Annotated in this window: 117 protein-coding genes, 1 pseudogene, 2 riboswitches and 1 other annotated feature (1 of these 121 cut by a window edge); of the genes and pseudogenes, 106 read left to right on the top strand and 12 right to left on the bottom strand. The window is 31.5% G+C overall.

Annotation, left to right across the window (positions count from 1 at the left end; translation table 11 throughout):
* Positions 1 to 105 carry the final stretch of a CaiB/BaiF CoA transferase family protein gene (locus B5X81_RS17565; protein WP_079493497.1) on the top strand. The gene continues 1,083 nt to the left of window position 1, outside the view, so only the last 105 of its 1,188 coding nucleotides appear in the window; its start codon lies beyond the left edge, outside the window; its stop codon occupies positions 103 to 105.
* A gap of 118 nt (positions 106 to 223) precedes the next feature.
* Here the strand turns inward: B5X81_RS17565 and B5X81_RS17570 are convergent, their stop codons facing one another.
* Positions 224 to 946 (bottom strand): hypothetical protein, encoded by a 723-nt coding sequence (locus B5X81_RS17570; protein WP_079493498.1) that lies wholly within the window; start codon positions 944 to 946, stop codon positions 224 to 226.
* A gap of 3 nt (positions 947 to 949) precedes the next feature.
* Positions 950 to 1,444, bottom strand: coding sequence for an ECF transporter S component (locus B5X81_RS17575; RefSeq protein ID WP_079493500.1), 495 nt, complete (start codon positions 1,442 to 1,444; stop codon positions 950 to 952).
* A 244-nt stretch (positions 1,445 to 1,688) separates the two neighbouring features.
* Between B5X81_RS17575 and B5X81_RS17580 the strand changes: the two genes are divergently transcribed.
* The 7 genes from B5X81_RS17580 (at position 1,689) to B5X81_RS17610 (ending at position 7,765) form a co-directional block, all read left to right on the top strand.
* Entirely contained in the window at positions 1,689 to 2,384 is a 696-nt protein-coding gene (locus B5X81_RS17580; RefSeq protein WP_079493501.1) for a DUF421 domain-containing protein, read from the top strand.
* A gap of 25 nt (positions 2,385 to 2,409) precedes the next feature.
* On the top strand, positions 2,410 to 3,096 hold the full coding sequence (locus tag B5X81_RS17585; protein WP_079493503.1) for a DUF421 domain-containing protein: 687 nt from the start codon (positions 2,410 to 2,412) through the stop codon (positions 3,094 to 3,096).
* A gap of 357 nt (positions 3,097 to 3,453) precedes the next feature.
* Entirely contained in the window at positions 3,454 to 4,440 is a 987-nt protein-coding gene (locus B5X81_RS17590) for an acyl-CoA dehydratase activase (RefSeq protein WP_079493504.1), read from the top strand.
* Between the two features lie 30 nt (positions 4,441 to 4,470).
* On the top strand, positions 4,471 to 5,478 hold the full coding sequence (locus B5X81_RS17595) for an acyl-CoA dehydratase activase-related protein (RefSeq protein WP_079493506.1): 1,008 nt from the start codon (positions 4,471 to 4,473) through the stop codon (positions 5,476 to 5,478).
* Positions 5,432 to 6,532, top strand: a complete 1,101-nt coding sequence (locus B5X81_RS17600) for a 2-hydroxyacyl-CoA dehydratase (RefSeq protein WP_079493507.1) — start codon at positions 5,432 to 5,434, stop codon at positions 6,530 to 6,532. The genes B5X81_RS17595 and B5X81_RS17600 overlap by 47 nt, the downstream gene beginning before the upstream one ends.
* Positions 6,533 to 6,725: 193 nt before the next feature.
* Positions 6,726 to 7,076 (top strand): CidA/LrgA family protein, encoded by a 351-nt coding sequence (locus B5X81_RS17605; protein ID WP_079493509.1) that lies wholly within the window; start codon positions 6,726 to 6,728, stop codon positions 7,074 to 7,076.
* The gene (locus tag B5X81_RS17610) at positions 7,073 to 7,765 is read left to right on the top strand and encodes an LrgB family protein (protein ID WP_079493510.1); all 693 of its coding nucleotides are present in this window, start codon (positions 7,073 to 7,075) and stop codon (positions 7,763 to 7,765) included. The genes B5X81_RS17605 and B5X81_RS17610 overlap by 4 nt, the downstream gene beginning before the upstream one ends.
* Positions 7,766 to 7,990: 225 nt before the next feature.
* Here B5X81_RS17610 and B5X81_RS17615 read toward each other — a convergent pair whose 3' ends face one another.
* The gene (locus B5X81_RS17615) at positions 7,991 to 8,212 is read right to left on the bottom strand and encodes an alpha/beta-type small acid-soluble spore protein (RefSeq protein ID WP_079493512.1); all 222 of its coding nucleotides are present in this window, start codon (positions 8,210 to 8,212) and stop codon (positions 7,991 to 7,993) included.
* Between the two features lie 326 nt (positions 8,213 to 8,538).
* Here B5X81_RS17615 and yhfZ point away from each other — a divergent pair, with 326 nt between their 5' ends.
* From yhfZ to B5X81_RS17650, 7 genes are all read left to right on the top strand, one after another.
* Entirely contained in the window at positions 8,539 to 9,477 is a 939-nt protein-coding gene (yhfZ, locus tag B5X81_RS17620) for a GntR family transcriptional regulator YhfZ (protein ID WP_079493513.1), read from the top strand.
* Positions 9,478 to 9,531: 54 nt separating this feature from the next.
* Positions 9,532 to 9,897 (top strand): PRD domain-containing protein, encoded by a 366-nt coding sequence (locus B5X81_RS17625; RefSeq protein WP_079493515.1) that lies wholly within the window; start codon positions 9,532 to 9,534, stop codon positions 9,895 to 9,897.
* A gap of 167 nt (positions 9,898 to 10,064) precedes the next feature.
* Positions 10,065 to 10,427: a DUF2620 domain-containing protein gene (locus tag B5X81_RS17630; RefSeq protein WP_079493516.1), complete on the top strand. Its 363-nt coding sequence runs from the start codon at positions 10,065 to 10,067 to the stop codon at positions 10,425 to 10,427.
* Positions 10,428 to 10,441: 14 nt separating this feature from the next.
* The gene (locus B5X81_RS17635) at positions 10,442 to 11,725 is read left to right on the top strand and encodes a YhfT family protein (RefSeq protein WP_079493518.1); all 1,284 of its coding nucleotides are present in this window, start codon (positions 10,442 to 10,444) and stop codon (positions 11,723 to 11,725) included.
* A gap of 121 nt (positions 11,726 to 11,846) precedes the next feature.
* Entirely contained in the window at positions 11,847 to 12,941 is a 1,095-nt protein-coding gene (locus tag B5X81_RS17640; RefSeq protein ID WP_079493519.1) for an aminotransferase class V-fold PLP-dependent enzyme, read from the top strand.
* Between the two features lie 11 nt (positions 12,942 to 12,952).
* Entirely contained in the window at positions 12,953 to 14,128 is a 1,176-nt protein-coding gene (locus B5X81_RS17645; protein WP_079493521.1) for a YhfX family PLP-dependent enzyme, read from the top strand.
* Positions 14,100 to 15,365, top strand: a complete 1,266-nt coding sequence (locus tag B5X81_RS17650) for a phosphopentomutase (RefSeq protein WP_208985082.1) — start codon at positions 14,100 to 14,102, stop codon at positions 15,363 to 15,365. The genes B5X81_RS17645 and B5X81_RS17650 overlap by 29 nt, the downstream gene beginning before the upstream one ends.
* A gap of 72 nt (positions 15,366 to 15,437) precedes the next feature.
* Here the strand turns inward: B5X81_RS17650 and B5X81_RS17655 are convergent, their stop codons facing one another.
* Entirely contained in the window at positions 15,438 to 15,638 is a 201-nt protein-coding gene (locus B5X81_RS17655) for a hypothetical protein (RefSeq protein WP_079493522.1), read from the bottom strand.
* A 313-nt stretch (positions 15,639 to 15,951) separates the two neighbouring features.
* Between B5X81_RS17655 and B5X81_RS17660 the strand changes: the two genes are divergently transcribed.
* Complete coding sequence (locus tag B5X81_RS17660; protein WP_330397407.1) at positions 15,952 to 16,272, top strand: YerC/YecD family TrpR-related protein; 321 nt, start codon at positions 15,952 to 15,954, stop codon at positions 16,270 to 16,272.
* Between the two features lie 255 nt (positions 16,273 to 16,527).
* Here B5X81_RS17660 and B5X81_RS17665 read toward each other — a convergent pair whose 3' ends face one another.
* The 6 genes from B5X81_RS17665 to thiS are packed head-to-tail and all read right to left on the bottom strand — an operon-like array spanning position 16,528 to position 21,353.
* On the bottom strand, positions 16,528 to 17,127 hold the full coding sequence (locus B5X81_RS17665; protein WP_079493524.1) for a thiamine phosphate synthase: 600 nt from the start codon (positions 17,125 to 17,127) through the stop codon (positions 16,528 to 16,530).
* A 1-nt stretch (position 17,128) separates the two neighbouring features.
* Positions 17,129 to 18,442, bottom strand: a complete 1,314-nt coding sequence (gene thiC / locus B5X81_RS17670) for a phosphomethylpyrimidine synthase ThiC (protein WP_079493525.1) — start codon at positions 18,440 to 18,442, stop codon at positions 17,129 to 17,131.
* 24 nt (positions 18,443 to 18,466) lie between these two features.
* The gene (gene thiH, locus B5X81_RS17675; RefSeq protein ID WP_079493527.1) at positions 18,467 to 19,570 is read right to left on the bottom strand and encodes a 2-iminoacetate synthase ThiH; all 1,104 of its coding nucleotides are present in this window, start codon (positions 19,568 to 19,570) and stop codon (positions 18,467 to 18,469) included.
* Positions 19,571 to 19,583: 13 nt separating this feature from the next.
* Positions 19,584 to 20,351, bottom strand: coding sequence for a thiazole synthase (locus B5X81_RS17680; RefSeq protein WP_079493528.1), 768 nt, complete (start codon positions 20,349 to 20,351; stop codon positions 19,584 to 19,586).
* A gap of 2 nt (positions 20,352 to 20,353) precedes the next feature.
* Entirely contained in the window at positions 20,354 to 21,160 is an 807-nt protein-coding gene (gene thiF, locus B5X81_RS17685) for a sulfur carrier protein ThiS adenylyltransferase ThiF (RefSeq protein ID WP_079493530.1), read from the bottom strand.
* 1 nt (position 21,161) lies between these two features.
* Entirely contained in the window at positions 21,162 to 21,353 is a 192-nt protein-coding gene (gene thiS, locus B5X81_RS17690) for a sulfur carrier protein ThiS (RefSeq protein ID WP_079493531.1), read from the bottom strand.
* A gap of 474 nt (positions 21,354 to 21,827) precedes the next feature.
* A riboswitch (TPP riboswitch) is annotated at positions 21,828 to 21,935 on the bottom strand.
* A 744-nt stretch (positions 21,936 to 22,679) separates the two neighbouring features.
* Here thiS and B5X81_RS17700 point away from each other — a divergent pair.
* The 69 genes and pseudogenes from B5X81_RS17700 to B5X81_RS18040 all read left to right on the top strand — a co-directional run bounded on the left by B5X81_RS17700 (position 22,680) and on the right by B5X81_RS18040 (position 82,705).
* Entirely contained in the window at positions 22,680 to 23,630 is a 951-nt protein-coding gene (locus tag B5X81_RS17700; RefSeq protein WP_079493533.1) for a hypothetical protein, read from the top strand.
* A gap of 159 nt (positions 23,631 to 23,789) precedes the next feature.
* Positions 23,790 to 24,455 carry a ribose-5-phosphate isomerase RpiA gene (gene rpiA / locus B5X81_RS17705; RefSeq protein ID WP_079493534.1) on the top strand — a complete coding sequence of 222 codons (666 nt, stop codon included), beginning with the start codon at positions 23,790 to 23,792 and terminating at the stop codon, positions 24,453 to 24,455.
* A gap of 421 nt (positions 24,456 to 24,876) precedes the next feature.
* Positions 24,877 to 25,470: a Type 1 glutamine amidotransferase-like domain-containing protein gene (locus B5X81_RS17710; protein ID WP_079493536.1), complete on the top strand. Its 594-nt coding sequence runs from the start codon at positions 24,877 to 24,879 to the stop codon at positions 25,468 to 25,470.
* Positions 25,471 to 25,665: 195 nt separating this feature from the next.
* Positions 25,666 to 26,169 (top strand): hypothetical protein, encoded by a 504-nt coding sequence (locus B5X81_RS17715; protein WP_079493537.1) that lies wholly within the window; start codon positions 25,666 to 25,668, stop codon positions 26,167 to 26,169.
* A 215-nt stretch (positions 26,170 to 26,384) separates the two neighbouring features.
* A complete protein-coding gene (locus B5X81_RS27895; protein ID WP_208985083.1) occupies positions 26,385 to 26,528 on the top strand; it encodes a hypothetical protein in 144 nt (47 codons plus the stop codon).
* A 26-nt stretch (positions 26,529 to 26,554) separates the two neighbouring features.
* Positions 26,555 to 27,178: pseudogene (locus tag B5X81_RS28615) on the top strand (APH(3') family aminoglycoside O-phosphotransferase).
* Between the two features lie 307 nt (positions 27,179 to 27,485).
* Positions 27,486 to 27,977 carry a GNAT family N-acetyltransferase gene (locus B5X81_RS17730; protein WP_170917483.1) on the top strand — a complete coding sequence of 164 codons (492 nt, stop codon included), beginning with the start codon at positions 27,486 to 27,488 and terminating at the stop codon, positions 27,975 to 27,977.
* Between the two features lie 360 nt (positions 27,978 to 28,337).
* Positions 28,338 to 29,708, top strand: coding sequence for a hypothetical protein (locus B5X81_RS17735; protein ID WP_079493543.1), 1,371 nt, complete (start codon positions 28,338 to 28,340; stop codon positions 29,706 to 29,708).
* Between the two features lie 244 nt (positions 29,709 to 29,952).
* On the top strand, positions 29,953 to 30,624 hold the full coding sequence (locus tag B5X81_RS17740; protein ID WP_079493545.1) for an HD domain-containing protein: 672 nt from the start codon (positions 29,953 to 29,955) through the stop codon (positions 30,622 to 30,624).
* 322 nt (positions 30,625 to 30,946) lie between these two features.
* Positions 30,947 to 31,849, top strand: coding sequence for a hypothetical protein (locus B5X81_RS17745; protein ID WP_079493547.1), 903 nt, complete (start codon positions 30,947 to 30,949; stop codon positions 31,847 to 31,849).
* 295 nt (positions 31,850 to 32,144) lie between these two features.
* On the top strand, positions 32,145 to 33,041 hold the full coding sequence (locus tag B5X81_RS17750) for a GNAT family N-acetyltransferase (protein ID WP_079493548.1): 897 nt from the start codon (positions 32,145 to 32,147) through the stop codon (positions 33,039 to 33,041).
* A gap of 304 nt (positions 33,042 to 33,345) precedes the next feature.
* Positions 33,346 to 33,699, top strand: coding sequence for a VOC family protein (locus B5X81_RS17755; protein WP_244282147.1), 354 nt, complete (start codon positions 33,346 to 33,348; stop codon positions 33,697 to 33,699).
* Positions 33,700 to 34,079: 380 nt separating this feature from the next.
* Positions 34,080 to 34,916, top strand: coding sequence for a PHP domain-containing protein (locus B5X81_RS17760; RefSeq protein WP_079493551.1), 837 nt, complete (start codon positions 34,080 to 34,082; stop codon positions 34,914 to 34,916).
* A 295-nt stretch (positions 34,917 to 35,211) separates the two neighbouring features.
* Positions 35,212 to 35,751, top strand: a complete 540-nt coding sequence (locus B5X81_RS17765; RefSeq protein WP_079493553.1) for a hypothetical protein — start codon at positions 35,212 to 35,214, stop codon at positions 35,749 to 35,751.
* Between the two features lie 276 nt (positions 35,752 to 36,027).
* Positions 36,028 to 36,594 carry a GNAT family N-acetyltransferase gene (locus B5X81_RS17770; protein ID WP_079493554.1) on the top strand — a complete coding sequence of 189 codons (567 nt, stop codon included), beginning with the start codon at positions 36,028 to 36,030 and terminating at the stop codon, positions 36,592 to 36,594.
* Between the two features lie 127 nt (positions 36,595 to 36,721).
* A complete protein-coding gene (locus B5X81_RS17775) occupies positions 36,722 to 36,901 on the top strand; it encodes a hypothetical protein (protein ID WP_079493556.1) in 180 nt (59 codons plus the stop codon).
* On the top strand, positions 36,895 to 37,041 hold the full coding sequence (locus tag B5X81_RS17780) for a type II toxin-antitoxin system RelE/ParE family toxin (RefSeq protein WP_079493557.1): 147 nt from the start codon (positions 36,895 to 36,897) through the stop codon (positions 37,039 to 37,041). The genes B5X81_RS17775 and B5X81_RS17780 overlap by 7 nt, the downstream gene beginning before the upstream one ends.
* Before the next feature lie 347 nt (positions 37,042 to 37,388).
* A complete protein-coding gene (locus B5X81_RS17785; protein WP_079493559.1) occupies positions 37,389 to 37,955 on the top strand; it encodes a GNAT family N-acetyltransferase in 567 nt (188 codons plus the stop codon).
* 237 nt (positions 37,956 to 38,192) lie between these two features.
* On the top strand, positions 38,193 to 38,714 hold the full coding sequence (locus tag B5X81_RS17790; protein WP_079493560.1) for a DNA topology modulation protein: 522 nt from the start codon (positions 38,193 to 38,195) through the stop codon (positions 38,712 to 38,714).
* Positions 38,715 to 39,023: 309 nt separating this feature from the next.
* A complete protein-coding gene (locus B5X81_RS17795) occupies positions 39,024 to 39,515 on the top strand; it encodes an AAA family ATPase (RefSeq protein ID WP_079493562.1) in 492 nt (163 codons plus the stop codon).
* Positions 39,516 to 39,792: 277 nt separating this feature from the next.
* Complete coding sequence (locus B5X81_RS17800) at positions 39,793 to 40,617, top strand: alpha/beta hydrolase (protein WP_079493563.1); 825 nt, start codon at positions 39,793 to 39,795, stop codon at positions 40,615 to 40,617.
* A gap of 353 nt (positions 40,618 to 40,970) precedes the next feature.
* Positions 40,971 to 41,507, top strand: coding sequence for an immunoglobulin-like domain-containing protein (locus B5X81_RS17805; RefSeq protein WP_079493565.1), 537 nt, complete (start codon positions 40,971 to 40,973; stop codon positions 41,505 to 41,507).
* A 359-nt stretch (positions 41,508 to 41,866) separates the two neighbouring features.
* A complete protein-coding gene (locus B5X81_RS17810; protein ID WP_079493566.1) occupies positions 41,867 to 42,178 on the top strand; it encodes a hypothetical protein in 312 nt (103 codons plus the stop codon).
* 206 nt (positions 42,179 to 42,384) lie between these two features.
* Positions 42,385 to 42,978: a nucleoside triphosphate pyrophosphohydrolase gene (locus B5X81_RS28180; RefSeq protein WP_244282149.1), complete on the top strand. Its 594-nt coding sequence runs from the start codon at positions 42,385 to 42,387 to the stop codon at positions 42,976 to 42,978.
* Between the two features lie 312 nt (positions 42,979 to 43,290).
* A complete protein-coding gene (locus B5X81_RS17820) occupies positions 43,291 to 44,019 on the top strand; it encodes a Fic family protein (RefSeq protein WP_079493568.1) in 729 nt (242 codons plus the stop codon).
* A gap of 346 nt (positions 44,020 to 44,365) precedes the next feature.
* The gene (locus B5X81_RS17825; RefSeq protein ID WP_079493569.1) at positions 44,366 to 44,926 is read left to right on the top strand and encodes a hypothetical protein; all 561 of its coding nucleotides are present in this window, start codon (positions 44,366 to 44,368) and stop codon (positions 44,924 to 44,926) included.
* 169 nt (positions 44,927 to 45,095) lie between these two features.
* Positions 45,096 to 45,626 (top strand): class I SAM-dependent methyltransferase, encoded by a 531-nt coding sequence (locus tag B5X81_RS17830; RefSeq protein WP_079493571.1) that lies wholly within the window; start codon positions 45,096 to 45,098, stop codon positions 45,624 to 45,626.
* Between the two features lie 338 nt (positions 45,627 to 45,964).
* A complete protein-coding gene (locus tag B5X81_RS17835) occupies positions 45,965 to 46,969 on the top strand; it encodes a hypothetical protein (protein WP_079493572.1) in 1,005 nt (334 codons plus the stop codon).
* Between the two features lie 161 nt (positions 46,970 to 47,130).
* Positions 47,131 to 48,129: a C4-dicarboxylate TRAP transporter substrate-binding protein gene (locus B5X81_RS17840; RefSeq protein WP_079493574.1), complete on the top strand. Its 999-nt coding sequence runs from the start codon at positions 47,131 to 47,133 to the stop codon at positions 48,127 to 48,129.
* Positions 48,130 to 48,150: 21 nt separating this feature from the next.
* Positions 48,151 to 48,654, top strand: coding sequence for a TRAP transporter small permease (locus B5X81_RS17845; RefSeq protein ID WP_079493575.1), 504 nt, complete (start codon positions 48,151 to 48,153; stop codon positions 48,652 to 48,654).
* Entirely contained in the window at positions 48,651 to 49,928 is a 1,278-nt protein-coding gene (locus tag B5X81_RS17850; RefSeq protein WP_079493577.1) for a TRAP transporter large permease, read from the top strand. Before B5X81_RS17845 ends, B5X81_RS17850 begins: the two co-directional genes overlap by 4 nt.
* A 32-nt stretch (positions 49,929 to 49,960) precedes the next feature.
* Positions 49,961 to 50,971 carry a 3-dehydro-L-gulonate 2-dehydrogenase gene (gene yiaK, locus B5X81_RS17855; RefSeq protein ID WP_079493578.1) on the top strand — a complete coding sequence of 337 codons (1,011 nt, stop codon included), beginning with the start codon at positions 49,961 to 49,963 and terminating at the stop codon, positions 50,969 to 50,971.
* A gap of 119 nt (positions 50,972 to 51,090) precedes the next feature.
* Positions 51,091 to 52,101, top strand: coding sequence for a zinc-binding alcohol dehydrogenase family protein (locus tag B5X81_RS17860; protein WP_079493580.1), 1,011 nt, complete (start codon positions 51,091 to 51,093; stop codon positions 52,099 to 52,101).
* 257 nt (positions 52,102 to 52,358) lie between these two features.
* Positions 52,359 to 53,054 carry a GntR family transcriptional regulator gene (locus B5X81_RS17865; protein WP_330397408.1) on the top strand — a complete coding sequence of 232 codons (696 nt, stop codon included), beginning with the start codon at positions 52,359 to 52,361 and terminating at the stop codon, positions 53,052 to 53,054.
* A gap of 29 nt (positions 53,055 to 53,083) precedes the next feature.
* Positions 53,084 to 53,314 (top strand): glucuronate isomerase, encoded by a 231-nt coding sequence (locus tag B5X81_RS17870; RefSeq protein ID WP_079493581.1) that lies wholly within the window; start codon positions 53,084 to 53,086, stop codon positions 53,312 to 53,314.
* A 72-nt stretch (positions 53,315 to 53,386) separates the two neighbouring features.
* Positions 53,387 to 54,457 carry a mannonate dehydratase gene (gene uxuA, locus B5X81_RS17875; RefSeq protein ID WP_079493583.1) on the top strand — a complete coding sequence of 357 codons (1,071 nt, stop codon included), beginning with the start codon at positions 53,387 to 53,389 and terminating at the stop codon, positions 54,455 to 54,457.
* 73 nt (positions 54,458 to 54,530) lie between these two features.
* Positions 54,531 to 56,156: a mannitol dehydrogenase family protein gene (locus B5X81_RS17880; RefSeq protein ID WP_079493584.1), complete on the top strand. Its 1,626-nt coding sequence runs from the start codon at positions 54,531 to 54,533 to the stop codon at positions 56,154 to 56,156.
* Between the two features lie 456 nt (positions 56,157 to 56,612).
* Entirely contained in the window at positions 56,613 to 57,224 is a 612-nt protein-coding gene (locus B5X81_RS17885) for a hypothetical protein (RefSeq protein ID WP_079493586.1), read from the top strand.
* Positions 57,225 to 57,280: 56 nt separating this feature from the next.
* Positions 57,281 to 58,057 carry a PhzF family phenazine biosynthesis protein gene (locus tag B5X81_RS17890; RefSeq protein ID WP_079493587.1) on the top strand — a complete coding sequence of 259 codons (777 nt, stop codon included), beginning with the start codon at positions 57,281 to 57,283 and terminating at the stop codon, positions 58,055 to 58,057.
* A 701-nt stretch (positions 58,058 to 58,758) separates the two neighbouring features.
* Complete coding sequence (gene blaOXA, locus B5X81_RS17895) at positions 58,759 to 59,535, top strand: class D beta-lactamase (protein ID WP_170917484.1); 777 nt, start codon at positions 58,759 to 58,761, stop codon at positions 59,533 to 59,535.
* Positions 59,536 to 59,807: 272 nt separating this feature from the next.
* Positions 59,808 to 60,425, top strand: coding sequence for a stage II sporulation protein M (locus tag B5X81_RS17900; protein ID WP_079493590.1), 618 nt, complete (start codon positions 59,808 to 59,810; stop codon positions 60,423 to 60,425).
* A 448-nt stretch (positions 60,426 to 60,873) separates the two neighbouring features.
* Positions 60,874 to 61,722, top strand: coding sequence for an aminoglycoside 6-adenylyltransferase (locus tag B5X81_RS17905; RefSeq protein ID WP_170917485.1), 849 nt, complete (start codon positions 60,874 to 60,876; stop codon positions 61,720 to 61,722).
* A gap of 262 nt (positions 61,723 to 61,984) precedes the next feature.
* Entirely contained in the window at positions 61,985 to 62,497 is a 513-nt protein-coding gene (locus B5X81_RS17910; protein WP_170917486.1) for a cupin domain-containing protein, read from the top strand.
* Positions 62,498 to 62,784: 287 nt separating this feature from the next.
* The gene (locus B5X81_RS17915) at positions 62,785 to 63,333 is read left to right on the top strand and encodes a DUF6144 family protein (RefSeq protein ID WP_079493595.1); all 549 of its coding nucleotides are present in this window, start codon (positions 62,785 to 62,787) and stop codon (positions 63,331 to 63,333) included.
* A gap of 559 nt (positions 63,334 to 63,892) precedes the next feature.
* Positions 63,893 to 64,291, top strand: coding sequence for a PH domain-containing protein (locus B5X81_RS17920; protein WP_079493596.1), 399 nt, complete (start codon positions 63,893 to 63,895; stop codon positions 64,289 to 64,291).
* A 135-nt stretch (positions 64,292 to 64,426) separates the two neighbouring features.
* Positions 64,427 to 64,819, top strand: coding sequence for a GNAT family N-acetyltransferase (locus B5X81_RS17925; RefSeq protein WP_079493598.1), 393 nt, complete (start codon positions 64,427 to 64,429; stop codon positions 64,817 to 64,819).
* 39 nt (positions 64,820 to 64,858) lie between these two features.
* Positions 64,859 to 65,389: a hypothetical protein gene (locus tag B5X81_RS17930; protein ID WP_079493599.1), complete on the top strand. Its 531-nt coding sequence runs from the start codon at positions 64,859 to 64,861 to the stop codon at positions 65,387 to 65,389.
* Positions 65,390 to 65,465: 76 nt separating this feature from the next.
* Complete coding sequence (locus tag B5X81_RS17935; RefSeq protein WP_079493601.1) at positions 65,466 to 66,083, top strand: lactate utilization protein; 618 nt, start codon at positions 65,466 to 65,468, stop codon at positions 66,081 to 66,083.
* A gap of 98 nt (positions 66,084 to 66,181) precedes the next feature.
* On the top strand, positions 66,182 to 66,589 hold the full coding sequence (locus B5X81_RS17940; protein ID WP_079493602.1) for a VOC family protein: 408 nt from the start codon (positions 66,182 to 66,184) through the stop codon (positions 66,587 to 66,589).
* Between the two features lie 177 nt (positions 66,590 to 66,766).
* Positions 66,767 to 67,744 (top strand): alpha/beta hydrolase, encoded by a 978-nt coding sequence (locus tag B5X81_RS17945; protein ID WP_079493604.1) that lies wholly within the window; start codon positions 66,767 to 66,769, stop codon positions 67,742 to 67,744.
* Positions 67,745 to 68,190: 446 nt separating this feature from the next.
* A complete protein-coding gene (locus B5X81_RS17950; protein ID WP_079493605.1) occupies positions 68,191 to 68,763 on the top strand; it encodes an HD domain-containing protein in 573 nt (190 codons plus the stop codon).
* Between the two features lie 60 nt (positions 68,764 to 68,823).
* Positions 68,824 to 69,357, top strand: a complete 534-nt coding sequence (locus B5X81_RS17955) for a GNAT family N-acetyltransferase (RefSeq protein WP_079493607.1) — start codon at positions 68,824 to 68,826, stop codon at positions 69,355 to 69,357.
* Positions 69,358 to 69,439: 82 nt separating this feature from the next.
* On the top strand, positions 69,440 to 70,159 hold the full coding sequence (locus B5X81_RS17960; RefSeq protein ID WP_079493608.1) for a hypothetical protein: 720 nt from the start codon (positions 69,440 to 69,442) through the stop codon (positions 70,157 to 70,159).
* A gap of 69 nt (positions 70,160 to 70,228) precedes the next feature.
* Positions 70,229 to 70,987, top strand: a complete 759-nt coding sequence (locus tag B5X81_RS17965; RefSeq protein WP_079493610.1) for an epoxyqueuosine reductase — start codon at positions 70,229 to 70,231, stop codon at positions 70,985 to 70,987.
* A gap of 165 nt (positions 70,988 to 71,152) precedes the next feature.
* Positions 71,153 to 71,983 (top strand): VanW family protein, encoded by an 831-nt coding sequence (locus B5X81_RS17970; RefSeq protein ID WP_330397409.1) that lies wholly within the window; start codon positions 71,153 to 71,155, stop codon positions 71,981 to 71,983.
* Between the two features lie 35 nt (positions 71,984 to 72,018).
* Positions 72,019 to 73,227: a hypothetical protein gene (locus tag B5X81_RS17975; RefSeq protein WP_079493611.1), complete on the top strand. Its 1,209-nt coding sequence runs from the start codon at positions 72,019 to 72,021 to the stop codon at positions 73,225 to 73,227.
* Positions 73,228 to 73,273: 46 nt separating this feature from the next.
* Positions 73,274 to 73,747, top strand: coding sequence for an ASCH domain-containing protein (locus tag B5X81_RS17980; protein WP_079493613.1), 474 nt, complete (start codon positions 73,274 to 73,276; stop codon positions 73,745 to 73,747).
* A gap of 59 nt (positions 73,748 to 73,806) precedes the next feature.
* Positions 73,807 to 74,169 carry a hypothetical protein gene (locus tag B5X81_RS17985; RefSeq protein ID WP_079493614.1) on the top strand — a complete coding sequence of 121 codons (363 nt, stop codon included), beginning with the start codon at positions 73,807 to 73,809 and terminating at the stop codon, positions 74,167 to 74,169.
* A gap of 273 nt (positions 74,170 to 74,442) precedes the next feature.
* A riboswitch (TPP riboswitch) is annotated at positions 74,443 to 74,554 on the top strand.
* A 109-nt stretch (positions 74,555 to 74,663) separates the two neighbouring features.
* Complete coding sequence (locus B5X81_RS17990; protein ID WP_079493616.1) at positions 74,664 to 74,954, top strand: thiamine-binding protein; 291 nt, start codon at positions 74,664 to 74,666, stop codon at positions 74,952 to 74,954.
* Positions 74,926 to 75,774, top strand: coding sequence for an ABC transporter permease (locus B5X81_RS17995; protein ID WP_079493617.1), 849 nt, complete (start codon positions 74,926 to 74,928; stop codon positions 75,772 to 75,774). The genes B5X81_RS17990 and B5X81_RS17995 overlap by 29 nt, the downstream gene beginning before the upstream one ends.
* Positions 75,704 to 76,753 (top strand): ABC transporter substrate-binding protein, encoded by a 1,050-nt coding sequence (locus B5X81_RS18000; protein WP_079493619.1) that lies wholly within the window; start codon positions 75,704 to 75,706, stop codon positions 76,751 to 76,753. The genes B5X81_RS17995 and B5X81_RS18000 overlap by 71 nt, the downstream gene beginning before the upstream one ends.
* Positions 76,731 to 77,480: an ABC transporter ATP-binding protein gene (locus tag B5X81_RS18005; protein ID WP_079493620.1), complete on the top strand. Its 750-nt coding sequence runs from the start codon at positions 76,731 to 76,733 to the stop codon at positions 77,478 to 77,480. The genes B5X81_RS18000 and B5X81_RS18005 overlap by 23 nt, the downstream gene beginning before the upstream one ends.
* Positions 77,481 to 77,560: 80 nt before the next feature.
* On the top strand, positions 77,561 to 78,232 hold the full coding sequence (locus B5X81_RS18010; RefSeq protein WP_079493622.1) for a class I SAM-dependent methyltransferase: 672 nt from the start codon (positions 77,561 to 77,563) through the stop codon (positions 78,230 to 78,232).
* Complete coding sequence (locus B5X81_RS18015) at positions 78,220 to 78,480, top strand: YkoF family thiamine/hydroxymethylpyrimidine-binding protein (protein ID WP_208985084.1); 261 nt, start codon at positions 78,220 to 78,222, stop codon at positions 78,478 to 78,480. The genes B5X81_RS18010 and B5X81_RS18015 overlap by 13 nt, the downstream gene beginning before the upstream one ends.
* 81 nt (positions 78,481 to 78,561) lie before the next feature.
* Complete coding sequence (locus B5X81_RS27900; RefSeq protein ID WP_079493626.1) at positions 78,562 to 79,482, top strand: hypothetical protein; 921 nt, start codon at positions 78,562 to 78,564, stop codon at positions 79,480 to 79,482.
* Between the two features lie 13 nt (positions 79,483 to 79,495).
* On the top strand, positions 79,496 to 79,639 hold the full coding sequence (locus B5X81_RS27905) for a hypothetical protein (RefSeq protein WP_208985085.1): 144 nt from the start codon (positions 79,496 to 79,498) through the stop codon (positions 79,637 to 79,639).
* A 448-nt stretch (positions 79,640 to 80,087) separates the two neighbouring features.
* Positions 80,088 to 80,540, top strand: a complete 453-nt coding sequence (locus tag B5X81_RS18030; protein ID WP_079493630.1) for a hypothetical protein — start codon at positions 80,088 to 80,090, stop codon at positions 80,538 to 80,540.
* Positions 80,541 to 82,067, top strand: a complete 1,527-nt coding sequence (locus B5X81_RS18035; protein ID WP_079493632.1) for a sodium:solute symporter family protein — start codon at positions 80,541 to 80,543, stop codon at positions 82,065 to 82,067.
* A 26-nt stretch (positions 82,068 to 82,093) separates the two neighbouring features.
* Positions 82,094 to 82,705 (top strand): flavodoxin family protein, encoded by a 612-nt coding sequence (locus B5X81_RS18040; RefSeq protein ID WP_079493635.1) that lies wholly within the window; start codon positions 82,094 to 82,096, stop codon positions 82,703 to 82,705.
* A gap of 133 nt (positions 82,706 to 82,838) precedes the next feature.
* Here the strand turns inward: B5X81_RS18040 and B5X81_RS18045 are convergent, their stop codons facing one another.
* Entirely contained in the window at positions 82,839 to 84,263 is a 1,425-nt protein-coding gene (locus B5X81_RS18045) for a sigma-54 interaction domain-containing protein (RefSeq protein ID WP_208985086.1), read from the bottom strand.
* A gap of 446 nt (positions 84,264 to 84,709) precedes the next feature.
* Here B5X81_RS18045 and B5X81_RS18050 point away from each other — a divergent pair, with 446 nt between their 5' ends.
* The 11 genes from B5X81_RS18050 to asnA all read left to right on the top strand — a co-directional run bounded on the left by B5X81_RS18050 (position 84,710) and on the right by asnA (position 95,496).
* Positions 84,710 to 85,750: a 3-oxoacyl-ACP synthase gene (locus tag B5X81_RS18050; protein ID WP_079493637.1), complete on the top strand. Its 1,041-nt coding sequence runs from the start codon at positions 84,710 to 84,712 to the stop codon at positions 85,748 to 85,750.
* Positions 85,751 to 85,770: 20 nt separating this feature from the next.
* On the top strand, positions 85,771 to 87,099 hold the full coding sequence (locus tag B5X81_RS18055; protein WP_079493639.1) for an acetyl-CoA hydrolase/transferase family protein: 1,329 nt from the start codon (positions 85,771 to 85,773) through the stop codon (positions 87,097 to 87,099).
* 184 nt (positions 87,100 to 87,283) lie between these two features.
* Positions 87,284 to 87,505: a hypothetical protein gene (locus B5X81_RS18060; protein WP_079493641.1), complete on the top strand. Its 222-nt coding sequence runs from the start codon at positions 87,284 to 87,286 to the stop codon at positions 87,503 to 87,505.
* Positions 87,506 to 87,554: 49 nt separating this feature from the next.
* The gene (locus tag B5X81_RS28500; protein WP_330397410.1) at positions 87,555 to 87,893 is read left to right on the top strand and encodes a transposase; all 339 of its coding nucleotides are present in this window, start codon (positions 87,555 to 87,557) and stop codon (positions 87,891 to 87,893) included.
* Between the two features lie 225 nt (positions 87,894 to 88,118).
* Positions 88,119 to 88,679, top strand: a complete 561-nt coding sequence (locus tag B5X81_RS18070; RefSeq protein WP_079493646.1) for a chromate transporter — start codon at positions 88,119 to 88,121, stop codon at positions 88,677 to 88,679.
* Complete coding sequence (locus B5X81_RS18075) at positions 88,676 to 89,239, top strand: chromate transporter (RefSeq protein ID WP_079493649.1); 564 nt, start codon at positions 88,676 to 88,678, stop codon at positions 89,237 to 89,239. The genes B5X81_RS18070 and B5X81_RS18075 overlap by 4 nt, the downstream gene beginning before the upstream one ends.
* A gap of 240 nt (positions 89,240 to 89,479) precedes the next feature.
* Complete coding sequence (gene ggt, locus B5X81_RS18080) at positions 89,480 to 91,087, top strand: gamma-glutamyltransferase (RefSeq protein WP_079493651.1); 1,608 nt, start codon at positions 89,480 to 89,482, stop codon at positions 91,085 to 91,087.
* A gap of 226 nt (positions 91,088 to 91,313) precedes the next feature.
* Entirely contained in the window at positions 91,314 to 92,156 is an 843-nt protein-coding gene (locus B5X81_RS18085) for a fumarate hydratase (protein WP_079493653.1), read from the top strand.
* Positions 92,157 to 92,192: 36 nt separating this feature from the next.
* Positions 92,193 to 92,750: a Fe-S-containing hydro-lyase gene (locus B5X81_RS18090; protein WP_079493655.1), complete on the top strand. Its 558-nt coding sequence runs from the start codon at positions 92,193 to 92,195 to the stop codon at positions 92,748 to 92,750.
* A gap of 11 nt (positions 92,751 to 92,761) precedes the next feature.
* On the top strand, positions 92,762 to 93,940 hold the full coding sequence (locus B5X81_RS18095; protein ID WP_079493657.1) for an NAD(P)-dependent malic enzyme: 1,179 nt from the start codon (positions 92,762 to 92,764) through the stop codon (positions 93,938 to 93,940).
* Between the two features lie 112 nt (positions 93,941 to 94,052).
* Positions 94,053 to 94,325, top strand: a binding site (T-box leader).
* 148 nt (positions 94,326 to 94,473) lie between these two features.
* A complete protein-coding gene (gene asnA / locus B5X81_RS18100; protein ID WP_079493660.1) occupies positions 94,474 to 95,496 on the top strand; it encodes an aspartate--ammonia ligase in 1,023 nt (340 codons plus the stop codon).
* A gap of 246 nt (positions 95,497 to 95,742) precedes the next feature.
* Here asnA and B5X81_RS18105 read toward each other — a convergent pair whose 3' ends face one another.
* Positions 95,743 to 96,399: a TetR/AcrR family transcriptional regulator gene (locus B5X81_RS18105; RefSeq protein WP_079493661.1), complete on the bottom strand. Its 657-nt coding sequence runs from the start codon at positions 96,397 to 96,399 to the stop codon at positions 95,743 to 95,745.
* A gap of 381 nt (positions 96,400 to 96,780) precedes the next feature.
* On the opposite strand from B5X81_RS18105, the gene B5X81_RS18110 reads away from it, so the two are divergent.
* The 10 genes from B5X81_RS18110 to B5X81_RS18160 form a co-directional block, all read left to right on the top strand.
* Complete coding sequence (locus tag B5X81_RS18110) at positions 96,781 to 97,443, top strand: GntR family transcriptional regulator (protein WP_079493663.1); 663 nt, start codon at positions 96,781 to 96,783, stop codon at positions 97,441 to 97,443.
* 326 nt (positions 97,444 to 97,769) lie between these two features.
* The gene (locus tag B5X81_RS18115) at positions 97,770 to 99,044 is read left to right on the top strand and encodes an aconitase X (protein WP_079493664.1); all 1,275 of its coding nucleotides are present in this window, start codon (positions 97,770 to 97,772) and stop codon (positions 99,042 to 99,044) included.
* Complete coding sequence (locus tag B5X81_RS18120; protein ID WP_079493666.1) at positions 99,044 to 99,460, top strand: aconitase X swivel domain-containing protein; 417 nt, start codon at positions 99,044 to 99,046, stop codon at positions 99,458 to 99,460. The genes B5X81_RS18115 and B5X81_RS18120 overlap by 1 nt, the downstream gene beginning before the upstream one ends.
* Before the next feature lie 19 nt (positions 99,461 to 99,479).
* A complete protein-coding gene (locus B5X81_RS18125) occupies positions 99,480 to 100,538 on the top strand; it encodes a TRAP transporter substrate-binding protein (RefSeq protein ID WP_170917487.1) in 1,059 nt (352 codons plus the stop codon).
* 61 nt (positions 100,539 to 100,599) lie between these two features.
* Positions 100,600 to 101,097: a TRAP transporter small permease gene (locus B5X81_RS18130; RefSeq protein ID WP_079493669.1), complete on the top strand. Its 498-nt coding sequence runs from the start codon at positions 100,600 to 100,602 to the stop codon at positions 101,095 to 101,097.
* Complete coding sequence (locus B5X81_RS18135; RefSeq protein WP_079493670.1) at positions 101,088 to 102,404, top strand: TRAP transporter large permease; 1,317 nt, start codon at positions 101,088 to 101,090, stop codon at positions 102,402 to 102,404. The genes B5X81_RS18130 and B5X81_RS18135 overlap by 10 nt, the downstream gene beginning before the upstream one ends.
* The gene (locus B5X81_RS18140) at positions 102,405 to 103,466 is read left to right on the top strand and encodes an NAD/NADP octopine/nopaline dehydrogenase family protein (RefSeq protein ID WP_079493672.1); all 1,062 of its coding nucleotides are present in this window, start codon (positions 102,405 to 102,407) and stop codon (positions 103,464 to 103,466) included. It begins immediately after the preceding gene.
* A gap of 117 nt (positions 103,467 to 103,583) precedes the next feature.
* Complete coding sequence (locus B5X81_RS18145; protein ID WP_079493674.1) at positions 103,584 to 104,861, top strand: glycine/sarcosine/betaine reductase component B subunit; 1,278 nt, start codon at positions 103,584 to 103,586, stop codon at positions 104,859 to 104,861.
* 46 nt (positions 104,862 to 104,907) lie between these two features.
* Entirely contained in the window at positions 104,908 to 106,203 is a 1,296-nt protein-coding gene (locus tag B5X81_RS18150) for a glycine/betaine/sarcosine/D-proline family reductase selenoprotein B (protein ID WP_332055744.1), read from the top strand.
* Positions 106,204 to 106,630: 427 nt separating this feature from the next.
* A partial coding sequence (locus tag B5X81_RS18160; RefSeq protein ID WP_079493681.1) for an NAD(P)/FAD-dependent oxidoreductase occupies positions 106,631 to 107,299 on the top strand: 669 nt, incomplete at its 3' end.

The following is a 107,299-nucleotide window of genomic DNA, read 5'->3' on the forward strand; positions in this document are numbered from 1 at the left end:
TTTTCTGCTCCAGTGCTTGGGCAGCATACAGAGGAAATTTTAAAGGAATATTTAAGTATATCTAGTGACAATCTTGAGATAATGAGAAAGGAAGAAGTTATATAAAGAAGCTATTCTAACCTGTTGTGCTAGTAAATGAAATATTAAAAACTCCGGTATAGGAACTAGCACAACAAGTTATTTTAAGGAGTAGGGTAATTTTATGCTGCTGTTTGTATTTCAATTAAACAATTTTTCCAATTAAATTTATAGGAACTGAAAAGTCCTTATTTAGTTTACCCTCACTAATAGCTATTAGTGTTGTACATGGTCCAGCAGATTTATAAATATCTATCTCGAAATTATCTTCAAATTGAATTTCTATACCTTGATATTTACACAGCTTATCTAGCTCACCCTTTATTCCGGAGGAGCCAACAGGTATAATTTCTTTTATATTTTTTAATTTCAATATCTTCTCTAATATTTTTATATCACATATAAGTCCTTGATTTTCTAAGACCTCATTTCCAATACTTGGGATACCTATAGAATAAATGGAACTATTCTTGTAAATACTATCTATCACAATATCATCTTTATTTATAATTCCAAAACCAGTTATACCTAAAGCAGTCATTGAAGTTTTCATGTTTTTTTCTGTACTTATTGTAATTGGAATATTAAATTCTAGTTCTGATATTTCATTTTGTACTCCTTTTAAAATTTCATCTCCAGTTGGATTAGGCTCATTGGAAATATTAGCGGTAATACCTATAGGTTTAGCACCTATAGATATAATTTCCATAAGACATACTCTGGTTGTATACTTTCCAGTAATATTGTATGGAACCTTTACAATATCATTTTCTTTTAATCCTATGGCTCCACATGAATCACAGGCTATAACTAAGTATTGAGATTCATTGAGGCTGATAAAATTCACATCTCTATGTTTATAAATCATTTTCTAACTCCTTTGTTTATTAAATAAAGTGTTTTTTAAGGGTATGAATACTAAAGCTGAAAGAATAACGTTTAAGGTGCTTCCTATTAATAAAAATGGAGCTATTCCAAGGAAAAAAGGCCATCCAAATTGAGGAAATATAAGTAATATGAGGGGGGATACAATTCCATTTAATAATATTCCAACAAAGGCACCTATAAATATATTGGTTTTTTTATATACAAACCCATATAGATAAACTGAAATAAACATCATAATTGCGACTATTAAATGAACTGGTAATGAAAGGGGAAAACCAATGCTTGCAGAAGTTAAAATATGACCTAAAAATCCAATTGTTCCACCTGTAATTCCTCCCAAAATTAGACCGGATAAATAACCGGCAGTAGAGTCAAAAGCAATTGTTCCCAAGGGGCTTGGAATCTTAATATAAGAGCCTACAAAGCTTAGAGCAATAAACATTGCCATAAGAACCAATTTTTTTGTATTACCTTTCATCAAAGACACCTCCTAAATATAGATTTAATAATGTAGATTTATAAATGCATTGTATATAGTATAGTATCTTTTATTTATAAATTCAATTCTATATAATATTTTATGCTATATAAATTATAAAATATTGCAATAATATAAAGATATACAAGAATATAAAGTTTATATAATTTAACTTTATATGGTGGAATAATGTATAAATTAGCCTATGAGTTTGTTTCACTATAACCAATGAAAGGATGAAAAGATGGAGCTAGAATTTATAGGGAAGTTAACCCTTCAATTGATTTTAGGTTTTTTTTCACTTTTAATTATTACAAAGATATTAGGGAAAACTCAAATAAGTCAGGTAACGCCCTTTGATTTTATTTCTTCTTTGGTATTGGGAGAGCTTTTAGGAAATGTAGTTTATGATAAAGAAATTCATATATTTGTATTTTTATATGCAATTTTTATGTGGACATTTTTAATATATATTATAGAAGTAATAACACAAAAATTCAGACGTACTAGAAGTTTTTTTGAAGGCAATCCTTCAATTTTAATTAGAAATGGACAAATTGATTTTCATCAGTTAAAGAAAGAAATGTTAGATATAAATGAACTTATGAGCCTTCTAAGAGGAAGAGATATTTTTTCAATTAGGGAAGTGCAATATGCCATTTTAGAACCAAATGGATCACTGAGTATATTAAAAAAATCTAAATATGATACTCCAACAAAGGAAGAATTAAATATTGTTAATAAGGAGGTATATTTGCCTGTAGCCTTTATACTGGATAAGGAAATTATATGGGAAAACCTTAATGCTTGTGGATTTGATGAAAGCTGGCTTAGAAAAGAACTTGAAGCTAGTGGTATAAAGGACATAAATGAAATTTTTTTTGCAGAATGGAAATATGATGAGGGCTTACATATTGTTCCATTTAGGGAAAAGAAATAATAAAAATTTTTGGAGGATTATGTTAATGAAATATTTAGATACGGTAATGGAATTAGTCATAGGTTTTATGGCTCTTTTTATTATTACAAAGATGATTGGTAAAAGACAAATTAGTCAGATTACTCCTTTTGATTTTATTTCTGCCATAGTATTGGGTGAACTTTTAGGCAATGCCATATATGATAAAGAAATTGGATTACTATATATTATAAGTACATTGTTATTATGGGGAGTTCTTATGGTATTAGTTGAATTAATCACACAGAAATTTAGAAAAACAAGGGGATTTTTAGAAGGCAATCCTTCTATAGTGATTAGGCAGGGATTAATTGATCGTAAGGAGTTAAACAAAAATAAGATAGATATTAATGAATTACTAAATATGCTAAGACAAAAAGATGTTTTTTCAGTTCGTGAAGTTGAGTATGGAATTTTAGAAGCTGATGGAAAAATGAGTGTTTTGAAAAAATCTAAATATACACAGCCTACAATCGAGGATTTAGGGCTAACTAAAAAACCTTCATATTTGCCATTTGCATTAATTATTGATGGAGAGATTGTATTGGACAATCTAAAGAATAGTGGATTTGATGAAAAATGGCTCCAGATACAATTAAATAATCAGGGGTTTGATAGGGCTAAGGACATATTCTATGCTGAATGGAAACAAGACGAAGGAATGCATATTGTACCTATGAAAGAAAAAGCATGATGAGTTTACAAAAATTCACATATATAAAACCACTATTTTGTATAGACAGTATTAATGTTTAGCAAATATTATAGTAAAAGCTTAAATACCTCTTTGCTACCTGTTGAAATACTTGTTTTAGATCTTTCAAAGTAGATTTAATTCAATAATATTCCATTGATTTGACATAATTTATTGGTTATTTGTCAATAATACTAAACTGATGGTGGATTTAAAGCAGAAAATTTTAAAAAATTTTTTGCTTTCATCTTTAGGATATCCTAGAAGAGTTGTTTGTTCAAATAATTAAAATGTAGATTTATTAAACTTTAAAGTTGTTTATGTTTGGAGAATTTTATATGGAAGGGAGAAAAAAATATGAAAGAATGTTATTTAGGAGTGGATGTGGGGTCTGTTAGTACTAATATTGTTGTAATGGATTCAAATAAAAGTGTAGTAGACACTTTATATATAAGAACGAAGGGTAAGCCTATAGAAGCTTTGAAAATGGCACTTAGACAAATGAAAGATAGACTAGAAGATGATGTGACTATATCAGGACTAGGAACAACAGGGAGTGGAAGACATCTAGCAGCCACCATGCTGGGAGCCGATATTGTTAAGAACGAAATAACGGCCCATGGTGTGGCGGCTCTAAATATTGTACCCGATGTTAAGACTATTATTGAAATAGGTGGACAGGATTCAAAAATTATTTTACTTAGAGATGGGATCATATATGATTTTGCTATGAATACAGTTTGCGCAGCTGGAACTGGGTCTTTTTTAGATAGACAGGCTGAAAGACTGGGAATTCCAATACGGGAATTTGGAAGCCTTGCATTAAAATCAAAGTCTCCCGTAAGGATAGCAGGTAGATGTGCAGTTTTTGCAGAATCAGACATGATACATAAACAGCAGCTTGGACATAATCAAGAAGATATTATAAATGGGTTATGTGAAGCAATGGCAAGGAACTATCTCAATAATCTTGGTAAAGGAAAAGATATAAAGCCTCCAGTTGTTTTCCAAGGGGGAGTTGCAGCTAATATAGGAATAAAAAGAGCATTTGAAAAATTATTGGGATGTGAAATAATTGTCCCCAAGTTTGCAGGAGTAATGGGGTCAATCGGAGCATGTCTTTTAGCTAAGGACGAGGTAGAAAAAACCGGTAAAACTAAATTTTTAGGGTTGGATATTGCAGATAGTACATTCAATGTAAAAAGCTTTGAATGTGATAACTGTCCTAATATGTGTGAAGTAGTTGAGTTTTATAGAGATGAAAAATTAGTTGCAAGATGGGGAGATAAATGCGGCCGATGGAGTAATGCCCAGTTGAGTCGTGGAGATGAAAAGCTGGCGTAGAGGTCAGAAGTTAAATTACGGAGGTGGGATATGTTTGTAAAAGTTGGTATTCCAAGGGCACTTCTTTATTATGAATATTGTAAATTATGGATATCTTTTTTTGAAAATCTAGGTACCAAGGTTATAATATCAGAAAAAACAAATAAGGAAATTCTTGATAGAGGGGTAAAAAATACTGTTGATGAGGCATGTTTACCAGTTAAGATTTACCACGGGCATGTTTTGAATTTAAAGGACAAAGTTGATTTTATTTTTACGCCGAGAATAGTAAGTGTTAATAAATATGAATATATTTGTCCTAAATTTTGTGGACTACCTGAAATGATAAAATATTCCGTTAAGGGGCTGCCTCAGTTTATTGATACTACAATAGATTATAGAAAGTCAAGAAAAAATTTTAATAAGACAATTATGGAGATAGGAAATTATATTACCAAGGATAAAAATAGGATCAAATTTGCCTTTGAAAATGCCCTCAAAAAGCATAATGAATATAAGTCTCTCATAAAAAAAGGTTTATTACCTATTGATATATTAAAAGGAGAGAACTATGAAGAAAATATTAATGAGGGTAAAGAAAAAGTTGTACTTTTAGGACATCCATATAATATATATGATTCCTATTCAAGTATGAATATTGTCGAAAAGCTCAGGAAGTACAATCTTTCAGTTGTAACTTGTGATACTTTAGATGAAGATGTTATTAATCACAAAGCAAAAGAGTTAAATAAGAAGATGTTTTGGAGTTTTGGAAGAAAGATTCTTGGAACTGCTTTGTATTCAATTGATGATGAAGAAGTTTGCGGAATTATTTACCTTTCGTCCTTTGGATGTGGGTTGGATTCTGTTATAGCTGATGTTGCTGAAAGAAGAATAAGAAGAAACTCGAAAAAACCCTTTACCATGCTAACCATAGATGAACATACTGGAGAAGCAGGGTTAGATACAAGAATAGAAGCTTTTGTAGATATGATTAAATGGAGGAAAAAAAATGAAAATAACTTTTCCCCACATAGGGAATACATATATCCCCATTAAAGCAATGTTTGACGATTTGGGGGTAGAAACGGTGATTCCACCGAGATGCAGTAAGAAGACATTAGAACTAGGAACAAAATATGCTCCAGAGTTAATATGTTTGCCTCTTAAAATAAATTTGGGAAATTATTTAGAAAGTATTGAAAAGGGAGCAGATACAATAGTGATAACAGGGGGCTGCGGTCCTTGTAGATTTGGTTATTACTCCGAAGTTCAAAGGGAGATATTAAAAGATTTAGGCCATGATGTTGATATAATTGTACTTGAAGCACCTCAGGGAGATAAAAAGGAATTTTTCCGTAGAGTTAGCAAAATTTCAAATACAAAAAATATTATTAAAATAACTAAAAGCTTAAAAAATGCAATTGTAATATTAAAAAAGTTAAATAAGCTTGAGGAGATAGTTCTTAAAAATAGGCCATATGAGATTAATAAAAATGAAATTAACAATTTATATAGTGGTCTTATTAAAAAATTAGAAAAGAGTACTGGCTCTAAGGAAATGACATATTATCTCAATAAAGCCTTGAAGGAAATAGATGAAATACCACTGGATAAAAATAGAGATGTTTTAAAAGTTGGTATAGTTGGTGAGATATATACAGTAATAGAAGATTTTTCAAATTTGGACATCGGTAAAAAGTTAAATGAAATGGGTGTAGAAGTCCATAAATCCCTTAGCACTGGAGAATGGATTACTGAGATGTTGTTTTATAGAAGTTTAGGGCTATCAAATGAAAGGAAAATATGGAATGCAGCAGATCCCTATGTAAAAACCTGTATTGGGGGACATGCCAGAGAGACAGTTGGCAATACAGTATTGTACTCTCAAAAAGGATATGATGGAGTTATACAGCTAATGCCTTTTACTTGTATGCCAGAAATTGTTGCAATGAGCCTTATGCCAAGTATACAAGCTGAAAACAATATTCCCGTACTATCTCTAATTATAGATGAAATGACTGGAGAAGCAGGATATCTTACAAGACTTGAGGCATTTATTGATTTACTTAGGAATAGGAAAGAAAATCCAAAATATAACAGAGCTTTGTAAATATTTAATTTGTAAAGGTTTAATATGAGACTCTTATTTCAGTTTCATCTGATATATAAGAGAGTCTCATTTTTTATTTTCTTTTCTATGGAATTACCGTAATGATTATATTGTATTAGTATAAAAAGTATGGTAAAATGACATTTAAAAATGTATATCTATAAACTGAATTTAATTATAGTGAGGTGGGGTTTTGAAGATTCTTAGGCAATTAGCTATTATATTAATCATTGCTTTTTCTGGAGAAGTGCTTAGCAAGATATTTCACTTGCCTTTACCGGGAAATGTTCTTGGAATAGTAATATTGTTATGTCTTCTTTCATTAAAAATTATTAAATTAGAAATGATAGAGGATATAAGTAAATTTTTGTTAGATCATTTGCAATTCTTTTTTATACCTGCTGGAGTTGGATTAATTTCTAATCTGGAATTGCTTAAAAGCAAGGGTGTAGCTATTTTATTAATATGTGTAATTTCTACGATTGTTGTTATGACCGTTACGGGATTGACTATTGAGTTTCTAAAAAGGAGTTTTAAAATATGATTGATTTGTTACATACACCATTATTTGGAGTTATTATTTCAATAATAGCTCTTGAAATAGGATTATATATAAATAGAAAAACAAAAATTTCTCTATTAAATCCTTTATTAATTAGTATAGTTCTAATTATAGTAATTCTTATTAAGTTTGATATATCCTTAGAGGCATATAATGAAGGTGGAGGTCTAATATCCTTTTTTCTAGGTCCTGCCACGGTTATATTAGCGGTTCCCTTATATAAACAGTTTGAAATTTTTAAAGCTAATATACTTCCTATAATTGTTGGTATAACTGTAGGATGTCTTACTTCAGTAATTAGTGTGGTATTTTTATCAAAATTATTTGGTCTATCAGATGATATACTTAGATCATTGATTCCTAAATCAATAACTAATCCTATAGGAATTGAATTATCAAAGCAAATAGGGGGGATACCTTCTATTACTGTAACAGCAATAATCATTACAGGAATATTCGGATCTATAATTGCACCTTATGTATTTAAAATATTTAGAATTAAAGACAAAGTTGCTATTGGCGTGTCTTTGGGTACCTCATCCCATGCATTGGGAACGACAAAGGCCATAGAGATGGGGGAAACAGAAGGGGCCATGAGTGGTCTTTCTATTGGTTTAGCGGGATTAGTAACGGTGATTTTAATTCCTTTATTAATTAACCTGTTGTGCTAGTTTCCATATCAGGAGTTTTAATATTTCCTTTTAGTTCATGCTATAAACCTGTTTTTTCATATAGCTTTTAAGGAAGAAACAGGTTCATAAAAATCACTCAAATGAAATATTAAAACTCCCTAAGTTATATTTTAAACAAAAATTTGATTTACTAGCACAAAGGGTTAATTGAGATAATTGTATAATTCTAATTTGGGACAATTGCATAATATATACAGTAGTTTTCTAAAGATTTTTATTATAATTCATTAATTCTTTTTCTCCCATTTCAACCAGCTTTTTAGTCATATGTCCACCTACATATCCTCCATAAAAAACATTTTTACCAGAATCAAGACCACTTTCATTAGTTAAAAGATTCTTAGTTATTCCCAATTCATTAGCTATTTCATACTTCATTTCATTTAATGCCTTCATTGCGTTTGGATCTACAGGACCTTTAGCCATTATATTTTCACCTCTCTTATCAATATTTCTTATATATTATTTTTTTAGGATTTCCTTTTGTTCATACTAGGTAATAAAAGGTTATTAATGATATCATAATGAATATAAATTTTTCATTACTGCTATTTTAATCTTTTGATATAGTGAAACTAATTCAAAGATAGATTTATAAATCTTAAAAAATTGCAGAAGCATCGATATTTTTAAAATCTATAAATTAAGTTTTGAGATTGTTTCACTATATTAAGTTGAAGGAAAAAAGTAAATGTGTTATAATAATTATACAATATACAAAAGAATGTATATTGATGAGAGGTTGAATATTTATGAGTAATTATAAAAAGAAGCTGATGTCTAAAAATGGAAAAATAACAATGCAGCTTGCAAAGGAAATGCTAACTTTTCAAGTTGGAGATAGAATAAGTACGGTTGGTCAATATTCTAAAAGATTTGATACTGCTAGAGGAACTGTTCAATCTGCATTGAAGTTTCTTCAAGAAATTAAAGCAATAGGATTAGAATCTAGAGGGCATTTAGGAACATATATTATTAAAATAAATTATAAAAAGCTTTGGGAAGTATCGGATTTTGGGGTTATAATGGGAGTAATGCCTTTGCCCTATTCAAAGAGGTATGAAGGCCTTGCAACTGGACTTTATAGTGCATTTGAAAAAGGTGGTATACCATTTAGCTTGGCATTTATGAGAGGTGCTGCAAAGAGAATAGAAGCACTGACATCAGGAAGATATAATTTTGCTGTTATATCAAAATTAGCAGCCACATTAGAAATGAGAAAATCCTCTGATATAGAAATTGTTTATGAATTTGAAGAAGGTAGTTATGTTGGAAATCATGTTATTATTTTTAGAGATGACAAGGAAAGTAAAATATGTGATGGAATGAGGGTAGCATTAGATACAACATCTATAGATCAAATTATATTAACTTCCTATGAGTGTGAAGGAAAGGATGTAGAATACATCGATACTCCTTATAATCAGATTTTACAAAAGCTAAAAAATGATGAAGTTGATGCAGCAATTTGGAATGTGGATGAAATACAAGAAAAAAATCTTGAGTATAATATCTATCCTTTAACAAATCCTAAGACGAGGGAAATTGATAAAGAAGACACCATTGCTACTATAGTTATAAGTAAGGGTAATCTAGAGTTTAGAGACATTTTTAAGAAATTTATTAAAATGAAAGAAGTAGAAGAAACACAAAAAAAGGTTATAGATAATCATATGATTCCTATATATTAAGTTTTTTTTAAAATGAATATACAAAAAAATGTACATTGAAAAGGAGAAAAGAAAATGGATAAACCATTAAAGGAAAGATTAGAGATTCTAAAGCAGGCAGGAGAAATAAGTGATGAAATAATGGGTGTTGTTATAGAATTTATAAAAAATTTTGAGAAAAAATATTCATTAGAAATTAATGAAGAAAATGGATCTATGCTTATTACTCACCTTTCCATGGCCCTGGCAAGGATAAAAAGAGGAGAAGAAATTGATGGAATGGATGAATCAGTTCTAAATGAAATAAAACAAAATCCAATTTATGGGGAACTTCCTGAGTTTTATGATGAGATTGAGAAAAAATTACAAATTAAGATACCAGATTCTGAGAGAGGATTTATAGCAGCCCATGGATCTATATTAATAGATAAATGCAAATAATCTACAGGTGTTAGTATAGATCAAAATTTGATAATAAAAAAGCCACATATGTTTTTTCATAGAGATTATGTTTTTTATAAATTTATAATACTTTAGAGTTAAACATCTATTGGTAGTTATGTAGCATTTAAAAATAAACTAAAATAGTCAAGGAAAGAGGTGAGTATATGATTAAGATTGTAGTTGGTGGAGCAATTGATAAACAAAATATTGCTAAGATTATAGAAGGAATAGGAGGGAAAGATGTAAAGGTTGAAATAAAATCAGATATAGAAGCTGCAATGGCAGTTAAAACTGGTACTGCTGATTATTACTTTGGGGCATGTAATACAGGTGGTGGCGGAGCTCTTGCAATGGCAATAGCTTTGTTAGGAGCAGGTAAATGTGCTACCCTATCGATGCCTGGTAAAGCACCAGAGGAAGAGAAAGTTATTGAAGCAATAAATAAAGGTAAAGTTGCATTTGGATTTACAAATGAACATATTAATCAAGCAGTACCTATGATTTTAAAGCTTATAATAAATAAATAAAGAGAGGGATTGTCATGAGGTATATTCTAATTTTTTTAACAGGAGCAGTGGCTTCAATGTTAGCAAATAGAGGAATAGCAATATTTAATGATGCGGTTAGGCCTATTATTCCCGAATTCAAAGAAGGTAGAATGAAAAGATCAGAATTAGCAGCTACAACATTTGCTTTAAGTATTGGGTTGGTTATTGGATTTGGTATTCCTTTTTCTATAATGTCCCCAATTATTTTGATTCATTCATTATTTTTAGGCACAGATATAATTGGAACATTTTTTCATGGAGAACCAAGCAATAATTGGCTAAAGGATAAGAAAAGTGTAAGGGGATTCATATTATCAGGACTTGCCGGTGGAGTTTATGGACTTCTATTACTCATAGGATTAAAGTGGTTTGTTGATGGAATTCAAAAATTACCGGTAAATGTGTTTGATGCTTTAGGTGGACTAGGAGATCCAGTTATATTTGCATTTGCTGCCTTTCCTCCCTTGGCAATAGCATTTGAATATGGCTATAAAAAGGGGATATTTTCTTTGGGGATTGTTTTACTAATAAGACAGATTATTGAAAGGTTAGGATATGGAAGTCCTGATGGATGGGCATTATTAGCAGGATTTATAATTCTTATGTTATTTGCTATAAAAGAAAAGAATGAAAGTAACGTAGATACTGCATCCTTATTTGTTGATAGGGTTAAAAATATAAGAAAGAATATGGTATGGATTGCTATTATGGGTGCTTTATATGGTATGTCCTGTAATATAAATCTATTGATGGAAGGACCACAATCTTTATTAGCTTTAAAAGAAGGGTTAAAATCTGATGCTGTAAACTTTAGCTTAGCGAGAGCATTATCCTTCATACCATTAAAAGGGACAACTTCTTTGGCAACTGGGACATTTGTTACTGATGGTTTTGGATTTGTTGCTACAGTTGGTATATTAGCACCTAATATTATAATAGCTGGTATCTTAGGTGCTGCAGTAATTTCTTTGGAGGCATCTAGTTTATTGGTATTTGCAAGATTTTTTGATAGATTTCCTGGAATCAGAAAAGCGGCAGATAATATAAGGAGTGCAATGTCCAAATTATTAGAGGTGGCTTTAATTGTGGGATCAATGCTGGCTGCTAATAATATTGCACCAGGGGTTGGATATTTTGTTGTGGCAGGATTGTACTTGCTTAATGAAACTGCAAAACGACCATTGGTTAAGATGGCAGTTGGACCTATTGCAGCTATTCTTGTTGGAATCATAGTTAATATTTTAGCGTTAATAGGATTATATATGCCAGCAGCTTAATTTATCTAATCAAATTATTAGAATAGTAGAAAATATACTTAGCTACAAAACCATGGAACTGCTAGTCCGTGGTTTTGTAGTTGAGAATAGTATATAAAGAAACTTTTAAGGAGAATTAATTATGAAAACATATCCAATAAAAGCAATAGATTTTGAGAAAGCAAAAAAAATGCAATTTAAATTAGTAGACATTATCCATCAAAATTTTGATGGATATGAATTTCTTCAAGATGGAGATTATGGAGTTGTACCAGGAGTTGGGCAGCCAAGATATACCCAAAAAGTAGAAAGAGTTTTAGCACAGTTTTTTGGAGCAGAGGAGGCTGTATTAGTTAGAGGATCTGGAACAGGTGCTATTAGAAATGTAATGAATGGAGTATTAAAGCCCAATGGGAAAATATTACTTCATAAAGCTCCCATTTATCCTACAACTAAAATTATTGTGGAATCAATGGGACTTGAACCCCAATATATAGATTTTAATAAAATTTGTGATATAAAAATTGAAGATCTTTCTCATATATCCTTTGTACTTATTCAACATTCAAGACAGAAGCTGGAGGATAGATATGACTTAAATGAAGTTATTAATAAACTAAAGAGTGTAAATAATGATATGACCATATTGGTTGATGACAATTATGTAGTTATGAAGGCAGAAAAAATAGGAGTACAGCTTGGAGCAGATGTAAGTGCTTTTTCACTTTTTAAGCTTTTAGGGCCTGAAGGGCTAGGGTGTGTTGCTGGCAAAGGAAGCATAATAGATAAAATAAGACAAATGAATTATTCAGGAGGGAGCCAGGTTCAGGGACATGAGGCGATGAATGCTTTAAGGTCATTAGTATATGCTCCAGTATCCTTAGCAATACAAGCTGAAGAAGGAAATAAAATAGTCTATAGATTAAACTCAGGAGAAGTAAGGGGAATAAAATCTTCATTTATTGCAAATGCACAATCAAGAGTTGTTTTAGTAGAATTTGAAAAACCAATAGCTAAAGATGTGCTTAAATATAGCTCTAAGTTAGGGGCGGCTCCTTATCCAATAGGTGCTGAATCAAAATATGAAGTAACGGCTATGTTCTATAGAGTATCTGGAACTTTTCTCAAATCAAATCCTAAATTAGAGGATTATATGATACGTATTAATCCAATGAGGGCAGGTGCAGATACTGTTATTCGAGTATTAAAGGAAGCAATTGATAAGGCATTAGAATAGGGGGAAACTCAATGTTTTTAGATATGACATTAAAAAGAAATCCAAAGTTAATAAAATATGCTGTTGAATTCCATAGAAAAGCTGAAATTAGACCTAATTCATATATTCTAGATATGGATACGATAAAGAGTAATACAGGAAAATTAGTAAAAAGTGCAAAAAAATATGGCATAGAGCTCTATATGATGACAAAGCAAATAGGAAGAAATCCTCAGATAGCAAGTATTATTGCTGAGGCTGGAATAGAAAAGGCTGTGGCAGTAGATCCATGGGAAGCATTGGCTCTTGGAAGAGCAGGAATAAAGCTTGGCAATGTAGGTCATTTAGTTCAAATTCCCTTTGGAATGATAAAGGAAATTTTAACCTACAAGCCTGAAGTAATTACAGTATTTACTTTGGAAAAGGCAGAGGAAATTTCTAAATTAGCCCTAGAGATGGGAAAAAAGCAGGATATTCTTTTAAGAGTTACAGGAACTAAAGATACGGTTTATGAAGGGCAAGTAGGTGGATTTAAAGAAGAGGAGCTTATACAAAAAGCTGAGGCAATAGAAAAACTAAAGGGAGTAAATATAGTAGGAGTAACTGCTTTTCCATGTTTTTTATATGATTCATATGAAGGGAAGATCCATGAAACAGAAAATGCATATACAGTGGTTAGATGTGCTGAGAAGCTAAAGAGTAAATTGAATATTGATGTTAAACAGATTAATATGCCGAGTGCAAATGCAATAGCTTCTCTACCTTTAATGAAAGAATTGGGAGCTACCCACGGGGAGCCTGGGCATGCTATAACTGGTACTACTCCATTACATGGAATTAAAGAACTAGATGAAATTCCTAGTATCGTATATGTTAGTGAGATATCCCATTGCTTTGAAAATAAGGCATATGTATATGGTGGTGGACATTATAGAAGATCTAATGTAGATAAGGCTATGGTAGGTAGGGATTTTGAGACTATGAAAAATAATGTTTTAAAAGCCCAAGATATATCTCCTGAAGCTATTGATTATTATGGGACTTTAATAATTGATAATAAGAAGGCCTTAGTAGGAGATACAGCAATTTATTCATTTCGCACCCAAATTTTTGTAACAAGAAGTGAAGTTGTTCTAGTTGAAGGAATACAAAAAGATATGCCTAAAATAATAGGAATATATGACAGCTTGGGAAAGAAGCTTAGATAAAGGTCGTGGTAATATGAAAAAACGAGCTATTGTATTGATAATAGACAGTTTAGGAATAGGATATATGGATGATGTTAAAAGGGTTCGCCCTCAGGACGAAGGTGCAAATACCTTTTATCATATTTTAGATAAATCAAAGGATATAAAAATACCCAATCTAGAAAGATTAGGAATAAATAGAGTCCTTAGACATCCAAGATTAAAGAAAGACATAGGAATTGCTAGCTATGGAATACTCAATTTACAGCATTATGGTGCTGACAGCTATGCAGGTCATCAGGAGATAATGGGAACTAAACCTAAAAAGCCTTTGATGAAACCCTTTGTATATTTTATGGATAATGTAAAGGCTGCCCTTGAAAAACAAGGATATAAAGTAGAAATACCTAATACCTATAGACCCTATTTATTGGTGAATGAACTGGTTGTAGTTGCAGATAATATAGAAACTGATTATGGACAGATTTATAATATTACAGCACCACTGGATCATATATCCTTTGATGAAGTATTAAAGATAGGGAAGATTGTTAGGAAGAATGTAAAGGTAAATCGCGTAATAGCTTTAGGTGGAAAAGATGTCTCTATAAAAGAAATTATTGATAGTATAGAAAGACGAGAAGATGGACTTATAGGAGTAAATTCGCCAAAATCAGGGGTATATAAAAAAGGATACCAGGCAAGACATTTAGGCTTTGGTGTAAACCCAGAAAAGCAGATTAGTAGTATTTTATCAAAACTAGGAAAAGAAATTACTCTTATTGGCAAAATGCAAGATGTTATCAAATGTGATAAAGCAAAAAATATACCAGCAGTGGATACACAGCTGGTTATGAAAGAAATAATAAAACAACTTCACCAAATGAATGAAGGATTGATTTCAGCAACAGTTCAAGAAACTGATTTGGCAGGGCATGCCCAGGATGTTGAGCTTTATGCAAAGAGAATAATGTTAGTAGATAAATATTTAGGTATCATCATAGAAAATATGACTAAGGATGATTTGCTTATAATTAGTGCTGATCATGGTAATGATCCTACAATTGGTCACAGCCAACATACTAGGGAAAAGACTTTTTTACTGGCATATAGTAAAAGATTAAGTAGTAATTATATTGGAGAAAGAAAAACACTATCGGATATAGCTGCAACAATTGGTGAGTATTTTAATTCATTATCACCAGAGAATGGACAGAGTTTTTACAGTTCATTAAATAAAAAATCTGATATAAGATAGTAATAATAAAATCATATGAAAAAAGACCTCTTTTATTTTGACAAGAGGTCTTTTTCTATTTAAGTAGAAATCCTATTCAAAATCTGAATCTTCATAAAATCGTGATGGGTCTATTATATCTTCGTCCTTTTTCATTGACCAAGGCATAACATATGCGTTTTGCTGTTTGGGTATAATATCATAATCATGGGAATTATAACTTTTATCTATTAGATTCATGGCTTCCTTGGCACTAGTATAATCCTTATCCTTTGTGTTTTTTTGTTTTGTCATCTTATTCACCTCTTTATTTTAATGGAGTAAGATAATTGCATAATGTATATAAATTTCTAACTGAAATCCCTACAATATTTATTTGTAAATATGAATTAAATATGCAATTTTCTCAAATAGTATTTATATTATATTATTTCTTATAAAATAAAAATTATTATAGATAAAACAATTGCATGATTATTCAGATAAATAGTTTTAACTTGATTTCTCTATGATTTAAAAATTTTGGTATAATAGTTATATATAACTATGTTGAAATTTAGATTGTGGAGGCTAAATATTATTATGTAAAATTTAAAATTTTTAGGAGGTGAAGAAAATTACATATAATTCTAAATTAGTCACGGATTTTTTAGATGAGTTGTTTGATGCTATTTTACTACTAAAGGATAGAGAAGAATGTTACAGGTTTTTTGAAGATATTTGTACTATTAAAGAGCTGCAGGCAATATCCCAAAGGCTGCAGGTGGCAAAGCTGCTAAGAGCAGATAAAACTTATCATGAAGTAGAGAAAATAACCGGTGCAAGCACAGCAACAATTAGTAGAGTAAATAAATGTCTTCTTTATGGTGCAGACGGATACAATATAATATTAGACAGAATTGATAAAATGGAAGGGGAAAGTAAATAATTGAGTAAATTGCATAATATATGTAAAGAATTTTAAAATTAATAATGTTAATTATGCAAGTTTCTTAATTAAGTACAATTGAATAAAGGAAAAAAGAGGAGCAGAAATTAGTTTGCAGAAAAAATCTTATAGTGAAAAAGCATGAGGATATCGTAGTCTGTATTAATAATTTTATATTTATTGAATTTTAGGTATTTATATTTTTAGTATTCATAAAAGTTTTTATAAAAGAAGGAGGCAAAATGCCTCCAAACTTTAGATGCTTTTTACTTTTTCAGATAATTTTCTAGCTGATGAATATGGGTCAAGGGATGACATTATATATGACATCACTGCCACTCCATCTGCTCCTGCTTTAATAATATCTCGAATATTTTTTTCATTAATTCCCCCAAGGGCTATAACGGGAATATTGACTTTAGATTTAATATTTTTTATTAAATTAATTCCTTTAGGTTTAAGTCCTTTTTTACAATCAGTTTCAAAAATATGACTGGCTAAAATATATTTAGCTCCATATTTTTCAGCATCTATTGCTTCCTTTACACTATGGACTGATAATCCAAACAGTACTCCATTTAAATCTGGTTTGTGGTTTTCAAAATCCTTAATACCTATATGAAAAAAGTTAGCATTAGAAATTATAGCGGATTTTAAGTTCCCATTAATTATTAATTGAGCACTAAAGGAATTAGTTATATTTCTCAGTTTGAATACAATGGGAAGCAGTTCTTTATATGCTAAATCCTTTTCACGAAGTATGACTGCTTCGGTTCCACCCCGTAGAGCTTCTAAAACTACACTGTATAGATTACCAGATTTTATTAATTTCCTATTGGTTATGAGATAAAGCACATTAGTCGTCCTCTCTCAATATATTAATATTTTTTCCTTTCATAACTTTATTCATATTTCTCATTGAACACATTTTCCCACACATTGTACAGCTATCATCGTGCTCTGGAGTAGATTCCTTCCTATATCTTCTTGCTTTTTCCTCATCAATTGAAAGATTAAACATTTTTTCCCAATTCAGATTTTGTCTTGCCTTACTCATTTCATAATCCCACTGCTTTGCACCAGGAATATTTTTGGCTATATCTGCTGCATGGGCTGCAATTTTAGTGGCAATAATTCCTTCCTTCATATCTTCAAGATTAGGTAATCTTAAATGTTCTGCCGGTGTAACATAACAAAGGAAATCGGCACCATTAGAAGCTGCAATGGCCCCACCTATGGCACTTGTAATATGATCATATCCTGGAGCTATATCAGTTACAATAGGTCCTAATACATAGAAAGGAGCACCATGGCAAAGCTTTTTCTCAATAAGCACATTAGCTTTTATTTCATTTATAGCCACATGACCTGGGCCTTCTATCATTACTTGAACATTTCTTTCCCATGCTCTTTTAGTTAGTTCTCCAAGTATCATTAATTCTTTGATTTGGCTTGCGTCGGTTGCATCATTTATACTTCCGGGACGGCAAGCATCTCCAAGGCTAAGGGTAACATCGTATTTTTCACAAATATCAAGAAGCTCATCATAATACTCAAAAAATGGGTTTTCTTCATTATTAAGTTCCATCCAAGCATAAATAAGAGAGCCACCCCTTGAAACTATGTGATTAAGTCTTCTATTTCTCTTGAAAACCTCAGCAGTTTCTCTGTTGATTCCTGCATGAATTGTTATAAAGTCAACACCATTTTCAGCATGTTTATGGGCTACGTCTAAGAATTCTTTGGCAGTAATATCCTTAAGCTCTTTATCATAGAAACCTACAGCATCATAGATTGGTACAGTTCCAATCATGGCTGGTGACATATCAACAAGCCTTGTTCTAAATTCTTCAGTTTTTCCATAGGAGCTTAAGTCCATAATGGCTTCTACATTAAATTCTAGAGCTCCTTTTACCTTTTCAAGCTCTTTTTCTATATTATAGCAGTCCTTTGAAATACCAAGATTCACATTTATTTTTGTTCTTAGTCCTTCGCCAACTCCTTCAGGATTTAAGGACTTATGATTCTTGTTTGCAGGGATTACTATTTTTCCCTCAGCTATTCTTTTTCGTAATATGTCTATATCCATACCTTCTTTTTTAGCTACTATTTTCATTTCTTCAGTGATAATTCCTTTTTTAGCAGCATCCATTTGAGTTGTATAATTCATATGTAAATCATCCTTTCATTTATTTTATATTTGCAACCAGTCTTTAAACACTGGTTGATAGCCTTTACTTAATAATATTCTTTTCATTTCTTCTACACTGCGTTTGTCAGAGATTTCAAACTGACTGTCGCTTTTTGTCTTAGAAGAATGACCTCCTACTTCAGTAGATACTCCCCCAGACATTTTGGTAACTCCTAGGGGAATAAGATTATCTCTAAAATTTTGACTTTCTCTTGTTGATATTGTTATACCAGCCCTTGGCAGAAAAAGTCTCAGTGCCAGTAATATTTGTACTAAGCTTTTATCATCTACTAGAAAAATATCGTTAAAGCTTCCTACATGGGGTCTAATCCTTGGAAGGGATACACTTATCTCTGTATCGGAATATTTATTCTGGAGATATAGGGCATGAAGTCCTGTGAAAAAGCCTTCCTTTCTCCAATCGTCTAATCCTAAAAGTGCTCCAATATTTACACTATGGATTCTTGCTTTACATGCTCTTTCCGGTGCATTTAATCTAAAATCATAATTTTTCTTTGGACCGGCTATATGAACCCGATCATATATTTCTTCATTGTAAACTTCCTGATATATTGTAAGGGAGTCAACGCCAGCCTTTACAACTTTGCTATATTCTTCTTCAGTTAATGGATAAATTTCTATGGCAATAGAATCAAAATATTTTTTAAGAATTTTTACAGCATCAATAATATATGACACTGGACTATCCTTTTTTGATTCACCGGTTAATATTAAAATATGTCTCAAACCTGTTTTAGAAATTGCCTTGGCTTCCTGCTCTATTTCTTCTAGAGTCAGCTTTTTTCTTATAATATTATTTGAAACATTGAATCCACAGTAAGAGCATTTATTGACACAATGATTAGCAATATACATGGGAGTAAATAAGTGCATTATTTTACCAAAATTCTGTACCGTTAATCTATGGGATTTTTGGGCCATTTCTTCTAAAAAGTTTTCAGCTGCTGGAGATAATAAAGTTAAAAAGTCATATTTATCTAGTTTTTCTTTATTAATTACTCTTTGAATATCTTGCTTAGTTATTTCACTAAAGAAATTAGAAAAATCAAAATCCTTTATTTTGCTGTATTCATTATAGAAGGACATTTTAATACCACCTTTACTTATTCAGAAATCCTGTTAATGGAGAAGAAGCCTCTGCAAATTCTTTCTCTGGGGCTGTTTTTGAAAGATAGGCTATTCTTCCAGCTTTGACACTCAAATTGAAGGCTTTACCCATATTTATAGGATCACCGGCAGTTGCTATTGCAGTATTGACTAAAACTGCATCTGCTCCTATTTCCATAGCCTCGGCAGCATGTGAGGGCTTACCTATACCTGCATCTACAATAACTGGCAGATTAATTTCATCTATTAGTATTCTGATTAATTCCTTAGTTTCGAGTCCCCTATTTGTACCTATTGGAGCTCCTAGGGGCATAACTGCTGCGGCTCCAGCATTTACTAGATTTTTGGCAGCCATTAAGTCAGGACTCATATATGGAAGAACTACAAAACCTTCTTTAGCTAAAGTTTCTGTGGCTTTTATGGTTTCATAGTTATCTGGAAGAAGATACTTATTATCAGAAATAACTTCGATTTTTATCCAGTTACCACATCCCATAGCCTTTGCAAGTCTTGCTATTCTAACTGCTTCATCGGCATTTCGTGCACCAGAAGTATTGGGTAGTAAAATGTAGTCCTTTGGAATATAATCTAATATATTTTCCTCCTTTGATTTCAAATCTACTCTTCTAAGGGCCATTGTAATTACCTTAGACTCAGAGCTTTTTATTACGTCTGGAATAATTTTTTTGTTTGGAAATTTTCCTGTGCCTATAAAGAGCCTATTATCAAGTTCTACATCACCAATAATTAATTTGTCCATTTTTACACATCCTTTTCTCCCATTATTATTCTCAAAACTGTATTGGCTTGATGGTTAGCAGCAATTGCAACTCTAGGAGACATAAGTCCACATCCGGGTTTTGCTTCAGATACATCATCCCCTATTAAATAAAAATTTTCTCTAATTTTTTTTGTTGCTATGGTATTGCTGGAAAAATAGCCTGCCAATCCAGAGGCTGCCACTATCTTTTTTTCAGGCATTTTCTGTAATACAATATTTATGAGCTTCGCCTTGGATCTGGGATTATCAAAGGCTTCAACTATTATGTCTACATCAGAGAAAATTTCTTCTACATTGTTTTCATCTATATAAGTATCTTTAGTTTCTATTTTTACAAAGGGATTGATTTTTGAAATTAAATCTTTCATAGCTTCAGTTTTTTTCATTCCCAAATGCTTTATAAAGTATTGCTGTCTGTTTAAATTACTAGGTTCAACTATATCAAAGTCTATGAGTTTTAAATATCCTATTCCAATTCTAGCCAGTGAAATTGAAGCATTTGAGCCCAAGCCTCCAAGTCCAGCAATTCCAACTCTGGCTTTTTTTATTTTTTCATGAACTCCCGGCGTATGACGTGATATCATAAGGGCTTCAAGCTCTTCATAGGATGGTATTTCGCCTTTTTTTATAAGGCTTATTCTATCCTGCTTTTTAAGGGGAATATCTTCACTTATGATAAATCCGTTGTGAATTACTATATCTGCATTGGGTCTATAGCTTTCTTTTATAGAAAAAGCTGTAGCCTTATTATCTACAATAATGAGTTTTTCGTTAAGGAAGATTTCCATTCTAACCACCGCCTACTAGACTAATAATTTCAATTTTATCTTTTTTGTTAAGCATAAAATTTTTATAGTTTTCCCTGGAAATGATTTTAAAGTTTACTTCTACAACTACTTTATTCATGTCGAGATTTAGATTTTTAAGCAGATCGAGAATTGTAATATTTTGAAAATCCATTTTCTTGTCATTTACTATCATGCCGGACCTCCTTTCATTGATTGATGGTTAAAGTAAAATAGTTAAAGTTAATATATAACTTTATATATTTATGTAATCATTGAAAAATGTTACCTTCATAGCTAAAGTTAAAGTTTAACTTTAAGTATAGAGAAACAATTTATACATCATAAACAATCCTAGGAGCATAGATGTTTTTAAAATCTATAAATAAACCTTTTAATCAGTTAAATTTAGATGGTTTAAGTTAATATGGAGCTTTAGGTATCTAGATAGTTGTTGGAAAACCTCATTTTCAAGGTTAAAGTTAAATTTGAACTTTAAATTGTGAATATGAAATAAAAAAGGAAGCAGATAATCTGCTTCCCTCATAACACTCATAGTATAAGAATATAGTAAGTGAAAATAAATGTTTTTAATGTTTAACAAGCTTTAAATAAAAAATCACAAATTCTAGGAATTTGTGATAAGTAATAAACTATATTATATAAAAATACTTACTATAACACACTTCCCTACGGTGGGATTAACCACGTCAGGTTATGAGGGTCAGAAATAACATTTCTATCTCAGCCTATTATATAGGCTCCCCTAGTTACTATTAAATTTTTTCTTCAAAGGAATTATAACATGTTTTGAAGAATTTTACAACATAAATGATTAGTCTAAAAGAAAAAAATTCTTAAAGTACAAATTATTGTAAGAAAATAATGGAGGGAAAAGATGGAATATGTAGAATTATAGAAACATACAGAATTTAACATTCTATTATTTATATGTTAGCCAGGCATTAAGTTCTATTAAATTTTTATATAAATATGTTTTAAGCAAGGAAAGAAAAGATAGATATACAATTCTTTCCCAAATAGTTTTAAATATTCTTAGGGAATATGCAAAATATGAAAAACCAGAAGATTGGTTATTTACAGGAGGAAAAGAAGGTGAATATTTAAAGGAACGATCAGTTCAACTCTTAGATATATACAAGAAGTATTAGGGCATACAAGTTCAAAGACCACCGAAATATATACTCATGTGAGTAAAACAAACTTAACAAAAATAAAAAGTCCTTTAGATAAAATATTAAAAAAAGACAATTAATATTACTAATAGAAAGGTTTTAAAGGTATATACAGCTATAGGAAAGCATTACCGACATAAATAGTCGCGTAACATACTTATCTAGAAGTATTAGCGACATGGGTTAGTCGGTAACGCATTAGTTAGATAAAATTCCCAACTCATTTCGGAGATTACTATTGGGTTATTTAATATTGGATTAGAATATGAGTTGTGAATAATCAATAGATGAAGTATATTTATGAAGATTGAGGGGATGGTTTGATTATGTATCTAAAAAGAAAATATATTAGTCTATTATATGTATTAATAATTGCTCTTACTGTTGGGTGTAGCAACAGTATGGAAGAAATTGTTTACAATTTTCCTTTAGAAAGAGATGTAGTAGAGCAAGTAATATTAGAGAAACAATTAACTTGGCGCATAGAAGATGAACAATCTCTTAACGAAGGCCAATCAAATTTCTCATTAAGAGATGAAGATAACGTTTTTTGCAGTATAAATAGTACAGACGGAGAATGGGGAAGAGTTATAATATTACAATTCCATTTTCCACTAGATTATACAACAGAGCAAATACAGCAGTTTAATAAAGAAGAATGGCCTAGTATATTTGAACTTACCTGTACTTTTTACGGAAATAGTAAAAATGCAAAAAAAATCTATAAAGAGTTTTTAGGTTATTTAAAAGGCAGGAACAGTAATGAATATGATTATGGATACTTTACAAAACGTATAGACGATACTCATTTTAGAGTAAAATTAGCTCCATTCACAAATAATAGCAACTATTATCAAATAGCTACTTTAGAAATTTTAAATAGTGAGACTTATGAAAAAAGAGCATTTGAATTTGCAAAAGGATGGATAAATAGGGCAAAAAGACAAGGAATAAAAGTATTAGACAATATTAGTGTTTCTGATATTATAGAAATTAAAACAGAAGATGAGGAATTACGGTTAATTGTTGAAGGTCATTTAGAGGATATTCAAGAATTAAAAAATATACCTAAAAATCTTCAAGAAGTACTTACCCATCACGCACATAAGGACGACTATTTTACCGCCAAGTTAGTGGACGATACTAGTAGTATGGATGTGTTTGTTCTTGCTACTTCTCTTAACTCTAGAGAATTAGGACAAGATAGAAGTCATCATATTAATTATTATACTAAAGGGAAATTAAGTGTTATAAATTTTAGTCCATTAAATGAATAAAGAATATTTGAATAACAAGTATGAATATAAAGTTGCTACTTCTTAAAACATAAAGAAAAATTTACTATTTTCAACTATCATAAAGGTTATTTTAATATAAATGATTTAAAAGATATTTATTTACATTAAATTGAGAATAAAAAATTAAGGAGATTAATAATGAATGAAAAACAATTAATTGCAGAAAAAGCAGTTGATTTTATCAAGGATGGAATGATTGTTGGCTTAGGAACAGGTTCAACTGCTTATTGGGCAATTACAAAAATAGGTGAATTAGTTCGAAATGGTATGAATATTAAAGGTGTTCCAACATCTATAAATACAGAAAAATTAGCACAAAATTTAAATATTCCTTTAGTGAATATTTCTGAGATTAAAAAAATAGATATAACAATTGATGGGGCTGATGAGTTTGATGAAAATAAAAATGTTATAAAAGGTGGTGGAGGTGCACTTTTAAGAGAAAAAATTATTGCTTCAATTACTAATTATTATATTATAATAGCTGATTCTTCTAAAAAAGTAGAAGTTTTGGGAAACTTTCCATTACCTATAGAAGTAACTCCTTTTGCTCATGAGATAACAATTTATCAATTAAAACAGTTAGGATGTTCAACGAATTTAAGGTTAGAAAATGACAAACCATTTATAACTGATAATAAGAATTTCATAGTTGATTGCAAATTCAATAGGATTAACAAACCAGAAGAATTAGCAAATAAATTAAATAGTATTCCAGGTGTTGTAGAGCATGGATTATTTTCAAATATGGCAGATATTCTAGTTACCGTAAATAATTGTGGAGAAATTTCAATTATTGAATAGCATTATATGATAGCTTATTTAAATTACTATGGAGGCGGTTTTCATAGGTCGAGCGACCACATCATCTAACATTGTGTTTAGCGTAAAGGTGCGCAGAAGAATTGTACGCGTTGGAACACATACTGGACATGATAACCTTAAGACTAGATTATATTCACATTTTAGAGGAAAAAATCAAAGAAGTAGTATTTTTAGGCGGAATATTGGTCGGGTTTATTTAAATAAAGATAATAAGAATTATTTACCAATTTGGAATTCCAGTAGAAATAATAAGAGTTCAACTCTTAGATATATACAAGAATTATTAGGACATAGAAGTTCAAAGACAACAGAAATATATACTCATTTAGAAGTATTAGCGACATATGAGAGTCGGTAACGTAACATATGCCTATATTTGTTAAACCGAGGAGGTCAAAAAATGAGATATATTTTTGCAATTGGTGGAGGAGAAATAAGTGAGTTAGAAACATTTGGTATAGATAAAAAGATAGTTGAAGCTGCTAAAAAGGCTAAACCGAATGTATTATTTATACCTACAGCTAGTGGAGAACCACAAGGATATATAGATTCATTTAACAACGTATATGGTAAAAAGCTTGGATGTAAGACAGATGTCCTTTTATTGTTAGAAGGTAAAATACTTTGTGGTTTAAGTGCTGGCTCAATTTGCTGGTTTAAAAGTGGCCATGGTGACTCTGAAAGTTTTGAAACAGAAGGTAAATGGAATTATATAAGGGTAGAAGGAATAAACCTATTAGATGCTATGCACTGTCCACACTATAATGAAGATAATAGAGAAGAAGATTTTTCAAAGAAGATATTAGAATATGATGAGATTGGTATAGCTATTGATAACAACTGTGCAATTGAATTTAAAGAAAATAGCTATAGAGTACATAAAACAGAAAAAGAAGCAAAAGCTTACAAAGTTTATCTAGACAAGGGACAAATTATAAAAGAAGAGTTGGTTAATATAACAGAGTATAAGTCAGTTAAAAGAGTTGTTTTGTAAGTAGGGCATACGATCACCTAACAATGCCTTACCGTTCGCTACGTGAAGTAAGTTTCTAGGGTTAGTGAAGCACATGTTTTCACTGGGTGCAATCACCACCAAGGAGTATTCTTTATGGGTCCGTTCAAGCACGTAGGCAAGCCGAGATGTTAAGCGAAAATTAGTGGTAACTACATTTAAATGAAGGTGGTTTATATGAAAATCTTAATATTTCTTCATGGAACAATAATAATGCATAAAAATGGTCTTGATAAAAGTAGAGAAGAAAGAGTAAAGCAAGTTTTGAGTGATGATAACTCAATTCATGATTTTTTAAATTATATTCCGATTGGTAAGTCATATGAAAAATTAAAAATTTGGGTTAAGCAAGAAGTGGAAATTTTCTATCTCAGTTCCAACCAGTTACTTGATGATATAAATAAAGATCTTTTTGTTTTGAGAAAATATGAATTTCCAAAAGGTAAATTGTTATATAGAAAAAATGGTCAAAGTTACAAAGATATTGCAGAAGAAATAATACCAGACATTCTGATTGAAGATAATTGTGAAAGTATTGGTGGAACAGCTGAAATGGTTTACCCAAATATGTCAAGTTTAATAAAAAAACAAGTTAAATCTATTGTATTAAAAGAATTTGAAGGAATAGATAAGTTACCAACTAATGTTGAAGATTTAAAAGACTGGTATAAAATAGTTTGAATCTTTGTGTCATGGGAATCACTAACCATCGTCTAACAACGAATTTACGTAAAGGTGCTTTTAGAGAAGATTATTGAGGTAGATGAACCACATTTCTTCACTAAGGGTAGCCGCCTTAGAGTTCAGAGACGTCGCAAATACAAAACGTTATCTAACATTTTATTTCATTTTTTATTTATAGAATTATTTGAGCTTGTACAGGAGGCGATTAAATAATGGGCAAATTTCATGATGTCAATTTTATTAATCTACCATATAAATTAAAATCAATGCATTGTTGGAAAAAGATACTATTGGTTGTTCTAGTTCAGAGATATTTTTTCTTGAAGGTATCTCAAGTGGAGGAAATGCATATTTGAAAGTCTGTAGTAGTGAAAGTGATTCTATGGAAAAAGAAAAAAATATTTTAAATTGGCTGGATGGGAAAGTACCTGTTCCAAAGGTGCTTCATTATAATGTTTTCGATAATAAACAATTCATGCTAATTTCAGAAATAAAAGGTTTAAATGCAGCTCATTATTATTATACTTCTAAACCAGCCACAGTTGACACAATGTTAGCAAGATCTCTTAGATTAATTCATGATATAGATATAACGTGCTGTCCATTTGATAGTAGGCTTAATATAAAGATTGGTGAAGCCAAAAAACGTGTTGATTGTGGATTAGTGGATGAAAATAACTTTGAAGAAAATTATATATGAAAGGCAAGTGAAGAATTATATAAAATGGTTTTAGAAAAGAAACCTGATAATGAAGATTTTGTTTTTACTCATGGTGATTATTGTATGGCTAACATAATATTATTGGGTAATAAATTGAGTGGATTTATTGATTTAGGAAGAGCAGGAGTTAGTGATAGATATCAAGATATAGCATTAGCAGTACGTAGTTTTGAACATAATTTTGGAACAGACAAGTGGAATGATTTATTTTATAAAGAATATGGCATTGAAGATGTGGACTATTCTAAAATAGAATTTTATATTTTGCTTGATGAATTGTTTTAGAAAAAGGGAATGAAATAAAACGTCAGATAATAATACCTTGCCGTTCACTGTGTAAAGCAAGTTTTTAGGGTAAGCGCAGCACATACCTTCACTGGGAGCAAGCTCCACCAAGAGAGCATTCCTTACGGGCCCAGTTCAGGCACGTCGGCAATCCGGGACGTTAGCTGACATCGGACAAAAAGATAGCCGCGCGTCCATGTGCAGATTTGATAGGGATGAACTATGTAGAAGTTTAACTCAATAGTTAGATATGACTAAATAACAAATGATTATAAAATTAATACTATTTAAATTGGAGGTAAAATCAATGGAAGCAAAAGTAAGACAAGCAGTAGATAGTGATAGAGATATTTTTGTTGATTACACAGTAAAATTAAGTAAATTCAATCGAAGTAATCATGCTAATGAATCAAAAAATGATGATTATGAATCAGTTTTAAATGCAATACAAAGAAAAGCTGAAAAAACATTCTGTAATAGAAATGAAGAGACTTTAATCTTAATTGCAGAATTAGAAAATAAACCTGTAGGATATGCATTAGGCAGAATATATGAACAGGATGAAACAGCTGATAATGGAACAGGTTTAATGGGATTATTTGATGAGTTATTCGTTGATGATATAGCAAGAGGGCTTGGATTAGGACAAAAACTATTAGATAAAACGATTATCTGGATGAAAGAAAAAGGAATTAATAGAGTTAAATTACATGCTTATTCTTGGAACAGTAATGCTAAAAAAGTATATGAACGAAATGGTTTTAAAGAATATGCAGTATCGTATGAAAAGTTTATCTAATTTTATCGCATCATGAATATATTTTTAATCATAGTATTTTAGCTAATATTATTTATACTATATGAAAGTACTTGCTAAGCTAATATTTTTGAAGTGGCATATTTGTATTAAGGTAAGGGACTGACGGCCATGTCAGCCTCTGAGTTTAGGGTCGTCCTCCGACATCAGCTAACAAAGCATTTAGCGCAAGGATGCACGGAGGTACGTATTTGGTGTAGTTCGGGTGCACCAAATCTCTTTATCGGGAGCAAAGCTCCACCAAGTCGAAGGGCTTTTGGGGCCCGATTCAGAGACGTCGCAAATGCCAGACGTTAGCTGAAATCTGATAATTAAAAATTATTTAATTAAAGGAGCAATAAAATGATGAAAAAAATTAGTTTAATAATATGGTTTATAATCATTACTTCTTCCATATGTTTTGCTAATGAAGAGAAATATGGAGATTGTTTTTCTACTGGCACAAGAGCATACATAAATAATCAATATATTGAGTCCTGGAATATAAACAATAAGACTTATATAAATATTGAAGATTTAGATCTATATGGTTTTGATGTTAAATGGAATAAAGAACTAAAAGAATATACTGCTATATACACTAATCATATTGAGCGAAGTAATTTTTTATTAATGCACAAGGCACAACCAATATTAAAAATGTTAAATAATCAATGGTACAATGAATGGATAAAAAGAACAGATCCAATTTTTCACAGTACAGCAACACCACATGGAGAATTAGTCGGGATAGCTCCAAGAAGTGAAGGAACAATTGTAATTGAATTTCAAAAGCCTATAGATACTAAGTATATTAATAAAAGATACATACCTATATTTTATAGAAATATTGATGTTTCAAGTAAATTTCATTATAAATTTGATGTGGAAAAAAATTTATTAGAAATAATATTAAATAATCGCGATTTTATCCAAGATTATAATTATGATTCAAATTGTGAACCTAGAATTAATGTGATCTTTTTAGATGGAATAAGAAGTACCAATGGAGAAATTCTAGCTACTCCATTAAGATTTTCAACAGATATCAAAGAAAAATTAGATAATGAAAATATTATTAATGAAAAATATGTAGGTGATTGTTTTAAAACAGATATAAAAGCAGTAATTAATTATTGGGATGCAGATATTTATAGATTTGATAATAAAAACTTAATTTGTTTGGATAGGCTTGGAAAGCTAACATGGGATGATAAAAATAGAGCTATAAAAGTTGAAATTAATAAGGAAGAAGATTTATACTTATATAGATTGGCTAAACCAATTTATAATGGTAGATATAAAGATTGGATATTAAGAACTTCTCCAGAGATGGTTAGGTCAAAATCAGAGAATGATAACAAATTAGATCTGATAAGCAATGAAGAACGTTCAATAAAAATTAAGTTTGCTAAGGATATATTACCTGAGTGTATAAATAGCAACTATATAAAAATGTATCATGGTCGTTCTGACCAATCAGAGAAGTTCAATTATATTTACAATGAAGAGGAAGATACTTTAACATTAGAGTTAAATGATACCAGTAGGGATGTTATTAGTGGTATAGGCCCTTTATTTGATAATACTGAAGTTAATGATATGGATAATATGGAAGGAAGAAATTATTGTATATACATATTAGAAGGATTAAGAACTACAGACGGAGAAAAGCTACCTGAGACATTAAGATTAACTTGTGGGACTATATGGGAATCAGAGGATGATATATAGATTAAATAGTCAAATTAACAGACATCAGCTAACGCAGCAGTTCCCTACATAAACTTTTGGTATTGATTTTGCTGGTCAATAAGGAGTGTTTATGATGCAAAATCGACGCCAAACCCGTTGGGACGTTTGCATCGGGAACTGTGGGAACGTTAGGCAACAGTGAATGTATATTTTGGGGCATGTTCTGTGAGTGCCGATAGAGATTTTCCTTTTAGCATTTATAAACTTGTAAGGAGAAATTAAAATGGAAATAAATATTAAGCATAAAAAAATTAAAGAAATCGTTGAAAAAGAATTGTCATGTTCAGCTCATAATTTAGATCATATTCTTAGGGTATATAATCTATGTATTTTACTGTCACAATTTGAAGAAAGTGTTGATCTAGAAATTCTTATTCCAGCTGCATTGCTACACGATATCGCAAGAGTAAAAGAAAGTCATGATAAAACAGGAGAAATTGACCATGCAGTTTTGGGAAGTGAAATAGCTGAGGGTATATTGAGAGATTTAGAATATGAAGAAGGAAAGATAACAAAAATAAAACATTGTATTATTGCACATAGATTTAGAAGTGGAAATGTCCCCAAAACTATAGAAGCTAAAATACTTTTTGATGCAGATAAACTTGACGGATTAGGGGCAGTTGGAATTGCTCGTACATTTATGTTAGCAGGACAATTTGGACAAAGTTTATGGACAAATGAGGCGTTAAGTGATTATATATCTATGAATACTACTGAGAATGGAAGACTTAAGGAGGTTTCGAAGCATTCACCATTTATAGAATATGAAGTTAAATTTAAGAAAGTTCCAAATCAGTTATATACAAAGAAGGCAAAAGAAATTGGTTTGAATAGATTAAAATTTATGGATGAATTTTTCAAAAAATTAAGTTTGGAAATTGAAGGTATATAATAAGTTTACATGGTGACTTCTAGCTAAATAACATTATGATTTAAAAAGTTTATTTAAGGAGTAGACGTCCTGTCTACTTCTGAATATGGGGACATTGACCGACGCCTAACAATATCTTGCCGTTCACTGCGTCAAGTAAGTTTTTAGGGTAAGGCGCAGTACATACCTTCATTGGGTGCAAAGCACCGCCAAGGGGTATTTCATGTGGGTCCGATTCAGGTACGTCGGCAAGCCGAGACGTTATCTGACATACTAGTTTGTGACAATCGTATGTTTTTATGAAAGAAGCGGTCTAATAGAGATTGATACAGGAGGTAGGGTGATGCGAGAAAAGTTTTTAAATATCAGTTTCTATTTGGGTTTTATACCATTTTATTGGTTATACAATATTATTCGTCATAGAGATTATCGTAGAGGTTATCATTATCTGCAAGCAATTGCTTTGAATTTATTTTTCTTTTATAGTTTTATAGTATTTGTTATTTGTTTTATTATTCATAATCTAATTATGTATTATAATTGTAGTCTTACATCAGTTATACCATTAGAACTTTCTTTTTATATATTAGGTATTTTAGTATTTATATGTTTTATTATTTGGCTAGAAGGTATTATTGCTGCAATAATTGGTTATATGCCGAAAATCCCACTGTATTTGTGCATTATTTCTAAAACTACTCGTATAAACTATTCTATATATTTAATAATAATCCGCCATATATTAGTCATTTTAATGATAATATTAATAATTCATTCAGCTTCAATAACTCAATCAAAAGCTGAAGAAGCTGAAATTTTCATGTTGTATGATGATATGGGATATATACCAAGAGAGGTATTTACATTTGGGTTTTATCGAGAATCACTTGTTGCTATAAATCGTTGGGGTGAGAACAGTGTTGCTATTGTACCACTAAATAAGAATACGCTAAATTATGCGTTGAGTAATGGACGTTTTGTATATATAGCTTCACATGGAGCTAATGGATATATTGTGCTTCATGGAGGTGATCTCTTCTGGCCATATGATCTAGAAGGTACTCATATAAGTTCTACTCTTCAGTATGTTTACTTGTCTGGATGTGATACTGGATTACTACATGATGAGTGGGAAAGTGCACTTATGCCTGCATATGTCAAAACATTTGACCGTTTATCTGCAACTATTGAACATATATATTGGTTGATTGTAGAAGGCCCTAAAGTAATAAATTCATTGAAATAAGTTATTGGTAAAAGGCGTTAGATTATTTCCGTACGTCAGATAACAATGCATCTTCGTAAAGGTTCGCAGGGTATTCCTCTTGGGCTTGCCTGCGATGGATTCCTAATGGGTCAGGCTCACCACATCCCGCTCGTCGGGCCAGTCGGTACATTAGCCCTTATCAGGGCATGAGCGCCTCCTTCTAAGGTGCTGGGACGTCGCAGATGTGGAACGTTATCTAACATTTCCCACTTGTTTCGGGAACAGTTTCATGGGTCATTAAAACCAATTGTAGTTATTGATAGGGGTATAGGTAATGCAATTTATCGAAGTTAACAGAGATAATGCAGATATATTATTTGATTACTGGAATGAAATTAGGAAAAACATACCGTATTTTTACAGAACTACATATAAGTTATTCATAAAGTCTTTATTTGATGATACGTATGAAGGAAGGACTGTTTTTAGAACTAATAATGTTTTTGGTATACAAGAAGATGGTCAAGTTAAGGGGGTTATACAATATGACATTCCTACATTTCATTTTACTGAAGTAGGAAAAATTACTAAAGATATTAACATAGGAGTTATACTTAATCTATATTATGAGGAAACAAGGATTGATATTGGGAGAGTGTTATTAGATTTATCCTTGGACTTTTTTAAAGAAAATAATATTAAAGATATATATGCATTTTATCACGCAATGGGTATGAGTTGTAATGGGAATCATGGTAAATTACATGAGGAATATAATTATGTAGGTAAGCTATTATGTGAAGAAGGATTTGAAATTGAACATGAAAATATTTATTATATATGCGATATGAAAGAAAAGAAATTGGAATATCAAAATAACAGGGATATTAGAGTATCTGAGTTAGAAGATAATAAACAAAAGTTCATATTATATGATGAGGATAATAAAGCATTAGGAAGTGCAGAAATAAAATATATTGATAATCTTACAGGATCAAGTGAGAAAGATATTATTTATTTAGTATGGATAGATATTGATAAGAAGGTTAAAGGAAAGGGATTAGGTACAGAATTTTTAAACCATATAATTCAATATTGTTTGAAAAAAGGATATAGGTATTTGCATACAGATACAGCATTAAATAATAAAATAGCTCAAAAGTTCTATATTAGAAATGGATTTATAGATAATGGTATAACAAGAAGTTATCTAACAAAAACAAGTAGTTAGGAAAATCTTTAAGGTCTTGTGGGAAACATCAGATAACATAGGATTAGCAGATATTTCTTCACTGGGTGCAAAGCACTGCCTACGAAGAAAAGCTCTGAAGGTCCAGTTCAGAGACATCGCTAATCCTCAAACGTTCTCTGAAATGGAGAGCAAAAAGACGAGCCATCCGTGGCGCGAAATGCTTGGGGTTCGTCTCTGGTTGTTATTCACAATTATATTATATTGTGAAGTACTAATTATTTATATTAGGTGTCATAAAAAGGAGAGATTATGTATGGAAAAAATTCTTCATTCAATACTCGCGGTGTTTCCTACACCGAATATCGAAGAAACCGCTAAGTATTATAACGAGATTATGGGATTCAGAATTGTTAAATATTTAGATGTAAAAGAACCCCACATATGCCTTTACCGTGATAATGTGGAAATAGTATTGACTAAAGCAAATAACGAAAAAGTCCACACGAATAGGGAACTCTACGGTTATGGGGAAGATGCTTATTTTATTACGGACAATCAAGAAGCATTACAAAATGAATTTATAAGTAAAGGAGCTAAAATTGTTCGTCCGCTCCATATGACAGATTATAATAATATGGAATTTGTGTTAGAAGATATAGACGGACGGTGGATTGCTTTTGGAATGAAACAAAAATAACACTTCCGCAAATAAGCATAATCAGAAGTTGTTTTCTCAATGTTTATAAATGATGTAGTAAGTGGACTTTCAAAGTTTTTAGGGGCGCCGCCGTCCATGGCGGCTAGGCTTTGCGGGACCCTCTACATCAGAGAAGAAAATTTTCACGCTCCGGGCGTGCTCATGGGGCGTGTCTGCCAAACCGTCTCACCGGGCTCACGCCTCTAAAGAGAAGGGCTCTGTGTGTCCGGTTCGTCGGTTTCGTGAAAACAGGATGTTATAAGAAATGGCGATATCGAGGTTGTTTTTAGGGGTCTTGTTTATTAAAAAAACTAGATGGTATGTAATTGTAGAATAATGCTGAGTAAGAATTATCTGTAATAAAGGCAGGAGGTATAGATATGTTTGGTAAGATTGCAGATTTACATATTCATTCCTTTTACTCTGATGGAACAATGTCTCCAGAAGAAATTCTAATAGAAGCATCTAATAAAGATGTGGGTCTATTAGCTATAACAGACCATGATATACTCGATGGTTCAGTTGAGTTAATGAAGTTTTATGAGAAATATGATATAAAGTGTATCTCAGGTGTGGAGATAGATGTAATTGATAATGGGATTAATTATCACATTTTGGGATATGGTGTAAATTTAGAAGATGAAGAATTCTGTGATTTTATTAAACAAAACCGTATTTTGTTAGAAGCAGTTAATATAAAACTAATTGAAAAAATGCAACATGATTATGACTGTATAACATTACCGGATTACTTGAGGTTTACTTATGATAAGACAAAGGGCGGTTGGAAAGCATTACATTATTTTATTGAAAAAGGTCTGACGAAAAGTTTATTTGAAGGATTTATGTTGTATTCAAAGTATGAACATTCCTATAATTGTGTACAATTTCCATCTATAAAACTAGCTTGTAAATATATTCATAATGCTGGAGGTAAAGCTGTTTTAGCACATCCAGGTAAAGTCATTAAAGAAACTAACATAGATAGTTTTAAGAATGAAGTGTTGAGAACTGTTGATTTAGGTATAGATGGTATTGAATGTTACTATCCATCACATATAAGAGATATTACAAATGTGTGCCTTGAAATTTGCGAAGAGAGAAATTTACTTATAACTTGTGGTTCGGATTGCCATGGTGAGTTTGAAGATACAGAAATTGGTGAAATGAATATACCAATTGAAAAGCTAAAGCTAGGGGATATTTTTTCAAGATAACCATACAGATAATGAGCATTAGCATTATGATAAGTTTATATTTGTTATATTATGTGAAGGATTATAAAGCAAAAAACATCGCCACTTCTTATAACAAAGCATTTAGCGCAAGGGTGCACCACATTTCTTCATCGGGAGTAAAGCTCCACCAAGAAGAATGGCTCTGTGTGTCCGATTCAGAGACGTCGCAAATGCAGACCGTTATACAAAATTTTTATAATTTTATATAAGATGTATGGGGTAAGAGTTTTAAGTTTTAATAATTACGAATAGAGACAACATGAGGGGGAAAAAGATGAATTATAAAGTTATATCAAAGATGTCTTGTAAGATTATATCAATTTATATGTTTTTCAAATTTATAACAGCTTTTCAGAGTTTCTTTTATGTTTTTTATCCAAATAGCCAAGCTCAAATTGAACAAAATAGTGTATTTTTCTTTTTGCCATTTATTATTAGTTTATTTTTAAGCATTATTTTATGGGTTTTTGCAGATAAAATATCAAGTTATATGGTAAAAGAACCTACAAATTCAAGTAATAATGTCAAGGTAGATTATATAGAATTACAAGCTATAGCTTTTTCAGTTGTTGGAATTACAGTATTAGTAAATTCAATACCACAAATTATTAGATTAGGTATTGATATGAAAACAATAGTATCAAACGATATAATAGCAAATTGGGATATGCTATTAAGGACGACTAAAAGTCAAATGATTGGTTATATAATTAAAACAATTTTGGGGTTGTGGTTATTGTTTGGATCTAATGGAATTGTAGGCTTAGTTAAAACCTTAAGAACAGCTGGAGTAAAAGGACCAAACGATGAGTGAAAGGATAATTATAAAAACTTCGCATAACAATATCTTGCAGTTCGCTGCGTTAAGGAAGATTCTAGGGTAAGCGCAGCACACGCCTTCAATGGGTGCAAAGCAGCACCAAGGGGTATTCCTTAATGGTCCAGTTCAGGCACGTCGGCAAGTCGAGACGTTATAGGAAATGATGATATTGGGGCTATTCAATGAGGTATGATTGATAGAAAGCAAGAAGTTGCGGAATTGTAGAATTTTGTGTAGTAAATATTATTTATGTAATCGGGGGTATCTATATTGAAAACAATTGACTATAAAGAATTAAAAAAAACTGAAATTGACATAACTTTATTCGCAAGCTTTAATCGCTATCAAGATGTAAAGAAATGTTGGCGCAAAGAAAATGGCGAATGGATATTAAAAGCAATTGCTTTTACTGAACAGTGGGGTTCAGATGAATATGAAATTCTGGTTAAATGTTTACAAAACACTATAAAAACAGGTGGCACAGTATTTGGTGCTTTCTATAATGATGTGCTTGTTGGATTTGCCTCTATCGAAAATCAGTTTTTTGGATCACAAAAGGAATATCTGCAACTTTCAAGCATTCATATATCTTACGAGAACCGTGACATGGGAATAGGTAAAAAATTATTTTCTCTTGCGTGTAAAAAAGCAAAAGAGATAGGTGCTCAAAAGCTTTATATATCTACGCATTCATCTGAAGAGTCACAGGCATTTTATAAAGCGATGGGCTGTGTGGAAGCGATGGAATATAATGATAAATTAGTTGCTGAAGAGCCATGTGACTGTCAATTGGAGTATTGCTTATTTAATAAACATAATGAGTATAATTATTTGTAATACATTATTAGTTTTAGGTCATAATCTTTATATTTTATGAAGAGTTTTCATAAGTATAGATAGATTATTAATGATAGTGTATAATACTTATAAAGATAGATGAAATATCTTTAGTGAGGTGATAAGTGTGCAAACAATAAAAGAAGAAGCTATACGTATAATATCTAATTTACCAGATGATGTATCAATGGATGATATTATGTATAAGTTGTATGTTATGGATAAGATAAAAAGTGGACAAAGCGATATTAAAAGCGGGAATTACCTTTCAAGTGATGATGTGAGGAAAGAAATTGAGAAATGGTAAAATGGTCTAGATTGGCTAGAAATGATCTAAAGCTCATTTATGAATATATTGCTCATGATTCAAAAATATATGCAAAAAAAGTTGTGAATGAGATTGTTAACAAATCAGAATATATTGAGTCATTCCCGCAAATGGGATAAGATAGTTGAGTAAGTTAACGATCGAAGTATAAGAGAAATTGTTGTATTTTCATATAGAATGATATATGAACTTGTTGAGGAACATGTAGAAATACTTGCATTAGTACATTTAAAAAGAGATTTCAAATCATTGGATAACTAAAAATTTAAAATGACTTATTGATATATGACCCTAGTATAATCTCATACTAGGGGTTTTTTGGCTACAGCGCCTAACAAAATATTTGCACAAGGGTGTACGGAAGTATGTTTTGGTTGGGCCGATTCAGAGACGTCGCAAATGCAAAACGTTATATGCCACCTAATAGGATACGAGTGTCATATGTAGTATAGGAGGAGATTTGTATATGATGAAAGGGTTACAACTAGAAAGTGAAAGATTGGTGTTAAAAGTACTAGATGATTTATATGCGGATAAAGTTTTAGACTATTTCAATAGAAATTCTGATTTTTTAAATAGATGGGAATCTATCAAAACAGCTGAGTTTTATACTTTAGATTTTCAAAAACAGCAACTCAAAGATGAGCTGAAAAAGATGGAAGAAGGAAAACTTCTTAAAGTATGGATTTTTGAAAAAGAAGACATAGAGTTTGATAATATAATAGGGTCAATTGCTCTAAATGAGATTGTGAGAGGATGTTTCCAATCATGTTTTTTAGGCTATAGAATAGATGAAAGTAAAACCAATAAAGGATATATGACTGAGGGAGTAAAAAGAATAGTAGAATATGCTTTCAATGATTTAAAACTTCATAGAATAGAAGGTAATATTATTCCTAACAATATTGCATCATTAAAAGTAGTCGAAAAACTTGGTTTTTACAATGAAGGATTAGCAAAGAGATATTTGAAAATAAATGGGAAATGGCAAGATCATATACATATGGTGTTACTAAATGATGAAATGGATTAGAGTTTAGTATAAATTTTCATTAAAGATAATTTTAGGGATTGTTTTGACTGTACGGACGTATAATAAAAGCTTGCAGTTCGTTGCGTAAAGTAAGTTACTAGGGTAAGCGTAGCACATACCTTCACTGGGAGCAAGCTTCGCCAAGAGAGCATTCCTTACGGGTCCAGTTCAGGCACTTGGGAAAGCCGAGACGTTAGGTAGCATTTTTACTTATGAAAGTATGAGGTGTTATGCATAATGAAAAAAATAATGATAGTTGGTTCGGCAGGGGCAGGTAAGTCGACCCTTGCACGTAGGTTAAATGAAATAATAGGTATTAAATTATTTCATTTAGATAAGCTGTTTTGGAAACCAGGTTGGGAATGTATATCAAGAGAAGAACTAAAAGAAAAGATAGGAAGTATTATTACTTTAGATTCATGGATAATTGATGGAAATTATAGTAGTACAATGGAAATGAGGTTAAAAGAAGCAGATACAATTATTTTTCTAGATTTTCCTTTATGGTTATGTTTATCGGGTGTTATTAAAAGAAGATTTATGTATGAAGGAAAAACAAGACCAGATATAACAGAAGGATGTAAAGAGAAGTTAGATTGGGAATTTATTAAGTGGATTTTAACTTTTCCCTATAAAAAACGAAAGACAATTCATAAAAAGATAAAGCAATATTCTGAAGAAAGGAATGTTTTCGTATTTAAAAATAGAAAAGAAGTGGAAGAATTTATTAGTATGGTAAGGAAGAATAGTAATGTTTGATTATTATATTATATGAGAGTTTAAGGCGAGGTAAAACATCACCTAACACCGTGTTTAGCGTAAAGGTGCGCAGAAGAATGTTTTTGGGGTCATTGCGCACCAAATTTCTTGGTTGGGTGCAATCACCGCCAAGACCGTATTCTTATAAGGTCCAGCTCAGAAACGTCGTAAACACATAAACGTTATCAGACAGATGAGGAGAAGATGCCACACGTCCTGTGCGGAAAAATGCGGGACGGTCTTCGAAGAGGTTACTGTTCCAGACTAGTTTTATATTACGAAGATTATGTATTATGAGAGGGGAGAAATGTGAAGAAATTTATTTTAGTAACTGGAGCACCAGGAGTAGGCAAAACTACATTATGTAAAGAATTATTTAAATCAATAAATGGATGTGCATGGCTTGATTCGGATTGGTGTTGGATGATACATCCATGGATACCAAAAACAACAGAACAAAAGAAATATGTAGAAGGTTCATTTTTACGAGTTTTACGTGGATATTTAGAAAATGAAGATATTCATACTGTATTATTTAGTTGGGTAATGAACAGTATGTGGATGTTTGACTTGATTACAGAACCGTTATCTGATTTAACGCTTGATATACGAAAAATTGCTCTTGTTTGTGCTAAAGAACAGCATATGAAGAGAATGAAATTAGACGGTAGAAGAGATGAACAAGCTAACTTTCCTGATTCAATGGATAATTATTATAAACTTGGGGCCAGCATTATTGATGTTACCTCATTGTCTAAAAATGAAGCAGCAAAAATAGCATTAAATATTATAGAGATGTGATGCTATAATAATATACCTTTTTATATAAAATGAAGTAAGTAACATTTTTGGTGGGAAGTTTAAGGGTGCGACGTCCTGTCGCACTCTGAACAAGTGGGTCCTCATCCGTCAGATAACAACGTGTTCACACAAGGACGTGGTAGGGTCTCCAATAGGGAAAATCAGAGTAGGAGTCAACTAAAGAGCGAGCCACGTCATACCGTCTCAGCACCCGAGTTAGGGACTGCATTAGGCGACACCTACTTTGTAATTCTAACTCAAGAATGGAGAGGATATTATGAATGAAATTGAAGAAATCCTAAAGAAAAGAATTGTCTATGAAGTTAATAATATGAAAAGTGTTGATGTGAATAGAAATATTGTGTATAAGAACACCAATGATATGAAGTTAAAAATGGATATCTACATGCCATTAGAATTTGACAATAATCTCAAATATCCAGCTGTTATCTTGGTTCATGGAGATGGTCCTGCTGAAATATTAGAGAACATCAAGGATTCAGGACAATATGTTTCATTAGGGCAACTAATTGCTGCATCAGGTCTTATTGCAGTCACATTTAACCATAGATCTTCTTATAGACTTACAAGAATGAGAGATGTAGGGGATGATATAGAAGATGCAATAGAATATGTAAAAGAAAATGCAGAAAGGCTCAATATAAATAAAGACATGGTTGGGCTTTGGGCGCTTTCGGCAGGAGTACCCTATGGAGTTTCTGTCGTTTTAAAGAATAGACAGTTAAATATTAAGTGCTTAGTTAGCTATTATGGATATCTAGACTTACAACATCGTAAAGAAGAATTTTCAGAGGATATTACATATGAAAAGCTGAAAGAATTTTCGCCATTAGCTTATTTGATCAATGTTAAAAATGAATTTCCTTCATTATTTATCGCAAGAGCCGGATTAGATCACCCCGTTATTAATAGATCAATCGATAATTTCATTTATAAATTGCTTGAACTAAATATTGACTTTGATTTATATAATCACTCAAATGGTGAACATGGATTTGATATATATAATGATAGCATAAGAACATGTGAAATTATAAAGTTAACAATTGAGTTTCTAAGGAAACATCTTGGCGTCGCCTAACAAAGCACTTATGCTGCGGCACGGTGGGCCTGGGCAGGGAGCATGCGTACCTTGGGTTGTCGGATGCATTTGCTTCGGAGCAAATGCATCCGGCAACCAACACACCTTCACCGAGAGCGAAACTCTGACATGGAGACAGACTCTGTGAGTCCGGGACCGTTATATGACAGATAGCGCAATGGCTACGCCGTCCTGGCGCAGGAGAATGAAATGTATAATATGCCAATTTATCGTAATAGTGAAGAATCAGCTATTCTGAAAATTAGTGGGAAATAACGAAGTAAAGTATATTTATATAATTTCAGGAACTTTTCTTATATATTTGACGCCTAATAAGTGGAAGGAGTGATAGAATGAAAAAATATCTACATCTATCTGTTTGTATGGCTATAAGTTTGGCACTCTTAGTTGGATGCGGAAATAATAGTAACAGCAATTTAGCGGAAGGAACAGAAGACACCGTAACGGAAACTGTTTCAAACCAGCCTACTGAGACAACAGACTGGGAACCGACAACATATGAAACTGTGAACAACTTTGATGGCGTTACCATGACTCTAAAGGAAGGAACAGTTTCCTCTAGTGGTTTGACATTAGCAATTGAGAATAACTCTAATAGTCAGTGTATCTATGGCGAATACTTTTGGTTGGAAAAGAAAATTAATGGAAGTTGGTATCAGGTTCCTGTAGCTATTGATGGCAACTACGGATTTAATGATATTGGCTATGATTTGGCTTCTGGAGATGATGGCGAATGGGCAGTCGATTGGGAGTGGCTCTATGGAAGTTTAGACACAGGTGAATACCGCATTGTGAAAGATATACAAGATTTTAGAGGGTCAGGGGAATATGATAATTACTATTTGGTTGTGGAGTTTATAATTTGCTAACCAAACAAAATAAGCATAATTGGTTACTGTTATTAAGTCATATGATTTATATATTATGCAACAGGAAAGGATAACTTTTCCGTAGTTTTTTATAGGGGCTGCCGTCCATGGCGCCTCTGAACAGGAAGTTGCCATCCGACAGATAACACAGCATTCCTGCAAGGGTGCGGATTAGCAGGTTCAACAAAGCGGCTCGTCCAAACCTAAGATAAGAGCTATCTAAGGCTTGGACGAGCCTGTAAGGGTTGAGGGTGTCGGGAATGCTTGCACGTTATATAAAATTGTCAACTCATTTCGGAGGTTAACTTAGGACAGAGTAGTGTTAACCAAGTTATAGTAAATAGCAAAGGAGAATTATAATGAGAAGATTCATGATAGGTCAATATAGTCATTATAATCGTGATAAGCACATAAGGGATTTTAAAGATAATTTTTATGGGGTTGAAGCATGTTTATTAGAAGATGATATTGATATACAGAAATTGATTTCAGAAGCTAACAAAGATAAGTTTAATATAGGAATTCATTTCCCATTAAGAGCAGGAGGATGGAGATTAAGAGATCCTCAGTTTCTATCAAAAGATGATGGAATTAGGAAAAGTTCTTTTGAATACATGAAGGATGAACTTGAATGTTGCTATAATTGGGTAAATAATTTATTAAAAGAATGAAAGTATTATTAAGGAATGGTAATTAAGCTGAGTTGACAACTTTACATAACAAAAGCTTATCCTTTTACTATGGACAGCACGTTTTTAGGGCAAGCGTAGCACATGCCTTCACTGGGAGCAAGCGTATTCCTTGTGGGTCCAGTTCAGACACGTCGGCAAGCCGAAACGTATAAGAAAGTTGACTAAAATAATAGGGAGTGATTGTTTTGGGTCTAAATCAATATAGAGATGAAGCAAAGAGATTTATGGAGGAAATCAATGCTCAAGATGAAAATATAAGTATCTTGTTTTCTATGTTTGGAGAAGAATTTAGTATTTTGAAAGAGACATCTTTAGATAGCATGGAAGAATTTAATCATCAGGTATATGATATGTTATTTATACTTTTTGAGATAGCAGCAAAGTTTGAATTGGATTTAGATGCAGAATGGGGTAAGGGAAAAAAACATAAGGAAAAGAAATATTGTACAAATAGAGAAAATAAAGCAGTAAAATACAATAAACTTGTGAGAGATAAAATACCAGAGATTTGTAATCAAGATGGTAAGGATGTGATTATCAAAGAACTATCTAATAAGGAGTATGAAAAGTGTTTATGCGAGAAGTTAATAGAGGAATGTGAAGAATATATAGAAAGTAGAGATATAGAGGAACTTGCAGATGTTATGGAAGTTGTATATGCTATAGCTGCAAATAAAGATGTGAATTATTTGGATATTGAATCTCTAAGGCAAAAGAAGAGAGAAAAAAGAGGCGGTTTTGATAAGAAGATATTACTTATCGAAACAAGGGAAAGATAGGATATTTTGAGTTTATAAAATCAAAATTGTACAAAAATGGAGATAAAAACTTTACTTGGGAATGGCTACGTGAGTAGTCAACCATCATATAACAACGTATTTAGCGCAAGGGTGTATGAGAGCACGTTTTTGGGGTAAGTCATATGCACTACATATCTTCACTAGGTGCAAGTACCTCCAAGGAGAAAGGTTTTATGGGTTTGGTTCAGACACGTCGCAAATACAAACTGTTATCTAAAATCAAAACTTAGGGTTGATAGACATAAATATAAGAATAGGGTAAAATAAAGAAAAAGACATTGTGGTGATAGTATGTTTAAGAATATTGAAGATAAAAAAAGAAAATTGGATAGTTTAAGACCATTGAAGACTGAGACAGTAAAAAGTATACGTGAGAAGTTATTACTTGATTGGACATATAATTCAAATGCAATAGAAGGAAATACATTGACATTAGTTGAAACTAAAGTAGTTTTAGAAGGTATTACAATAGGAGGAAAGACTTTAAGAGAACATCTTGAAGTTATTAATCATAAGGAAGCTATATTGTATGTTGAAGAAATAGTAAAAAATGAAGAACCTTTAACAGAATGGCAGATTAAGAACATACATAGTATAGTACTGAAAGGTATAAATGATAATTATACAGGAATATATCGAGATCAAAATGTCATTATTTCAGGAGCTATGCACATACCACCAGATTATATATTACTTAATGAATTAATGAGTCAATTTATCGACTGGTACAATTCCAAAGAAGTACAGGAAATGAATCCAATTGAAAGAGCAGCACGTGTTCATGGAGAGTTTGTAAAAATACATCCGTTTATAGATGGTAATGGACGAACAGCAAGATTATTATTAAATTTAGAATTGATGAAATCAGGATATCCACCAATAGTAATAAAAAATAATAGAAGAGTAGAATATTATGAAGCACTTGATAAAGCTCATACAATAGGAGATTATTCTTATTTTATAACTATTGTAAAACAAGAAATAGAAAATAGTATAGATTTATATTTGAGTTTATTATAATAATAGTTCCCATGAAATATTGGGAACTATAGTTGTTTTGTGGAGAATGTCGAAATATAGGGTCGAAGTTTTGACTTCAGATAAACAAAATGTTTGCATAAAGGTGCACTGAGGCGCATTTTTCGAGTAGTTCAGATGCACTACATCCCTTTTATCGGGTGTAACCATCGCCAAGGAGAACGGCTTCGAGGTCCAGTTCAGGCACGTCGCAATTAGATGAAATTGACTCATTTATTATGGGGTATTCCTTTTAGGAAAGTTAATGGTCAAATAAATATAAAAGCATTATGACTAGTAGATAATAGAGTAAGATATTAGCTGTATCTGGGTGGTAGGAGGTGGAAGCTTGAAAAAAAAGATTAAAATTATATTAGCTGTAGTGATTATATTTTTGATAATGAGTTTTTACTTCAAGTATAAAATGGACATAGAGTTGTTTACTAGTAAATATAGAATTGGGATTGAATATGGAGTACAAAGTATAGTCCTTGTTAAAGCACATGACTTTGTAAACAGATTGAATCATAATATATATGAACTTGATAATTACTTTGATAAAGACTGTAAAATTTATCTTAATAAAAATCAATATTACTACAAGAATGATATACGTGATCATATGGTAAAAAGGATGACTAAAATAAGAAGTGAGCCTGATGCAATGGTGTTTAAATATGTAAAGTCAGATGCAGAAATTATTAATTATAATAAAAATTTAGTTGAAAGCAAAATAGTTGGAAAAGCAAAGGTTCTAAGTAATGAAGATTATTGGGATGGTAAATACTTTGAAACAGAAGAAGTAGATTATGAATATGATGTAACATTTAAGAAAATATTTCTTTTTGTATGGAAAGCGGTCGAATTCAAAAGTAATAGCAAAGTAATAGAAGAATTATTGATGAATTAATTGTAAAGAGATTTATATAAAGAGTGGGGTAAATGTGCACCACACCTTTATATGACATAAGGCACACATGTTGCTAGCAGTTCTTTATAGATAAATCAAAAGAATAGGCAAAGTAAAAACTAATAGTAATAATGGGATATATATACAAGTGTATAAGGAGGTTTACAGAATGAAGAAAACCGACTATTCTAATATCTCAGCAAGGTATGATAAAAATAAATTTAGACATGATATTAAGTTGGATTGTGATTTAAAAGATTATATTAATTGTTGTAAGAAAGGTAAATACGCAGTTTTAGACTTAGCATGTGGGACAGGAATTTATTTAGATAACCAAATTAAGCATTTTAAACATGTGAATATTGAGTGGCATGGGTTAGATTTGTCTAAGGAAATGCTTGACAAAGCAAAAGCTAAGGTTGATAATGTTTTATTTACGAATGGTAAGGCAGAGAAACTTCCATATGATTGTAGCTATTTTGATTTTATTTCAAATAATTATGCGTTTCATCATTTTGAAAACAAGTCTGAAGCATTAGATGAAGTAGGTAGAGTAATAAAAAAAGATGGGATTTTTAAAATGCACAATATAGCAATACATGATATGTCAAAATGGTGGATATATCAGTTGTTTCCATCTGTATATTATGAAGATTTGAAAAGATTTTGGCAAAAGGAATTGATTTTTAAAGAGTTATAAAACAGAGAGTTTGAAGTAAAAATTCAGTTAGAATATAAGTATGATGTAATAAGTGAAAATAAAAGTCATCTAAGAAAATGGCTTTCAAACTGTAATATTTTACAGAAAAAACTTGCTGGTGCTATAGAATACCATAAAATTGATAGGGTACTCAATTAGTACAATAGACGAAAATAATATAGGTGAATTAGATTCTATATACTTAGAGTCAGAATATAGGAAATAACTTTTGTTTAAATTTAAAAATTTTAAAGGAGTAGGCAGCTAAAGGTGAAATGCTATATCAAAGTTTTATATTGATGATGAGAAAATTGTATAAAGATTTGGAGGGGATAGGTGTGAATATTATTAATGGAAAATTTAAAATGTTTGTTGCTATCTTCATATTGATATTGGGTATTATTAATGGCTGTGCAGTGGAAGAAGTTCAATATGATTTTCCTCTTTCCAGTGAAGATATTGAAGAAGTTTTGCTTTCAGAAGATTTAAAATGGAAAATCACAGAGTCCGATTCCTTTGGTGAGGGACATAAAGTATATAGACTTGAGAAGGATAATGATAAAATTATCAGTTTTATAGGCAGCTATGGGAATAAAAATATGAAGTCATTACAATTATCCTTCTTTCCAAAAAACCCAATGGTTAGCAAATCAATTTCTGAACCTATAACTGAAGATAAATGGGCAGATATGATAAAGTTAGCAGGTAGACTGTATGGAAACAGCAGGCTGTACAAAAACACCCATGAGGAATTAATTAGGTATACTTCTAAGCGAAGTAGTAATGAATATGGGGATACATCTTTTACAAAGAGAATAGATGATATTCATTTAAGAATAGTTTTAAGAGCATCTAAAGAAACAAATAATAAATATGATTTAGCAGCAATTTTTTTAATGAACGACGTTGCATATGAATCAACATTAGCAGACTCAGCAAATTATAGGAAAAGGAGATGGTTGAGAGAGGAAACAGAAGTACTAGAAAATCATAAGATATTTGAAATTTTACAAATGAATGATGAAGGTAGTAATAAAGAAAAAGGTTTAATAATACAAGGGCATTTAGAAAAAATAAAAAAGGCAAAGAAAGAGGAGATGCCAAAGTCAAATATATTAAATCTTCTAACACCCTTATATGAAGAAGATTATCTAAGTGCAATTTTAGTAGATGAATCTGGTAGTTTAGAAATTATTATGCCTTCTAATTCCCTCAATAAAGAAGAGTTGAGTCAAGTAAGGAATCATTATATTACTTACATACCCGATGAAAATATATTTGTCATACATTTTAGTGTTTTAAGTGAACAACTTAGAGAATTAGAGAAGATGAATAGAATCTAAAAGCGTTATATAAAAATATAAATATCTAGGTTTTTGTTATATAGCCTTTCAGAAAATTATACTTAAGAGCTCTAGAGAAATAATCAGAGCTCTTTTTAATATTGACATTAAAATACTAATGTGTTAGTATACTAGTATAAAAGATCAAGGAGGAATTAAAAATGAAACAAAAATTCTTAGCAATTGTTTTGATTTTAGGTTTACTTGTTTCAATGACAGCTTGTGGTGGAGCAGAAAAAAATGAAAAGGTTCAAAAGGAAAGTTATGTGCTTAAAGTAGGTACAGTATTAACTGAGGCAGATCCTATTTATAAGGGGCTTGAGGTTTTCAAGGAAAACGTTGAGCAAAAAACAGATGGAAAGGTTGCAGTGGAACTATACTCAGGTTCTCAGCTTGGGGCTGACGAAGACGTTTTAGAACAAGCAAAAGTTGGTGCTAGCGTTGGAATTATTACAGATCCAGGTCGTATGAGTAATTATATTAAGGATTTTGGAATTTTAGGTGGACCTTATTTAGCAGATAATTATGAAGATGCTTTAAAATTAATGGAAACATCAGTGTATAAAGATTTAGCAGGACAATTTGAAGAATATGGATTTAAAGTGCTATCTTTTAATTATTATCAAGGTAGTAGAAATCTTTTTACAAAATCACCAGTTAGTAAACCAGAAGACTTAAATGGATTACGTATCAGAAGTTCTGGTTCAGATGTAGTAACTAAGTCATTAGAGGCAATGGGAGCAAATACTACAGTACTTCCATGGTCAGAATCCTATCAAGCACTTCAACAAAAAGTAATTGAAGGTGTTGAAGTACATAATTCTGCAGCAGCAGGGTCAAGTATCTATGAAGTTACTGATTATCTTTCTGAAACAGGACATTTTCAATTACTTACAGGGCTTGTAATTTCTAATGATTGGTTTGAAAAATTACCTGAAGAATATCAAAATATATTAACGGAAGAATCTTATAATGCAGGTAAATATGCTTCAGATATTGTTATAAAAAAGAATGAAGAATATTTACAAACAATTGTTGAAGGTGGCATAGAAGTTGTAGATGTAGATATTGAAGCATTTAAAGAAGCTGCAGAATCAGCTTACGATGCTTTAGGCTATAGAGAACTTAAAGATAAAATTGATGAAGAGTTAGGAAGATAATTCTAAAAGCGAGGTTTTAATATGAAAATTCAACGTATTGAAGAAATAACTGTATGTGTAGGTCTTTCAATACTCATATTACTCGTTTTTACGGCGGCAACATTAAGATGGTTTGGTATAGATATGTCTTGGTCAGTTGATTTTGCCCAATTGACATTCTCTTGGGTCTGCTTCATTGGAGCAGACCTGGCCATGCGCCATAAACGACATATGGGTGTTGACATACTGGTAAATAGGTTTTCTCTGCCAGTACGAAATGCAATTTATTTATTTAATAGTATATTGATTATGTTTTTCTTGGTATTTATTACTTACTATGGAGCAAATCTATCAATAATCAATTTTCAGAGAACCTTTAATACACTGCCAATAAGTTATTCCTTTGTTACAATTAGTGCACCTATCGGGTGTTTGCTTATGTTATACACTAATACCAAAAGGTTGGTAGAATATATCAGCAACATTATAAAACATGACTATAGAGGTATTATTCAAGAAGACAAGGAAGGAGGGGAAACCATATGATTATATTAGCTATAACTTTTACTATACTATTGATTATAGGAATGCCTGTAGCCTTTGCTGTTGGTATATCTACACTCTTTTTCTTTATTAGTGAAGGCGTGCCTTTTCAAATTATTGCCCAAAAAATGGTAAGTAGTACTCAATCTTTCTCATTACTTGCAGTCCCCTTCTTTGTTCTTGCGGGAAACTTAATGAATGAAACTGGAATCACTAAGAGGCTTATAAAGTTTTCAACAGTACTTACTGGACATATGTATGGTGGTCTTGCTCAGGTTTCTATTGTTCTGAGTACATTAATGGGAGGTATTTCAGGTTCTGCTACAGCTGATGCTGCAATGGAAAGTCGTATACTTGGTCCAGATATGGAAAAAAGAGGATATTCTAGAGGCTTTACTGCAGCTATCTTAGCTATGGGGGGGTTAATTACCTCTACAATACCTCCGAGTATTGGCCTTATTTTATATGGGGTGACAGGTGAAGTATCTATAGGTAGGTTATTTTTGGCAGGAATTGTGCCTGGTGTTTTATTGATGATTGTTTTTATGACTACAGTGAATGTCATTTCTAGAAAAAGAAAATATGCTAGAGAAACAGAAAAAAGACCAACATTCATAGAAATTTTGAAAGGATTAGTAGAGAACCTATGGGCTTTACTATTTCCTGTTATACTAATTGTTGGAATTCGTTTTGGTATTTTTACACCATCTGAAGCAGGTGCCTTTGCTGTGGTATATGCATTTATTATTGGCATGTTTGTTTATAAAGAATTGACGATGAAAAAGATGATCAATGTTTTAAAACAGACTGCAGTGGATTTAGCGGTAATTATGTTAATCATTATTTGTTCTAATGCTTTTGGTTATGCATTGGTTACTGGAAGAATTCCTCAAACATTAGCAGATTTAATAATTAACGTATCATCAAATTCTTATGTTGTTTTATTTATTATATTAGCTTTTGTTTTTATTGTAGGTATGTTTATGGAAGCAACTGCAAATGTATTGATTTTAACTCCAATTTTTCTACCTATTATAACAAATTTAGGTTTTGATCCAGTTCATTTTGGTATCCTATTTATGATTTTAGTAACCATGGGAGGAATGACTCCACCTATAGGGGTTACAATGTATACTACATGTTCGATATTAGGATGCCCAATTGAAACATATACGAAAGAATCAATTTTATTTTTAGGTGCTGTTATTGTTTTGTTAGGAATATTGGCTTTTTTCCCACAAATAGTATTATTTTTACCAAATATGGTTTTTGGTTAAAAATCAAAAAGATATAAAAAGGAGAATAAAATATGAGGTTAACATTTGACGAAATTAAGAACGAAATTAAAAGGGTTTTTATGAAATATGGACTCAGTGAAGAAAAAGCAGAAACTTGTGCTAGAATTCATACAGAATCAACTTATGATGGTATTTATTCACATGGGACAAATAGAGTTGCCCGATTTGTTGATTATATTAAAAAGGGTTGGGTTGATGTAGAAGCTGAGCCAACTTTGGAAAAAGAATTTGGTGGGATACAAATTTATAACGGGAATATGGGACCAGGTGTTTTGAATGCTTTATATGGTGTAGAAAAAGGTATGGAGCTTGCAGATAAATATGGTATTGGAATGGTTGGTCTAAAAAATACTACCCATTGGATGCGTGGTGGTACCTATGGTTTACATGCAGCTAATCGAGGGTATATTGCTATTATGTGGACTAATACTGAATCCTGCATGCCACCATGGGGTGGAAAAGAATGCAAGCTGGGAAATAATCCTTTTGTAATGGCGGTGCCAGGGGTTAATGGTAAGCCAGCAATTGAATTAGACATGGCAATATCACAGTACTCTTATGGGAAACTACAAGTAACAAGATTAGCTGGCCAAAAACTACCATTTCCAGGAGGGTTTGATAAGGATGGAAATGTTACAGATGATCCCGGTGCAATAGAAGAATCTATGAGAATCATGCCAATAGGATATTGGAAAGGTTCTAGTTTTTCTTTTATGTTAGATATTTTAGGTTCTGTTTTAACAGATGGTATCGGAGCTCCTGATTTAGACAAAAAAGGAAAAGGAAGCTGTGGTGGAGCATCACAAGTTATGATTATTATTGACCCTAAGAAGATTACTGATGAAAAAGATATGGCAACTACAATTGAAAAAGCTGTTGAACACATAAAAAGTTCGGAGCTATCAGAAAATTCAACTGGAATCTTTACACCGGGTGAAGATTTTGTGAAATTTAGAGAAGAACATGATGCTAAAGGTATTTTTGTTGATGATAGTGTTTGGGAGGAAATTAAAGCCCTTTAAATATATGGATGGGCATTTGGCCTATCCCTTCTTTGAAAATATGATGATGTAATAAATCAAGTAAATGCAGTTAAAAAAGTTATAGTAAAAGTGAAAGTCTAGTTAATGGAGGCATTGTGATGAAAGCATTGAGAGTTGAAAAACCTAATAATATATCTGTTGTTGAAATACCAAAAGTAAGACTAGAGAAGGATAATGAAATACTTATAAAAGTTAAGGCTGCTGGTATTTGCGGTAGTGATATTAGTATATATTCAGGCCAGTCACCAGTTGCAACCTATCCTAGAATTCTTGGACATGAGGTAACGGGAATAGTTGAAGAAATTAGTAAATCTGTTACAAAATTTAAAGTTGGGGATCATGTAATTATTAAACAAACTGAGAGCTGTAATAATTGTTATGCCTGCAAGCATGGCAGAGATAATGTTTGTGTTGATTTAAAGGTGAGAGGAGTTAATATTGATGGCGGTTATTGTGAATATATTACGGTACCAGAAACATCGGCGTATAAAATTCCAAAGGATTTAGATTTTAAAACAGCTGTTTTAATTGAGCCTTTTACTATTGCTTTTCAAGCCTGCAGCAGGGGAAGACTCCAAAAAGATGATACCTTACTAGTATATGGTGCAGGGGCATTGGGTGCAACGGTTATTCAAGTAGCTAAAAGCTTTGGCTGCAAAATTATAGCTGTAGATATTGAAGAAGAGAAACTTATTCAGGCAAAAAACTTAGGTGCTACCTATGCAATCAATGGGAAAAGTCCTACTTTAAAAGAAGAGATACAGGCTGCTTCTGAAAACTATGGACCGACAATTTGTATTGACTCAGTATGTAACCCTAAATCCTTTGAATTTTTAGTAGATATTGTTGGTAATGCAGGAAGGGTTGTACTAATGGGATTTGACACCAGAGTTTCAGAAATTCCACAATTTAAAATCACAGCTAGGGAATTAGATATTATTGGTTCACGATTACAACATGATAAATTTGAAAAAGTAATTGACTTATTTGCTAGAGATATTATTCAACCGAAAGATATGATTTCACATGTTTTTCATTTTGAGGATATTGAGAAAGCATTTGATGTAATTGCAAGTAAACAGTTTAGAAAAATTGTATTAACTTTTTAACTTAATTGAATCCAAATTATGCAATTCCTTTAAGTTTTAAATTTATTTAAAACCAGAGATAAAATAATGTGTGAAGGTTGATATCTATATATAGTACGTATATTAGAATTATAAATAGCATCCAATAGTATAATAGAAAAGTATATGACTGGAAAATAAAAAACTAATACTTTATAATAGTAAGAAACTAATATGAAAAAAATAAATTTAAATGAGCTTTTAAAGCTTTAAGAAATAATGGGTAGGTGGGTGGTTATATGAATGATATGAATATTACTGAGCGACATGCTAAAGAAAGTGCTCGAGACTATGCTTTACGTATAATAAAAGAAAATATTGTTTCGATAAATTTGGTTCCAGGTTGTAGTGTTAGTGAGAAGGAACTGGCCTCTAAAATGGGATTAAGCAGAACTCCAGTACGTGAAGCTCTTATAGAACTGAGCAAGACTCAAATTGTAGAAATATTTCCTCAAAAAGGAAGTAGCATTGCGTTAATTGATACAGAACTTGTTGAGGAGGCTAGATTTTTAAGGTTGGTACTTGAAACAGCTATTATTGAGTTGGTTTGTGATGTGGCAACAAAGGAAGATATTGCTAAACTTGAAGAAAATGTAATGCTTCAGGAACTTTATCTTAAGAACTCATTGTCACATAAGTTGCTTTGTTTAGACGATGAATTACATAAGCAGCTTTTTATAATTTGCAAAAAGGAAAGAACCTATGACATGTTAGAAAGACTCATAATACATTTTGACAGAGTTCGAAATCTTAGCCTATCTACTGTAAATGTGAAAGATAAGCAGATTGTAGATGACCATAGGGATATTGTTGAAGCAATTAAGAAAAGAGATAAAGAAATGGCGAAGAAAGTTATTAAAAAACATCTTACTCGCTATGAGCTTGATATAAAATTAATTCAAGAAAGATATCCTAGCTATTTCAAAAATACTTAAAATTAAAACTTTATAAATAAGCAAAGGGTATGCCAGGAAACCTTCAATCCAGTGAAGAGATAAATAAGACACAGTTTGAAATGCTTACTGATTCAAGAAGTTTTGTTTCATACCCAAGACATGAATATTTTAGGCGAATATTGTGTAATCTTATTGGAATTTGGATTGAAAATGGAGAATATGTAAATGATTTAAAGCAAGTAGGAAAAATTGTAGAAGATATTTGTTTAAATAATGCAAGAAGATATTTTAGAGTTTAAAGATATCATAATATAGAGTCTAAAACTAATTTTACTAACTATTTATTATGACTAGGATAAGGAGGCAAGAATATGAAGATGACACTAAGATGGTTTGGAAGTAAGCATGATAGCGTGACCTTAGAACAAATAAGACAGATTCCTGGTTGCGTAGGTGTTATTACAACCCTTTATGATTCTAAACCTGGGGAAGTGTGGGGCAAAGAAGTAATTGTAGCAATGAAAAAAGAAGTAGAGTTAGCAGGACTAGAGGTTAGTGGTATTGAGAGTGTAAATATTCACGATGATATTAAAATCGGTCTTCCCACAAGGGATAAGTACATCGAAAACTATATTGAAACTCTTGAAAATTTAGGAGAAGAGGGCATAAATTTAGTATGTTATAATTTTATGCCTGTATTTGATTGGACAAGATCTGATCTTGCTAAGATAAGACGTGACGGGTCTACAGTCCTTTCCTATGATCAAGAGCTTATTGATAAAATAAACCCTGATAGTATGTTTAAGGAAATGGAGTCAAATTCTAATGGATTTGAATTGCCAGGGTGGGAACCAGAACGATTGGCAAGGGTAAAAGAGCTATTTGAGATGTATAAAGATGTAGATGAAGAAAAATTGTTTGAAAATCTTGTATATTTTTTAAAGGCCATTATGCCAACTTGTAAAAAATATGGAATTATGATGGCAATTCATATGGATGATCCTGCGTGGTCTGTATTTAATTTGCCAAGAATAATAAACAATAAAGAGAACATTCAAAGAATGCTTGATGCAGTTCCTATAGAAAATAACGGGTTAACAATATGCACAGGATCTTTAGGCTCTAATCCCAATAATGATATTCCAGATATTATAAGAAGCTTCAAAGGAAGAATTCACTTTGCTCATATTAGAAATCTTATTCATCACGGACCAGGAAAGTTTGATGAAGCAGCTCATCTTTCATCGGATGGTTCTTTGGATATGTATGAGATTGTAAAGGCTTTATACGATATTGGAATGAAGGGTCCTATAAGACCTGACCATGGAAGAATGATTTGGGGCGAAAAAGCTATGCCAGGTTATGGATTATATGATAGGGCTTTGGGAGCAGCATATTTAAACGGTTTATGGGAAGCAATTGATAAATCAGCTAAAAAATAGTCAGTTATATAAGTACGATTTTTGCTTACTTAATAATCTAGAAATGTAATCTGAAATAAAGAAGGTGAATAAAATGAAATTAAATATAGAGACTCTAAAGGATGTTGATGCTTGGCAAAAAGCAGGTTTTAATCTTCCAAAATTTAATCTTGAGCAAGTAAAAGAAAATACCAAAACAAATCCTAACTGGATACATTTTGGTGCAGGAAATATTTTTAGAGGATTTATTGCAAATGCTCAACAAAATATTTTAAATGAAGGAAAAAGTAATAGAGGAATTATTGTGGCAGAGGGGTTTGATTATGAAATCATAGAGAAGGTTTATAAGCCATATGAAAACCTTGGAGTACTTGTTACTCTAAAGGCTAATGGTAATATTGAGAAAACAGTTATTGCAAGTATTGTAGAATCATTGGTTGTGGATTCAAAAAATGAAGAAAATTGGAAGCGATTAAAAGAAATTTTTATAAATCCGAGTCTACAAATGGTAAGCTTTACAATAACTGAAAAGGGATATAGTTTACAAAATGCCAAGGGTGAATATTTATATGATGTACTAGAAGACTTTAATAATGGCCCTAAGAATCCAGTAAGCTATATTGGTAAATTAGCTGCCCTTGTTTACGAACGATTTATAAATGGAAAGCAACCTCTTGCCTTAGTTAGTATGGATAATTGTTCTCATAATGGGACTAGACTTTATGAGTCCGTTAGTAAGTTTGTTAAAAAATGGGTAGAAAAAGGACTCGTAGAGGAAGATTTTGATAGTTATATTAATAATCCTAAATATGTATCCTTTCCATGGTCTATGATTGATAAAATTACTCCAAGACCAGACCCCAGTGTAAGGGAGATGCTTAAAAGAGATGGGTTTGAAGATGTAGAGACTGTAATCACATCAAAAAATACTTATATTGCACCTTTTGTGAACGCAGAAGAATGTGAATATCTTGTTATTGAAGATTTGTTTCCTAATGGCAGGCCCAATCTTGAAGAATCTGGGATTATTTTTACTGATAGGGAAACAGTTGATAAAGTTGAAAAAATGAAGGTTTGCACTTGTTTAAATCCTCTTCACACAGCCCTTGCTATATATGGATGCTTACTAGGATATACCTTGATTTCAAAGGAAATGGAAGCTTCTGAATTAAAAAAGCTTGTAGAAAAAATAGGATATGAAGAAGGGCTTCCTGTAGTTGTAGATCCTGAAATTATTGATCCGAAGAAATTTATTGATGAAGTAATTAATGTAAGAATTCCAAATCCTTTTATGCCAGACACACCACAAAGAATTGCAACTGACACTTCTCAAAAATTAAAAATTCGTTTTGGTGAAACAATAAAGGCATATATGAAAAGAGAAGATTTAAATGTAATGGATTTAAGGTTTATTCCACTTGTCTTGGCAGGATGGTGTAGATACTTAATGGGGATTGATAATGAGGGAAATGAAATGGCTCTCAGTTCAGATCCTCTTTTGGAAGAATTAACACCTTATGTTGAATCAATTTCCCTTGGAGACAAAGGCCCTTTCCATAGGCAGCTTAAACCTATATTATCCAACGCTAAAATTTTTGGTGTAAATCTTTATGAAATAGGTTTAGGAGAAATTGTAGAAAATTATTTTGAAGAACTAATAGCATCAAAAGGTGCAGTTAGAGCAACTTTGAAAAAATATGTTTATAGCGAAAAAAATTGAAAGGTGAATTTATACATCAAAAAATAATTTTAAGGTTTGTATAGGAAAAATCATTTTATGCTTACTATTGTAACTAGCTGCGGATTCTTTCTATTTTTGAAATCCACGATCGATATCAATGTATTGGTCGTGGATTTGCTATGTAAGAAGGTTTATAGTCAGAACAACAAGTAATAGTAAAATAGGTTTTAATATTTTTTAAAAAGAGATCTCGGATATGCAAAATAATGGTATAATATGGTTATAATTATTTTATCATTAAGTATTCTAGTTATTATCCCTTTCTTAATATTAACAGTTTCATTTGTTTAAAATATTTTCTTTTGAGTCGGATTGTCATGGAGAAGAGCTTTGTAGGTCTGATTCGATGACGTCGTAAGTACGTAAATATTATACGATATTCCAGTGCTTTAGAATACTATAAAAGTATTTAATAATATAAAGGAGGTTTCAATAATGAAAAATGAGCGTAAAAATGAAGGGACATTAAGACAGGCACTTGGAAAAACAAAATATGATAGGGGAATTATCATCGATATGGTTATGAGTGTTCGGTACATTGATGGCACACTCAAAGAGGAGACTATAAAGCTGATAACAGAAGGAATCAATGCAATTGTATGGAATGATGTTGCGGTAGAAGCATTTTACTCCAAAATGAAAGAACTACCATCAATAGAAGAAATATGGGATGGTCAAGAGAAGCCTGCTATTATTTGTGTTACTGATGATAAAATGTATGGTTTATGTTTCGATAAAGAGAGACCTGAAGTTAAAACAGTAAAAATTAAAGTACTGTACCCTGATGGAAGTGGGAAGGAGACAGAAATATGTTGTGATAATAATAGTATTATTGCAATGGCATGGACAGATGATACAATAGACGTTTTAAGAAAAGCACTAGTATCTCCTGATAGAGACCAATATTTCCAAAAAATCTGGAATGATCCTGTAGATTGGAAAAATCGTAATACATTAATAACTTTTATTTCCGATGGTAATGTTAGAGCATGTTGTAAATGTCTAAATTGTGAAATGGAAGGGGCCTGTGTTTGTGGAGGTTGTTAAATATACTAAACCCTTGATGTGAAAATCAGGTGAGTAATAATAGTGGGGGAATGGAAATGAGAATACCAATTTATCAGATTGATACATTTACAAATGAACAATTTAAAGGAAATCCTGCAGCAGTATGTCCATTAGAAAAATGGATAGAAGATGATTTAATGCAAAATATTGCATCAGAAAATAATTTATCAGAAACTGCTTTTTTTGTAAGAGATGATAATGAATATAAATTGAGATGGTTTACACCAAAAGGCGAAATAGACTTATGCGGACATGCAACATTAGCAGCTGCCTATGTAATATTTACTTATTTAGATAAAAGTATAATGAAAGTAAAATTTAACACCATAAGTGGAGTTTTGGAAGTAGTGAAGGAAGAGAATCTATTAACAATGATTTTTCCTTCTAGAGCAGGAGAAAAGTGCGAAGCTCCTGAGGCACTTATTAAAGGTTTAGGTAAGAAACCAAAAGAAGTATATAAATCAAGAGATTATATGGCTGTGTTCGAAAGTGAAGAAGATATTTTCAATCTTCAACTCAATATAGAAGAATTAAAGAAGTTAGACTCATTTGTAATAGCAACGGCAAAGGGAAAAGAAGCAGATTTTGTATCAAGATTTTTTGCACCAAATGTAGGAGTAAATGAAGACCCAGTTACTGGTTCTGCTCATTGTACCTTAGTACCATATTGGAAAAAGATATTAAATAAAAATGAATTTGTAGCTTTCCAATTATCAGAAAGGGGTGGAAAGCTATATTGTGCCGATTTAGATGAAAAGGTAAAAATGGCTGGAGAAGCTGTAGCATATTTAGAAGGATATATATATGTTTAGAGATATGTACTTTTTAAATTGATTACTAACCTATTAAAGATTATTTGGGTCATTGTTAGTGATACTCAATGATAAGCTTGATGGTAGCAAAAGCAAAGTTGCTTTTGATTGGGCTACAAATTATATTCCTAATAATATTAGTATGTTCACAGGCTGTTTGATTTTGTTAATTATTTTTTATGTACTGTTAGAATTTATTAATGAATCATACTTCTTAGATAAGAACTCTAGCAGCAAATTACTCAAATTAAAGACTGATACATTTACAGCACCTCTATTGGTCTATAAACTTATAGGTGTTATTGTTCAGTTAGATTTTATATATATTAACAGTTACATTTATTATCGATAATTTTATTAATAGATTAAAGTTTAATACCAAGACAAAAGCTTCACATAACACGCCAGTTAGAGACATGCCAATCTAGTGATGGATTGTGTTGCGTGATAGGAATGTTATTAGCGGAGTTATTATCAGTGGAATATGAGTAAGGTACAATAGCGAACTGCGGCAACGTTATAAGAAATTATGTCTTTAATTTTAAAGTATTGTATCAAAGTTTATTCTTTTGATTTATAAAACTTGAAATCATCGCCAAGGCACATTCCTCAGCCTAAGAGGGAGCTATCTAAGACTGAGAAAGGTCGGCAACACGAGATGCTAGATGCTATTACTAATTGAAAAGGAGGAGAGGCAAAACATGAGAAAAAAATTTGTTGTTTTAATATTATTAATTCTTATGGTTTGCTCCTGTCAGAAAACTGAGTTTATGAGTGAATATTTTGATAAGAATAAAATAAATGGAACAGTAATTATTTCTTCATTGAATACAGGTAAGGAATATATTTATAATTCAGAGAGGAGTGAGCAACGATTCTTACCTGCGTCAACATTTAAGGTATTAAATACTCTTATAGCTTTACAAGAAAATATCGTAGCGGATGAATACGATATTGTTAATTGGGACGGACAAGATAAGGGCTTGAAGGAATGGAATAAAGATCAATGTATCGCAACTGCTTTACCTGAAAGTTGTGTATGGTTTTACCAAGAATTAGCTAGAAGAGTAGGACTAGAAAAGTATAATAAATATCTAACAAAGCTAGGATATGGAAATGAGAAAACGGGAAAAATGGTTGATACGTTCTGGCTTGAAGGAGACTTGCGTATATCAACTAGAGAACAGATAGATTTCTTAAAGAACGTATATAATGAAACATATAGTTTTGATGAGAGGAATTATAGGATATTAAAAGAAGCAATGATTGTCGATGATACACCTGAATATGTTTTAAGGTCAAAAACTGGCTGGGCTTTAAGAGCCAATCCGCAAATAGGTTGGTATATAGGTTATATTGAGACAAGTGATGATGTATGGTTTTTTGCTTGTAATCTAGATATTATTGATAAATCTTATAGTAAATACAGAAAAGAAATTGTGTATAATGCATTAGAGGAATTAAAAATAATAAAATGAAGTATAACAGCGTCTAGCAAAGCGTTTAAACAAAGGTGCACTTAGGAATGTTTTTGATGTAGTTCAAGTGCACCATATTGTCTCACTGGGTGCAAGCACCGTCGAGAGAGTATTATTTACGGGTCCAGTTCGACGCCGTCTCAAACGCTGGGACATTATAAGAAATAGCCTCACTCATTTCATAGTATACCTTTTGGGTCATAAACATTAGTGATAAGTTGGTATTAAACTATAAGATTTGGAAGTACCAAGTTTAGTTAAGGAGAGATAAAATGAATGCTATAGAGATATTATCTAAAGAAAAGGTATTATTATTTGCTTTCATTTTGGTATTACTTTGTGGTTTTCTAATGGGAGAGATTATTTTTAGACTGAAAAAGGAAAAGGCTTTAAAGTTGGGAGAAAAACTTGATGGAAGTAGAGATTTTCATATTAGAATAATTTATAACAATATAATAAAGTCTTATGGTATTTTAAGAGTAATAATAGTTATATTTACAATGAATTTATTGGGAGGAGCATTAATTTGGTCTTCAATTGGTGGAATATTCATTGGCATTCCATTTTTACACTATGCTTTAATTGGCTTATTAACTAATCTAGTATTAAAAAGATATCCAGAACGAATGAAGTGGTTAACAATACCTAATATATTGTTTGAAGTAGCAGCTTTTATGGTCGCAGCTGTTGGCGGAATAAGTATAGGGCTAAGTATTTGGGGAGCAGGGAACTTATATGTTGCATTTAAAGAATGGAGTATACTTTTTATAACAATTGTTGTGCCATTTCAACTTATTTCAGCTATATTTGAAGGATTTTTATTTAAGAGAATCTACATAATAGAAAAGCACCCATGGCCTCGAGAGATATCTAAAGAAAACAATTTATAGAACGGATGCTAGGATTTGACTTCGGAGCTGAGTAAGGAAACTTCTGATAACAAAATATTCCCATTCGCTTTGCATATTTCTTCACTGGGTGCAAGCACCGCCAAGTAGAAGGCTTTGAAATAAACCATTTGTAAAACGAGAAGATGATTTTCTACATCAAAAAATTCAGAGTATATACCAAAAATATAGACCTTCAAATAATAAATTCGTAGAAATGTAATTCTGCACATATTTATTTTGATGATCTAAAATTGAAAAAATATTATATCAATTTTGGTAATGATAGTAATCTAAGCTATATTGTAATAGAAAAAAGTACTGATATACCTGTTGAGACTATTTGGGTTAGATTATTTGACATAATTTTTTACGTTACTAAGCTTAACTTTATATGTAAATAAATACTAAATTGATATTATAAACATTTATGATAATGAGGAGAATGTTTATGAGAACAGAAAGTGAAGTTCTATCACAATTCAAAGGATGGGCTAAGAGAAATGACTTAATTAGAGGGGCAGTATTAACTAGTTCTCGTGTTGTACCTGATGCAAGTATTGATTTTTTATCAGATTATGATATTGAACTATATGTATCAGAGATAGGATCTTTTGAAGAAAATGATGATTGGCTTAAAGCATTTGGCTCTATTATGGTACGCTGGCCATTTAAACCACGCTCAACAGGTAAAAAAAGTTGGATTACTCGGCTTGTTTTATTCAAAGATGGAGTGCGGATTGATTTCCAGATTACAGACCAGTTTGAGATAGAGCCAGATACTTATGATAATGGCTATAAAGTCTTAATTGATAAGGATAATATATTTAATGAGTTATCTAAACCGACATTTTCACAATATTTAATCAAAAAACCTAGCAAAGAAGAGTATGAAACACTAGCAAATGAATTTTGGTGGGATGCTTACTATGTTCCTAAATATCTTTGGAGAGATGAATTACCTTTTGCTAAGTATATGTTAGATTATATTCTTAGGTATTTGTTTTTAAATAAGATTATAGAATGGTACATTGGTATGAAAAATAACTGGTTAGTGAATACGGGAGCTTGTGGTAAAAAGTTCAAGAGATATCTTGATTCAAAAACATGGTCAGAATTTGAAGAAACATATGCTGGAGCAGACGTGGAAGAGAACTGGAAAGCATTTTTTAAAACAACAGATTTTTTTAGAAAGATAGCAAAACAAGTTGGTGAGAATTTAGGTTATGAATATCCTGATAATTTAGATAAAGAAGTTGTACAATTTTGCTTAAAAATTAGAGAGACGGATAAATTTTAATTATAATAATTACTAAGTGAAAATAATTTATGCGAAGTAAAAAATTACATCTGCTAACAAAAGATTAGCAGACATCCTTTCACCGGGTGTAAGCACCATCAAGTAAGTATACCTGACATTGACAATACTATTTCAGAGTGTTTCTTTTGGTCAAATGATATAATAACAAATTATGTATTGATGTTTAAGTGTTAGCTAGGGCAATTAGTTTAGAAGGAGAGTTTACATTTATTACTTGTTCATAAGAAGGGGGAGGAGATTATTGCCAAGTATTTTTAATGAAGAAGAACTAAAATTTAAGTTTAGTCAATCTCCAATAGATGAGTTTTCATGGCATAAGAGCGAAAAGTTGTCTCATCTTGCAAAATCAAATGATTTGGTCTTTGATGTTAAATTACTTGATAGTGGGAAGTATTCTTATCCTTATCACTTTCATAGAAATGCTGAGGAATTATTCCTTATTTTAAGTGGAAGAGTAATGCTTAGAATTCCAAAAGGTTTTAAAGAACTAAGAAGTGGTGATATAGTATTTTTTGAAAAAGGACCTACAGGTGCTCATCAATTGTATAATCATACAGATAATATTTGTACATATCTTGATATAAGAACAAAAAAAGATATAGATATATGTGAGTATCCTGATTCTGGCAAAGTAAATATACTTCCGTTTAGCGAAATATTCTTAAAACAGAATCAAGTGGATTATTTTGAAGGAGAGGAAGATATAAAAAAGAGATGGAGCGATTACAAGGATAATATTTTGGACGAAATATAAGTACCTTAGTTAGGTTAATATAGGTTGCTCTGGAGTTAGTATTGTCAAAATCATTTAACAATGTTTTCATATTTATTGCATGGAGGGATTCTTCTATGGTTAGCGCCTTATACATATTCCATCACCTAAGCTTGGTAGGGACAGTGGCCCCATTAGCTTCATATGATCTTCTATAGACAAGTAAATCGTCAGATATAAAGAATAAACAGTTATTTGCATGTAGTTGTTTGAGTGATAATATGCAATAATTACTATTTTTATTATATTTTGAATAAAGGAGATGAAATATGTTGAAACAAATACATAACCAAGCGGAAAGACTCTATAAAAATATTGGAAAATATAGCGCTTTAGATGTTGCACGTAAAATTGCTTTTGGGATAGATTTGCCATTATCTCCAACAGAAAGCCAAAAAAAAGAATGGGTAAAATTTATTTCTTCCCAACTTGAAAGAATATTTGATGAACATACTATAAAGAATATTCGAATGGGTTGTTATTGTACCGAAAATGGAAAATTAGATGAATCTAAAGAATTTATTAAAAATATTTATAGTACGTCTGTTTCTATGGTAGATTTTGTTAATAAAATGAATGAGTATGGAGTAGGATGGTATATAAAAGACGGATATTTATTCACAAAATATTTTTCGTGTCCATGCCCAATGCTTGAAAGTGTTGACATACTGCCTACAAAAACCTGGTGTTATTGTACTGTTGGATATAATAAGAAAATCTTTGAATATGTTTTTGATTGTGAAATTGATATTGAATTAATAGAGAGCATTAAAATGGGTAATAATCAATGTCTTATGAAAATTATACCAATAAAGTGAAACTTAGAAGGTCTATTGGTATCTTAGCATACGGTATCTAGAAAGAGATGAGTCAGGAAATCTATATGTCATGATATATTCTATGGGAGTTGGTACAGGGGCTTATTCTTGGAAGTCGTCGGTTTAAGCCACTATTGAAGAAATCTTGCCTCCTACGTTTAGTACAAAGCTGTTTATCAATTGTTTTGCTGTCAGGTCTTTTGTGGTGTATCAGTTAAGATTATTTATTTATATCTTCAGTATTTCCCATAGCGTCTAGTTGGCTAGGAATTTTGATTTTTGTTTCTGGCATTGTTCTATTGTTGTCAGCATTGTCTCCTTCTATAGAAGACAAGAATAATGTGAAAAGGCAGTTAAATGCATAAAAAAGTAAGAATATAAAACTTAATCTAAAAATAGTTGAAGGAATTAGAGATTTTAAAAGTGGTAACGAAACATAGAAATTTATACGAATGTTTTTATTGTGCGGTTTAATACAAAAAGAAGTAGTATTATGTTTTTAAGCTAAAGAGTTTGTATTTATTACATAAATCTAAATTGATAAAAAGGAGAAATTTTTATGGAATTTCATTCTAAAAAAGACCTTTGGCTTGGATTGTTAATTTGGATTCCAATAGGTGGAGGGTTTATTGCTTCTCTTATGGGTGAAGGTTTATTTATTAAAATTCTAATGTTAGCAATTTTAATTTTCATTGGCTGGATGTGGTTTGGTACAAGATATTATATTTCAAATGGAATAATTATTGTTAAGTATGGCCCTTTTAGAAAAAGTATAGTGATAAAAGATATCAAGACCATAAAAAAGACAAACAATCCAATTTCATCTCCAGCTCTTTCTATTGATAGGATTGAAATAAGGTATGGATATTCAGGTATAGTATTAATATCTCCAAGGGACATGGAGGGATTTATTAAGCTTATTTTAAAGGAAAATGGTAATATAGAAATTAATATATAGTATAGAGGACAAATAATATGATATATAATGGAATAAAATGTGACTATTTCAAAAAATCCAGATTCTTTTTAAAATAATAAATAGACTTGTCTAGTTAAAAATGCTGGAAAATAAGTGTAAGGGAAGTGTTTTACTATGATTAGCTATAATACCGAGAAGAAAGTTGATTATGATAGATTAATAACTCTATTTAATCAGGTGGGATGGAATGATAAAACTAAAGATATTGATAGATTAAAAGCTATGGTGGAGAATTCCCAAATAGTAATTACTGCATGGGATGAAGAAATAATGATTGGCTTTGCCAGATGTACAACTGATTATGTATTTAATGGACAGATAAATAATGTAGTAGTTGATTTGAAATATAGAAGAAAAGGTATTGGCAAGGTTTTAATAAATAAGATATTAAATAGCAGTAGACAAGTTACATACATATTAAGGGGAAGTATAACAAATGAAGAATTCTATAGGAGTTTAGGTTTTGAAGATGGTCCAATATCTTTAGTTTATAAACGAAGAAAATAGGATGAAAAATAATGTGATTGGGGGGGAACTATTCTAACCATGAAAAATTCAGCTAATACAATAAAAAAGTTTTGGAGATGGATTATTGGATATGAAGATACTTTAATTGAAACAATATGTGAAGCTTTTACCATAATAACTGTTATAAATAGTTATATGATGATATCTGGATTAGATAAACCCAAAATCGGTAGATTTACTTACATTCATTTGTTAATAAGGTTAACAATTATTTCTACGGTTTGTGTTATATGGGATTATGAAGATGCATTTCAATCAATAAAAAAATATATAACAAAAATGAAAAATATAAAAGGGATAGCTAAAATTAATATTAAAAAAATCTATAAAAATGTGTTAGAGAATAAATATAATTCAATATGTGTTATATATACTTTTATAATTGTAAGTATTTGTCTTGTAATGGCATTGGGCCCTTATGTTCCTAAAGGTGGTGTAAAGCTATATTTTAATTTAATACTATTATTTGCATTTATTTCTATTACTATATTGTTCTTATATATATTAGAGAAAATAAAAACCTTATTTCATAAAAACCCAAGATTGTAAGGGAATAAAGATGGAAAAATGAAATTAATTCCGATGGATTCATGTTGCTTTTAATTAAAATAAGGGGGGATTGAGAATGTTACAGGAGAGAAAAGCAGAATTGGCAAGAAATTTTAAAAATAGAAATATAGAGGTCTTTTTTTTTAATACTATAAAAGATGTAAAAAAAAGAATAATGGAATTAATATCTAATGACAGTACTGTAGGAATAGGGAATTCACAGACATTAAAGGAAATGAAGATATCAGGGACTTTAAATGACAGAGGAAATATTGTATTTGATAAGACATTGGCAAAAAGCAAGGAAGAGATAAAAAAATTGAAGAAAAAAGCTTTGTTGGCAGATTGGTATATAACAGGAACAAATGCTGTTTCAGTAGATGGACATATTGTAAATATAGATCATAGTGGCAATAGGGTAGCTGCAATGATTTATGGTCCAGAAAAAGTAATAATTGTGGTAGGAAAGAATAAGATTTGTGAGACATTAGAAGATGCTGTAGAAAGAGCAAGAAATATTTCAGCGCCACTAAATGCAAAACGGGCAGGATATAATCCACCATGTATAGAAATGAAAAAATGTGTGGATTGTAAAACAAAAGAAAGGGTTTGTTTCAATTTAGTTATCATTGAAGGTCAATGTGAAAAAGGGAGGATACAACTCTTTGTAGTAAATGAAGAGGCTGGTTTTTAAAAAATATATATTTTCAAGCTAACTACACTGGTAAGAGGAAACAGTAGGTTATACCGTAATCTGTAAACCAAACCTTATTTAAAGGAGGAATGAAGTTTATGATAAATGGTATAAATCATATCACTTTTGCAGTTAAGGATTTACAAGTATCAATAAATTTTTATTCAAAATTATTAGGATTAAAACTAGTAGCATATTGGGATAAAGGAGCATACTTAATGGCGGGGAATATTTGGATTGCCTTAAATGTAGATAAGAAAACTATATCTAAACCATCTCCAGATTATACACATATTGCATTTAATGTGATTTCAACAGAGTATTCTAAATTAGTAAAACGGTTAAAAAAAGCTAATGTAAAGACATTTAAAGATAATACATCAGAAGGTGACTCTTTTTATTTTCTTGATCCTGATGGTCATAAATTAGAATTACACTACAATACGATAGAAGATCGTTTGAAGTGGGCGAAAGAAAATGACTGGTCTTCATTTGTTATTAAATAGTAGAATTCCACGTGATATCTGTACCAACGGCGTTGGAAACTGATAGCTCGATGAATATAAGACAATATTTTTTTACAATGAGGTTTGTAAAAATGAAAAATAAGGAATATAGAACAAATTAAGAGAAGAAAATAATTTGAATTTCATAATGTAAATTTACTAAAGGAGACAAATTTGATGAAAAGCAATACAATTGCATTGTTGGATTCTATAGTATGGGTAAAGAAAATTAGAAAGGCTCTTTTTATAATACTTATAATATTGGTAATTATAATGTTTGTTGTTCCTATAATTATAATAGATCAGGCAACACAGAAAGTTACTTATCAAGGTAATGCTGCTGAGCATCCATTGCAGGATATATATTATGCTGAAGACTTTGGACTAAAAGCAAAAGAGATGACACTTACCACAGAGGATGGATTAAAAGTGTGGGCTTCAGAAGTTTTTACACCTAATCCAAAGGCAGTTATCATTTATCTTACAGGTATTCGACAACCATCAGTTACTTACTTTTATGGACATTCGCAATGGCTGAAAGAAAAAGGTTATGCATCTATTCTTTTGGAAGTGAGAGGACATGGCAGTAGTGATGGAGAAAAAGTATGCTTAGGTTATAAGGAAGTATCTGATGTTAAAGCGGTGGTTGATTACATCAAGGATCAAAAAAAATATGAAGAAGTCCCGATTATTGTTCATGGAGTTTCCATGGGAGGGGCTGTTGCAATTAATTCATTTGGTACAATAGGTGAGATAGATGGTTTAATTGCTATGTCAACTTATTCAAGATTTGAAGATGTAGTTTATGATACCATGAGAAGTTATAATATTCCAGGATTTATTTGTGGAATAGAAAAGTCCATAACTCATATTCATCTACAAATAGTATTCGGGAGTGAAGCAAAGGAAATGACACCTATAGACCAAATAAAAAATATAGACGGCAGGTCAGCATTGTTAATAGCATCCACTGGTGATACTGAAGTATTACCAGACAACATGGGGCGATTGTTAAAGGAAGCACCTGAAACTTGTGAGTGGTGGCTGAGAGATTCTTTGGACCATTTTATAATTCAAGACTGTGATTTTAAAAATGTAAAGGAAGATGAAGAATATTGTAATAGAATTTTATCTTTTTTAGAGAGGATTAGGTAACATATGGGGAATGATATCTTATGGTTTGTTTTACAAGAAGGTATATAAAAATAGTACTATTCTCATACAGTTCAAAAGATATGTTTTTTTATAGGTGAAATACTTTTCTATTTGTTGTTTTTTGCTGATTTAGTACTTCGATAGAATTGTGATTTTCACCTTTATCTGTTTTTGAGTAAATATATCATAGAATTTTAACAGTCTGATTAGTTATCAAAAGGATAAAGTTTTTAGGAGGAATGTTTATAATTTAAGGAAACATCTTAAAATTCAGAAAAAAATTAAAGGAAATATAATGTAATTAAGAGAATAATATAAAATATTATTAAAAATTAGAATCTTATGGGCACGGATAAGACACGTCAGAAAGTTGGCACAGAATATAAAATTTTGCTCTTTTGTTTATAAAGATTGCATATAAGTTCAAGATTTGCGAGGTGAAAGAAATGAATATTATCGAGTCTATTGAAAAAGAAGTAGAAGATAAATGTAAAGAAGAAAATAATGTTTTTGGATATGGAATATGGAGTCATCATATTTTAAGTGTTGTTAAATATGCAAAGCTTCTTGCCGAGGAAATTGGAGCAGATATTGAGATAGTAGAAATAGCATCCCTGTTACATGATTATGCAGGTATAAAGGATTATACTAAGCATGAGAAACATCATATATATGGTGCTTTAGAGGCAGAAATGATGTTAAAGAAATTTAATTATCCTAATGATAAAATTGAGAAGGTAAAAGATTGCATTATTTCACATAGAGGCAGTATTCAAATAGAAAAAAAATCAAAAGAGGCTGTTTGTGTTGCCAATGCAGATGCAATGGCTCATATAGAAAATATACCTTCATTATTATATTTTGCTTATTGCAAAAAAGGATTAGGAATTGATAAAGGTTCACAATGGGTGAGTAAAAAAATTGAAAGAAGCTGGAACAAGTTAAATGATGAAGGAAGAATGCTGATACTAGATAAATACGAGAGTGCACAAAAAATATTGAGTATAGACTTAAAATGATCGCTATATGCAATAAACTTTTAAAGAAATATAAAAATAAAATTTATGGAGGTATGCATAATGTATATTGGTCAAAAAGTCAGATTGAGAGAGTATAGAAAAGAAGATATTGAGAAGGCACAAAAATATATGAATGATCCAGAAATGAGAAGATTATTACATCCAGGAATTCCCTATCTCTATACCTTTGAAGATGAGGAAAAATGGTTTAATGAGCTTTCTGCAAACAAAGATGTCTACAACTTTGCAATTGAAACAATAAAAGATAAAAAGTATATTGGTGGCTGTGGACTAAATAAAATAGATTGGAAGAATAGTGTTGCAGTAGTAGGAATTTTTATTGGAGATAAAGAATACTGGGGCAAGGGCTATGGAACCGATGCTATGAAAATTTTAATTAAATTTGTTTTTGAACAAATGAATATAAACAAAATAAAATTAAATGTTTTTTCCTTCAATCAAAGAGCAATAAAAAGTTATGAAAAATGTGGATTTAGAAAAGAAGGGATTCTTAGACAGGAGATATATAGAGATGGTCGATATTATGATGATATAATAATGGGGATATTGAGAGAAGAATATAACATAAATTAAATTCTATCTAAATTCTTATTGAATTAAATCTTTCTTTATGTTAATTTTTAGAATTACAGATAAAATTATAAGGAGTATTTATATGTTTAAAAGAAAAATATTGTTTGCAGTGATTTTATTAATTTTAATGTCAATAGTTGCTCCATTAATATGCTATGGAAATTCAGCAGAGCCGCCTTCCATATTGATTATAGTTCCCAATGCACCTGATAATCTTGAAATAAGCATTGAGTCCGATAATGAATATAAAAAGGCTGGTAAATCCAATAAAGCTAATGAAACATATTATACTTTTTACTTGAGGGATTTAAAAAATACAAAGGAGTATAATTTAAAAATTAGTACAGGGAGCAATACCTTTGAAATATTATTGGATCAGCCTTTGAAAACATATAGAAACATATTTACCTTGGATTTGAAAAATCAGAGGCTAATCCCTGGCAAATCCTTATCAAGGTCGATTGTATTATTATCTTCTAGAGTTATTTTGACATTAATAATAGAAGCTTTAATCTTCTTTGTATTTGGATATAGACAAAAAAGGTCATGGTATATTTTCCTAATCATTAATCTACTTACTCAAGGAGTCTTAAATATTTGGCTTAATGGATTTTTTCCTTTGGACAGTTATATAATTTTAGCTCTGATATTTGGTGAAATATTTGTATTTATTGTTGAAAGTCTTGCATTTTTAACTTTTATTAAAGAACATAGTCGTTTAAGGACAATTCTGTATGTATTATTAGCAAACATATTAAGTTTAATTGCAGGCGGATATATAATTACGATTATGCCAATATAGTACATTATAATGAAGTTGGGGAGAAATTATATTATTGAAGAAAATTAAGATTTGTAGGGGGGGCTTAAATTGAATAAGAAAGTGAAAGAATTAATTTATAAATATGTAAAAGAGTATTCAGAGAAAAAAGAAATAAAAACTAAATGGGGACAACCTATAGTAAAATTTTCTGATGCCAATGATAAAATGTTTATTAAGTTAAAAGAAATTGTAAGTCCAACTCACGGTTTACCTAAGGATTTTCTAGAGGATGCCAAAACAGTAATTTCTTATTTTATTCCATTTGACCCATCAGTTGCAAATTCAAATATAAAAGGGAAGTATAGTTCAAAAAAGTGGGCCCAAGCTTACGTAGAAACTAATGATTTGATATTTAATCTAAACAAATATATTAAAAAAGAATTTGAAGCTTTAAATTATAAATCTAGTATTATACCTGCAACACATAATTTTAATGAAAACAGTCTAATCAGCGATTGGTCCCATAGGCATGTAGGCTATATTGCAGGTTTAGGAAAGTTTGGTTTGAATAATATGTTAATTACAGATAAAGGATGCTGTGGTAGAGTAGGAAGCATAATAACTAATTTGAAAATAGAGCCCACTAAAAGAAGTGATAAGGAATATTGTCTTTACAAAAGTAAAGGAATCTGCAAAAAATGTGTAAAAAGATGTGTGAATGATGCATTAAAAGTAGATTCCTTTGATAGACATAAATGTTATGAAATATTATTGTACAATGATAAATTGCATTTTGACCTTGGGTTAACAGATGCATGTGGGAAATGTTGTGTAAGCTTGCCCTGCTCTTTTACTAATCCAGTATAATATACAATATATTCCATATGGATATGATTACGGTTTGTGTTAAAATTTAATATAAAGTGAAAAGGAATGGACCAGAGTGTAATATTAAATATGGAGGAAACAGAAATAGACATATTTCTGAATTTTAATATTGATAATGGGTTTAAGGAGAAATAGGAGGCAAAATTGACTAAAAATATAAGACCAATTAAAAGATCGAAACTGAGAATTAAAGCAGGTAAAATGTTTTATACCACAAAACGATATTTGGAGTGGTATTTTGGAGATAAGAAATATTCAAAAACATTTTCCAATGTTTTCTTACCTAAAACTGTTTTTACCCATAAGACACCATTGTATAGAAAATTAAGGAATGTAGACATGTGGTTGCAGTATAATAAAGTCATTAATCTCAGAATAGCTATTGAAAAATTAGATGGAATAATAGTTAATCCGGGAGAGACTTTTTCCTATTGGAAGCTAATCGGAAAGCCCAATAGAAGAAAAGGATATGTAGATGGAATGGTGCTTTTTTATGGAGGGTTCAAGACTGGAGTTGGAGGAGGTTTATGTCAATTATCAAATATGATTTATTGGATGACCTTACATACTCCATTAATGATAACTGAAAGATACAGGCATAGTTATGATGTATTTCCTGATTCTAAAAGAACGCAGCCCTTTGGAAGCGGAGCCACATGTGTATATAACTATAGAGACCTGCAGATATATAATGGAACGGATAAAGCCTATCAATTACATATGTATTTAACCGATGAATATTTGATTGGAGAATGGAGAGCAGTGAAAAAGCCATTATTTACATATGAAGTATACGAAAAAGAACATAAAATCACCCATGAATATTGGGGAGGATATATTAGACATAACCTGATATATAGAAAAGTTCTTGATTCAAGTAATAATATAGTAGATGATGAGTATATTACAGAAAATCACGCACTTATGATGTATCAGCCCTTTTTAGAAGGGCATACTCAGGAGAGTGTATCTTAAAGAGTTTGTAGGTGTTTAATGGAGGAACTTTTAATATGAAAAAAGTTATTGTATTTTTAATAATTTTATTGATTACTCTAACCGGATGTCAGAAAAATAATTCACCAGAGGATAAACCAACTATAAATAATGCTAATCTTAAATCAGACATAAAATCTCTACTAAATGAAGGTAATTATTCTTTAGAGATTAAATATGATGACAGCCAATTTATTAAGGCCAATAAATATTTCACCCATAGACTTTTAGAAGTATTAACCAATGATTTGGCTGAGGACTTAGTAAAGGACTTTGAAACTCAATGGAAAGAAAGTATTATGGATAACTATAATATAATTTTAAAGTTTCAAGGTTATAAAGAAATTTATATTAATACAGATTTGGAATGTTTCTGGTTTGAAGATGAAGATAAGTTATATAGTGCAAAAGGAATTAAAGAACTATGGGGAAGATATATTATTAAAATAGTTGAAGGTGATCCTATTTATTGGGACTTTGAAAAAACAGTCTTTACTGAAATAAATGACGACATTGATAGAGATGAAAAAGAGGATAATGTATTATTGTTTTATGATGGGGATATACGCTTAAGGGTAAATGATAAGGAGCTGGTTATAGGTAAATCTCCCTATATAAGACCAAGCTTCAAATCTGGCAAGCAGTATTATAATCATTCACCTTTAGATAGTGTTAATCTTGAATACATTGAGAATTTGGATCTATTAATGTATACCTTTGAATCATTTAGCATTCATGGTCCTTTTACTAATGTTAGTTTTTACAAATACAAAAACGGAAAAATAAATAGAATATGGTCTGATTTTGATATTGATTGTGAGATTAAAACTATTGACTTTGATAAAGGAACAGTTGATATTTCATTTCCCTTTGCTAACATTGTATATAAAGCAAAATTAAATAATGAAGAGCTAAAAATAAGCAAGTCAATTGTTTCAGAACTTAAAGCTGGAGGAATTGAGATTAACAATAAGTATATTGATGATATAAAAGAAAATATTATGAGCAGTGGAGATCATATATTGTTTAAGGATTATGATGGGGACGATGCTCCGGAACTTGTTGTATTAGGAGAGATAGATACTGTTGGGGCTTCAACACCAATACGATTATGGGATAGAATAGTATTTGTATTTGATTTGTTTCCCGATAGGCTTAGTTGTATTGATATATTATTGGAAAGAGATGTAGAGGATGGAAATAACATTTTTAAATATTCTAATTAATTGATTTAAAAAGGATTCTATATGAGTTTCTAAAGGAGATTAAAATATGAAAAATGAACATAGATCAGTACAGGAAATGTGGATGAATTATTTAAAGGTTATAGGCGAAGATAGGAAAAGTAGAAATAAAGAGTATACCTCATGGTATTTTTGCGACAATGAAAAGGATGCAAATCATTTGGCCAAGTTGGTTGTTGAAGGAACTAAAAGGGCAACTGCTTCATTATATTATTGGTACGAGGTAGAAAAAGAAAAACCTCCTAAAAAAGGAGACTTAAGTATAATTACAGATTGGAATGGGATAGCAAAGTGTATTATTAGAACCAATAAGGTTTCTATAATACCGTTTGAAGAAGTGACAGAGGAATTTGCAAGAATGGAAGGAGAAGGAGATAAATCTTTGGAATACTGGAGAAATGCACATATTAATTTTTTTAGTAGAGAGCTAAAGGACCTTGGGAAAAAATTTTCTAAAGATATGACGGTTGTATGTGAGGAATTTGAAGTTGTATATAAGTAATATGAATATATTACTGTATTTAGAATGTTTTTAAAATGTAGAAAGAAGGGAGAGGAAATATGGCGGTTATAGTTCAACATAAGGAAACACTTAAAAAATTTATTTTTCTAGGTGTAGGCTATGGAACCTATAAAGCAACTAGACCAAGCTTTCTAGGTGGAAATCTATTTCCAAATGAAGATGAAGGAGAAACCCGTGTAGCAGCAGTATGTGACAAAGAAGGTAATATAATTTGGTTTCCACCAAAGGATTTAAAAGTTATAGAAATAGATGGTGTAAATCTTAAAAATTTAAGTGAGCTGTTTGATGAAGAGAAAGATAATGCTGACTCGTTAGAAGTATGTCTAGAATGTGGACATAAAATATATGACCATGATGAAAGTTGTTCAAGCTGTGGGAGAAGTTTTGTACATAAGAAATAAAATAACTAAGAATGCAAACACAAAGAAGAGGAAAATTTAAAAAGTGATATAATTTTAGGATATATTATTATAAATATAATTGAAAGAAAATCTTTTGTAAAGATATTGAAAAATATATTTTTAGAGATAATCTATCTATCATCCAATAGAAATTTGCATCAGTGAAAAAGAAAAAATATGGCAAGAATTAGAAAAATTTATATATTAGATTGACCTTTTTAATATTTAGATGTAGAATAGTTAGTGAATTAAGATATCAATTTATTTTAAATATTAATAACAATGGGGAGTTAGATGAATCTGGCTGAGAGGAAGCTATATTGCTTCGACCCGTATTACCTGAACTGGATAATGCCAGCGGAGGGAAAATATTGTCTGTTTATTTTAGCTTAACAGTTAATAGCCCTTATCCAGTTTAGGATGAGGGATTTGTTTTTTTTATTTAGAATACAAAGACTAATAAAAGCCTTTGTCAATAAAAAGGAGGAAAGGAAATGTCTGCAATTAATGTTAGCTTACAAATTTTACCAAGTGTATCCGATGAAAGAATTTATGAGGTGGTTGATAAGGTAATAGCCTATATAGATTCTACCGGTGTAAAATATGAAGTTGGCCCCATGGAAACTACTATGGAAGGAGAGTTTGATAAACTTTTGGAAATTGTAAAAAATGCTCAGGAAATATGTGTGAAAGAAGGAGCTTCCAGAGTTTTATCGGTTGTTAAAATTGATTATAAACCCGAGGGCGTGACTATGAATGAAAAAATCGGAAAATACAGGAAATAAACTTATTCCTATTATATTTTTAGGTTTATTAATTTCTATTTGGCATTTTGTAACTGAATATGGATATATAGAAAAATATCTTTTGCCTTCGCCAAAGGATGTGGCAATTACATTTTTTGAAATACTGCCCCAGCTTAAGCCCCATATAATTATTACACTGAAAGAGGCACTATTAGGATTTGCTTTGGCAATAATATTAGCTATTGTTTTGGCTATTTTAATGGACAATATAGAAATAATAAAAAAGGCAATATATCCACTACTCATTATATCCCAAACTGTACCCATAATTATTCTAGCACCACTTTTTGCCATATGGTTTGGTTTTGGAATTTTTCCTAAGATAATAGTGGTTATGGTAGTTTGCTTTTTTCCCATAGTAGTTAGCTTACTTGAGGGGCTGGATTCTGTAGATGAGGATATTATTAATTTGATGAAGTCAATGGGTGCAGGCAAGCTTAAAATTTTTACTTTAGTAAAATTTCCTGCAGCCATGGTTAACTTTTTTTCAGGACTTAAAGTCGCAGCAACTTATAGTATAATGGGGGCCGTTATTGGCGAATGGATGGGAGGAAAACTAGGTCTGGGATTATATATGATGAGGGCAAAGAAGTCCTTTTATCTAGATAAGGTTTTCGCCATCATATTCTTAATAGTGGCTTTAAGCATGATTGTATTTAAGATAGTTACAGTGTCCCAATATTTATTTATGCCGTGGACTAAAGAAAAAGAAAACAGGAGGAATAGTAATGAAAAAAATAGGAGTATTATTTTTGGTAGTGGCTCTATTAGTAAGCTCTTTAACTGGGTGTCAAAATGAACCGGTAAAGGAAGAAAGTAAAGTAGAAAATGAAAATAATGAAGAAGGAAAAAATGAAGAAAAGGAAAGTGAATTGGAGAAGGTAACATTTATACTTGATTATCTTCCAAACACTAATCATACTGGTATTTATACAGCCTTGGAAAAGGGATATTTTAAAGAAGAAGGACTTGAGGTTGAAATTATTCAACCTGCCAGTACTGATATAGATCCTTTAATTGCCAAGGGTGAAGGAGATCTTGGCGTAAGCTTTCAGGAGCGTGTTACTTTGGCTAGAACTGCAAAAAATCCACTGCCTATAAAGGCTGTGGCAGCTATTATACAGCATAACACCTCTGGATTTGCAGCACCTGTTGAGAAGAGTATAAAAAGCCCTAAGGATTTTGAAGGCAAAATCTATGGAAGCTGGGGAACTGATTTGGAAAGGGCATTTTTAAAGACTGTTATGGAAAAAGAAAATGCAGATTTTGAAAAACTTGAAATCTTAGACCTAGAGACCTTCGACTTCTTTACAAGCGTTAAAAACACCGTAGATTTTCAATGGATTTTCTATGGTTGGGATGGTATAGCAGCAGAAGTTAAAGATTTCCCAATAGATTTTATAAAGCTTCAAGATGTTGACCCAAAATTAGATTTTTATACACCTGTTATTATAACAAATGAAGAAATGATTAAAAACAGACCTGAAGTAATAAGAAAGTTTTTAAAGGCTGCAACAAAGGGATATGAATTTGCAATAGAAAATCCCGAAGAAGCTGTAGAAAATCTATTAAAGCATGCTCCAGAAACCGATAAAGAAATAGCTGTAAAAAGTCAAAAATATCTGGCTCAGGAATTTAAAAAGGATGCAGAGCGATGGGGAGAAATGAAGCTTGAGATATGGGAGACCTTTGGTGGTTGGATGTACGAAAATGGTCTTTTGGAAAAGGAATTAAATGCAAAAGAGGCATTTACTAATGAGTTCTTACCAGAAAAATAAGCTTAGGATTAATAATATATATAAGAGCTTTGATGATATTTTAGTTATAGACAATGTATCCCTTGAGCTTAAAGAGAAGGAATTTGTATCTTTACTTGGACCTAGTGGAAGTGGGAAAAGTACAATTTTCAATATAATAGCAGGACTTATCTCACCGGATGAAGGTAAGGTTTTTATTGAAGGTAAAGATTTTACAGGAAAAACCGGAAGAGTAAGCTATATGTATCAAAAAGATTTACTTCTTCCATGGAAAAAAATAATTGATAATGTATCACTGCCCTTAGTGGTTAAGGGAATGGGAAAAAAAAAGGCAAGAGAAAATGTGCAAGGATATTTTAATATATTTGGCTTGGAAGGGTTTGAATACAAATATCCCTTCCAGCTTTCAGGAGGTATGAGGCAAAGGGCTGCTCTTATGAGGACATATATGTTTTCGGAGGATATAATCCTTTTGGATGAACCCTTTGGAGGGCTGGATGCCATAACAAGAAGAAAAATGCAGGACTGGCTATTGGAAGTGCTTCACAGTCTAGAGGCTTCAATTCTTTTTATTACCCATGATATAGATGAAGCATTACTTTTATCCGATAGAATTTATATATTATCCGATAGACCTGCAAAGGTTAAAGCCCAGATAAAAGTTGATTTACCAAAGCCTAGAGGAAATGAAATTATTACCACATCAAAGTTTAATCAATTAAAGAAAAATATTATGAATATGCTTTAAGTTTTTCCTATATAAAGAAGAAACTTAAAAACTTGGAACATACAATATGGAACTTTGAACTAACAAAGAGGTGTAAAAATATGACTTTTTTCGATAAAGAAGCTAATTCATATGATGAATGGTATAAAACAAAATTCGGTAATTTTGTGGATAAGGTTGAAACGGAATTGGCTTTTAAGCTTTTTAAGCCTGAAAAGGGAATGAAAATTTTAGATATTGGCTGTGGAACTGGAAATTTCAGCATTAAACTTGCTAAGGAAGGTTGTAAAGTAATTGGTATTGATATTTCCGAGGAAATGCTTAAAAAGGCACGACGAAAAGCTCAGATGATGAACCTTGATATTGAATTTTATAAAATGGATCTTTATGATTTGAAATTTCAAGATAAAAGCTTTGATGCAGTATTTTCAATGGCAGCATTTGAGTTTGTAAAAGAGCCTCTAAGAGCATTAGATGAAATGTTTAGGGTGGCTAAGGATGGGGCACAAATTTTAATAGGAACCATTAGTAAAGATAGTAAATGGGGAGAATTATATCTGAGTGAAGAAGTTCAAAAAAATACTGTATTTAAGTATGCGGATTTTAAGACTTTAGAAGATTTAAAGGCGTTAAGGAATGATAAATTAGTGGATTTTGGAGAATGCTTATTTATTCCTCCAAGCGCAAATGAAGAAGATATAACTATGGAAAATGAAATCAGGCTCTCCCAAGGAGAAAGAGGTGGATTTATATGTGCCCTATGGAAAAAATAGCTTCCTGTGAAATAGCATATATACCGATTATGAGTGAAAATTATATCGATGATGTAAATAAAGTTCTAAATATCATTAAATCCTATGAATTAGAATATAATATTGGTATTTTATCAACAACTATAAGGGGAAATAAAAATGAAATATTTAGCTTAATAAAGGAAATTTATGATACTATGGATGAAATGACAAGCTTTACTATTGACATAAAGATATCTAATATTTGTGGGTGTAAAATACATGGGTAATAATGAAAATTGATTGATTTTTTTAGCATGTCCCTCATATAGATAATAAGACAATTATTATTCTGTATGGGGGACATTCTTATGTTTGAAGGATTAAGCAAGAAAATGGTATACATTGTTTTGGTTCTATTAATTTTTAATGTTCAAGGAGAGGATTGTGGGAGTAGATTAAATAATGTAAGTAAATTAAAGATTGAGAATGGAGTTGCAGAAAAAAACATAGACAACCTTGATGAAAGTGTTAGTTACTCAAATATTAAAGCAGATGATTTGGTGATGGAGTTGGAAGCTCAAGAAGAGGATGATTTAAAAAGTGAAAAGAAAGAGCAAAAGGTAGATTGTGAGGTGATATACGAAATTGACGAAGAAAAATTAAAGAAAATAAATTATGATAATACATATGAGAAAGAAGTAGTAGAGAAATATAAAAAAGAAAATAATGTTGGCATAATTATGGACAATCCAGAGAACTATTCAGATATTAATGGAGTTACCTGCTTTAGAGGTAATAACTTTCGAAACTCTGCTGCCTATGGTTTTGTTGATGTAAATGAAAAAAAGCTTGAAATTATTTGGAATATATCTATTGGAAATATAGGTCGATGGACAGGAGTAGGCTGGAATGGACAGCCAGCTATAGTAGAGTGGCCTAAGGAGCTTCGTAACAGTATGAATATATTTGATGAAAAGAAAAATAAAGATAATTTAAAGGAAGTTATTTATGGGACGCTAGACAGCAATATTTATTTTTTAGACCTTGATGATGGTAGCTTTACAAGAAACAAACTAAAGATTCCAGGACCTATTAAAGGGAGTGTTACTATAGATCCTAGGGGAATACCACTTTTATATGTAGGACAAGGCATTAATCGTGTTAATAATAGATGGGTAAAAATGGGATATAGAATATTTAGTCTTTTAGACCAAAAATTACTATGCTTTATAAATGGACAGGATGAATTTGCATATAAAAGAAGGAGAAGCATATATACTTCAATGTGATTCTGCTGGAAAAATGTATCTTATAGAAGGAAGCTCAGGAGAAATTTTAGATAAAATATCACTAGGCTCAAACGTCGAAGGATCTCCAGCAGTATACGAAAATATGATTGTAGTTGGAACAAGAGGACAAAGGATATATGGAATAAAGATAAAATAGAGAGATTCAACTCTCTATTTTTTCGTTTTGTAAAAGATCAAATGTATCAAACGTTGTAAATTCAGCTTATATAAATAATTATAAATTAACACTGGTGAAATTATGGAATAAGTTTTTCTTAAAACTTATAGGAACTACCCTAATACTTGCAACTTGGAACCTGTAACTTGCAACTAAAAACGCTCCCTAGACGCATTTATCCATCCATGTAACATAAAAAACAATTGTAACAAATATGATACATAATTTAGAAAGTAAGTTTGTTTATTAAAAATATAATTATTACTACATGATAGAGAAAAAAATGTTACATGGGGCTGAAAAAGTAATAGATAGTAACAGCTATTTTATTAGATAGCATGTTGGCATAATAATTGCTATTTACAATGAGTAATTGGAAAAAGGAGGATAGGAGATAGTAGAGTAAAAAAATAATAGGAGGTTTATTATGGAGATTGGAAGTAAGAGGACAGGTATTATTATTTTTATAACAGTGCTTTGGGTTTTCATTACTATTAGTGGATGGAATGGTAACTGGTTTTCTGGTTTAATATCTAGTGTCGTATTAATGTTACTCTATATGATGCTTGGAGCGTCACAAAATGGGAAGCTGAATAAAAAATTATTTTTATATCCACTTTTATCATGGGCAGTATTATGGATTGTTGGTTTCTATTTTTCAAAGTATTATGCAGATGTTTTTGCAGGTAGAATGCCTGATTTTACAGTTTTGGGATTTCATCCGTCCTTTGCCTTTACTATATTGACATATTGGATAGGAGGAGTACTTACTCTTACAGTAGGATTTTATATTTTTTCAGATTATTGGTTATCCGATAAGGGTTGGGACAATTTCAAGAAAAAAATTGAAGCTATTAATACTGCAAAGGAGGAATTATAGATGTCAAGTGGAGTTAAGTACTTAATAATGGCATTTTCATTAGGAATGATTGTAGTTTCATTTATAATAGGTTGGACAGCGAAGAAAAAAGCTTCAGATGCTCAATCATTCTTTGGTGGAACTGCACTTTTCGGTCCGATTTCAGTTAGTTTATCCACTGTTGCAGCAGTAGCAAGTGCTTTTGCTGTGGTTGGCGTACCGGGTATTATTTATTCCTTTGGTAATACAATGACATTGTGGATGCTATCTTCAGCTGCTTTTGCAATGGCCTATTTTGCAATCGGTAAAAAGATAAGGGCTATGGCAGAGGTTGCTCCTATTGCAAGCCTTGGAGATATAGCGGATTTAAGATTTAACAACCATAGGGGAATAAAAGCTACATTATCCATTGTACTTTTCATAGGAGCTATAGCTTATTTAGCGTCACAAATCAGTGCAACATCTGCATTGTTTGCACATTTATTAGGATGGAATCCAATGGTAGCTGGATTTTTTATCTTTGGGATATTGACGGTATATACTGCTATAAGTGGTGAAGTTGGTGGAGTTCTTACTCAAGCATTTCAAGGCTTGATAATGGTAGTTGCAGGAATAATAATGATTGCTGCATTTTTCTCTATTACAAATGGTTTTGGAAGTGTAGTAGAGGTGGTTTCTACCGCAGGAAAAGTAACAGCTACGGTAGATGGACAGGAGGTAACTAAAGCATTTAGTCCTGGAATGATGAATGCTTGGGGAATACTCCCAGGATCAATAGCTATGACATGGATGTTTATTCCTATTTTAGGAACAATGGGTCAACCTCAAGTTTTAACAAGGATGTACGCATTAAAAAATCCTAAGGATATGCCTAAGCTTGGATTATATGCAGCAGTAGGACATATGATTGTTGGCTTCTTTGCTGTAACAATGGCATATGCAGCACTTTATCTTGTTGGTAAAGGTATTATACCTCCATTGGTAAAAGGTGATAATGCAATATTTGCAGTTGCTGATTATGTTGGGGTATATGCTCAACTATTTGTTTATGCAGCTATACTTGCAGCGTCAATGTCAACTGCAAGCATGTTCTTAACACTTTCTTCTAATATCATTTCAAGAGATTTACCTAGTGCATTAGGCAAAGAATTGGACTCTAAGAAACAGATTAAGATTTCCAGAGTTATTACCTTTGTAATAGGTATATTTGCAATACTATTTGCATTAACCAGCGGAGAGGCAGTAGCTATACTAGGTACTTTTGGATGGGGGACATTAATGTCTGCTACTTTCCCAGTATTTATAACAGGACTACTGTGGAAAAGAGCAAGCAGTCAAGGAGTGTACGCAGGCTTAATAACAGCTTTGATTTTAAATATCACAGCCTTAGTTCTAGATAGAACAGGATTTAAATGGCCTGGCGGGTTACCTTGGTATGTTAATGTAATAACTGCAGCATTAGTGGTAACTGTTGCTGTTTCATTATTTACTAAAGGAGCTACAGAAAAAGAACTTGACAAGAGAGTTGAAGCAGTTATAGATCTATAAAATTTAACAGCTTAAGGAGGAAAGACATGAAAATTTTAGGAATATGCGGAAGTCCCAGAGTAGGAAATACAGAATATTATATTAATGTTGTTTTAAAGGAATTAGCTGAAAGCGGATTTGAAGTGGAATTAGTAAGATTAAGGGATAAAAGCATTAATCAATGTGAAGGATGCTATGGATGTATAGAAAATAAAAAGTGTGTAGTAAATGATAGTTTTGAAGAAATTTTCAACAAGATGCTAAAGGCAGATGGCCTTGTTATTGGGTCACCAGTATATAATGGTTCAATAACTCCTAGATTAAAAGCGCTTTTAGATAGGGCTGGATTTTCTTCTCGCTGGATGAAAAATGACTTAAAAACTGATAAAGGCAAATATGACTGGGGACAAATGCCTTTTTCAAGAAAAGTTTTTGCACCAATAACGGTTGCAAGAAAAACTGGTCAAACATTTGCATATGCACAGCTAGCTCTATGGGCATCAGTTAATGATTTTATCATAACAGGATCAAATTATTGGACCATTGGTTCAGCAGGAACATCTGGCAGCATAAATGCCAATGAAGATACAGAAGGCATAAGCATAATGCAGCATTTAGCAGAAAACATGGACCATGTAATTAAAAAATTAAAGGCATAAGCAACAAGAAAAGAACTATGATTTTTTTTCATAGTTCTTTTCATATTTTTTATACTTTTTAGGTTGCCCCTAATACTTGCAACTTGGAACCTGGAACTTGCAACTAACAAAGAGTCACAAGACATTTTGTTCCTTACGCCTCACGATTTTTAAGCTTCCTGTAAAGAGTCATTCTTTTTATACCTAATAATTCTGCTGCCTTGGATTTATTATTGTCACAAATATTCAAAGTGTCTTCAATTATTTTAAGTTCAATTTCCTTAAGTATATTGTTTAAAGAACCTTTCTCAGATAATAGCTCTGATGAGCTATAAGAATTAGCCATACTTTTGTAACTATTTTCCAGTATATTTATAGGTATTGAAGCCTTTGTTACTTCATCTCCAGTTGCAATTACCATTAAGCGATAAACAATGTTTTTTAGCTCTCGAACATTTCCTGGCCAATTATAATTAGACAGAGTTGATATAACTTCCTTAGAAAACTTTTTATATATTCCATTTTTTTGATGGAAAGAAGATCTGAAGTGTTCAATTAATAAAGGTATATCTTCAGGTCTCTCACGTAATGAAGGTATATTGAGATTTAAAACATTTAACCTATAATATAAGTCCGCTCTAAACTTTTTTTCTTCTACTTTTTTAAGAAGGTCATAATTTGTAGCTGCAATAATTCTTACATCAATGTCTATTGATTTGCTACTTCCTATTTTCTCAATTTGATTTTCTTGTAATACTCTTAGAAGCTTAGATTGCATGTTAAGAGGTAAATCACCGATTTCATCTAAAAAAATTGTTCCACCTTGAGCTAATTCAAACTTACCTAATTTCCCCGACTTATTTGCTCCAGTGAAGGATCCTGCTTCATATCCAAAAAGCTCTGATTCAAGTAAAGTTTCAGGAATTGCAGCACAGTTAATGCTTACAAATGAACTAGAGACTCTATTGCTGTTATTATGAATAGCATGGGCAAAAAGCTCTTTACCTACACCACTTTCACCAGTAATTAAAACAGGCAGATTAGTTGCTGCAAAAGAATGAGCTCGAGATTTAAAATGTTTTATTAAGGAAGACTGAGTTATTATGTCATCAAATGTATATTTAGCTTTGAAATTGGAACTAGTACTTTTTATATTACTATGACTTGTGGTTTTTATAGAATTAATTATAGAATTTCTAATAGTTTTTGCGTTGTTTAAGGATTCAATATCATCTAGTACTATTATTCCAGCTGCACCGATTATTTCATCACCATCAAAAATTGGGATTCTATCTACAATTGATTCTTTTCCATTTTGAAAGACATGCTTTTGTCCAATTTCTGGGATGCCTGATTTTAAAACTATTGGTAGTCGTGTAGTATTGTCAATTTCAGCAAGGTGTTTTCCAACTACTTCTGTCAAGGGTGTTTCAAGGTAATCTAAAAAAGCTTCATTCATAACGATAACTCTACATTCACTGTCAACAAAATTGATAGGGAGAGGAAGTTTATTAAATAGAGAAGAAGGAATGGTATTAAAAAACTTATCGATTTGGTTTATATGGTTAAATTTATACAAACAATCACCTCCCAATATTAGATATTTTATTACTATTATATCATCAATCTAATGCCATTTTAAGAAACAATTAGATGTGTGTAACAATTTTGCAAAGTGTAACTATAGAGTACATTATATGGAGAAATTGGTATAACTCAAATGCTTTACAGAATATTGTTTCTATAGAGTAACTAATTGATACAATATAATTTTGAATCTGATAAATAGTTATTATTTAAAAATATTCTAAAAACAACATTTTTAGAAGTAATTATATTTTAAAAACTAATTTAAAATCATTTGAAACCTATGGAAATTCAATGAGTAGCCGCATATTTAAACATGTTGAATTTTTAAAAAATGTATCTAAACCTTCTAATTTTCTAAAGCTGGCAAGACTTTTGCAATTAAATTGTAGTAAGAAAGAAATCTTAAAAGCATTACTAATTTAAGGAGGAATTTTAATGACTAAGAATTTTCATGTTGGTATTGTTGATTTTGAGACATACCTTCCAGAAAAAACAATAACAGCAGAAGAACTATCAGAGCTCGTAGATATACCAGCGGAAATATTGAGAGAAAAAATGGGGATTAATAGAAAACATGTAGGAGGACCAGAGGATCATTCGGCAATGATGGCTACAAAAGCATCTAAAAAACTTTTAGAAAGAAATAATATAGATCCGAATGACATTGACATGATATTATACGCAGGTGAAACATATTGTGAATACGTATGCTGGACTGCAGCTATAAAAATACAAAATGAATTAGGTGCTGATAATGCATATGCATGGGATTTAGGATTTAGATGTGCAGGTACACCATTAGCTTTGAAAGTAGCAAAGGATATGATGAAGTCTGATGATAGTTTGAATACAGTATTAATTACTGGAGGAAATACAAATGCATATTTAATAGACTATAAAGATAAAAATCAATCATTTATGTTTGATATGTCACCTGCTGGACTAGCTATTTTAATTAAGAGAGATCATATGGAAAATGAAGTTTTAGGAACTGGAATAATAACAGATCATGTATTTTGCGATGATGTAATTGGAAAATGGGGAGGAACTCTATATCCAATAACTGATGAGATAGCAAAAGACCCTGAAAAATTAAGAAAGGCTAGATTAATTCATCTAACTGATCCAAAGGGAATGAAGAAAAGATTAGCTGAAAAGTCTCTACCTGATTTTACAGGAGCAGTTAGAAAAGCTCTAAACAAATCAAACTTAAAGAAAGAAGATATAGATTTTATTGCCATAAATCATATAAATCCCAAAGCACATTATGCTATCATGGGTGATTTAGGTATTGATAAAGAAAAGACGGTATACTTAGCTGATGATGGACACTGTGGTCATGCAGATCAATTTCTTGCATTAGGACACGGGTTATCTAAAGGAATAGTAAAAGAAGGTGATATCTGCGCTTTACTAGGTGCTGGAACAGGATATGCTTTTGGCTGCACAATGATTAGATGGGGTAAAACTAGGTAATAATTAGGGAGGTCAAATATATGAATATTAATGAAATATATAAGAGTAAGTTAAAAACAATACCAGAAGCAGTAAAGCTTATAAAATCAAATGATTTTATTGTATGCGGGCTTGGTGGTAGTGAACCTTTAAATATATTAAATGAGCTTCATACGATAAAGGGAAATGGAGTTAAAGGCTGTGAGCTTAGTAATACATTACCATTTGGCAATTATGAATTCATGAAAAATCCTGACTATAAAGATGTTATTCATGTTAATGGATGGTTTTATACACCGGGATTAAGAAAGCATCATCCAAAGGGACATTTATCTTTCCAGCCACAGCATTTACATCTTGCTTTAAGCAAAAGATTGTATGCCATGGAGGGAAGAAGAAAGGTTTTATTGACAACATGCTCAAAGATGGATAAGCATGGCTATCTAAGCTTATCTATAGGAAACACCTATGAAATGGAATTGGTGGAATCTGGAGATGCAGTAATAATTGTTGAAGTAAATGAAAATTATCCTAGAACCTTTGGTGATAATCAGCTTCATATAAGTCAAATTGATGCAATTGTTGAAACAGATACACCAATTGTTTCTTTACCCGTTGCACCTTTTTCAGAAAAGGATAAAAAGATTGGTGACTATATAGCTGATCTAATTGAAGATGGTTCAACCATCCAACTGGGTATTGGTGGAATACCAAACGCTGTTGCCAAGGCTCTAGAGTCCAAAAAACATTTGGGGATTCATACAGAAATGTTTACTGATGGCATGGTAGATCTGATAGAATGTGGAGCAGTAGATAATTCTATGAAAACACTATATAGGAATAAGTCAATTTGTACCTTTGCTCTCGGTAGCCAAAAACTCTATGATTATGTTGATGATAATCCTAACGTATTATTTATGCAAGGTAAATGGACAAATGACCCTTATGTTGTAGGACAAAATCATAAAATGGTTTCTATAAATACTACAATAGAGGTTGATTTAACAGGTCAATGTTGTTCGGAATCAATAGGACACAAACAATTCTCTGGAACAGGAGGGCAGGCAGATACTGCAATAGGTGCACAAAATTGTCCAGAGGGAAAGTCTTTTATAGCTCTTTATTCTACTGCAAAGGTTAAAAATAAAAATGGAGAAAGAGTTACAGTATCAAAAATAGTACCTACACTAAAGGCTGGAGCTACTGTAAGCTTATCTAGAAATGATGTTGATTATGTAGTTACAGAATATGGTGTTGCATGGCTTAGAGGACAAAGTATTGGTCAAAGAGTAAAAAGACTTATAAATATAGCTCACCCAGATTTTAGAGAGGAATTAAGATTTGAAGCCAATAAGCTTATGATGTGGTAAATAGTGATTTTTTAAATTTATAGACTACAAAATATAACCGCTTTAAACAATCTGACCGCTTGTTTAAAGCGGTTATATCTTTGCAAAGAAACTGAAATATTCTCTTTTAAAGCTCATAAGAAAGCCCCACAATACTTGTAGCTTATAACCTGGAACTTGCAACTACAACTGCAATTGGCAAACTTTGAAAAAATCTACTTTTAAGCTGAAAACCGATTATAATACTGCAAAAAATCACTTAATGGCTATTACCTATTTTCAATGGGCTAAATTCCGTAGCACTAAAGCCGGTATTAAACTTCATACAAAGTTAGATTTAAGTAAAGGTATACCTGAAAAAATTATTGTTTCAAATGCTAAAGAGCATGACAAAACAAAAATGGATAAACTTATGAGTGAAAATTAAGCTATTTATATTTTAGATAAAGCTTATAAAGAAATATCGCATTATAAAAATAATAGATTCTACAGGTAAAGACTTAGTATTTCTAACTAATATATTTACTTTATCTACTGAAGATATAGCGTGGCTTTATAAAAAACGCTGGGAGATTGAATTATTTTTTAAGTGGATTAAACAAAATTTAAAAATCAAAGGATTTATAGGACATAGTTTTAATGCTGTCATGATTAAAATAATTACAGCTATTATTACATTTGTTATGTTAAAGCTAGTTAAGCAAAGTGCTAAAACAGCCTACGGCTTAATAAGAATAAAAAGATTTATAAAACATTCATTAACTAAATCAATTGATAAAGAAAAATTCAGTTGGGAAGTATGGCTAAGTGGATAAAATATTGACACTTTAATTCCATATAAATCCAAGAATACTTCCCTACGGGAATACTTTAACTAATTTTACTGGAATAATATTGCAATATGTGGGTTTTCAAATTTTTAAAGTTTAAAATATCATATAAGTAAAAGTCAATGGTAATATTTTTAAATTATTGAACACTAGTGTTATAATATATAATAAAAAGGAAATGATTTGATTATATAGACTTGGAGGATAACTATGCAGAAGAATAGTAATATACTATGGAAATTATTTAATGTTTTTTTTAGAATAGGTTTTTTTACAATTGGTGGAGGCTATGCCATGTTGCCTATGCTTCAAAGAGAGGTTGTAGAAAAGTATAAATGGTCAACTGATGAAGAGATAATGGACTATTATGCTATAGGTCAATCTACTCCAGGAATTATAGCTATAAATACAGCCACATTCATAGGATATAAGGAAAAGGGGGTTATTGGAGGTATCGTGGCAACGCTAGGGATGGTTGTACCTTCATGGTTTATAATAATTTCTATAGCTGCTCTATTTCAGCAATTTGCAGATAATCCATTTATGCAAAGAGCCTTTTCTGGCATACGTATAGTAGTGGTGGTACTTATTTTAAATGCAGTAGTAAAAATGGGTAAAAAGGCCATTAATAATTGGATTGGTATTGTTATTAGTTTTCTAGCTTTTATATTAGTTATAGGCCTTGGAATATCTCCAATTTATATTATTGTAAGTGCTGGTATTGTTGGTATTTTAATAAATGCTTTAAATGGGAAAGGGACGCAACTATGATAGAATTATTTAATATATATTGGATTTTTTTTAAAATAGGTTTATTTACGATTGGAGGAGGACTAGCCGCTATTCCTTTATTACAAAATGAAGCATTAACTAGGGGCTGGGTAACTAAGGCTAGGTTTGCAGATATGATAGCCGTTTCCCAATCTACTCCTGGACCTATTGGGATAAATTTGGCAACCTATGTTGGCTTTAATGAAATGGGGATTGTGGGTTCTATAGTGGCAACTATAGGAATGGTTACACCGTCTATTATCATAATATGTGCCATTGCTAAGTTTTTAAAGCATTTTAATGAAAATAAAATAGTCAGGGGTGTGTTTTTAGGGCTTAGGCCAGCTGTAACAGGTCTTATTGCATCAGCCGCCTTTAGTATTGCATTAATTGCTATTTTCAATATTGACATGTTTAAATTAACAGGAAATATAATAGACCTGTTTAATTTAAAGGCTGTGGCTCTATTTGTAATTTTTATGTATGCAACAAACAAATGGAAATATCACCCTATATTTTATATAATAATTGGAGGGTTAGCAGGATTGCTTATTCTTTAAATTTAAAGGATTTTAGAAATATAATTAAAAGAGGAAAATTTATAAGCACCTGAGTAAATTGAATAATTGCTTTTTTAATAAACTAACTACTACATATTGTTTCGAAATCTTGGAAGTTATAACATCAAAATATATTCTATTCTAAATAATTAAATTAAGGATAATATTTGCATATGTAACCCAGACAAATTAGAATTATGCAATTTCCTTATTTTACTATTATGTAAAGGATGATGAGAAATGAATTTTAATCCATTGCAATATGATTATAATTCTCAAAGAAGTGTTGTATATGCTAAAAATGGTATGGTTGCAACATCTCAACCCCTTGCTGCACAGGCAGGACTGGATATCCTAAAAAAAGGAGGAAATGCTATAGATGCGGCTATAGCAACGGCGGCAGCACTAACGGTTGTTGAGCCAACCTCCAATGGTATAGGTGGGGATGCCTTTGCATTGGTATGGACAAAGGGAAAGCTACACGGGTTAAACTCCAGTGGGCCATCGCCAAAGAGTATCTCTATAGAAGCTTTAAAGAATAAAGGGTATAAAGAGATTCCCAAATTTGGATTGATACCGGTTACTGTTCCTGGAGCACCGGCAGCATGGGCTGAATTATCGAAAAAATTTGGAAGACTTTCCTTTACTGAGGTATTGAAACCTGCAATAGAATATGCCGAGGATGGCTATCCAATATCACCATATGTTCAAAAATTATGGAATAAAGGGTATAAGCTGTATAGTAGAGAGTTAAAAGGAGAAGAGTTTAAACACTGGTTTGAAACATTTACTAGGGATGGCAGGTCTCCAATGGCTGGTGAAGTTTGTCACTTACCCGATCATGGAAGGACCTTGAGTTTAATAGCTCAAACGAATGGCCAAGCCTTTTATCATGGAGAAATAGCAGAAAAAATAGATATGTTTTTTAAAAAACATGGTGGCTTTTTAAGGAAGATAGATTTAGAAAGCTTTAAGCCGGAATGGATTGATCCAATAAAAATAAATTATAGGGGCTATGATGTGTGGGAAATTCCTCCAAATGGGCAGGGGGTAGTGGCACTCATGGCTTTAAATATACTTAAAGGCTTTAATTTTACACAAAAGGATGATGTTGAAACCTATCATAAACAAATTGAAGCAATGAAGCTGGCCTTTGCAGATGGACAAAAATATATAACAGATTATAAAAGAATGAGGGTAAAATTAGAAGATCTACTTTCCGATAGTTATGGAAATGAAAGAAGAAAATTAATTGGTAAGGAAGCTTTAACGCCAGAGGCTGGAAAGCCAAATGGAAGTGGAACTGTTTATTTAGCCACAGCCGATAATGAAGGGAATATGGTTTCCTTTATTCAGAGTAACTATATGGGTTTTGGATCTGGAATAGTAGTCCCTGGAACAGGTATAAGCTTACAAAATCGGGGGCATAATTTTTCCTTTGACCCGTTGCATCACAATTGCTTAGAGCCTTGTAAAAGAACTTATCACACTATTATTCCGGGATTCTTGACAAAAGGGAATAAACCAATAGGTCCCTTTGGAGTAATGGGAGGTTTTATGCAGCCCCAAGGCCATGTTCAGGTTATTATGAATATGATAGATTTTAATTTAAATCCTCAGTCTGCATTGGATGCACCGCGTTGGCAGTGGATAGAAGATAAAACTGTGCATTTAGAGCATAGGTTATCAAATAATATTTCCTATGGACTATTAAATAAAGGCCATGATATAAAAATACAAGCTGATTCAATTAACTTTGGCCGTGGTCAAATTATTTGTGTGGATGAACATGGTGTTCTTTGTGGAGGAACAGAGCCTAGAACAGATGGTACTATAGCGGCATGGTAAAATCAAATAGAAAATATTTAAAGTTTCTATCCATTATAAATATTCTTTATAGAGGAAATTGTATAATCATCTTAAGCAATTTTCTTTATAAATTATGTTATTATAATATTAATAAATGTATTTGACATATGTAATACTATAGATGTATATTTAATAGAATTTAGTCTAATTGTTATTGCATCATGTATTGTAAATTATAATGGAATTAGGAGGAGTAATATTTGTAATGAGAAATGTAGATGTGAAAGAAATTATAGGAGCAGTAAAAGAAATGTGTATAAGTTCAAATTATAATCTTGGAAAAGATGTTTTAGATGCATTTGAAAAGTCTAAGAGAAGTGAAGAATCATCAGTAGGAAGAGGAATAATTGAAAATCTTATCAAAAATGCAGAAATAGCTAAAAATAACCAGGTACCAATGTGTCAAGATACGGGAATGGCTGTGGTGTTTGTAGAATTAGGCCAGGAGGTTCAAATTATAGGGGGGAATATTACAGAAGCCATAAATGAAGGAGTAAGACAGGGATATAAAGAAGGTTATCTTAGAAATTCAGTTGTAGAAGATCCCTTGATAAGAAAAAATACAGGGGACAATACACCGGCAATAATATATTATGATATTGTGCCTGGAAACAAGATTAAGATAACAATATCACCAAAGGGATTTGGTAGTGAAAATATGAGTAAGACAAGGATGCTAAAACCCTCAGATGGGATAAAGGGAGTAGAGGATTTTGTAGTTGAAACAGTATCACAGGCTGGGCCTAATCCATGTCCACCAATAGTTGTAGGAGTAGGTGTTGGTGGAACATTAGATAAGGCTGTATATCTGGCTAAAAAGGCATTATTAAGGCCTATTGGAAATCATAGTAATCTTGAACACATTAAAAAAATAGAAAAAAGTCTTTTAGATAAAATTAATAATCTTGGTATAGGGCCCCAAGGTTTAGGTGGAAATACTACTGCTCTTGCAGTTAATATTGAAGTGTTTGCAACTCACATAGCAGGCTTACCTGTGGCTGTAAATATAAATTGCCATGCTTCAAGACATGAAGAAAGAATTATATAAAGAGTTATAAACCATTAATAAAGGGAGAAGATAACTATGTCAGTAAATACAAAAAAAATAACAACTCCTTTAACTAAAGAAAAGGTACAGTCCTTACATGCAGGAGATACTGTTTATATAAGTGGAACTGTATATACGGGTAGAGACGCAGCTCATAAAAGATTAATTGATACCCTTGAAAGAGGAGAGGAGCTGCCCTTTAATATTAAAGATCAGATTATTTATTATGTAGGGCCTGCCCCAGCTAAACCGGGACAAGCAATTGGCGCTGCTGGGCCAACTACCAGCTATAGAATGGATGATTTAACAGTTCCACTTCTTAAACTTGGATTAAGTGGAATGATTGGTAAGGGAAGTAGGAGTCAAGATGTAATAGAAGGTATGGAGAAATACGGAGCAGTATATTTTGCTGCAATAGGAGGAGCTGGGGCACTTATTTCTAGCTCAATAAAAAAGGCTGAGATTATAGCCTATGATGATTTAGGACCTGAAGCAATAAGAAAGTTAGAGGTAGAAGATTTTCCTGTTATAGTAGTTATAGATAGTAAGGGAAATAATTTATATGAAACAGAGAGGGAAAAATATAAAAAGTAGGAGGAGAAAATATGGCAGATTATAATGAATTGGCATTAAAACTACATAAAGAAAATAAAGGAAAAATATCCGTAACAAGTAAAGTAAAGGTTGAAACTAAGGATGATCTGTCTACAGCCTATACTCCAGGTGTGGCACAGCCATGTAGGGAAATAGAGAAAAATAAAGATACAGCTTATGATTATACATCCAAAGGAAATCTTGTTGCTGTTGTAAGCGACGGTAGTGCAGTACTTGGATTAGGAGATATAGGAGCCTCAGCTTCTATTCCAGTAATGGAGGGAAAAGCAGTTCTTTTTAAAAGCTTTGCAGATGTAGATGCATTTCCAATATGTTTAGATACTCAGGATGTTGATGAAATAGTTAGAACTGTTAAGCTAATGGAACCGGTATTTGGAGGTGTCAATTTAGAGGATATAAAAGCCCCAAGATGCTTTGAAATAGAATCAAGGCTTAAGGAAATATTAGATATTCCTGTATTCCATGATGATCAACATGGTACAGCCATTGTAGTTGTAGCTGGACTTATTAACGGATTAAAACTTGTGGATAAAAAAATGGAAGAAATAGAGGTTATTGTAAATGGAGCCGGGTCTGCTGGAATAGCTATATCAAAATTACTTTTAAGTCTTGGTGTTAAGAATATAATTTTATGTGGACGAAAAGGTGCATTGCATAAAAATTCAAAAGATATGAATTGGGCACAGTTAGAAATGACAAAGATCACAAATAATAATAATGAGACTGGAACTTTAAAAGAAGTCATAAAGGGCAAGGATGTATTTATAGGCGTATCTGGACCTAATATAGTTACAAAGGAAATGGTTTCTACCATGGCAGCTAAGTCAATAGTTTTTGCCATGGCTAATCCTGTGCCGGAAATAATGCCTGATGAAGCCAAAGCTGGTGGAGCTTATATAGTTGGCACTGGAAGATCGGATTTTCCAAACCAGGTAAATAATGTTTTAGCATTTCCAGGTATTTTTAGAGGAGCATTGGATGTAAGGGCTTCAGATATAAATGAAGAAATGAAAATAGCAGCAGCCTATGCCATAGCTGAAACTATATCTGAAGATGAACTAAATGAAGATAATATATTACCAAAGGCTTTCGATAAGAGAACAGCTAAAAATGTGGCAAATGCAGTAAAAAAAGCAGCTATAGAAATAGGCGTTGCTAGGAAGAAATAATTCATAGGCATATGCACGAATTTTCCAATTTATACATATCAATAAATAAATATAAAAAAAATCTTGACAACTTATTATATATAGCTTATAATTTATACAATAAATTAACAAGATTAAAACTGTGAAGAGAAGAGTAGATACACAGCTAAGTCCTAGCGAGCTGGTTATGGTGAGAGTCCAGCACAAAGCTTGTATTGAAGAACGTCTCTGAGTTTCTAACCGAAAGCCATGTGTTTTATTAATATGGGTGAGTAGACTTAGACGGAGCCAAACCGTTATTAATTGGGCGATATCGAATAGAAATATTTCTATTCTGTATTTGTTGAGTGAGCAATACTATGCTAATCTGGGTGGTACCGCGGAAAATGAGCCTTTCGTCCCTTTATATGGGGATGAAGGGCTTTTTTAATTGAGTTAGGGATAATTTTATAATTGAGATAATTGCATAATTTTAATTTGAGACAATTTTATATGCTGATATTATATTCAATTAATCTATTCTAAACACATAAAAAACAAGGAGGATTTAAATTATGAAATCTTTAGAAAAATCATTAATTATACCCAAGGACTATGAAGCAAAGTTAAATCTAATAGATACAGAGATTGGAATAAAAAGTATTAAAGATCATTTCCAGAAAACTTTAGCTAAAAAATTTCAGCTAACGAGGGTGTCAGCTCCACTTTTTGTTAGACCTGAAACAGGCTTAAATGATAATTTAAATGGTATTGAAAGGCCTGTTTCCTTTGATGTATTGGGAATCGGTGGTAAAGAAGTAGAAGTAGTTCATTCACTAGCTAAATGGAAGAGAATGGCACTTGCTAAATATGGATTTGATGTAGGTAAAGGCTTATATACAGATATGAATGCCATAAGAAGAGATGAAGAGCTTGATAACCTTCATTCAATATATGTTGATCAATGGGACTGGGAAAAGATTATATCCAAGGAAGAAAGGACAGTTGAAACTCTTAAGGAAATAGTTCAGGAGATATATAATGTATTCAAAGATACAGAGGAAGAAATTTGTTCTATATATCCCAAACTTGAAAAACAGCTTCCAGAAGATATTTTCTTTATAACAGCTCAGCAACTAGAGGACAAATATCCTGAATTAACTCCTAAACAAAGAGAAGATGCAATAACTAAAGAAAAGGGTGCAGTATTTGTAATGCAAATAGGTGAGGATCTTAAATCAGGTATCAAGCATGATGGCAGAGCACCTGACTATGATGATTGGAAATTAAATGGAGATATATTATTCTGGTATCCAGTTTTAGATATGGCCTTTGAAGTTTCTTCTATGGGAATTAGAGTTGATGAAAAAGCATTGGAAAGGCAATTGAAGCTTGCTGATTGTGAAAAGCGTAAAGAGCTTCCATACCATAAGGATTTACTTGAAGGTAAACTTCCATATACAGTAGGAGGAGGAATAGGACAATCCAGAATGTGTATGTTCTTCCTACAAAAGGCTCATATTGGCGAAGTGCAAGCAGCAATTTGGCCAGAAGAAATGATTGAAGCATGTGAAAAAGAAAGTATAATTTTGTTATAGTGAAACAAGGTGAAGTTTTAATTTATACATCTTAAAAATATAGATGCTTCATATGAATGCTTCTGAGATTTTTGAGATGTATAAATTTAGCTTTAAATTCATTTCACCTTGAGTCCATTTATTTTTGTTTTAAAGAAATGAGGAAATTGCACAATACATGTGAGGAATTTTAATTATGCAAGTTTCTTAAATCATTAAAAAATCATTAATAGACAATTATCAACTACAATAGTTTGGCAAATGTCTTTATAGAATGACATATGATTTAATAGCTTGCTTCATATATCTGATTGTTGTATCTGCTGCATACTCATTAGTGAAGTCCACTTGCTTATTTAATATTCGTAAAAGCATACCTTCATAAATTAAAAGAATCATTTCATTTATTTGGTCCAAATGTTCTTTTTTAAAAAAGCCTTCAGCCACACAAGCTTTAAGAATAGTCATGGTTCTGATATAAATATTTTTTTCCATAAGCATTGGCAATATTTCAATTGATAGTTCTCCTAATTCTTCAGGAAAAATCGAATAGTATTCTTTAATGGTATCATTAATAAAATTCCTATATTTATCAAAGAAAATAATATAATATATTTTAGGATTTTTAAAGGAATGATGGCAAAAACATTTCCAAACGGCAAAGAATTTATCAAAGGCATTCATTGAATCTTTTATATAATACTTTAAACTAAAGGCGTAATTCTTTAAATATTTCATGGAAGCGAAAAAAAGTAAATGGTTAAGGTCGTTAAAGTAATTATACAAAGTAGCACTATTATAACCTGCGATATCTGCCACTTTTCTAATTGTAACTGCTTCTATTCCTTCCTTTTCAATAATTTGATTTGCTGCATCAATAAAATATCCCATCATGCGTTTCTTTTGTATTATTTTTTTATTCATTATTATCACCAACTATTTGCAATTAAATTGTATAAAATTTTTAACCTTAACTATTATAACATATAATAGTTGATTTACTTAAAGTTAGAATATTATTTTAGATTGTAATATTTGATATTAATATAATTGTATATAAAAAGATTCTATGAATAAAATACAAAAATAAAGAAGGAAATTATATAATAGATGTAGAATATTATTTTATGATAATGGCAATAAATGTAATAGCTTTGTGCTTTAGCCTTGGATCCAAGGATGGCAATTAAATTTATTGTCGCTAACTATAAGCTTTACAAAAAGAAGTGATATAACACAAATTAAAATTTCTACTGGAATCTCTATACTACAACTTGATTTTAAATTAATGGAAAGGTGGTCAAAATGGATAAATTAGACATATATGAAATAGAAAGCAAAAAAACTAAGACATTATCGGATATTGTATTTAGCAAACTCAAGACAGCAATTTTAGAAGGCTATTTTAGGGAAGGAGAAAAATTATCTACAGAATCAATAAGAAAGAAGTTTAAAGTAAGTAGAATGCCAGTTAGAGAGGCATTTCGAAAATTAGAAGCAGAAGGCTTAGTTGTTGTTCATCCTCAAATAGGTGTTATTGTCTCAGATATTAGCATTGAGGAGTTTGAAGAAATTACAGAAGTAAGAATATTATTAGAAAAATATGCAGTGAAAAAGGCTTTAGAAAATGCCACAGATAAAGATTTTGAACTATTGGAAAATATTATTGAAGAAGAAGAAAAAGAAATAGAATTTATGAAGAAAATAAAAATTAGAAATAAATTTCATCTAGAGGTATATAAATTAGCTAATAATAGCATACTTTTCTCTCATATATGTGAAATATATGATAAATTTGGAAGATATATTTATTTGCATGCCCAATATGTAAAAAAAACTGAGAAATATAATCATAGAAAACTGTTAGAAGTATTTCAAAGTAGAAATATTGAAAAAACATTAGTAATATTGGAAGCCCACATAAAAGATGTGGCGGAAGAGATAAAAAGGATTCTTATTAATAAATAAATTCAGAAAAGAAGTTCAAAATTCTTTTCTGAATTTCAAACTTTGATCCTATAATATTGAAAAGTGATTGCCAACGAATATATAATAAATTTTGATTTAAATGATTGCTAAATAAAAGAATAAGTATTGACATGAAAAGGTTTTTTTTATATACTAATAGTATCTTGGATCCAAGGATGCCAGGTGTAAAAAACTTACATTAATCTTCAAAATATATATTTTAAAATAGCAGTTGTGATTCTATTAGTTCATACTAAGGAAAGTAGCACTACAATGTCATATTTGTAGAAAAATTAACAATCCTATGTTTGAAAGGAGGTAAATTAGTGAAGCTTACAAAGGAAGAATTAGAAATATTAGATGGTTCACAGGGCAATGCAAAACAGAGGGCAATGGAGCTGTTAGTAAAGTATGGAGAGGCATTAGGTGCAGAAAAATTTGTTGAAGTTACAAATGTGACAGGTGGTATTGGTGGTTCTCCACAAATAAGAAATTTTGCCGATCAAGTGGGAGATATGGACGCAGTATTTTCAGAGTTCAAATTAAATTCCAATGAAAGGGTGGAAATACCAAGACTTGAAGCCTTTTCAACTGCCCTTACAAATACTATGGACCCACTGTGCTGGAAAATTCAAAATGCAACTGAGAGTGCATATAAATGGGGAGTGAAATGTGAAGATTATAGTAAAACAATAGATATGCATTGTGCCTTTACATGTGCTCCATATGTAGTTGGTATAATGCCAGTATTTGGTGAGCATTGTGCATGGATGGAGTCAAGTGCAATATCATTCTGTAATTCAGTTATAGGTGGTAGAACAAATACAGAGGGGCTAGAAAGTACAGGTGCAGCAGCTCTGGTTAAGAGAATTCCCTACTGGGGATTGCATATTAAAGAAAATAGGTATGCCACTCATCAAATAGATGTAAAAATAGAAGTTGATTCAAATAAGGATTGGGGACTACTTGGATATTATTTTGGGAAGATGGTTCAGGAAAAGGTTCCCGTAATTAATGGAATAGGGTCACAGCCTAATCTTATTAAATTAAAGCATTGTTGTGCTGCAGCAGCTTCATCAGGTGGAGTGGAAATGTATCATATTGCTGGGAAAACACCAGAGGCAAAAACCCTTGAGGAAGCACTGGGCAATAAAAAGCCCTTAGAAGTTTTTCCCTATGGAGAAAAAGAGAGAAAGGAAATATATGAACATCTAAACTCAGGAAATAGTGAAGATGTTGATTTTGTAGTATTAGGCTGTCCCCATGGCACATTGGAAGAAATATGGCAAGTTGTTAGATTTTTAGATGGGAGAAAAATAAATGGAAATTCTGCTCTATGGATTTTCGTACCTAGAGCTATTAAAGATATGGCTGATCGTCAAGGATATACTGAAATTATAGAAAAAGCAGGTGGTCATATTATGGCAGATACTTGTCCAGCTATGGCTAAAGTTTTTCCAAAAGGAACCAAAACTGCTGCAACTAATTCAGCAAAGCAGGCCCATTATTTTCCATCGCTAACTGGAATAGGAACCTTCTATGGTTCAACTAAAGAATGCATTGAAGCTGCTGTTAGTGGAAAATGGCGAGGTGAATTATAATGAAGGAAATAATAATAAAGGGAAGAAAGGTTATTGGTGGAGTTGCTCAGGGAGAGGCACTTGTTACAAAGCAGGCTATTTCGGGCTGGGGAGGAACAAACCCCCTTGAAGGTAAAGTTATTGAGAGAAAACATGAGCTTGAAGGTTGTTGTTTTAAAGATAAAATACTGGTTTTTCGTGGAGCAAAGGGATCCTCAGGCTGGACTAATGCTTTTCACATAGCAAAGTTAGCAAATAAATTACCCAAAGGGATTATCTTTACAGAAATGACCACAAAAATTGCTCTAGGTGCGGTTATTATGGATATTCCAGCAATGACAGATTTTGAAAAAAATCCTCTTGAAATAATCGAGACTGGTGATTGGATAAAGATTGATTCTGATAATGAAGAAATTATTATCAGAAAAAATAAATAATAATTTAGGGGGGCTACTTATGAGAAGAAGTATCAAGTCAGTTTTATCATTAGTAATTATAGTTGTTTTAATTTTTTCATTAACTGCATGTGGTGGCAAGGAAGCCAAGGGAGAAAAATCAGAAAAAGTTTACAAATGGAAATTAGCCACAACATACAAAAATCCTGCATCAGGAGCTCAATATAATAGTATGGGACAAGCCATTCAAAAATTTTGTGATGATGTAAAGGAGAAAACAAATGGTCAGGTAGTTATTGAGCCATATTTTGATGGAACTTTAGGTGGTAATGTGGAGCTATTTGAACAGTTAAGACGCGGAGAAATTGAGATGTACATTGGACAGCCTATGGCAAGTGTTGACAAAAGATTTGGTGCATTAAGCTTACCGTATTTATTCAAAGATATTGAAGAAGTAAAGGAATTAGTATGTGATGAAGAAGGAGAAATATTTAAACTGGTTAAATCATGGATGGATGAGTATAATTTGGAGCTGCTAGCTGTTGGACCAAGTGTATTTAGAGGATTTGCAAATAGTAAAAGGTCAATAGAAAGTATTGAAGATTTAAATGGACTGGCAGTACGTATTTATCAGGATCCAGTTGTTCAAGCTTTTTGGGAGGAAGTTGCAAGCCCAACGCAATTATCCTTTGGTGAAGTATATACAGCCTTACAAACAGGAACTGTAGACGGCTTGGAATTTTCACCAACGGGAGTTGTGGCATATAAGATTGCAGAGGTTGTAGATAATTATACTGATATTAACTGGCAGTGGACATTTGGTTTACCTTTACTTGTAAATGATAAATATCTAAATGAGTTACCTGAGGATTTACAAAAAACTGTAAAGGAATGTGCTGTTGAAGCAATGAAATATCAGGGCGAGCTTGGATCAAAGGATGATCAGGCTGCCGTAGAAACTTTAAAGGAAGAGGGAATAAAAGTAGTAGAACTAACAGATGAACAAAGGCAGGAATTTATTGACTTTGCAAAGACCTTAGAACCTAAATTTATAGAAATTATTGGTAAGGATACATTTGAACAAGTTACTTCAGCAGTAGAGGAAGCTAGAAATAAATAATCTGATCTGCCTCTTCTTTAGAGGAAGAGGCAAGATTATCTTTTTAAAAGAGGTGAAGATAATGGTGGATATTTTATCTAAAATTGATAAAATGATACAAAAGCTTTCTAACTTTTTAATGGGTTCATTTGTAACATTGATTATAGCCATAGTATTTATTCAAGTTGTATTTAGATATGTTCTAAAATTACCATTAGCTGGAGCAGAAGAATTGCCTAAATATTTTATGATAGCCTGTGTATATTTAGCAGCTGGTTTACTGGCAAGGGATGACGGACATGTTAAAATTGACATGCTTACCCTTATAGTGAAAAATGAAAAAATAATTCATATTATTAGAACTTTAACACATTTATTATCTTGTATAGCAGTTTTGGTATTTACGATTTTAAGTTTTGAATATGTTGCGTTTAACTATACCTCCAAAGACGTTTCAGCAGGATTAGGATTCCCAATGTGGTGCATCACTTCCTTTTTAATTATTGGAGGCACGCTGATGACGATTAATTATTTTATCAGTGTAATAAAGGATATAAAGGAGGTTAAACAATGGCAATAGGAATTAGTTTCGCGGTAATATTAGGGCTTATAATATTAAGCGTACCAGTGGCAATTTGCTTCCTTTGTGGATCATTACTTTATGTTTTATTAACAGGCATGTCTCCAGGAGGTATTGCTCCAGGTGCATTCTTTGCATTGGATTCAACAACATTATTGGCAATTCCATTGTTTCTAATTGGTGGAATGTTAATGGAGATAAGCGGTATAGCAGAAAAATTAATTGACTTTGCAAGTGCTTTATTAGCAAAAGTAAAAGGTGGATTGGCTGCAACAATACCTGTGGCTTGTATGTTTTTTGGAGCACTAAGTGGTTCAGGAACAGCAGCTGTTGCTGCATTAGGATCTATAATGATACCAAGGCTGGAAAAACTAGGCTGGGATAGAAGATATACTGCTGCACTTATGGCTGCATCAGGGCCATTGGGCTTTATGATTCCTCCTAATATGACGGCTATACTTTACGGTGTTATTTCAAATACTTCAGTGGCGGCACTGTTCTTATCAACTATAATACCTGGATTTATTTGGTGTAGTCTCTATTTAATAATTAATAGAATATTATATAAAAAATATTTTAAAGAAAATGAAGATTTTCAAAAACTAATGAATCAGTCAGTTAAAGAAAATGTCAAAAAAAGCTTTAAGGAATCTATTCCTGCCTTTATCATGCCTCTGATAATATTGGGAGGGATATATGGTGGCATTTTCACCGCAACAGAAGCAGGGGCAGTAGCCTGTGTTTATGCAATTATCATAGGAGTATTTATTTATAAAGTAGTAGATTATAAAAAATTCTCAGAAATGACAGTGAAAACTGGTAAAACAATAGGATCTATTTTAATAATTTTTCCAATGGTTAATGTTTTTACTCGGTTTTTAATAATTGAGGGCGTTCCACAAGCTGTAGCAAGCTTCTTACTAGGAATTACTAGTAATCAATATGCTATATTACTATTTATCAATATTATATTCCTTGTTTCAGGCATGTTTTTGTCCTCAGGAGTTATAACCCTAGTATTAACACCGCTTATGATGCCAACAGCGGTTGCTATAGGTTTAAATCCTATACAAATGGGAGTAATGTTGTTTACAGCTGTAGGAATAGGTACTATTACACCTCCAATGGCTATGAATTTGTTTGTTTCATCTAAAGTTAGTGGTGTGAAATTTCAGGATATGCTAAAGCCACTATGGCCATTGTTATTTTTCGGAGCAGTTCCCGTGTTGCTATTAGTTACATTTATTCCACTCTTATCATTATGGCTTCCTAAAATTGTTATGGGAGCAAAGGCTATAGGGCTTTAAATGAAAAAAATAACTGTTATAGGCGGAGGTGCTACAGGATTAGCTGCTGCTGCACACTTGACCTTAAAAGGAAATAAAGTAACTTTATTTGACACGGGTGAAAATATAGAAAAGATAATGAAGTGCCGTAAAATAAATTTTATTGAATCAGAAATAACTAGGGAAGTTGACATTAATAATTGTACAAATGATCCTAAAATTGCTTTAGAAGATTGTGAAATAGTTATTGTTGCTGTTATTGCACAAAGACATGAAGAAATAGTTAAGGTATGTAGTAAGTATTTCAGTAAAAATCAAATAGTATTAATTACTCCAGGGAATTTGGGGTCATTGGTATTTTATAATTATCTTAAAAATAATGATTATAAAATGCCCTTATTAGCTGAAGTTGAAAGCAATTTATATGTATGTAAAAAAAGAGATGATATTACAGTAGAACTGGTATTGCCTATTAGGCCAAGATATATAAGTTCATTTCCTGCAATAGATACAGCAAAGGTAATTGAAGGATTTCAAGATATTTATACTTTATATTCAGCAAAAAATGTATTAGAAACAACCCTTAATTTACCTAATATAGACTCTCATGTTCCAGGAGCCATACTTAATGTTGGAGGAATTGAAAGGGGAGACTTTTATTTCTATAGGGATGGATTAACTAAATCTGTTTTAAAATTTATTGAAAAACTATATGAAGAAAAAATTATGATAATGAAAAAACTAGATTGTGAAATTAGAACAAAGTTAGATTTATTAGAAAAAATCAGTGACGCTGATAATTTTCCAAATTTAAATCCATTCAGGGAAATAAAAGGGCCTGATGATGTTTATCACAGATATATATCAGAGGATACCTTTGTAGGTATGAGTATCATTACTTCATTAGGAGAGATGTTAGGAATTAAGACTCCTACTGCTAAAGCTTTGATATATATAGCATCAATTTTAAATGATTGTGATTATAGATTGAAAGGAAGAACATGTGAAAATCTTGGACTATCAAATATGACAAAAACACAATTGAACTATTATTTAGAAACAGGAAGAAATAAAGAGCTTTAAGTTTTGTTATTTTATATGAATGAAAAAATTATAAAATAAATAATGAAAAAGAATTCTTGTGATTCTTTGTGTTTTTAAAACATGGATCCTAGGATGACATAATAAGGGGGTAAATAAATGAAACTAGAAGTTGCAAATTATAACGTAGAGGATGTAAGATGGGCTGAAAAAAGTTATTTTGCAGATAGTTGCCTGTACTTAAGTAAGAGGGAATTAAAGGATATAATTTTAGAAGATGAATTGTTAGAGGATGTTGAACTTGTTTTAACAAAACCAGGTGAAAACACAAGGATAGTTAATATTCTGGATATGTTTGATGCTAGATGCAAGGCAAGTGATGAAGGAACTATATACCCTGGTTTTACCAATGACATAGGAACCCCGGGAATAGGAAGAACAAATGTATTAACCGGTTTTTCAATTGCTGAGATTGGAAAGGTTGAAAATTTACAGGCATTCACAGAAATTTTTCTAGGTGTACTTGATATGAATGGTCCTGGAGCAGAAGTGACTGAATACAGTAAAAATCATGTTTTATCATTAGTATTTTCATGTAAAACCAAAAACGCCGAATCCATGGCTATGGTCCATAAAAGAGCCTGTACCAAGATTTCAGAATACATTGCCAAAACAACCATAAATAAGAAGCCAAATGAAATAAAAGTGTATGAAATGAATCCTTGTAAAAGAGGAGAGAAAAAGCTTCCAAGGGTTGGATATATATATTATACTGAATCACAAAATCATTTAAAAGAAACATATTTCTATGGAATAAATTCACATTATTTTGTTCCTTTCACTATGCATCCCAATGAAGTTATGGATGGAGCCATGGTATGTATGATGTATGAGTATTCTGCAGGACACCGAGATCATACCATATCAATGTGTAACAATCCAGTTGTGCAGGAGCTTTACAGTAAGCATGGAAAGGAAATTGAATTTGGTGGGATGATAGTTTGTAATGCACATTTAAAGCATACACTCAAAAAATCTGTAGCCTATTTGGCTGCAAAAATTGCTAAATACAATTTGGAATTAGATGCAGTTGTAATAACAAAGGAAGGCGGAGGACATCCTGTAACAGACCTTATGTTATGTGGAGAAGAATGTGAAAAAGCGGGGTTAAAAACTGCCCTTATTACAGAAGAAGTTTTAAACCCCGATGGAACAGGTATGTCAACTGTATTTTATTCACCCCATGTGGATTTAGTAGTGAGTACTGGAAACCATGAAGAGCTAGTTGATATTCCACAAATGGAAAATCTAGTTGGATATGAAAAGGATCATCCAAAATACTTGGAAATGATAGGACCTAGAAAAATAAGAAGTGGTGTTATACCAGGTGCACTGCAGATTACTGGTCATACAAAATTAGGATGTAAAGCTTTTTAAATAATTTTTAAATAATCTCATAATTTGTGATGAAGGGAGTAATATTATGGGTAAAATAAGGATAGTACATTACTTAAATCAATTTTTTGGAGGAATTGGTGGAGAAGAAAAAGCAATGACAGAGCCCTTTGCTGAGGAAAAACCAATTGGGCCAGGGTTGGCTTTACAAAAATATATGAAGGATATTGGAGAAGTTGTTGCAACAGTAGTATGTGGAGATGACTATTTTAACAATGACAAAGAAAAGGCAAGCAAAGAAGTTCTGGAAATAATTAAAAAGTACAGTCCTGATTTTCTTGTGGCTGGACCTTCTTACGCAGCTGGAAGATATGGTTTGGCATGTGCCCAGGTATGTAAGATAGTTAAAGAAGAATTAAATATAGAAGTTATTACGGGTATGCATCCGGAAAATCCAGGAGCTGAGCAGGCAGATAAAAGCTTTTACATTGTTCAGACTCCAAATAGAGTAAGAAATGTAGCTAAAGATATCAAAAAAATATCTGATTTTTCTAAGAAGCTTATAAGAAAAGAAAAAATAGGATGTGCCCAGGCTGAAGGGTATATACCAAAGGGCTTTAGAAAAAATGTTGTTCAGGAAAAGCTTGCTGCAGCTAGAGCTGTAGAGGGACTAATTGCCAAGTTAAATGGTAAAACATTCAATAATGAGATACCTAAACCCAATATTTATGTTGTTGAGCCTGCAGAGCCTATAAAAGATATGAAGAAAGCTAAAATAGCCCTTGTTACTGAAGGTGCATTATTTCCTAAAGGAAATCCCGATAGGATAGAAGCAGCTTGGGCTACTAAATTTGGTAAGTACTTTATAGGTGATTATGACAGCATGCCTGCTGAGGTTTTTCACTGCTATCATAGCGGCGTAAATACTACCTATATAAATGAGGACCCTAATAGATTAGTGCCCCTTGATGCACTTGTAAAGTTAAAAAATGAAGGTGAAATTGGACAGGTATATGATTATATGTATGCAACATGTGGCTGTGCAATGCCTATAGAGAATGGGAGAGAAATGGGTAAAAAGATAGCTAAAGGGTTACTTTCAGATGGCGTAAATGGTGCTATTCTGACATCAACCTGAGGTACTGGTACACGTTGCGGTGCAACGTTAACTAAGGAATTAGAAAATATGGGAATACCTTGTGTATTGATTACAGCGCTTTATGACCCTGCTAAAGGAATGAACGTTCCAAGAGTAGTTCAGGGAACTGCAATTTGTAATGCCACTGGAAATCCCGATATTCCACTGGAAGAAGAAAGAGATTTTAGGTATAAACTTATAAAGAAGGCTTTGAATCTATTGGAAGTAGAAGGAGATAGGCTGTAAATATTACTTTTAATCTTTAGTTTATTTATTTAAATTAATAAATATAAATCAGACATCTTCTAGGCATTGTCTTCTAAAAGATTAGTGGATATAGCCTTTAGATGTCTGATTTATTATTTATAATTGATATAATTGTACAACTATGATTTGGTAGAATTAAATAATGTATATACTAAGTATTTGCCCATGTATAAACTAAGTTTTGCTATATAAACCCTATATAGATAAAAAACATTGAAATTTATTAAAGTTTAGATTTGTTTATCTTTAATACCTATTAAAAATAAACTATAAAACAGAAAAATATAATCATGATTATATAATAAACAAATTTACAAAACGATCAAAAGTATGATATAATAGTTCCGAATTAAAAAAAATACAAACAATGATCTTTTATATAATTTAAAATAAAGGAGGTAAATTAATGGATAATCTATATGACATTATAATAGTTGGATGCGGGCCAGCAGGTCTTGCTGCAGGTTTATACTCTGCAAGGGCTAAAATGAAAACCCTTATTTTAGAAAAGGGAAAAACAGGAGGACAAATTGTTACTACCAATGAAGTAGCAAATTATCCTGGTTCAATTAAGGAAGCAACTGGACCAACCCTTATTGCAAGGATGGTAGAGCAAGCTGAAGAGTTTGGTGCAGAGAGAAAAAACGATGCTGTGGTTTCAGTTGATTTAAATGAAAAAATTAAAGTAGTAAAATGTGAAAATGGAGAGTATAAGGGTAAGGCAGTTATAATTGCAACAGGAGCGACTCCAAGAAAATTAGGGGTACCTGGAGAAGAAAAATTAACTGGTAAGGGAGTATCATATTGTGCTACATGTGATGCGGATTTCTTTACTGACCTTGAGGTGTTTGTAATTGGTGGAGGAGACTCAGCAATTGAAGAAGCAATATATTTAACAAAATTTGCCAGAAAAGTAACAGTTGTTCATAGAAGAGATGAATTAAGGGCAGCTAAATCTATTCAGGAGAAAGCCTTTAAAAATGAAAAAATGGAATTTATATGGGATTCAGTTGTTGAAGAAATTAAAGGCGATGGAATAGTTGAAGCAATGGTTCTTAAGAACAAGAAAACAGGT

The sequence above is a fragment of the Maledivibacter halophilus genome (assembly GCF_900167445.1).
Lineage (GTDB): Bacteria > Bacillota > Clostridia > Peptostreptococcales > Caminicellaceae > Maledivibacter > Maledivibacter halophilus.

Bases quoted from the DNA above. Each gene is read 5' to 3' on its own strand.
- B5X81_RS17570 (WP_079493498.1), bottom strand. From the start codon at position 946: ATGATTTATAAACATAGAGATGTGAATTTTATCAGCCTCAATGAATCT.
- B5X81_RS17575 (WP_079493500.1), bottom strand. From the start codon at position 1,444: ATGAAAGGTAATACAAAAAAATTGGTTCTTATGGCAATGTTTATTGCT.
- B5X81_RS17580 (WP_079493501.1), top strand. From the start codon at position 1,689: ATGGAGCTAGAATTTATAGGGAAGTTAACCCTTCAATTGATTTTAGGT.
- B5X81_RS17585 (WP_079493503.1), top strand. From the start codon at position 2,410: ATGAAATATTTAGATACGGTAATGGAATTAGTCATAGGTTTTATGGCT.
- B5X81_RS17590 (WP_079493504.1), top strand. From the start codon at position 3,454: ATGAAAGAATGTTATTTAGGAGTGGATGTGGGGTCTGTTAGTACTAAT.
- B5X81_RS17595 (WP_079493506.1), top strand. From the start codon at position 4,471: ATGTTTGTAAAAGTTGGTATTCCAAGGGCACTTCTTTATTATGAATAT.
- B5X81_RS17600 (WP_079493507.1), top strand. From the start codon at position 5,432: ATGAAAATAACTTTTCCCCACATAGGGAATACATATATCCCCATTAAA.
- B5X81_RS17610 (WP_079493510.1), top strand. From the start codon at position 7,073: ATGATTGATTTGTTACATACACCATTATTTGGAGTTATTATTTCAATA.
- B5X81_RS17615 (WP_079493512.1), bottom strand. From the start codon at position 8,212: ATGGCTAAAGGTCCTGTAGATCCAAACGCAATGAAGGCATTAAATGAA.
- yhfZ (WP_079493513.1), top strand. From the start codon at position 8,539: ATGAGTAATTATAAAAAGAAGCTGATGTCTAAAAATGGAAAAATAACA.
- B5X81_RS17625 (WP_079493515.1), top strand. From the start codon at position 9,532: ATGGATAAACCATTAAAGGAAAGATTAGAGATTCTAAAGCAGGCAGGA.
- B5X81_RS17630 (WP_079493516.1), top strand. From the start codon at position 10,065: ATGATTAAGATTGTAGTTGGTGGAGCAATTGATAAACAAAATATTGCT.
- B5X81_RS17635 (WP_079493518.1), top strand. From the start codon at position 10,442: ATGAGGTATATTCTAATTTTTTTAACAGGAGCAGTGGCTTCAATGTTA.
- B5X81_RS17640 (WP_079493519.1), top strand. From the start codon at position 11,847: ATGAAAACATATCCAATAAAAGCAATAGATTTTGAGAAAGCAAAAAAA.
- B5X81_RS17645 (WP_079493521.1), top strand. From the start codon at position 12,953: ATGTTTTTAGATATGACATTAAAAAGAAATCCAAAGTTAATAAAATAT.
- B5X81_RS17650 (WP_208985082.1), top strand. From the start codon at position 14,100: ATGACAGCTTGGGAAAGAAGCTTAGATAAAGGTCGTGGTAATATGAAA.
- B5X81_RS17655 (WP_079493522.1), bottom strand. From the start codon at position 15,638: ATGACAAAACAAAAAAACACAAAGGATAAGGATTATACTAGTGCCAAG.
- thiC (WP_079493525.1), bottom strand. From the start codon at position 18,442: ATGAATTATACAACTCAAATGGATGCTGCTAAAAAAGGAATTATCACT.
- thiH (WP_079493527.1), bottom strand. From the start codon at position 19,570: ATGTCCTTCTATAATGAATACAGCAAAATAAAGGATTTTGATTTTTCT.
- B5X81_RS17680 (WP_079493528.1), bottom strand. From the start codon at position 20,351: ATGGACAAATTAATTATTGGTGATGTAGAACTTGATAATAGGCTCTTT.
- thiF (WP_079493530.1), bottom strand. From the start codon at position 21,160: ATGGAAATCTTCCTTAACGAAAAACTCATTATTGTAGATAATAAGGCT.
- thiS (WP_079493531.1), bottom strand. From the start codon at position 21,353: ATGATAGTAAATGACAAGAAAATGGATTTTCAAAATATTACAATTCTC.
- B5X81_RS17700 (WP_079493533.1), top strand. From the start codon at position 22,680: ATGTATCTAAAAAGAAAATATATTAGTCTATTATATGTATTAATAATT.
- rpiA (WP_079493534.1), top strand. From the start codon at position 23,790: ATGAATGAAAAACAATTAATTGCAGAAAAAGCAGTTGATTTTATCAAG.
- B5X81_RS17710 (WP_079493536.1), top strand. From the start codon at position 24,877: ATGAGATATATTTTTGCAATTGGTGGAGGAGAAATAAGTGAGTTAGAA.
- B5X81_RS17715 (WP_079493537.1), top strand. From the start codon at position 25,666: ATGAAAATCTTAATATTTCTTCATGGAACAATAATAATGCATAAAAAT.
- B5X81_RS27895 (WP_208985083.1), top strand. From the start codon at position 26,385: ATGGGCAAATTTCATGATGTCAATTTTATTAATCTACCATATAAATTA.
- B5X81_RS17730 (WP_170917483.1), top strand. From the start codon at position 27,486: ATGGAAGCAAAAGTAAGACAAGCAGTAGATAGTGATAGAGATATTTTT.
- B5X81_RS17735 (WP_079493543.1), top strand. From the start codon at position 28,338: ATGATGAAAAAAATTAGTTTAATAATATGGTTTATAATCATTACTTCT.
- B5X81_RS17740 (WP_079493545.1), top strand. From the start codon at position 29,953: ATGGAAATAAATATTAAGCATAAAAAAATTAAAGAAATCGTTGAAAAA.
- B5X81_RS17745 (WP_079493547.1), top strand. From the start codon at position 30,947: ATGCGAGAAAAGTTTTTAAATATCAGTTTCTATTTGGGTTTTATACCA.
- B5X81_RS17750 (WP_079493548.1), top strand. From the start codon at position 32,145: ATGCAATTTATCGAAGTTAACAGAGATAATGCAGATATATTATTTGAT.
- B5X81_RS17760 (WP_079493551.1), top strand. From the start codon at position 34,080: ATGTTTGGTAAGATTGCAGATTTACATATTCATTCCTTTTACTCTGAT.
- B5X81_RS17765 (WP_079493553.1), top strand. From the start codon at position 35,212: ATGAATTATAAAGTTATATCAAAGATGTCTTGTAAGATTATATCAATT.
- B5X81_RS17780 (WP_079493557.1), top strand. From the start codon at position 36,895: ATGGTAAAATGGTCTAGATTGGCTAGAAATGATCTAAAGCTCATTTAT.
- B5X81_RS17785 (WP_079493559.1), top strand. From the start codon at position 37,389: ATGATGAAAGGGTTACAACTAGAAAGTGAAAGATTGGTGTTAAAAGTA.
- B5X81_RS17790 (WP_079493560.1), top strand. From the start codon at position 38,193: ATGAAAAAAATAATGATAGTTGGTTCGGCAGGGGCAGGTAAGTCGACC.
- B5X81_RS17800 (WP_079493563.1), top strand. From the start codon at position 39,793: ATGAATGAAATTGAAGAAATCCTAAAGAAAAGAATTGTCTATGAAGTT.
- B5X81_RS17805 (WP_079493565.1), top strand. From the start codon at position 40,971: ATGAAAAAATATCTACATCTATCTGTTTGTATGGCTATAAGTTTGGCA.
- B5X81_RS17810 (WP_079493566.1), top strand. From the start codon at position 41,867: ATGAGAAGATTCATGATAGGTCAATATAGTCATTATAATCGTGATAAG.
- B5X81_RS17820 (WP_079493568.1), top strand. From the start codon at position 43,291: ATGTTTAAGAATATTGAAGATAAAAAAAGAAAATTGGATAGTTTAAGA.
- B5X81_RS17830 (WP_079493571.1), top strand. From the start codon at position 45,096: ATGAAGAAAACCGACTATTCTAATATCTCAGCAAGGTATGATAAAAAT.
- B5X81_RS17840 (WP_079493574.1), top strand. From the start codon at position 47,131: ATGAAACAAAAATTCTTAGCAATTGTTTTGATTTTAGGTTTACTTGTT.
- B5X81_RS17845 (WP_079493575.1), top strand. From the start codon at position 48,151: ATGAAAATTCAACGTATTGAAGAAATAACTGTATGTGTAGGTCTTTCA.
- B5X81_RS17850 (WP_079493577.1), top strand. From the start codon at position 48,651: ATGATTATATTAGCTATAACTTTTACTATACTATTGATTATAGGAATG.
- yiaK (WP_079493578.1), top strand. From the start codon at position 49,961: ATGAGGTTAACATTTGACGAAATTAAGAACGAAATTAAAAGGGTTTTT.
- B5X81_RS17860 (WP_079493580.1), top strand. From the start codon at position 51,091: ATGAAAGCATTGAGAGTTGAAAAACCTAATAATATATCTGTTGTTGAA.
- B5X81_RS17865 (WP_330397408.1), top strand. From the start codon at position 52,359: ATGAATGATATGAATATTACTGAGCGACATGCTAAAGAAAGTGCTCGA.
- B5X81_RS17870 (WP_079493581.1), top strand. From the start codon at position 53,084: ATGCCAGGAAACCTTCAATCCAGTGAAGAGATAAATAAGACACAGTTT.
- uxuA (WP_079493583.1), top strand. From the start codon at position 53,387: ATGAAGATGACACTAAGATGGTTTGGAAGTAAGCATGATAGCGTGACC.
- B5X81_RS17880 (WP_079493584.1), top strand. From the start codon at position 54,531: ATGAAATTAAATATAGAGACTCTAAAGGATGTTGATGCTTGGCAAAAA.
- B5X81_RS17885 (WP_079493586.1), top strand. From the start codon at position 56,613: ATGAAAAATGAGCGTAAAAATGAAGGGACATTAAGACAGGCACTTGGA.
- B5X81_RS17890 (WP_079493587.1), top strand. From the start codon at position 57,281: ATGAGAATACCAATTTATCAGATTGATACATTTACAAATGAACAATTT.
- blaOXA (WP_170917484.1), top strand. From the start codon at position 58,759: ATGAGAAAAAAATTTGTTGTTTTAATATTATTAATTCTTATGGTTTGC.
- B5X81_RS17900 (WP_079493590.1), top strand. From the start codon at position 59,808: ATGAATGCTATAGAGATATTATCTAAAGAAAAGGTATTATTATTTGCT.
- B5X81_RS17905 (WP_170917485.1), top strand. From the start codon at position 60,874: ATGAGAACAGAAAGTGAAGTTCTATCACAATTCAAAGGATGGGCTAAG.
- B5X81_RS17915 (WP_079493595.1), top strand. From the start codon at position 62,785: ATGTTGAAACAAATACATAACCAAGCGGAAAGACTCTATAAAAATATT.
- B5X81_RS17920 (WP_079493596.1), top strand. From the start codon at position 63,893: ATGGAATTTCATTCTAAAAAAGACCTTTGGCTTGGATTGTTAATTTGG.
- B5X81_RS17925 (WP_079493598.1), top strand. From the start codon at position 64,427: ATGATTAGCTATAATACCGAGAAGAAAGTTGATTATGATAGATTAATA.
- B5X81_RS17930 (WP_079493599.1), top strand. From the start codon at position 64,859: ATGAAAAATTCAGCTAATACAATAAAAAAGTTTTGGAGATGGATTATT.
- B5X81_RS17935 (WP_079493601.1), top strand. From the start codon at position 65,466: ATGTTACAGGAGAGAAAAGCAGAATTGGCAAGAAATTTTAAAAATAGA.
- B5X81_RS17940 (WP_079493602.1), top strand. From the start codon at position 66,182: ATGATAAATGGTATAAATCATATCACTTTTGCAGTTAAGGATTTACAA.
- B5X81_RS17945 (WP_079493604.1), top strand. From the start codon at position 66,767: ATGAAAAGCAATACAATTGCATTGTTGGATTCTATAGTATGGGTAAAG.
- B5X81_RS17950 (WP_079493605.1), top strand. From the start codon at position 68,191: ATGAATATTATCGAGTCTATTGAAAAAGAAGTAGAAGATAAATGTAAA.
- B5X81_RS17955 (WP_079493607.1), top strand. From the start codon at position 68,824: ATGTATATTGGTCAAAAAGTCAGATTGAGAGAGTATAGAAAAGAAGAT.
- B5X81_RS17960 (WP_079493608.1), top strand. From the start codon at position 69,440: ATGTTTAAAAGAAAAATATTGTTTGCAGTGATTTTATTAATTTTAATG.
- B5X81_RS17975 (WP_079493611.1), top strand. From the start codon at position 72,019: ATGAAAAAAGTTATTGTATTTTTAATAATTTTATTGATTACTCTAACC.
- B5X81_RS17980 (WP_079493613.1), top strand. From the start codon at position 73,274: ATGAAAAATGAACATAGATCAGTACAGGAAATGTGGATGAATTATTTA.
- B5X81_RS17985 (WP_079493614.1), top strand. From the start codon at position 73,807: ATGGCGGTTATAGTTCAACATAAGGAAACACTTAAAAAATTTATTTTT.
- B5X81_RS17990 (WP_079493616.1), top strand. From the start codon at position 74,664: ATGTCTGCAATTAATGTTAGCTTACAAATTTTACCAAGTGTATCCGAT.
- B5X81_RS17995 (WP_079493617.1), top strand. From the start codon at position 74,926: ATGAAAAAATCGGAAAATACAGGAAATAAACTTATTCCTATTATATTT.
- B5X81_RS18000 (WP_079493619.1), top strand. From the start codon at position 75,704: ATGAAAAAAATAGGAGTATTATTTTTGGTAGTGGCTCTATTAGTAAGC.
- B5X81_RS18005 (WP_079493620.1), top strand. From the start codon at position 76,731: ATGAGTTCTTACCAGAAAAATAAGCTTAGGATTAATAATATATATAAG.
- B5X81_RS18010 (WP_079493622.1), top strand. From the start codon at position 77,561: ATGACTTTTTTCGATAAAGAAGCTAATTCATATGATGAATGGTATAAA.
- B5X81_RS18015 (WP_208985084.1), top strand. From the start codon at position 78,220: ATGGAAAAAATAGCTTCCTGTGAAATAGCATATATACCGATTATGAGT.
- B5X81_RS27900 (WP_079493626.1), top strand. From the start codon at position 78,562: ATGTTTGAAGGATTAAGCAAGAAAATGGTATACATTGTTTTGGTTCTA.
- B5X81_RS27905 (WP_208985085.1), top strand. From the start codon at position 79,496: ATGTATCTTATAGAAGGAAGCTCAGGAGAAATTTTAGATAAAATATCA.
- B5X81_RS18030 (WP_079493630.1), top strand. From the start codon at position 80,088: ATGGAGATTGGAAGTAAGAGGACAGGTATTATTATTTTTATAACAGTG.
- B5X81_RS18035 (WP_079493632.1), top strand. From the start codon at position 80,541: ATGTCAAGTGGAGTTAAGTACTTAATAATGGCATTTTCATTAGGAATG.
- B5X81_RS18040 (WP_079493635.1), top strand. From the start codon at position 82,094: ATGAAAATTTTAGGAATATGCGGAAGTCCCAGAGTAGGAAATACAGAA.
- B5X81_RS18050 (WP_079493637.1), top strand. From the start codon at position 84,710: ATGACTAAGAATTTTCATGTTGGTATTGTTGATTTTGAGACATACCTT.
- B5X81_RS18055 (WP_079493639.1), top strand. From the start codon at position 85,771: ATGAATATTAATGAAATATATAAGAGTAAGTTAAAAACAATACCAGAA.
- B5X81_RS18070 (WP_079493646.1), top strand. From the start codon at position 88,119: ATGCAGAAGAATAGTAATATACTATGGAAATTATTTAATGTTTTTTTT.
- B5X81_RS18075 (WP_079493649.1), top strand. From the start codon at position 88,676: ATGATAGAATTATTTAATATATATTGGATTTTTTTTAAAATAGGTTTA.
- ggt (WP_079493651.1), top strand. From the start codon at position 89,480: ATGAATTTTAATCCATTGCAATATGATTATAATTCTCAAAGAAGTGTT.
- B5X81_RS18085 (WP_079493653.1), top strand. From the start codon at position 91,314: ATGAGAAATGTAGATGTGAAAGAAATTATAGGAGCAGTAAAAGAAATG.
- B5X81_RS18090 (WP_079493655.1), top strand. From the start codon at position 92,193: ATGTCAGTAAATACAAAAAAAATAACAACTCCTTTAACTAAAGAAAAG.
- B5X81_RS18095 (WP_079493657.1), top strand. From the start codon at position 92,762: ATGGCAGATTATAATGAATTGGCATTAAAACTACATAAAGAAAATAAA.
- asnA (WP_079493660.1), top strand. From the start codon at position 94,474: ATGAAATCTTTAGAAAAATCATTAATTATACCCAAGGACTATGAAGCA.
- B5X81_RS18105 (WP_079493661.1), bottom strand. From the start codon at position 96,399: ATGAATAAAAAAATAATACAAAAGAAACGCATGATGGGATATTTTATT.
- B5X81_RS18110 (WP_079493663.1), top strand. From the start codon at position 96,781: ATGGATAAATTAGACATATATGAAATAGAAAGCAAAAAAACTAAGACA.
- B5X81_RS18120 (WP_079493666.1), top strand. From the start codon at position 99,044: ATGAAGGAAATAATAATAAAGGGAAGAAAGGTTATTGGTGGAGTTGCT.
- B5X81_RS18125 (WP_170917487.1), top strand. From the start codon at position 99,480: ATGAGAAGAAGTATCAAGTCAGTTTTATCATTAGTAATTATAGTTGTT.
- B5X81_RS18130 (WP_079493669.1), top strand. From the start codon at position 100,600: ATGGTGGATATTTTATCTAAAATTGATAAAATGATACAAAAGCTTTCT.
- B5X81_RS18135 (WP_079493670.1), top strand. From the start codon at position 101,088: ATGGCAATAGGAATTAGTTTCGCGGTAATATTAGGGCTTATAATATTA.
- B5X81_RS18140 (WP_079493672.1), top strand. From the start codon at position 102,405: ATGAAAAAAATAACTGTTATAGGCGGAGGTGCTACAGGATTAGCTGCT.
- B5X81_RS18145 (WP_079493674.1), top strand. From the start codon at position 103,584: ATGAAACTAGAAGTTGCAAATTATAACGTAGAGGATGTAAGATGGGCT.